The sequence below is a fragment of the Flavobacterium melibiosi genome (genome assembly GCF_048158545.1).
Taxonomy (GTDB): Bacteria; Bacteroidota; Bacteroidia; order Flavobacteriales; family Flavobacteriaceae; genus Flavobacterium; species Flavobacterium melibiosi.
Window position 1 is genome coordinate 288357 of sequence record NZ_JBLNKU010000002.1, and the last position, 115343, is coordinate 403699.

The 115343-nt window shown below is 34.5% G+C and carries 84 protein-coding genes (2 of these 84 cut by a window edge); 45 read left to right on the forward strand and 39 right to left on the reverse strand.

Features of this window, described 5'->3' with window-relative positions; genetic code table 11:
• From ACM55F_RS03330 to ACM55F_RS03350, 5 genes are all read right to left on the reverse strand, one after another.
• Positions 1–241, reverse strand: the start of a protein-coding gene (locus ACM55F_RS03330; RefSeq protein ID WP_416852283.1) for a hypothetical protein. 479 nt of this gene lie to the left of the window's left edge; 241 of the gene's 720 nt are visible here — the first part of the coding sequence; it begins with the start codon at positions 239–241; the stop codon falls past the left edge of the window.
• A 258-nt stretch (positions 242–499) separates the two neighbouring features.
• On the reverse strand, positions 500–1495 hold the full coding sequence (locus ACM55F_RS03335) for a PorP/SprF family type IX secretion system membrane protein (RefSeq protein ID WP_416852284.1): 996 nt from the start codon (positions 1493–1495) through the stop codon (positions 500–502).
• Between the two features lie 10 nt (positions 1496–1505).
• Positions 1506–7613, reverse strand: a complete 6108-nt coding sequence (locus ACM55F_RS03340) for a PKD domain-containing protein (protein WP_416852285.1) — start codon at positions 7611–7613, stop codon at positions 1506–1508.
• 251 nt (positions 7614–7864) lie between these two features.
• Positions 7865–9445, reverse strand: coding sequence for an NADP-dependent glyceraldehyde-3-phosphate dehydrogenase (locus ACM55F_RS03345; protein ID WP_416852286.1), 1581 nt, complete (start codon positions 9443–9445; stop codon positions 7865–7867).
• 60 nt (positions 9446–9505) lie between these two features.
• Positions 9506–9817, reverse strand: a complete 312-nt coding sequence (locus tag ACM55F_RS03350) for a rhodanese-like domain-containing protein (RefSeq protein ID WP_416852287.1) — start codon at positions 9815–9817, stop codon at positions 9506–9508.
• A gap of 284 nt (positions 9818–10101) precedes the next feature.
• On the opposite strand from ACM55F_RS03350, the gene ACM55F_RS03355 reads away from it, so the two are divergent.
• Entirely contained in the window at positions 10102–10728 is a 627-nt protein-coding gene (locus tag ACM55F_RS03355; RefSeq protein WP_416852288.1) for a Crp/Fnr family transcriptional regulator, read from the forward strand.
• 70 nt (positions 10729–10798) lie between these two features.
• Positions 10799–11587, forward strand: coding sequence for a sulfite exporter TauE/SafE family protein (locus tag ACM55F_RS03360; protein ID WP_416852289.1), 789 nt, complete (start codon positions 10799–10801; stop codon positions 11585–11587).
• A 311-nt stretch (positions 11588–11898) separates the two neighbouring features.
• Here ACM55F_RS03360 and cydB read toward each other — a convergent pair whose 3' ends face one another.
• Together cydB and ACM55F_RS03370 are read right to left on the reverse strand one after the other, a co-directional pair.
• Entirely contained in the window at positions 11899–12975 is a 1077-nt protein-coding gene (cydB, locus tag ACM55F_RS03365) for a cytochrome d ubiquinol oxidase subunit II (RefSeq protein ID WP_416852290.1), read from the reverse strand.
• 3 nt (positions 12976–12978) lie between these two features.
• Complete coding sequence (locus ACM55F_RS03370) at positions 12979–14310, reverse strand: cytochrome ubiquinol oxidase subunit I (RefSeq protein ID WP_416852291.1); 1332 nt, start codon at positions 14308–14310, stop codon at positions 12979–12981.
• 231 nt (positions 14311–14541) lie between these two features.
• Here ACM55F_RS03370 and ACM55F_RS03375 point away from each other — a divergent pair, with 231 nt between their 5' ends.
• The 13 genes from ACM55F_RS03375 (at position 14542) to ACM55F_RS03435 (ending at position 25537) form a co-directional block, all read left to right on the forward strand.
• Positions 14542–15957, forward strand: coding sequence for an MBL fold metallo-hydrolase (locus tag ACM55F_RS03375; protein ID WP_416852292.1), 1416 nt, complete (start codon positions 14542–14544; stop codon positions 15955–15957).
• A gap of 25 nt (positions 15958–15982) precedes the next feature.
• Positions 15983–16189, forward strand: a complete 207-nt coding sequence (locus ACM55F_RS03380; protein WP_416852293.1) for a YgaP family membrane protein — start codon at positions 15983–15985, stop codon at positions 16187–16189.
• Positions 16186–17013, forward strand: coding sequence for a methyltransferase domain-containing protein (locus ACM55F_RS03385; RefSeq protein ID WP_416852294.1), 828 nt, complete (start codon positions 16186–16188; stop codon positions 17011–17013). Before ACM55F_RS03380 ends, ACM55F_RS03385 begins: the two co-directional genes overlap by 4 nt.
• A gap of 30 nt (positions 17014–17043) precedes the next feature.
• On the forward strand, positions 17044–17250 hold the full coding sequence (locus tag ACM55F_RS03390; protein WP_416852295.1) for a hypothetical protein: 207 nt from the start codon (positions 17044–17046) through the stop codon (positions 17248–17250).
• Positions 17243–17545, forward strand: coding sequence for a thioredoxin (trxA, locus tag ACM55F_RS03395; protein ID WP_416852296.1), 303 nt, complete (start codon positions 17243–17245; stop codon positions 17543–17545). Before ACM55F_RS03390 ends, trxA begins: the two co-directional genes overlap by 8 nt.
• Before the next feature lie 263 nt (positions 17546–17808).
• A complete protein-coding gene (locus ACM55F_RS03400; protein WP_416852297.1) occupies positions 17809–18402 on the forward strand; it encodes a TetR/AcrR family transcriptional regulator in 594 nt (197 codons plus the stop codon).
• Positions 18399–19649 (forward strand): TolC family protein, encoded by a 1251-nt coding sequence (locus tag ACM55F_RS03405; protein ID WP_416852298.1) that lies wholly within the window; start codon positions 18399–18401, stop codon positions 19647–19649. Before ACM55F_RS03400 ends, ACM55F_RS03405 begins: the two co-directional genes overlap by 4 nt.
• A gap of 93 nt (positions 19650–19742) precedes the next feature.
• Positions 19743–20618 (forward strand): HlyD family secretion protein, encoded by an 876-nt coding sequence (locus tag ACM55F_RS03410; RefSeq protein WP_416852299.1) that lies wholly within the window; start codon positions 19743–19745, stop codon positions 20616–20618.
• A gap of 7 nt (positions 20619–20625) precedes the next feature.
• Complete coding sequence (locus ACM55F_RS03415) at positions 20626–21522, forward strand: ABC transporter ATP-binding protein (protein ID WP_416852300.1); 897 nt, start codon at positions 20626–20628, stop codon at positions 21520–21522.
• A gap of 139 nt (positions 21523–21661) precedes the next feature.
• The gene (locus ACM55F_RS03420; RefSeq protein WP_416852301.1) at positions 21662–22396 is read left to right on the forward strand and encodes an ABC transporter ATP-binding protein; all 735 of its coding nucleotides are present in this window, start codon (positions 21662–21664) and stop codon (positions 22394–22396) included.
• A gap of 18 nt (positions 22397–22414) precedes the next feature.
• Positions 22415–23521 (forward strand): ABC transporter permease, encoded by a 1107-nt coding sequence (locus tag ACM55F_RS03425; protein ID WP_416852302.1) that lies wholly within the window; start codon positions 22415–22417, stop codon positions 23519–23521.
• 129 nt (positions 23522–23650) lie between these two features.
• Entirely contained in the window at positions 23651–24775 is a 1125-nt protein-coding gene (locus ACM55F_RS03430; protein ID WP_416852303.1) for an ABC transporter permease, read from the forward strand.
• Between the two features lie 12 nt (positions 24776–24787).
• Entirely contained in the window at positions 24788–25537 is a 750-nt protein-coding gene (locus ACM55F_RS03435) for an LOG family protein (protein WP_416852304.1), read from the forward strand.
• A gap of 59 nt (positions 25538–25596) precedes the next feature.
• On the opposite strand, the gene ACM55F_RS03440 is transcribed toward ACM55F_RS03435, so the two are convergent.
• The 3 genes from ACM55F_RS03440 to ACM55F_RS03450 form a co-directional block, all read right to left on the reverse strand.
• The gene (locus tag ACM55F_RS03440; protein WP_416852305.1) at positions 25597–27735 is read right to left on the reverse strand and encodes a PAS domain-containing hybrid sensor histidine kinase/response regulator; all 2139 of its coding nucleotides are present in this window, start codon (positions 27733–27735) and stop codon (positions 25597–25599) included.
• A gap of 89 nt (positions 27736–27824) precedes the next feature.
• Entirely contained in the window at positions 27825–31229 is a 3405-nt protein-coding gene (locus ACM55F_RS03445; protein WP_416852306.1) for a chemotaxis protein CheB, read from the reverse strand.
• A gap of 363 nt (positions 31230–31592) precedes the next feature.
• Positions 31593–37250, reverse strand: a complete 5658-nt coding sequence (locus ACM55F_RS03450; protein ID WP_416852307.1) for a PAS domain S-box protein — start codon at positions 37248–37250, stop codon at positions 31593–31595.
• 552 nt (positions 37251–37802) lie between these two features.
• On the opposite strand from ACM55F_RS03450, the gene ACM55F_RS03455 reads away from it, so the two are divergent.
• From ACM55F_RS03455 to ACM55F_RS03535, 17 genes are all read left to right on the forward strand, one after another.
• On the forward strand, positions 37803–38258 hold the full coding sequence (locus ACM55F_RS03455) for a MarR family winged helix-turn-helix transcriptional regulator (protein WP_416852308.1): 456 nt from the start codon (positions 37803–37805) through the stop codon (positions 38256–38258).
• A 14-nt stretch (positions 38259–38272) separates the two neighbouring features.
• Positions 38273–38905 carry an NAD(P)H-dependent oxidoreductase gene (locus ACM55F_RS03460; protein ID WP_416852309.1) on the forward strand — a complete coding sequence of 211 codons (633 nt, stop codon included), beginning with the start codon at positions 38273–38275 and terminating at the stop codon, positions 38903–38905.
• 45 nt (positions 38906–38950) lie between these two features.
• Positions 38951–39517 carry a YceI family protein gene (locus tag ACM55F_RS03465; protein WP_416852310.1) on the forward strand — a complete coding sequence of 189 codons (567 nt, stop codon included), beginning with the start codon at positions 38951–38953 and terminating at the stop codon, positions 39515–39517.
• Positions 39518–39803: 286 nt separating this feature from the next.
• Positions 39804–40370: a YceI family protein gene (locus tag ACM55F_RS03470; protein ID WP_416852311.1), complete on the forward strand. Its 567-nt coding sequence runs from the start codon at positions 39804–39806 to the stop codon at positions 40368–40370.
• A 272-nt stretch (positions 40371–40642) separates the two neighbouring features.
• Complete coding sequence (locus ACM55F_RS03475) at positions 40643–42043, forward strand: anthranilate synthase component I family protein (protein ID WP_416852312.1); 1401 nt, start codon at positions 40643–40645, stop codon at positions 42041–42043.
• Between the two features lie 150 nt (positions 42044–42193).
• Positions 42194–42760 carry an anthranilate synthase component II gene (locus ACM55F_RS03480; protein WP_416852313.1) on the forward strand — a complete coding sequence of 189 codons (567 nt, stop codon included), beginning with the start codon at positions 42194–42196 and terminating at the stop codon, positions 42758–42760.
• 122 nt (positions 42761–42882) lie between these two features.
• Positions 42883–43875 (forward strand): anthranilate phosphoribosyltransferase, encoded by a 993-nt coding sequence (gene trpD / locus ACM55F_RS03485; protein ID WP_416852314.1) that lies wholly within the window; start codon positions 42883–42885, stop codon positions 43873–43875.
• A 91-nt stretch (positions 43876–43966) separates the two neighbouring features.
• Positions 43967–44746, forward strand: coding sequence for an indole-3-glycerol phosphate synthase TrpC (gene trpC / locus ACM55F_RS03490; protein WP_416852315.1), 780 nt, complete (start codon positions 43967–43969; stop codon positions 44744–44746).
• A gap of 121 nt (positions 44747–44867) precedes the next feature.
• Positions 44868–45509 (forward strand): phosphoribosylanthranilate isomerase, encoded by a 642-nt coding sequence (locus ACM55F_RS03495; RefSeq protein ID WP_416852316.1) that lies wholly within the window; start codon positions 44868–44870, stop codon positions 45507–45509.
• Positions 45510–45513: 4 nt separating this feature from the next.
• Complete coding sequence (gene trpB / locus ACM55F_RS03500) at positions 45514–46695, forward strand: tryptophan synthase subunit beta (protein ID WP_416852317.1); 1182 nt, start codon at positions 45514–45516, stop codon at positions 46693–46695.
• Positions 46696–46836: 141 nt separating this feature from the next.
• Positions 46837–47154 (forward strand): gamma-glutamylcyclotransferase family protein, encoded by a 318-nt coding sequence (locus ACM55F_RS03505; RefSeq protein ID WP_416852318.1) that lies wholly within the window; start codon positions 46837–46839, stop codon positions 47152–47154.
• 65 nt (positions 47155–47219) lie between these two features.
• Positions 47220–47960 carry a carbon-nitrogen hydrolase family protein gene (locus tag ACM55F_RS03510; protein WP_416852319.1) on the forward strand — a complete coding sequence of 247 codons (741 nt, stop codon included), beginning with the start codon at positions 47220–47222 and terminating at the stop codon, positions 47958–47960.
• A gap of 57 nt (positions 47961–48017) precedes the next feature.
• A complete protein-coding gene (gene trpA / locus ACM55F_RS03515; protein WP_416852320.1) occupies positions 48018–48779 on the forward strand; it encodes a tryptophan synthase subunit alpha in 762 nt (253 codons plus the stop codon).
• 254 nt (positions 48780–49033) lie between these two features.
• Complete coding sequence (locus ACM55F_RS03520) at positions 49034–49474, forward strand: nuclear transport factor 2 family protein (RefSeq protein WP_416852321.1); 441 nt, start codon at positions 49034–49036, stop codon at positions 49472–49474.
• A 590-nt stretch (positions 49475–50064) separates the two neighbouring features.
• Positions 50065–50697 carry a porin family protein gene (locus tag ACM55F_RS03525; protein ID WP_416852322.1) on the forward strand — a complete coding sequence of 211 codons (633 nt, stop codon included), beginning with the start codon at positions 50065–50067 and terminating at the stop codon, positions 50695–50697.
• A 246-nt stretch (positions 50698–50943) separates the two neighbouring features.
• Entirely contained in the window at positions 50944–51543 is a 600-nt protein-coding gene (locus ACM55F_RS03530; protein WP_416852323.1) for an REP-associated tyrosine transposase, read from the forward strand.
• Between the two features lie 481 nt (positions 51544–52024).
• On the forward strand, positions 52025–52540 hold the full coding sequence (locus ACM55F_RS03535) for a GNAT family N-acetyltransferase (protein WP_416852324.1): 516 nt from the start codon (positions 52025–52027) through the stop codon (positions 52538–52540).
• 122 nt (positions 52541–52662) lie between these two features.
• Here ACM55F_RS03535 and ACM55F_RS03540 read toward each other — a convergent pair whose 3' ends face one another.
• Entirely contained in the window at positions 52663–53220 is a 558-nt protein-coding gene (locus tag ACM55F_RS03540; protein ID WP_416852325.1) for a DUF4494 domain-containing protein, read from the reverse strand.
• Between the two features lie 214 nt (positions 53221–53434).
• On the opposite strand from ACM55F_RS03540, the gene ACM55F_RS03545 reads away from it, so the two are divergent.
• From ACM55F_RS03545 to ACM55F_RS03560, 4 genes are read left to right on the forward strand one after another with little or no spacing between them, the layout of a single operon-like run.
• Complete coding sequence (locus ACM55F_RS03545) at positions 53435–54061, forward strand: TetR/AcrR family transcriptional regulator (protein WP_416852326.1); 627 nt, start codon at positions 53435–53437, stop codon at positions 54059–54061.
• On the forward strand, positions 54051–55376 hold the full coding sequence (locus ACM55F_RS03550) for a TolC family protein (RefSeq protein ID WP_416852327.1): 1326 nt from the start codon (positions 54051–54053) through the stop codon (positions 55374–55376). Before ACM55F_RS03545 ends, ACM55F_RS03550 begins: the two co-directional genes overlap by 11 nt.
• Before the next feature lie 11 nt (positions 55377–55387).
• A complete protein-coding gene (locus tag ACM55F_RS03555; RefSeq protein WP_416852328.1) occupies positions 55388–56467 on the forward strand; it encodes an HlyD family secretion protein in 1080 nt (359 codons plus the stop codon).
• A gap of 1 nt (position 56468) precedes the next feature.
• The gene (locus tag ACM55F_RS03560; RefSeq protein WP_416852329.1) at positions 56469–58055 is read left to right on the forward strand and encodes an MDR family MFS transporter; all 1587 of its coding nucleotides are present in this window, start codon (positions 56469–56471) and stop codon (positions 58053–58055) included.
• A 123-nt stretch (positions 58056–58178) separates the two neighbouring features.
• Here the strand turns inward: ACM55F_RS03560 and yaaA are convergent, their stop codons facing one another.
• Entirely contained in the window at positions 58179–58937 is a 759-nt protein-coding gene (yaaA, locus tag ACM55F_RS03565) for a peroxide stress protein YaaA (RefSeq protein WP_416852330.1), read from the reverse strand.
• A gap of 177 nt (positions 58938–59114) precedes the next feature.
• On the opposite strand from yaaA, the gene ACM55F_RS03570 reads away from it, so the two are divergent.
• The 4 genes from ACM55F_RS03570 (at position 59115) to ACM55F_RS03585 (ending at position 62203) form a co-directional block, all read left to right on the forward strand.
• Positions 59115–59639, forward strand: a complete 525-nt coding sequence (locus ACM55F_RS03570) for a GNAT family N-acetyltransferase (RefSeq protein ID WP_416852331.1) — start codon at positions 59115–59117, stop codon at positions 59637–59639.
• Positions 59639–60916 (forward strand): MFS transporter, encoded by a 1278-nt coding sequence (locus ACM55F_RS03575; protein WP_416852332.1) that lies wholly within the window; start codon positions 59639–59641, stop codon positions 60914–60916. Before ACM55F_RS03570 ends, ACM55F_RS03575 begins: the two co-directional genes overlap by 1 nt.
• Positions 60917–60942: 26 nt before the next feature.
• Entirely contained in the window at positions 60943–61716 is a 774-nt protein-coding gene (locus tag ACM55F_RS03580; RefSeq protein WP_416852333.1) for a TSUP family transporter, read from the forward strand.
• Positions 61717–61822: 106 nt separating this feature from the next.
• Positions 61823–62203, forward strand: coding sequence for an iron chaperone (locus ACM55F_RS03585; RefSeq protein ID WP_416852334.1), 381 nt, complete (start codon positions 61823–61825; stop codon positions 62201–62203).
• 24 nt (positions 62204–62227) lie between these two features.
• On the opposite strand, the gene ACM55F_RS03590 is transcribed toward ACM55F_RS03585, so the two are convergent.
• Positions 62228–63751 (reverse strand): SulP family inorganic anion transporter, encoded by a 1524-nt coding sequence (locus ACM55F_RS03590; RefSeq protein WP_416852335.1) that lies wholly within the window; start codon positions 63749–63751, stop codon positions 62228–62230.
• A gap of 349 nt (positions 63752–64100) precedes the next feature.
• Here ACM55F_RS03590 and ACM55F_RS03595 point away from each other — a divergent pair, with 349 nt between their 5' ends.
• The 4 genes from ACM55F_RS03595 (at position 64101) to ACM55F_RS03610 (ending at position 68068) form a co-directional block, all read left to right on the forward strand.
• Entirely contained in the window at positions 64101–65519 is a 1419-nt protein-coding gene (locus tag ACM55F_RS03595; RefSeq protein WP_416852336.1) for an adenosine deaminase, read from the forward strand.
• Positions 65520–65778: 259 nt separating this feature from the next.
• Positions 65779–66570, forward strand: a complete 792-nt coding sequence (locus ACM55F_RS03600) for a transglutaminase domain-containing protein (RefSeq protein ID WP_416852337.1) — start codon at positions 65779–65781, stop codon at positions 66568–66570.
• Positions 66571–66627: 57 nt separating this feature from the next.
• Positions 66628–66990, forward strand: a complete 363-nt coding sequence (locus ACM55F_RS03605) for a glyoxalase superfamily protein (protein WP_416852338.1) — start codon at positions 66628–66630, stop codon at positions 66988–66990.
• Positions 66991–67006: 16 nt separating this feature from the next.
• Positions 67007–68068 (forward strand): alkaline phosphatase D family protein, encoded by a 1062-nt coding sequence (locus tag ACM55F_RS03610; RefSeq protein ID WP_416852339.1) that lies wholly within the window; start codon positions 67007–67009, stop codon positions 68066–68068.
• A 434-nt stretch (positions 68069–68502) separates the two neighbouring features.
• Here ACM55F_RS03610 and ACM55F_RS03615 read toward each other — a convergent pair whose 3' ends face one another.
• The 15 genes from ACM55F_RS03615 to ACM55F_RS03685 form a co-directional block, all read right to left on the reverse strand.
• Positions 68503–69090 carry a LutC/YkgG family protein gene (locus ACM55F_RS03615; protein WP_416852340.1) on the reverse strand — a complete coding sequence of 196 codons (588 nt, stop codon included), beginning with the start codon at positions 69088–69090 and terminating at the stop codon, positions 68503–68505.
• Positions 69083–70477, reverse strand: coding sequence for a lactate utilization protein B (locus tag ACM55F_RS03620; RefSeq protein WP_416852341.1), 1395 nt, complete (start codon positions 70475–70477; stop codon positions 69083–69085). Before ACM55F_RS03620 ends, ACM55F_RS03615 begins: the two co-directional genes overlap by 8 nt.
• Positions 70474–71211 (reverse strand): (Fe-S)-binding protein, encoded by a 738-nt coding sequence (locus tag ACM55F_RS03625; protein WP_416852342.1) that lies wholly within the window; start codon positions 71209–71211, stop codon positions 70474–70476. The genes ACM55F_RS03620 and ACM55F_RS03625 overlap by 4 nt, the downstream gene beginning before the upstream one ends.
• A gap of 88 nt (positions 71212–71299) precedes the next feature.
• Positions 71300–72661 (reverse strand): FGGY-family carbohydrate kinase, encoded by a 1362-nt coding sequence (locus ACM55F_RS03630; protein ID WP_416852343.1) that lies wholly within the window; start codon positions 72659–72661, stop codon positions 71300–71302.
• A gap of 13 nt (positions 72662–72674) precedes the next feature.
• Positions 72675–73949, reverse strand: a complete 1275-nt coding sequence (locus ACM55F_RS03635) for a sugar isomerase (protein ID WP_416852344.1) — start codon at positions 73947–73949, stop codon at positions 72675–72677.
• A gap of 10 nt (positions 73950–73959) precedes the next feature.
• Entirely contained in the window at positions 73960–74274 is a 315-nt protein-coding gene (gene rhaM, locus ACM55F_RS03640) for an L-rhamnose mutarotase (protein ID WP_416852345.1), read from the reverse strand.
• 128 nt (positions 74275–74402) lie between these two features.
• Positions 74403–76544 (reverse strand): bifunctional aldolase/short-chain dehydrogenase, encoded by a 2142-nt coding sequence (locus ACM55F_RS03645; RefSeq protein WP_416852346.1) that lies wholly within the window; start codon positions 76542–76544, stop codon positions 74403–74405.
• A 45-nt stretch (positions 76545–76589) separates the two neighbouring features.
• Entirely contained in the window at positions 76590–77639 is a 1050-nt protein-coding gene (gene rhaT / locus ACM55F_RS03650) for an L-rhamnose/proton symporter RhaT (RefSeq protein WP_416852347.1), read from the reverse strand.
• 227 nt (positions 77640–77866) lie between these two features.
• Positions 77867–80554, reverse strand: coding sequence for a family 78 glycoside hydrolase catalytic domain (locus ACM55F_RS03655; protein WP_416852348.1), 2688 nt, complete (start codon positions 80552–80554; stop codon positions 77867–77869).
• 43 nt (positions 80555–80597) lie between these two features.
• The gene (locus ACM55F_RS03660; protein ID WP_416852349.1) at positions 80598–82238 is read right to left on the reverse strand and encodes an alpha-L-rhamnosidase-related protein; all 1641 of its coding nucleotides are present in this window, start codon (positions 82236–82238) and stop codon (positions 80598–80600) included.
• Between the two features lie 94 nt (positions 82239–82332).
• The gene (locus ACM55F_RS03665) at positions 82333–83814 is read right to left on the reverse strand and encodes a RagB/SusD family nutrient uptake outer membrane protein (RefSeq protein WP_416852350.1); all 1482 of its coding nucleotides are present in this window, start codon (positions 83812–83814) and stop codon (positions 82333–82335) included.
• A gap of 118 nt (positions 83815–83932) precedes the next feature.
• On the reverse strand, positions 83933–87028 hold the full coding sequence (locus tag ACM55F_RS03670; protein ID WP_416852351.1) for a SusC/RagA family TonB-linked outer membrane protein: 3096 nt from the start codon (positions 87026–87028) through the stop codon (positions 83933–83935).
• A gap of 540 nt (positions 87029–87568) precedes the next feature.
• A complete protein-coding gene (locus tag ACM55F_RS03675; RefSeq protein WP_416852352.1) occupies positions 87569–91624 on the reverse strand; it encodes a glycosyl hydrolase in 4056 nt (1351 codons plus the stop codon).
• 144 nt (positions 91625–91768) lie between these two features.
• Positions 91769–93199, reverse strand: a complete 1431-nt coding sequence (locus ACM55F_RS03680; protein ID WP_416852353.1) for a hypothetical protein — start codon at positions 93197–93199, stop codon at positions 91769–91771.
• A gap of 199 nt (positions 93200–93398) precedes the next feature.
• Positions 93399–94892: a hypothetical protein gene (locus ACM55F_RS03685; RefSeq protein ID WP_416852354.1), complete on the reverse strand. Its 1494-nt coding sequence runs from the start codon at positions 94890–94892 to the stop codon at positions 93399–93401.
• 210 nt (positions 94893–95102) lie between these two features.
• On the opposite strand from ACM55F_RS03685, the gene ACM55F_RS03690 reads away from it, so the two are divergent.
• Entirely contained in the window at positions 95103–95999 is an 897-nt protein-coding gene (locus ACM55F_RS03690; protein WP_416852355.1) for an AraC family transcriptional regulator, read from the forward strand.
• A gap of 161 nt (positions 96000–96160) precedes the next feature.
• On the opposite strand, the gene ACM55F_RS03695 is transcribed toward ACM55F_RS03690, so the two are convergent.
• The 11 genes from ACM55F_RS03695 to ACM55F_RS03745 all read right to left on the reverse strand — a co-directional run.
• Complete coding sequence (locus tag ACM55F_RS03695; protein WP_416852356.1) at positions 96161–99511, reverse strand: glycosyl hydrolase; 3351 nt, start codon at positions 99509–99511, stop codon at positions 96161–96163.
• Between the two features lie 490 nt (positions 99512–100001).
• Positions 100002–100892, reverse strand: coding sequence for a LysR family transcriptional regulator (locus ACM55F_RS03700; protein WP_416852357.1), 891 nt, complete (start codon positions 100890–100892; stop codon positions 100002–100004).
• Positions 100893–101316: 424 nt separating this feature from the next.
• Positions 101317–102339, reverse strand: coding sequence for a GntR family transcriptional regulator (locus ACM55F_RS03705; protein ID WP_416852358.1), 1023 nt, complete (start codon positions 102337–102339; stop codon positions 101317–101319).
• Between the two features lie 359 nt (positions 102340–102698).
• On the reverse strand, positions 102699–103214 hold the full coding sequence (locus tag ACM55F_RS03710; protein WP_416852359.1) for a cupin domain-containing protein: 516 nt from the start codon (positions 103212–103214) through the stop codon (positions 102699–102701).
• 54 nt (positions 103215–103268) lie between these two features.
• Entirely contained in the window at positions 103269–104897 is a 1629-nt protein-coding gene (locus tag ACM55F_RS03715; RefSeq protein WP_416852360.1) for an alpha-amylase family glycosyl hydrolase, read from the reverse strand.
• Between the two features lie 12 nt (positions 104898–104909).
• Positions 104910–106634, reverse strand: a complete 1725-nt coding sequence (locus ACM55F_RS03720; RefSeq protein ID WP_416852361.1) for a glycoside hydrolase family protein — start codon at positions 106632–106634, stop codon at positions 104910–104912.
• Between the two features lie 43 nt (positions 106635–106677).
• Positions 106678–107967, reverse strand: a complete 1290-nt coding sequence (locus ACM55F_RS03725) for an MFS transporter (RefSeq protein ID WP_416852362.1) — start codon at positions 107965–107967, stop codon at positions 106678–106680.
• Positions 107967–109025 carry a glycoside hydrolase family 130 protein gene (locus ACM55F_RS03730; protein WP_416852363.1) on the reverse strand — a complete coding sequence of 353 codons (1059 nt, stop codon included), beginning with the start codon at positions 109023–109025 and terminating at the stop codon, positions 107967–107969. The genes ACM55F_RS03725 and ACM55F_RS03730 overlap by 1 nt, the downstream gene beginning before the upstream one ends.
• A gap of 330 nt (positions 109026–109355) precedes the next feature.
• Positions 109356–110837, reverse strand: coding sequence for a RagB/SusD family nutrient uptake outer membrane protein (locus ACM55F_RS03735; protein ID WP_416852364.1), 1482 nt, complete (start codon positions 110835–110837; stop codon positions 109356–109358).
• A 24-nt stretch (positions 110838–110861) separates the two neighbouring features.
• Entirely contained in the window at positions 110862–113924 is a 3063-nt protein-coding gene (locus ACM55F_RS03740) for a SusC/RagA family TonB-linked outer membrane protein (RefSeq protein ID WP_416852365.1), read from the reverse strand.
• A gap of 209 nt (positions 113925–114133) precedes the next feature.
• A protein-coding gene (locus ACM55F_RS03745) for a hybrid sensor histidine kinase/response regulator transcription factor (protein WP_416852366.1) crosses the window boundary here: on the reverse strand, positions 114134–115343 show its 3' portion. It continues 2999 nt past the right edge of the window; only the last 1210 of its 4209 coding nucleotides appear in the window; the start codon falls outside the window, past its right edge; the stop codon is at positions 114134–114136.

Consider the following 115343-nt stretch of genomic DNA (forward strand, 5'->3'; position numbering starts at 1 on the left):
CATAAACCTTTCTTATAGAATCATGTGCATCATATTCCTTTCTCCATTTATCATAATCAGCCACCTTATGCTTAATTACAATTACTTTAAAAGGTTCAAATTCAGCAACAGCAGAAGTGGTATCCACAGCCTTAGCTTCTTCAGGTTCTGCTTTCTCAGTTTTATTGTCTTTACAGGATAAAAATGCAACGATAAAAACTAATATCAAAACTGGTTTCAAAAAAATTTTAATGTTTCTCATACTATTTTTTTTAAGTTATTTTTATTACGTAAATATAACAATAAATGCTGGTAATGAGATTATTACGTTTTTATTTATTTCAAAAATGAAATAATTAAGAAGATTATTTGATTATTTTTTTCCTTTTTGTTATCCAAAATTTCAAAAAAACATTCCTTTTCCAAAATAAAATCTATAAAAAACCGCCTCATTTATTGGAACGAGACGGTTTCATTTTTTTATAAAAAAATTCACAAAATAGAATCAGTAGAGATAGAATCAATAATAATTGGGACAACCGAAACATTTTACTTTCAAATCAAATTGATAGGTTACGGAGAGTTCATAAATCCCACCTGTCTGACCTATTTTTGACGTACTGAAATCATGGGAATAACCAAATTTAAAATGTTCATATTGCAATCCCCCAAAAGCATTTACCGAAGTCAAGAAATGACTGTTATCCGCTTTCTTACCTGGATTTGTAGCTGCACTAACGCCGAAGAAAAACTTTTTAAAAACAAGCCCTGTTCCTAAATCAAATCGGCTGTATTCTCCTTGATGCATATAATTAGACGTTAAAAGCATTTTGGTTTCATAAGGAAAATAGGTAATGTCAATATAATCTCCCAGTAGGAATTCATATCCTGCATTGGCAGAAAAAAACATTCCTAACGGCACATTTCCGGTGTTTGAAAATGAGATGTTAGGTTTATTGATGTGTTTTAGAGAAAGTCCGAACCAAGCATTTTCATTATTAAGTAACATTCCTGCTGAAAAATCAAAGAAGGTTACTTTATCATTTAACAAAAGGGGATCCACACTTGAGGTATTTATGGTTCCTTGTCCAATATTGATTTGGTCTTCTAAAACAATATTCTGAAAACCATAGGATTTGTTTCCAAAACCCATTTCGATTGCAGGTCTAAAAAACCAATCGTCATTTAATTGAACCCGATATGCGTAATTTAAATTAACTTGGGTGAAATTATAATTCGTGAATTTTTCTCTATGATTCAAAACGCTTACTCCTATTCCGCTGTTCGCATTTTCTAACCATGTATTGATGAATCCAAAATCTGAATCAACTCTAAAATTCAAATCGGGCCATTGCGTTCTGTGTAATATTCCGGCATTGGTCGTTTCCAGAAATCCTGTAAATCCAGGATTCAACGTTTCGGGAACCATGAAATACTGTGTAAAAATGGGATCTTGCGCCTTAACTGTTAATGAAAAACCGAACAAAATTATTAATGCTGCTATTTTTATTTTCATTTTGCTATTCTTATTTTATTAATGTAAAAGGACCGTTTTCATTTACTATTGTCCCGTAAAAAGTGGTCGCCTTTACTTTGTAATAATAATTCCCATTTTCCGATTCCTTCTCCTTTACTCTTCCATCCCATCCGTGCAACGTCTCGCCAGTTTCAGAATATATCAATTCTCCCCAAGTATCATACACATCGAGTTGAAGTGATTTAAATCCAACAAAAACCGGTTTAAAAGTTTCATTAATTCCATCTCCATTGGGAGTGAACCCATTTGGGATTACCATTTTATACCCTTTGTCAATAAGCAATGTTACAATAAGAGTATAAATACATCCAAAAGGATAGGTAACGGTTTGTGTCACTACATAACTTCCCTCTTTGACGAAAATATGAGTTGGATTTTCTTCACTGGAAACACTTCCGTCACCAAAATCCCAAGCAGTACTGCTATAATCTGCCGTAGATGTATTGCTGAATTGTATGGGATCACTAATTGAAAAAGTACCAAATGTAGCATACGAATATGAACTGGTTGTGAAGGAAGGTGTTCCTAATTTTGGAATAGCCACATTGAACGTATAATTTGCAGTACAACCCAAATTATCTGTAACACCTAGAACGACAGTTCCGTTTTGATTGGTGTCCATCATTTCATTATTGACTCCGCTTACCGTTCCGCTCGACCAAGTCAATTGATATGGAGGTACTCCGCCCGAAACTTGCGCCACAAAAGTTTGTTTCACATATTTAGTTTCACAGTTAAAATCGGTTTTTGTTTCCACTCCAATTACTATTGGTGGTTGTCTGTTGATAACGTATTGAGCAGTTTTTGAACAGCCCCTACTGTCAGTGACTGTAACCAAATAATTTCCTGCTGGAATGTTGTTTAAATCTTCGCTTGTTGCTCCATTTGACCAAGCATAAGTAAATGGAGTTGATCCTCCGGCAACCAGCAAATTGATAGCACCACTATTTGCATCATCACAGTCGAATGCATGGGTGACATTTGCTGAAAGTATTAGTTTTTGAGGCTCTTGTATTATAAATGTTCTGAAAATAGTACAAGGCTTACTATCAACAATAATAACAGTATAGGAACCTGGACCTAGATTATTTCTAGTCAAACCTGCCGTACTTCCATCGCTCCATACGAGTGTTAGTGGAGTAATTCCTCCTACTAAATTTAAATTTATACTACCATCATTCATTCCAAAACAAGAAATTTGTTTCACTACTGGATTGATAGTAAAAATTGGTGCTTCGGGTATGTTAACATTTAGTATATTAACACAATTCAAAGCATCCGTAACTGTAATCAGATAATTTCCAGCCGAAAGGTTGTCTTGAAATAATCCGCTTGCTAAAGTACTCCATACGATTTTATAAGGTGCAATTCCACCAGTTATTGAAAGGGTTATCGAGGCATCATTTCCTCCATAACAAATAATTGGAGTTGTTACTGCCTTTATTATAATTTCTGAAGATTGTTTTACAAGAACCGATAGCTTTTTGGCACAGCCTGAATTATCCGTTACAGTCAAGTCGTACGTTCCAGCGAAAATAGCACTTAAATTTTTATTGGAACTTGTAAATCCGTTTGGTCCCGTCCAAGCATAATTATAATCAAAAACGCTAGGGGAAATCTGGATTGGCGTTCCTCCCACTACATTAATATCGATAGCTCCAGTTGCAGTTCCAAAACATAAAACATTGGTCTGACTAATTAAATTTAAAACTAAAATAGGCGGCTCAGTAATTGTGAAAGTAGCTATTACTGGGCCGCAATTATTACTATCCGAAACCGAAACAGCATAGACGCCTGGACTTAAATTCAATAAATCTTCAGTGTTTGCAAAGGGTAAATTATCCTTAGTCCAAGTATATTTATAATTTAAAGTACCCCCGGTTATTGTAATTGCTATCGCTCCATTGGCATTACCAAAACAGGTAATATTTTTTTCTAAATCGGTAGTAATAACGATGGCATCAGGTTCTGTAATTTTATAAGTTTTTGAAAATGGACAACCTCCATTATCTAAAACAGAAAGTGTATAATCTCCTGCTGACAGGTTAGAAATATTTGTTGCACTAGATGTAAATCCGTTTGGTCCCATCCATGAAACTACGTATGGTGCGCCAGTACTAAAAGGAATTCCTCCCGTTAAATTGGTTTGTATTGAACCATTATTAATGCCAAAACAAGTACTATTTGTGATGATACTATTTGGACTTATAGATGGATTGACAGTTACAACAATTGTAAAATTAGTTCCAACGCAAGTGCCTGAAGTTGAAATAACGGTATAAGTAACAGTTGCCGGACTAGTTGTTGTATTAATTAACGTTTGGCTAATATTATTTTGAGGAATCGTTACCGAAAAAGCGCCATTAACAGCATTTGAAGGATTAATTACAGGCGTTGTCCAAGTGTAAGTGGTTCCAACCGGCACAATATCACCACTAGAATTATCTGGTATAATCGTAAAAGCTGTACCGCTGCATAGTACTGCACTTTTATTTGCAATTACAGGATTTTGATTGATTTTAACCTCAGCAATCGCGGATGTTAAAACAGAACATCCTCCAGAATACAACGTGATAATACAATAATAATACCTTGTTCCAACTGCTATAGCGGGTGGATTGAAACTATCATTTGTCGCTCCTAAAATTGAAGTACTTCCTACGATAGAGTTAGTTGCATTAGAATACCATTGGTATTGCGGCGTACCAACTCCATTACTGTAAGCTACTTTTAAAAGTGTTGGTGTTCCTCCTAAACATAACGTACTTGAGGAGGGTTGCAAAGTAATTGTGGACGCAAGATTTATAATTACGGTAGCTACATTACTTTTGGTATTACAGCCCATGCCACTTTGTGAAATTTCACAGTAATAATAAATTGTTCCTATTGCTGTTGTAGGCGGCGTAAAAGTAGCATTTGTTGCTCCAAGTATCGAATTTCCACCAGAATTTGAATTTGTAGCATTCGAAAACCATTGGTAAGATACAGTCCCAACACTAGCATCTCCAGAGGCAGTTACAGATAAATCTGTTGGAGCAACATTTTGACATAAAGTTTGCGTTGACAATGGTTGTGAAGTAACAATTGGGTCCGCAACAACTTTAACTTCTGCAGGATTACTTGTTATTGGACCGCATCCGCTTCCTGATAATGTTATAACTGCATAGTAATAGTTTACTCCTGCAACGGGGAAAACCGGTGGAGTATAACTTGAATTAGTGGCACTCGAAATGAGGGTTCCACCACTATTTGTATTGGTTGTGTTTGAAAACCATTGGTAACTCGGAATTCCTGTTCCACCAGAATAACTTACTATTACTGGAGGGCTTATCGTACTTCCAACACAAAGATTTTGTGATGCTGTTGGCTGTAACGTAATTGTTGCACCAGCTGTAATAGTAATATTTGCAATAGCTGAAGTTATACTAGAGCAACCTCCAGAACCACCCAATGTAATAATACAATAATAATAAATTGTTCCAATTGTTGTACTTGGTGGCGCATAAGTAGCATTTGTTTCTCCAGATAGTGGCGTTCCAGTAGTTGTATTACTGGTATTTGAATACCATTGGTATGTTGATGTTCCCGTTGAAGTATTTAAAACAACAGTCAATACATTAAGTGTTCCATTTTGGCAAATCGTATTTGAAGCGGGCTGGGTTGTAATATTAGGTGCGGGGTTTACTGTAACAACATAATTTACAACTGCTCCTGAACATCCATTTAATATGGGAGTAATGCCATAAGTGACTGTTCCTACTGCAGTATTTGTTGTTGAAATGGTTTGTACAGGAATTGTATTCGTTGTCCCTGAAGCCGTAAAACCGGTGATTCCTGAAGTTGCTGTTGCCGTCCAAGAAAAAGTAGTTCCAACAGTATCAGCCGTTAAGTTTACTAAAGTCGTTTGCGAACCGGAACAAATAGTTTCGGTTAAGGATGTATTTGTTAAAGTTGGTGTTGTACTGACCGAAAATGTTTTGATGGCTGTTGCAGAAATACCACATTCATTGGTTACGGTTAATGAAACCGTATAATTTCCCGACGTATTATAAGTAATTGTTCCCGGAATAGCAGTCGTTACAGTTGCTGGAGTACCGCCAGGAAAACTCCAAGCATAGGTTAATACACTAGAAACAGGTGCGCACCCTTGTACTACAGCCGTTGGTGAAATAGCTGCTGTCCCACAAGCATTTGGAATAGTATTTATAGTGACTGTTGGAGGCTTTTTTACAGTTACTGTTTGCGAAGGTGATGTAACGGTACCACAAGAATTAGTCGTAGACAGCGTTATATTGTATGTTCCCGGCGTTACAAAATTAAAAGAAGGACTGGCTGAAGTTGCTGTTCCGCTTGTATAACTCCAAACCGCTGGACTAATTCCGCAAAAACCACCAGCATAAGTAACATTCCATTGATAAGTTGGCGTGGCACAAGAACCAAGATTAGTGGTGTTGTTTGTAGTCACTGTAAGAGGAGTACAACCCGAAGCAGTATTAAGCGTAAATTGCGAAACTAGTGGAGGTTCTATGCAGATTTGTTGGGTTTTTGTTGCAGTTCCACATCCGTTTTGGGCATTTAGGGTAACTGTATATGTTCCTGCGTTAGAATAGGTATGGTTAATGTTTTGGGGAGCTGATAGCGGAGTTGTGACAATAGGCGAGCCATCTCCGAAATCCCAGGTGTAAATCGAACCTTGAACACAATTTTGACCATAACCTGAAACTGTTGTGTTGGTAAATAGAATACTGTTATTTACGCATCCATTGGCAGGCACCGTGAAATTTGTCGTTGGTTTTGTTAATATGGATATGTTTCCTAATGATAGTGGTGTCATTCCACAGGCATTGGTTATTTCTAATTTTACTTCAAAACTGGGTGCTGGACAACTACTTGTGGTGTAAGTATGTGGAATAGGATAGTTGGCAGAATTTAAGGGACTCGATGAATTATAATAAGTAGAGCTGTTTAATTGATTTTGGGTTAAAATGACTATTGGAGAACCATCATTATAATTTATTTTATAGGTTGTGTCAAGTGAATTAGCTCCCCAATTCGAGATGGAAAATTGTAGATTGGCTGTTGGAGCACATAAATTTTGAGTCGATCCGGGACTATTTAAACCTCCAAGTGGATTGGAAACATTTTTGACAATATAGGTTTTAGAATTAACGCAACCATTGGTTCCATTGGCAGTAATGGTCATGGAATATGCTCCAATAGTAGAATAAGTATGGGAAATAGGAAATGAAATATTAGCTTGTGTGCTTCCATCCCCCCAATCTATGGAAAAGGAAGAAATACAAGTGGAAGTTGAAGAGTTTCCAACCTTAATCGAGTACACGGAATTGGAGGATGCATTGGCACAGTTATTAAATGGATTGAGTGGATCAAATGGATTATCAACATCTATAAAATTAATATCAGGTTTTTGTTTTACAGTGATGGTCTTTGTTTTAGTTACTGCACAGCCACCACCTGTTACGGTTAAAGTAACATTGAATGTTGCAGTACCACATCCTAATGAAGTAAAAGAATGATTAGGATTTTGTTGCGTTGAGGTTGTACCATCTCCAAAATCCCACGCATAAGTATAAGTTGCTGTACCTGTTGTGGAAGAAGAAAATTGAAGTGCTGTTCCCGAACAAGAATTGTCATTGGTAAACGTAAAATCTACAACTGGCAAAGCATTAACCTTTATCGTTACTGCAGCCGATTGCATTTGAGTTGCATTAGTGGAGTCCTTGACACTTACCAGTGTATATACAAAACTTCCTAAAGTAGAAGTAGGCACATTCAATGTTAAAATATCCCCTGTTGATTGAGAAGTAGTTATATTAGGTCCACCATTTATTGTATAGGTGAAAGTATAAGGAGCACTCCCTCCTATTCCTGTAAAAGTTATTACCGGTTGGGTTCCATTAGTACAAACTGAAGTTGCATTCGTGGTTATTGTTGCAGTTGGCAATACTAAATTATTAACCTCTCTCTCTATGATTATTTTATCGATACCTACATGTAGATAATTGCTTTTAGCATTTAAATTATTACCTGAAATTATCAAGACAAAAAGGAAAATAATTTTGTAAAGGTGTTTCATAATTGCATATTAAATTAGTCAACGATTACTATCATTGCTATCTGGTAAAAATAAAATTTTAACAAATATAATGTAATGTTTTTCCTTTATGTTGCGGTTTCCCGTAAAGCTGTGTTATTTTTATCATTATTTTAAAAAACACAACTTCATATTTAATTCCCTGAAAATAAAACCAGAATTCAATATCCAAATCCCATAAAAAAAGCCGTCTCGCAAAAAACGAGACGGCTTCAATTGTAATTATTTTATACTTACAAAATGTAATCCGTATTAATAAAATTAGACTCTTTGCTGTTTAACAACTCTTGTAAAATAGCATTGTTATATTCATTGTCTTTAGATGCCACAAAGGTTCTGATAGAGAACGAACGCAACGCATCGTGAATACTCAACGTTCCTACAGCTGAATCTTTTCTTCCTGTAAAAGGGAAAACATCCGGTCCTCTTTGGCAAGAACTATTTAAGTTTACTCTACAAACTAAATTCACCAAGGTATCGATAAGTGGTGCAATTGTTTTGATGTCTTTTCCAAACAAACTTACTTGTTGCCCGTAATTAGACTCAGCCATATCATTCAATGGTTCTTGAATGTCTTTGAAAGAAATAATAGGCACAACTGGACCAAACTGCTCTTCATGATACACTCGCATTTCCTTGTTTATAGGAAATAAAACCGCCGGGTATATATAATTATCGGTTTGCTCTCCTCCTTTTGCATTAATAATTTTTGCTCCTTTAGTGGTAGCATCATCTATTAATTCCTGGATATAAGCCGGTTTTTCTTTTTCTGGTAAAGGAGTAAGAAATACTGATTTGTCCCATGGATTTCCAAAAGTTAATGCATCCACTTTGGCTGCAAATCGTATGTTGAATTCGTCCGCTATTGATTCATGCACATATAATACCTTCAAAGCAGTACAACGTTGTCCGTTGAAAGATAAAGATCCAGCAATACATTCTTGGATAGCCAAATCTAAATCGGCATCCGGAAGGATTATCGCAGGATTTTTTGCTTCTAATCCTAATACCAAACGCAATCTGTTTTTGTTTGGATGTTGGTCTTGCAAAGCAATCGCTGATTTACTGTTCCCTATCAAAGCCAAAATATCAACTTTTCCAGATTTCATTATAGGAGAAGCCACTTCACGTCCTCTTCCGTACACAATATTGATTGCTCCTTTTGGGAAACTGCTTCTAAAAGCTTCTAACAAGGGAGAAAGTAATAAAACACCGTGTTTTGCCGGTTTGAAAATTACAGGATTCCCCATAATTAGTGCCGGAATAAGCAACGAAAAAGTTTCATTCAATGGATAGTTATAAGGTCCTAGACACAATACAACACCTAGCGGTCCTCTACGAACCATGGCATTTATTCCTTGAACTTTAGAAAAATGAGCACTACGACTGTTTAATTCTTTTAAGCTGTCAATTGTATCATAAATGTACTCTACGGTTCTGTCAAATTCTTTTTCAGAATCACCCAATGATTTTCCAATTTCCCACATCAAAAGTTTCACAACTTCTGCTCGAGTCGTTTTCATTTGAGCAACAAAATTTTCCATGCATTTGATACGATCCACCACTTTCATTGTAGGCCATAAACCTTGTCCGTTATTGTATGCTGCAGATGCAGCTTCAACAGCTTCTAAAGCTTCTGCTTCTCCCATAAACGGAATAGATCCCAGTATAGTGGGTTCGTATTTTTCAGTAGATGAAATAGTAGAGAAGACTGGTGTAGTTTGCCCTGTCCATTTCTTTAGTTCTCCATTAATTAAATAAGTATCTTGATTAAGTAATGTGTTAATTTGAAATTCTTCTGGTATTAAACTCATTATAGGTAGGTTATATTTTAATTAAAATTTTATAATAAAGACGCATTTGCCTCTTTAGTTTTATGGGGCAACAACTTCTCCATCCCACTCTATAATTCCTCCGAGCAAGTTATAGGTATTTTCAAAACCCAGTTCGTTCATGATTTCACAAGCTTTTGCACTTCTCATTCCGGAACGGCAATACACATAATAATTTTTATTTTTGTCTAAAGCCTCTATTTCATCTATAAAACCCTGTCCCTTGTGAATATCAATAAGTATGGCATTAGCTATAATTCCATCATTCGTTTCGTCTTCGGTTCTCACGTCAAGTATTACTGCATTTTCATCAGCTTCAAATTGAGAAATCCAATCTTCTTGTGTTAAATTCATAGTATCTTTTTTTGTAAAAATACAAAGATTTTACCGAACAATAAACCCTCCATTTGTTAATTCGATAATATTCTGAAGAAAACGTTTTCGCAAAACATTAATTATCAATAAACTATGAATTAGTCGTTTATTTTTGCGAAAAATAGTCTAGTAAATCCATCGGAAATGCATAAAGCACATTATTCAACGATTAAGGTAGTCATCTGTTCTTTTAGTAAAAAAAGGACACTATTCTTTTGAGTTTTTTAGACTACTTTTACATAACAACAAACACAAAAATCAAAATGCTTGATCCTATAAAGAAAATATTTCCTTCATTTTCTAATGAATTAGTCAAAGATATTGAAGCCAATGCCTCTTTCCAATCATTCAAAGCTGGTGATATCATAATGAGAACGGGACAGTATATAAAAAATACCGTTTTGGTCATCAGTGGTAAAATTAAAATTTACCGCGAAGATGAAAATGGCGGTGAATTTTTCATGTATTATTTACAACCCGGTCAGGCCTGTGCCATTTCTATGATTTGTGCTACAAAAAACGAAAAAAGCCAAATTATGGCCAAAGTTGTTGAAGATGTAGAATTGATAATGATTCCTTTACCTTTAATGGATAAATGGATGATGCAACACAGGAGTTGGTATGAATTTGTAATTGGTTCCTATCGCAGCCGATTCGAAGAAGTACTGGAAGTGATTGACAGCATTGCATTTCGAGCTATGGATGAACGGTTAGAATTTTATCTAAAACGTCATGCAGATGCTTGCGGCTGCAAAGAATTGAAACTATCCCACCAGGAAATTGCATCTGAGTTAAATACGTCAAGGGAAGTTATTTCCCGTTTACTAAAAAAAATGGAACAACGCAAATTAGTGACTTTACATCGCAACAATATTGAACTTTTAAAGTAATGTAGGCTCCGTTGGTATATAATATTGTTTGTGAAAAATTCCGGATAGCCTTGTATTAAAAAAAATTCAAATGGAATATTTAGGCTATTTAGCTTCAATCATCATAGGACTTTCATTGGGTTTAATAGGAGGTGGAGGATCTATTCTAACTATCCCAATTTTAGTTTACTTATTTAAAATAGATCCCGAATTAGCTACAAGTTATTCCTTATTTATAGTGGGAATCACCTCTTTATTTGGATGTATCAGCCATTATAAAATGGGTAATCTTAAAATTAAATCAGCACTATACTTCGCTATTCCTTCGGTTTTTTCAATACTCATAATTCGGGAAGTTATTTTTCCAAAAATCGCAACAACACTATTCTCCATTGCTTCGTATCAAGTATCGAAAAGCTTTCTGATTATGATTGTTTTTTCAGTACTCATGATCGCAGCAGCTATATCCATGATACGCAAAACAAAAATAGTAACGAATCCCCCAAAAACAAACTACACGCAATTAGGAATAATTGGATTAATAGTTGGAATTGTAACTGGATTTTTAGGTGCTGGTGGCGGATTCTTAATCATACCAGCCTTATTATTTTTTGCTAATTTGCCAATGAAACAAGCCATTGGTACCTCTTTACTCATTATTTTCATCAACTCTTCTATTGGTTTTGGTGGCGATTTATATATTGGCACACCTATAAACTATCCTCTTTTAATGGGAATTTCAAGCATCGCGTTTATCGGAATGATTATTGGAACCAAGCTTTCGAAAAAAATTGATGGCGCTAAACTAAAACCAATCTTTGGTTGGTTTGTATTAGTCATGGGAATTTACATCATCATAAAGGAAATTTTCTTTCATTAAAAACAAAATAGTCATCCGTAATCTTGCCTAAAACTATTTTAGAAACGAATTCAAAGACTAAACAGAAGTATTTCAATCTGCAAGTTCTTCCTATAATTTTCACGCAGAACTCGCAGATTTTAGCAGAAAAAAAGTTTTTACTATTTTAAATTGTCTAAAATTAGACCATAAAAATCTGCCAAATCTGCGTGCCATTTCTATAGTAATCATTTCAAATTTGTCACTAAAAAAATGATTCTTATTCCAGTATTTTAAAAACAAAAAAATATCCCGAGTTGGAATACTTTTTATTTTTTAATTTGAATATAATGCTAATGCTCCCCATACCCAATATCGTCCATTTTACCGCTAAAAACTTTGTACTGAATTATGAAGTAAGCAATAACTAATGCTAAAGCAATAACAAACCAATACACTCCTACTGACAAACCATATTCTCCAGCAGCAGTATTATAAATAGTTAATGACGGATTCACTGCATTGGTCGAAGGCAAGACATTTGGAAAAATAGAAGCCGTTGTTGAAGCAAATCCACCTACAAGAAACATACTCGAAAATAAGAAACCAAGCCCGTCTTTTTGAAATCTTTTTACTTTAAACAACCCGAAAATTCCAATAAATGCAATCAATGGTAATATCCAAAGAAATGGATTTTCAACAAAGTTGTGAAAGGGTTTTGGTTCAATTCTGTGCCAAATTAATAATGAAATAATTACCAATCCCAGTAACACAAAATTGAGTTTAAAAACCACCTCTTTTAATTTTGCATTCAAAGAAGAGTTTGTTTTATAAATAATCCAATTGGCTCCATGAATCGTCAAGGTAACCACACTGACAACTCCTAAAAACAAGGTAAACCAATCTATAATGCCCAATTGATCTGCTTGTGGGCTAAAAGTTGGATTCCACAAAGGCAAGAAAAAATAATGTCCTTCCTGAGTTGAAACACCATTCTCAACCATTCCCAAATTTACACCACGAACAATATTTCCTAAAGCCACTCCAAAAAATAAGGCCAATAATAAACTCGCTATCCCGAAAGCTTTATCCCAAATTACTTCCCACATAGGATGATGAATTTGACCACGTAATTCCAAACCAACCGCCCTAAAAATGAGCAACCATAAAATCATCATTAAAGGCAAATAAAATCCACTGAATGAAGATGCATATAAAGTAGGAAAGGCAAAAAACAGAACACCTCCTGCCGCAATCAGCCATACTTCATTGGCATCCCAAAAAGGACCAATTGCGCTAGTTATCGCTTTTTTATCTTTCTCTGTTTTGGCAAAAAATAAATGAATAATTCCTGCTCCAAAATCATAACCATCCAGTACAATGTAAACGGCCAAAATTCCCATTAAAACTACATACCAAAAGAATTCCATAATTTATATATTTTCTGTTTGAGGTCCTTTATTAATAATTTTCCCTACTAAGAGTAAAAACAACATTCCTAATAAGAGATACAATCCTATAAATCCAAGTAAAGTAAATAAGGTATTACCGGATGAAACTGTTGGAGAAGCACCTTCGGCAGTGCGCAATAAATTATATACCAACCAAGGTTGTCTTCCTAATTCAGCGGTGTACCATCCCGTAGTATTCGCGATATATGGAAATGGAAGCATAAAAAGCAACGACCATAAAATCCATTTGGTTTCGAATAATTTCTTTCTAATGAGCTGAAAAACCGCAAAAGCCATTAATCCGATGAAAACCGTTCCGAGTCCAACCATGATATGATACGCGTAATATAATCCTGAAATATTGGTGGGATGATTTTCCTCTTTAAATTGATCTAAGCCTTTAATTTCTTCATGCCAGTTGCCATAGGTTAAAAAACTCAAAATATTAGGTACGGCTATTTTATTGTCCAATTTTTTATCTTTCACATCAGGCTGACCAATTAAAACAATTTCAGAACCTTTCTTTTCGGTATGAAAAATGCCTTCCATAGCCGCAAAAGTTACCGGCTGGTATTTCACCACGTTTTTGGCTAACAAATCTCCGGTAGGAACGGCGACGATAAGGCTTGAAACCAATCCGAAAATCACTCCCGTTTTTACAAATAATTTCCCAAAAGCCACATTCTTTTTACTCAAAATATAAAAGGCGCCAATCCCTGCCACAACAAAAGAACTCGTTACTAAAGATGCCGCTTGATTGTGTAAATAAGACGGCCACAACCAAGGATTAGTGAATAAGGCTGAAAAGTTATTCAATACAAATTTACCATTAGCCAAAATTTCATAACCCACCGGATATTGCATCCAGGAATGCGTTGCAATTATTAAAAATCCGCTGGCCCAAGAACCTATAAAAATGAGTAATCCGGTGACAAAATGCCATTTGTGTCCGATTAATTTTTCTCCAAATAAAAACAAACCTAAAAAGGAGGATTCCAAAAAGAAAGAAAACATACCTTCCATAGCTAAAGTTTGCCCGATGATACCTCCAGTCAATTCAGAAAATTTGGCCCAATTGGTTCCAAACTGAAACTCCATTGGAATTCCCGTTACCACGCCCATCGCAAAATTGAGCGCAAAAATTTTCATCCAAAACTTAGTTGCCTGATTGTACTGCTCGTTTTGGGTACGTAAAAACTTCCATTTAAAATAAATAATGATTAGGGAAAGTCCCATAGTCAATTGAGGAAACAAGTAGTGAAAGGTAATCGTAAATGCAAATTGCATTCGGTCGTAAAAAAGCATTTCTTCCATTCAAATATATTTTATCAGAGGTTTTGCAAATTTACCCATTATAAGTAACATTTCTTTTACAGAAACCAACTTTATTGGTTGGTATTTGTTAGAATTTAAATAAAAACACTAGGAATCATACTAGTGCTTTTTTTATGAAAAATTAAAAAACTTGTGTGATATTAATCACCATCTATTTTAAAAACATAGATTATCTTTGTACTACAATATCATTCAAAAACTCTGATTATCATGCAAATAGAACAAATTTATACCGGATGTTTAGCACAAGGTGCTTACTATATTACCTCAAATGGCGAAGCGGCGATTATAGACCCGCTGCGTGAAATACAACCTTATTTAGACCGATTAGAACGCGATCAGGTAAAACTGAAATACATTTTTGAAACCCATTTTCATGCTGACTTTGTTTCTGGACATGTCGATTTAAGTAAAGAAACCGGTGCTCCAATTGTGTATGGTCCAAATGCAACATGTGAATTCGAATGTGTATCTGCCTTTGATAGTCAGGAATTTGCCATTGGAAACATAAAAATAAAAGTATTGCATACTCCTGGACATACTATGGAAAGCAGCACTTTTTTATTAATAGATGAAAACGGTAAAGATCATGCTATTTTCTCTGGAGACACACTATTTATTGGTGACGTGGGAAGACCGGATTTGGCACAAAAAGCAGCACATATGACTCAGGAACAATTAGCTGCCACATTGTATCATTCCTTAAGGGATAAAGTGATGACTCTAGCTGATGATGTTATCGTATATCCGGCTCATGGTGCAGGAAGTGCTTGCGGTAAAAACATGAGTAAAGAAACGGTATCTACCATTGGCGACCAAAAAGCAACGAATTATGCTTTGAGAGCCAATATGACGGAAGCCGAATTTGTAAAAGAAGTAACCGAAGGTTTATTACCGCCCCCTGCCTATTTTGGGATGAATGTGGCCATGAATAAAAAAGGCTATGAAAGTTTTGAAAATGTGTTACACTTAGGAATGCGCGCTTTATCGGTAATCGAATTTGAAGCAGCTGCCGAAGAAACTGGAGCACTAATTTTGGACACCCGAAAAAATACTGATTTTGCCAAAGGATTCATTCCTCAATCTGTAAATATTGGAATTGATGGCGATTTTGCTCCTTGGGTGGGTGCTTTAATTGCCGATGTGAAACAACCAATCCTAATCGTTTCTGAAGTTGGACAAGAAGAAGAAACCGTTACGCGATTGAGTCGTGTGGGGTTTGATAATTTAATCGGTCATCTGGATGGCGGTTTTGATGCTTGGGCAAAAGCAGGAAAAGAAATTGACACCGTAAATAGAATCACTGCTGAACAATTTTCCAAAGAAGTGAAAATTGGCGAAAGCAAAGTAATTGATGTACGTAAAGAAAGTGAATATTGTGCCGAACATGTTGAGGAAGCGTTTAGCAAGCCATTAGCATCTATCAATGATTGGATCAAAGACATTAATCCAAAAGAACATTTTTATTTGCATTGTGCCGGTGGATACCGCAGTATGATTGCCGCTTCCATTTTAGAAGCACGTGGTTTTAGAAATTTCACCGAAATAGAAGGCGGTTTTAATGCTATTGCAAAAACAAATTTACCTAAAACAGATTTCGTTTGCCAAAGTAAAGTTTTGAAATAATTGATAACCAAAAAAAATTTATACAATGAAAAAAAACATGGGTTCAACAGACAAAATTATTCGTATCGCTATAGCAGTGATTATAGCTGTACTGTATTTTACCAATACAATTAGTGGTACTCTTGCTCTGATTTTAGGAGCATTTGCAGTTATTTTTATAATTACCAGTTTTATTAGTTTTTGCCCATTGTATTTACCTTTTGGGATTTCTACCAAAAAAAACATAGAATGAAAGAAATACAATGTTGTGCTGTTTCTTGTGAAAAACCGCTTGACGCAGCGTATTGGGAAGCGCAATATAAAGCCAAAACCACCGGTTGGGATTTAGGTAAAGTATCACCTCCCATACAAACGTATGTAGACACAATAAGTAACAAAAACAGTAGTATTTTGATTCCTGGTTGTGGAAACAGCTATGAAGCTGAATATCTTTTGGAACACGGTTTCACGAACATTACTGTTATTGATATTGCACCAACACCAGTTGCAGTTTTAAAAGAAAAGTTCAAAAATAATCCTAATATCAAAATTATATTAGGTGATTTCTTTGAACATCAGGGAAAATATGATTTGATTATTGAACAGACTTTTTTCTGTGCTTTGCCTCCTACCATGCGTCAAAAATACGTTTGGAAAATGCATCAACTTTTAGCTGATGAAGGAAAACTGGCAGGATTATTATTTAATAGAACATTTGAAGTAAGTCCTCCTTTTGGCGGAAGCAAAGAAGAATACGAGATGCTTTTTGCAATAGCTTTTGACTTTTTAAAAATGGATTTATGTCCAAATTCGATTGCACCAAGAGCTAATTCGGAATTGTTTTTCGAATTAAAAAAGAACAATCAAGTTGATGTTAATCTTTATGAATTTAGCGGTATTACTTCCAGTGATTGCATAGAATCTGTTACAAAAAAGTTTGCAGCAATAGATGGAATATTAAATGTGAGTATCAGTAGCAATTTTGCCGAAGTGCTAATTGTCAGTAAAAATGAAATTGCAATTGAAGCGCTTCAAAATGCAATTTCTCATGATAAAAAGTTTAAAATAAAAAAATAAGTTAGTAACAACGTTTTACTTTTTTTAAAAATGAAAGAATTATTATTTACAAATTGGCATCTTATGCGTTGGATTCGTCTGGCGTTTGCCCTATTTTTATTTGCTCAAGCCTATATATTAAGAGAATGGATGTTTATCGCCTTCGGGTTATTTTTCCTCATTCAAGTGCTTTTTAATTTAGGTTGCGGTTCTAATGGTTGTACTATTCCAAACAATAAATACAATAAAGATGAGTAATTTCGATACTATTATCAAATCAGACAAACCAGTTTTAATAGACTTTTTTGCAACATGGTGTGGACCATGCAAAATGCTAAGCCCAATTTTGAGAGAAGTAAAAGACAGTTTGGGAGACCGTGTTTCTATCATCAAAATTGATGTAGACAAAAACCAACAAATAGCGTCTCAATACCAAGTACGAGGTGTTCCTACAATGATTTTATTTCAAAATGGCAAGCAATTATGGAGACAATCCGGCGTATTGACTAAAGAAGAAATAATTAAAACTATTATAGAAAAAAGTAATGCGTAACTAGAGAAGCGGCACCATCACAGGATTAGGAATAGTTGCTAGGGCCCTGGTCTGTTCTCTCTATTCTTTTTATGTAGACTGTGCTTAAGGAACGTGTGTCATAACTTCTAAGGTATTAAATTCAATAGTATATTAGAGTTTAACAGGCAGTTTAGCAGCCAACCTGTTTGTAAAATGAAAAAATATTTAAGTATTTCATCTTGAGATACTTTTTTTTTAATATCTTTATTAACCAAATGGTTAAACCATATAGTTAAATCACCATGACAACTGAAGAAAAAATATTCAATGCCGCCAGGATCGTGTTCCAGAAAAAAGGATTTTCGGGTGCACGAATGCAGGAAATAGCCGATGAAGCCGGAATTAATAAAGCCATGTTGCACTATTGTTTCAAAAACAAGCAATTGCTTTTTAAAGCGGTTTTCATGAATGCTTTTGGACAATTAGCACCTCAAATCAATACTATTTTTAATTCTGATGAAACGATTTTTAATAAAATAAGAAAGTTTACTTACAGCTATATTTCGTTTGTTATTGACAATCCCTATCTGCCTCAATTTGTTATCCAGGAAATGAATAATAATCCGGAGTTTGTGATGTCTTTTTTAAATCATGAAAACAGACCCAACCCTACTCTGCTGATTTCTCAAATCGAAAAAGAGATTACAGCAGGAATCATAAAACCAATTAATCCAAAACAACTATTATTGGATATTTTTTCGATGACCGTTTTTCCATTTGCAGCACAAATGATGGTGAAAGGAATCATACAAATATCCGATTCAGAGTTTAATCAGCTGATGGAAGAACGAAAAACCAGCATTGCGGAACAAATTATTAATTCGATAAAAAGATGAAACGAATACTAATCACCCTTTTTTCATTAGTCGTTTTTTATACGAATGCGCAACAAATAGTTTCGCTAGAGGATTGTTACGCTTTGGCAAACAAAAACTATCCATTGTACAAACAGACTGAAATGCTGCAACAAAAATCAGTATATGAAATTGATGCGCTCCATAAAGGGAAACTACCCAAAATTGACCTGAATGCGCAAGCAACTTATCAATCAGATGTGACAGGATTGCCAATTACGATGCCCAACATAACTCCGTTAAATAAAGACCAATATCGAGCAACATTAGATGTGAACCAATTGCTTTATAATGGCGGAATGATTGATACCAATACCAAACTCAAAGTTGCACAAACCAAAACGCAACAGCAACAAGTTGAAGTCAATTTGTACCAAATTAAAAATAAAATCAATCAGCTGTATTTTTCTGTTTTGTTACTGCAGGAACGAAAAGCTATTTTGATTTCGAAACAGGAACAACTGATCTCCAAAATCAAGGAAGTGAAAACGGGAGTGAAATTTGGCGCTATTCTTCCCGCTTCGGAGCAAGTTCTAGAAGCCGAAAATTTAAAAATACGACAACAACTCATCGAAATTCAATTTGACAAAAAAAGAATGCTGGACAATTTATCTACTCTAATTTTTTCGCCATTAGATGAAAATAGCACTTTGCAAAAACCAAATATTGCTACTGATTTCACAAAAGATACTAATCGTCCAGAATTGAAATTATTCGATTTGCAAAACGAACAGATTGAAATTTCAAAAGAGGTAATCTCAAAAAATAACGTACCAAAAGTAAATGCATTTGGTCAGGCTGGCTACGGAAATCCGGGTTTAAATATGTTAGATAATTCGTTTCAAACCTTTTATATGGTGGGGTTAAAAGCCAATTGGAATGTGTTTGACTGGAACAAATCGAAAATCGAAAAACAAGCACTTTCCATTTCAGAAAACATTATAACAACCGAAAAAGAAACTTTTTTACTGAACAACAATTTGCAAGTTCAGGAAATGGAAAACGAAATAAAAAAATCGGAAGAAATTATTAAAACTGATTCTGAAATTATCAGTTTACGGGAATATGTGGTAAAATCATCGGATGCTCAATTACGAAACGGTGTCATCACATCATCAGAATACTTGATAGAACTGACCAATTTATACGAGGCAAAAAAAAATCAAAAATTACATGAAATTCAGTTGGCTTTGGCCAAAGCAAATTATCAGGTTAATAAAGGCTATTAACTTGAAAATTCTATTTTTTAAGCAAATTATCAGATTAATAAAGGATACTAACTTGAAAATGAGATGATTTCAAAAAATAATAAAATTAAAAAAATGAAAACAATATTTACATTCTTAATTCTTACCAGTCTAATTTCTTGTACTAAAAACAATGAAAAAGCGGATGGCTACGGAAATTTTGAAGCAATCGAAGTTACGATTTCGGCGGAAGCCAATGGAAAAATCGACTTTTTAAAATTGGAAGAAGGCGATGTTCTCGAACCCAATACTCAAGTGGGATTGATTGACACAACCCAATTGTATTTCAATAAACAGCAATTGATTGCTTCCAAAAGCACGATTTTTTCAAAATCAAAAAACGTTTTATCCCAAACCAATGTATTGAGAGAACAGCTAAAAACCACTTTAATTGAACAAAAAAGAATTCAAAATATGTTTGCCGAAAATGCAGCTACCAAACGTCAGGTGGATGAAATTATCGGGAGAGTAAATGTGCTGAATGAGCAGATAAAAAGTGTTGGAACCCAAAATGCACCTATCGTTAACGAAGTGCAATCGATTGATGTTCAAATCGAAAAAATCAACGACCAAATTCAGAAAAGCAAAATTATCAATCCAATAAAAGGAACCGTTTTGGCCAAATATTCGGAACCAAATGAAGTCACCTCTTTTGGAAAACCGCTGTATAAAATTGCCGATATTTCCGAAATGACTTTGCGCGTTTATATAAGTGAAACCCAATTGGCTCAAATAAAAGTCGGACAAAATGTTACTGTAAAAATAGACTCCCAAAAAGACATGAAATCCTATCCGGGAACTATATCTTGGATTGCTTCATCGGCAGAGTTTACACCAAAAATAATCCAAACCAAAGAGGAACGCGCCAATTTAGTTTATGCAGTGAAAGTAAAAGTTAAAAATGACGGCAGTTTAAAAATAGGAATGCCTGCCGAAATGTGGATTAAATAAATAACTGATGAGTATAATTGTTCAAAATATATCCAAATCCTACAACAACATCAAAGCGGTTGAGGACATTTCTTTTGAAGTAAAAGAAGGGGAATTATTTGGACTAATTGGGCCTGACGGCGCAGGAAAAACGACTATTTTCAGGATTCTCACAACGCTTTTGCTAGCCAATGAAGGTTCAGCAACTGTAGCAGGTTTTGATGTTTTGAAAGACTATAAATCCATTCGGAATTCTGTGGGTTATATGCCCGGAAAGTTTTCACTTTACCAAGATTTAACCGTGGAAGAGAATTTGACCTTTTTTGCTACTATTTTTGGAACAACGATTGAAGAAAATTACGATTTAATCAAGGATATTTATATTCAGATTGAACCATTCAAAAAAAGAAGAGCAGGTGCACTTTCCGGGGGAATGAAACAGAAATTAGCTTTGTGTTGCGCTTTAATCCACAAACCAAAAGTGCTTTTTCTGGATGAACCCACCACGGGAGTTGATCCCGTTTCCCGAAAAGAATTTTGGGAAATGCTCAAGCGATTGCAACAAAAAGGAATCACAATTCTGGTTTCTACACCGTATATGGACGAAGCCGCTATGTGTGACAGAATCGCGCTAATCCAAAAAGGGAAAATCCTAAAAATAGACAGTCCGGAAAACATCATCAGCAACTATGATAAAACTATTTATGATATTCGAGCCAAAAACACCTATCAACTCATTCAGGATTTAAAGTATTATCCCAGTCAATACAGCGTTTTTGCCTTTGGAGAATACGTTCATTATATCGATAAAAAAGAAGATTTTAATAGCACAGAATTGCTGAATTATCTTCAAAGTAAAAATCATACTGAAATAGAAATTCACATTTCAAATCCTACAATCGAAGATGTTTTTATGGATTTATAAATAGTCGGATTTGACGAGTATTTACTGAGTTTGATTTTCTGTAAAGCGAACAAAACCTTGCAGGTCTAGATAAAATATTTTATAATTAATTGCAAAAAATTAAATCCTTTGGGACTTAGCGCCTTTGTGGCAAATGCATATGAATCAGGAAAAAATCATAACCGTAAAAAATCTGACCAAAGCGTTTGGCAATTTCACCGCGGTCAATACTATTTCATTTGACGTAAATAAAGGGGAAATTTTCGGTTTTCTTGGTGCCAATGGAGCTGGAAAAACAACCGCCATGAAAATGCTTATCGGGATTTCAAAACCGACTTCCGGCGAAGCAGTAGTTGCTGGCTTTGATGTAAAAACGCAGTCCGAAATGGTGAAGAAAAGTATTGGCTACATGAGTCAAAAATTCTCGATGTACGACGATTTGACCATTAAGGAAAATATTACTTTTTTTGGAGGAATTTATGGCTTAAGCCGAATTCAAATTAAAGAAAAGACAGCAAAATTAATTCACGAATTAGGACTTGAGGAAGTAGCTGACAAACTGGTCAGCGCACTGCCACTGGGTTGGAAACAGAAATTATCTTTTTCGGTTGCTTTATTACACGAACCTAAAATTGTATTTCTGGATGAGCCAACTGGCGGTGTAGATCCCATAACTCGAAGACAATTCTGGGAAATGATTTATGCCGAAGCCCACAAAGGAACTACCATTTTTGTAACCACACACTATATGGACGAAGCCGAATATTGCGATCGCGTTTCCATCATGGTCGAAGGAGTCATCGAAGCTTTGGATTCTCCAAAAAACTTAAAAAAACAGTATAATGTGACCTCTATGAATGACGTATTTCTAAAATTAGCGAGGAATGTGGAATAAAAAACTAAAAACTTTAAAATGAAAAGATTCATCGGTTTTGTCACAAAAGAATTTTATCACATATTTCGTGATAAACGCTCCATGTTTATCCTTTTCGGAATGCCAATTGCCCAAATTATGTTATTTGGATTTGCCATTACAAACGAAATCAACAATGTAAATATTGCTATTTTAGACCAATCAAAAGACAGTGAAACCCAAAAAATAATCAACAAAATTAATGCTTCTCAGTACTTTAATATCGAGAAGGAAATTAGTAGTGAAAGCCAAATAGAATCCGTTTTCAAAAAAGGAAAAGTAAAAGCAGTTCTCGTTTTTGAAAACCATTTTATAAAAAATCTACAAACCAAAAAACAAGCTAAAGTTCAGGTAATAACGGATGCAACTGATCCCAATATTGCCAATACAATTACAAATTACGTCAATGCTATTTTGCAAAATCACACCCAAGAAATCAATAAAGACAACCCGTCCAGTTACCAAATACAAACGCAGACCCAATTGTATTACAATCCAGAATTAAAAAGTGTATTCAATTTTGTTCCTGGCGTCATGACCATCATTTTAATGCTCGTTTCCGCCATGATGACCTCGATATCCATTACCCGGGAAAAAGAACTCGGTACCATGGAAGTCCTTTTGGTTTCACCGTTAAAACCCTTTCAGGTGATTATTGGCAAAGTATTTCCGTACATTTTCCTATCGATTATCAATGCCACAATAATAGTACTTTTAGGCTTTTTTGTATTCAAAATGCCTATTGAAGGAAGCTTGTTTTTATTGGCTTTCGAAAGTATACTGTTTATCATTTCGGCACTTTCGTTAGGAATATTGATTTCCACCATTTCTAATTCACAGCAAACCGCCATGATGATTTCCTTGATGGGATTGATGCTTCCCGTCATTATCCTTTCAGGATTTATTTTCCCTATTTCCAGTATGCCCATGCCGATGCAAATCATCAGTAATATCATTCCTGCGAAATGGTTCATCATCATCATCAAAGCCATCATGCTCAAAGGTGCATCGATTGCCGTGATTTGGAAAGAAACCTTCATTTTACTGGGAATGACCGTGTTTTTCATCGTATTAAGTATCAGAAAATATAAAATCAGGTTAGAATGACAGTTTCAATGGCAATATCAATGGCAATGAAAAAAATAAAAAATCCGTGTCAATCCGTTTAATCTGTGGCTAATAAAAAAACTTTGTGACTTTGTGCCTTCGTGGCAAAAAAAATGTGGCTAATTTAATATGAAAACAATACTATTTATCATCCAAAAGGAGTTCAGACAAATCTTTAGAAACAAAGGAATGCTTCCCATTATATTTGTTTTACCCTTACTTCAATTATTGATATTGTCAAACGCGGCTAGTTTTGAAGTAAAAAACATTCAGTTATCCTATGTTGACAACGACCATTCGGCTGCTTCACGAGAATTAATTTCTAAGTTTCAAGCCTCCAATTATTTTAAAGTAGTCCAAAGCTTTGCTTCAAAAACCGAAGCTAATCTGCAAATGAAAAAAGGAAAAGTAGATATCATTCTCGAAATCCCAAACCATTTTGAACGCAACCTCATCAAAGAAAAAAAATCAAGTGTATCTGTAAGTATCAATGCTATTGATGGTGCCGCTGCCGGAATTGAAAATGTTTATATTACCCAGATCATAACGGCTTTCAATCAAAATATACAAACTAAACTGTTTCAATATAACGATGCCACTTTTGTACAACCTCAAAATATTGTTACAATACCATCTTTTTGGTACAACAACACCTTGAATTATAAAACCTTTATGGTTCCGGGAATTTTGGTTCTTTTGGTAACAATGCTTACCTTATTTCTGTCGTCGATGAATATTGTCCGGGAAAAAGAAATGGGAACCTTGGAACAAATTAACGTTACTCCTATAAAAAAATACCAGTTCATTATTGGGAAATTATTTCCTTTTTGGGTATTGGGATTAGTGATTTTAACAGTAGGATTAACTATCGCTAAGGTCGTTTTCAATGTTCCCATTTTAGGTAATATTGGATTGATATATTTGTTCACATCGGTATATCTATTCGTTATTCTGGGTATTGGATTATTCATATCAAACCATACTGAAACCCAACAGCAAGCCATGTTCATTGCTTGGTTTTTTACGGTAATTTTCATCTTAATGAGCGGTTTATTTACACCTATAGAAAGTATGCCGCAATGGGCTCAAAATATAACTTTGTTTAACCCTATTCGGTATTTTGTAGAAATTATTAGAATGGTAATGCTTAAAGGCGCTACTTTTTCAGATATTTCGTTTCAATTTTTTGTCATTATTCTTTATGCCATTATTTTAAATGGTTTAGCTGTTTGGAGTTATAAAAAAGTTAATTAACTTTATGTCATTATGAAAAAATTTCCTCAATACTACAGGCTTTCAAAATCCGAATCTTTGTTTGTAAGGGAACCATTATCAAGATTTAAAAACTTAGTTTTCCTATTTAAAGTCCTTTATAACTTCATTAATGCATTTCGTAAAATGCATTTTATAGGTCCTTGCGTAACAGTCTTTGGTTCTGCCCGCTTTGGCCCGGAAACAATTCATTATCAAGATGCGGTAAAAATTGGAGCAAAGTTAGCCAAACTAGGGTTTGCAGTAATGACTGGCGGAGGTCCCGGAATAATGGAAGCAGCAAACAAAGGAGCTTATGAAGCTGGTGGCTATTCTGTAGGTTGTAATATTGTCCTTACTGTAGAACAAAAACCAAATCCTTATTTACACAAATGGATTTACATCCCCTACTTTTTTGTACGGAAAGTAATTCTAATAAAATACTCTTATGCGTTTGTTGTTATGCCAGGAGGAATTGGCACTTTAGATGAATTATTTGAAGCCCTAACGTTAATTCAAAATAAAATAATAAATAATTTTCCGATAGTAATTTTTGATAAAAAATATCACGAAGAGCTAATTCATCATATCCAAGTGATGTCAGAAAATGAAAGTATCAGTCCCGAAGATATGAAACTTTTATTTGTTACTGATTCGGTAGATGAATTAATAACGCACATAAAAAAACATGCAATTAAAAAATTTGGTTTAAAAAAGCAACCCTATAAAGCCAAATGGTGGTTTGGAGAAAAAAGAAAAAGATGAAAATAACTCATAGCTGAATTTATTTTCATCTTCTTTTGGTTTCGATAATAAATTTAAAATTATTTATCCAACCATTTATGCAGAATTAATTCTAGATTTGATTTAACAATGGGCTTAGCAATATAATCATTCATACCTGATTCAAAACATTTTTCTTTTTCTCCTATCATCATTCCCGCAGTTAAGGCAATAATAGGAATGTTTTTAGCTTTTTGTAATTTTCTGATTTCGGCTGTTGTTTCATATCCATTTTTTACTGGCATTTGTATATCCATTAAAATGAGATCCAGCTGCTCTTTTTTACACAGTTTTATTGCTCCAATTCCGTCAGAACTTTCTAATATTATACAATTAGGAATTATTGCTTTAAGAAGTGTTTTTATCAAAAGCATATTAATTTTATTATCCTCAACAATTAATATTTTGATGGAATTCAAAATTTCAGCAGGTTTGCAACTATTTTCCTCTTTTAAATTGCTCCGGCTTGCCTCTATTAAATGTTTTGATTTTTTAAGCTCAATGGTGAAGAAAAAATCACTTCCGTGTCCATAATCACTAACTAACTCTAATTTACTGTTCATCAGACTTAAAAGTTGATTTGAAATTGCTAATCCCAAACCAGTTCCCCCAAATAAACGTGTTATAGAATTATCTTCTTGAACAAAAGACTGGAATATTTTCTCTTGATTTTGTAATCTTATACCAATACCTGTATCTTTTACTGAAAAATGTAAGATCGCTGTATGCACTCCTGGGTTAGATTTATTATAAATATCCAATATAATTTTACCTGATTTTGTAAATTTTAATGCATTCCCAATTAAATTTACTAAAATCTGTTTCAATCGTATGGAGTCTCCAAAGACATAATGTGGTACATTTTCATCAATATTTAAAACTAAATCAATACTTTTTAAAGCAGCCTGATACTTAAAAAGATCAATTACTTGATGCGCAAGTTCATAGAGATTTAATTCTTCAATATTTAATTCTAATTTCCCTGATTCTATTTTTGAAAAATCCAAAATATTATTTACAATTTCAGCTAAAATTGTTGCCGATTCATTTACGGTATTCATATATTCCAACTGATTTTTATCAAGATTTGATTTCATCAACAAATCCGTAAAACCAATTATTCCATTTAATGGAGTTCTGATTTCGTGGCTCATATTCATGAGGAAATTTGATTTTGCTCTATTAGCGGCTTCAGCTTGATCTTTTGCTTTTGTCAATTCTATTTCCAAAATTTTCATTTCCGTAATCTCAATAAAACTGGTAACCACTTCCGTTATTTCACCGTGATAATCAAAAACGGGAAATCCATTTAATAAAAGCCATATCGTTCTAGTATTATCAGGTCTTTTGATTCCCATGATAAAATTTTTGATTGGTTGTTTCTGGCTGATAATTTGGTTTACAGGATAATTTTCAATTGGTAAAGCTTCATAATTTTCATTTACAAATCTCCATACCGGATTAATTGCTACTTTGCCCTTCATTTGATTGGTACTCAAACCAATCAATTCTGATGCTTTAGGATTAGATAAAATAATAGAAGTATCTGGAGCATGAACAATAATACCAACATCAATATTATTTAACAATCTACGGTATCTCTCCTCACTTTCGCTAAGTGCTGTTTCAGCCAATTTGAGTGATGTGATATCCACAACTGTAACAAGTGTATGTTCCCTGTCATCAGCGACAATTCCGGTGAGATAAACATGCGTTTTACAATTATTATCAAACAACAAGTCAACTTCACAGTATTCTTTGATATTACTATTAAAAACCGTCTCTAAAAAATGGTTGAAGATTGGCTTTGTATCATTGCAAACAAAAAAACCAAACTGACTGTTTATCAATCGAGACCTCTCTTTGCCTAACATTTGGGATCCTGTCAAATTAAGTGCTGTAACTTTTCCTGTCTTTGTAAGTGTAAAATAGCCAGATGGGGCAAAATCATATAAATCCGCATACTTTTCAGTAGCAATTTCTGCATTTTCTTTTGCAACAATAAGTTCTTCATTTTGCATTTCAAGTTCGATTTGATGAACTTCAAATTCATGAATAAGTTTCAGCGTATCGGCTTCAGAAAGATTAGAATCTAACTTTAAGAGCTTATTTTTTTGTAATTCCTCCGCTTTTTCCCGAAGAATCACCATGGCTTCTGATTTATTTTTAGTTTTTTTCATAATTTCCGCCTATGTTAAATATTGTCTTTTTTAAAAGAAATGATTGGGGAATTATATCTGCTCTGTTCTAATTTGAATTACTTATTTAATTAGCGATTCGGGATTTCATGGATAAAGCATTGAATCACTTTATGGTTTCCTATAAAATACATTGTACTGGTAAACTCAATGTTTATTTTTTTCGCATCAGCTGTTTCAATTTCGATATGCTGAAAATGAACAAATTCTTTTTGATTTAACTCTTCAAACTTTTCCATATTTGGAATAATATTTTTAAAGAAAATAATTTTCCAAATTTCTTTACCTATAAAATTTTCTTTGGTGAGGCCTAATAAATCTATCAAAAATGGATTTAAGGCAGTTATTATTCCTGTTTTGGGATCCAGAAATAAAACTCCATCCTTGACCGATTTAAAAAGATGATTATAACGTGTTTCTGAAAAGACTAATGCATCTTGAGCCTCTACGCGATCAGAAATATCACGAATAATACATTGTACCACCTTTTTATCATTTACTAAATATACATTACTTACAAACTCTACATTTATTTTTCTTCCATTTGCCGTTTCAAGTGGTAAATTTTCATATCGAACAAATTCCTTTTTTTGTAGTTCTAAAAATTTATCTTTATTGGCAACTATATCTTTCAAAGAACCAATTTCCCAAATAGATTTTTCAATAAATTGATCATGTGAATAGCCCAACATTTCAACCAAATAGGGATTAACATCCATTATCATCCCTGTTTCGGAATTCAGAATCAGAATTCCATCCTTTGCTGATTCAAAGAGACGACGGTATCGATTCTCCATTTTAAGGGACTCTTCTGCCTGTTTTGCTGCTGTAATATCAGTAAAAGTAATCACAATTCCATCAATACGGTCATCCAGAGTACGATAGGGCATTATTCTAACAAAGTAATACCTGCCATCATTTGTCTCCACTTCCTTTTGAATAGGCGTGAGTGTTTTAATAACTTCAAGCGCATTACTTTCCATTTCAGGATATTTCAAATCACAAACTAAATCGGTAAAAGGTCTTCCTGTATCAGCTGCCCTTAATTTAAATATTTTTGTTACCGGATCTGTAAATCTGCGAATATTTAATCCCTTATCCAAAAAAAGAGTAGCTATTTCAGTGCTATTGAGCAGGTTTTTCATGTCGTTGTTTGCCTGTTCAAAATCAACTAACTTACTTTGAAGTTCTGCATTAACCGTTTGCAATTCTTCATTTAGACTTTGTAACTCTTCTTTGGAAGTAGTCAATTCTTCGTTACTGGACTGCAGTTCCTCATTAGTTGATTGTAGCTCTTCATTAGTCGATTTCAGTTCCTCTTGGGAGGTTTGCATCTCTTCCCGAGTACTGTTCAAATCTTCATTACAACGAATCAGTTCAGCTTCTAGTTCTTTTTGTTTTCTGGAAACACTTTGTTTTTTTTGTTTTAATGTGTTTTCATCCGATTCTTCACTTTCTGGCACATCAGTGAATACCAGCATAATCATCCCTTTTAAAGCATCTGGACTTTCGATTTGTTGGAGAGTTAAATTTACAAAATATTTACTCCCGTTTTCAACTAATTTTACATTTTCAATTTTTACAGGTTCAAAGCTTTGCAATGCTTTACGGAAAGCAACAGGCAATTCATTTCTCAAACCTTCACGAGCCATTGCATGTATATTCCAGTTTGCTTTACCAGCTACTGGCTCTAGATATTTCCCAGTTCTTCCGGTAATATAAATAATGTCTCCTCTATTATTAACTAATATACTTGCAGGTGAAAAACGTTGAAGTAAAATTTGGTCGGCAAGGATTTGTATGTTTTCTACAACCTTAGTTTCTTTCATAATATCGGTAGTTAATCTTTTAATTTGGGAAAAAGAACTTGGAAAATTAGTAAATTCAGGAACAACTGATTTTGAAGTACGTTTAAAAATTTTTAATTTGGAATCAATTACTTCAAATCCTTTGATATTGCTTCCAACGGTTTCTGCAGTTCCCAATACCATTATCCCGCCTGGATTAAGACTATAATTAAATAGCATTATCAATTTATTTTGTAACTGTGGCTCCATATATATCAACATGTTTCGGCAAGTCAATAAGTCTAGCTTTGTAAATGGAGGGTCTTTTATAACGTTATGGGGGGCAAATACTATCATTTCGCGAATGGATGTATTTACACGATACCCCATTTTTTCAGTATAAAAATACTTACTGATTCGCTCTGGAGATATGTCTTTTATAATGTTAGATAAAAAAACTCCTTTTCTGGCTTTCTCTATCGCTACAAGATCTAAATCAGTGGCAAAAATCTGGAATTTAATATTTTTCTTTTTTCCGATTTTTTCCAAAGCTTCGTCAAAAACTATAGCCAAGGAATAGGCCTCTTCACCTGTTGAACAAGCTGGAACCCATGCTCTAACTGTATATTCATCCGGAAGATCTTTCAATAAATTGGGAATAATTTCCTCTTTGAGTTTTTCCCAAACGGCAGTATCTCTAAAAAAACTGGTAACACCAATTAATAATTCTTTGAAAAGTAATTCAACCTCTTTTGGATTTTCTTGTAAAAAACGGACGTAGGTTTGTATTTTATCTATTTGATGTATTGCTTTTCTCCTTTCAATACGTCGCATTAAAGTATTTTTTTTATACATCGAAAAATCATGCCCCGACTGTTCGCGAAGCAAGATTATAATTTTATCAATACTACTTTTACTTTTAACAAGTACTTCAGAATCCATGTTTATTTCAGGAAAATATTTGAGTAAAGCAACCAGTTTAGCCGGTAATTCCTCTGCGGGAGCTACAATATCAGCAATGACAGCTTCTATTGCATTGCGTGGCATACTATCAAATTTTGCAGAAGTGGGTTCTTGAACAAGTACAATCCCATTTCTTTCCTTAATGGATTTTAAGCCTAAACTGCCATCGGATCCCATTCCGGAAAGAATAATTCCTATACTTTTTTCCATTCGGTCTAACGCCAAAGATCTAAAAAAAATATCAACTGGTAAGCGTAAGCCACGGGATTCAACAGGATCAAATAAATGCAATCGTCCTTTTAAAATAGATAAACTTTTATTTGGCGGAATTACATATATGTGATTTGGTTTTACTTTAAGTGCGTCTGTAGCTTGTAGCACCATCATTTGTGTCATTCTTTGTAATAGCTCAGGCATGATTCCAATATGTGTAGGATCCAGATGTTGAACCACAACAAATGCCATACCGCTATTATTAGGCATATTTTTAAAAAATAATTCTAATGCCTCAAGTCCTCCCGCTGAAGCTCCAATACCAATAACTGGAAAATCATCATTATCAGTTCCAGACAAGATTGAATCTGTTTTCAAATCTAAAACTTTGTCTTCCCCCCGACTGATTTGATTTTTGTTTATCATCACGAAATTAGAATTTTCTATATCTTTTATTTTGTTGAATCGTATTTCTTCATGCACAATTACTTCTTTTATTTCAGCAATAATCATATGGCTAAATTAATACGTTATTGCGGGCTTAATTGCTTTTTACAAAACTAAAAGCCGTCAATATGCTCACTCTTTCGCAAATAAACAAGTGCTTTTTAACAATTGATGAGCTTTTTTCAAATAATAAACTTCAATTTAATACTGTGAAAAATAACTTATCTACATTAAATCCACCACTTTATTGTTGTTAATTAAACATCTAACTGATTTCATGGGTAATTAATGTTAAATTTAGTGAAAATAAACATTTTTTACAAATAAATTAAATTCAATACTCATCAAACAAACCGAATTATTATACTAGTCTAAAACAAAAAAAGTGTTTAATTTAATAAACACTTTTTTAAACTTTTAAAAATAAAATCAATTTCTATGCAACCATTTAAGCAACATTTTTTCTAAATCAGTCTGGATAATCGGCTTTGGTAAATAATCATTCATTCCTGCTTGAAAACATTTTTCTTTATCCCCAACCATTATTCCGGCAGTTATTGCTATTATTGGAACGTTTTCAGAATCTTTTAATTTCCTGATTTCGTCAGTTGCTTCATATCCATTTTTATTTGGCATTTGAATATCCATTAAAATGACATCTGGTTGTTCTTTTACATATTGTTCAATAGCCTCATTTCCATCCTTAGCTTCAAAAATAGTGCAATTAGACACTATTCTTTTCACTAGTGTTTTTGCTAAAAGCATATTAATTTTATTATCCTCAACTATTAAAATCTTTTTATTACTTAGCGTTTCTATAGGAATAATAGTATCCTCTTTAATCTCATTAGTAGGTACTAAAGCTATCTCTTTTTTATGATTTGACTTTCTAAATTTAATAACAAAGAAAAAATCACTTCCATCTCCGTATTTACTGATTAATTGCAATTTGCTATCCATTAGCGCTAAAAGCTGATTTGAAATAGCCAAACCTAATCCTGTACCCCCAAATTTTCGATTTGTAGAATTATCTTCTTGCACAAAAGAATTAAATATTTTTTCATTGTTGGCTGTTTTTATACCTACTCCAGTATCTTTTACAGAAAACTTAATAGTTGACCATTTTCTATCTACCGGAGATATTTCATTGATATCCAATCGTATTTCTCCAAAATTGGTGAACTTTATGGCATTACTCAATAGATTTACTAGTATTTGTTTTAATCTTACAGAATCGGCAAGAATATATTGTGGAACGTTTTTATCTATTTGAAGCGTTAAATCTATATTCTTTTGATTGGCTTGGTATTTGAATAAATCAATAACCTGATTTGTTAATTTAAATAGATTTATTCCCTCAATATCTAACTCTAATTTTCCAGATTCTATTTTAGAAAAATCCAAGACATCATTGACAATTTCCATTAATGACGTTGCTGATTCATTAACTGTAGCCATATATTCTGCCTGGTTTTTCTTAAGATCTGATTTCATCAATAAATGGGTAAAACCAATTATTCCATTCAATGGAGTTCTAATCTCATGACTCATATTCGCAAGAAAATCAGTCTTAGCCCTATTTGCAGCTTCGGCTTGTTCTTTCGCTTTTATCAGTTCCATTTCCATCACCTTTTGTTCGGTAATGTCAATGAAACTAATTACCATTTCAAATATTTCACCGTTGGAATCAATTTCAGGAAAGCCATTAACTAAAAGCCAAACGACATCACTCGTTTCCGGTCGATTAACACCAACTGTAATATTTTTTACTGCTTGCTTACTGGATAATATTTGATTTACTGGATATTTTTCAATCGGCATTGCGGAATTGTCTTCATTCAAAAAATTCCAGGCTGGACTAATCGCCGTTGCCCCTTTCATTTGATTATCACTTAACCCCAGTAATTCCGATGCTTTTAGATTATTTACAATAATTGAAGTGTTCGATGCATGAACAACGATACCTGTATCAAGATTATTTAACAAACCGCGGTATCTTTCCTCACTTTTCAGCAGCGCATAGTCCGATTGTTTGGCACTTGTAATATCACGAGAAAGACAAATAAAGTGCATATCATGATCTACACTTTCCTGCATGGGTGCAATGGAGAGTTCAAACCAATGTAAACCACTCTGCAACTCTAATGAATATTGTCTTCCGGTGGAGAACCCATTTTCTAAAGCTTCCCGAATAGCGGATAGACACAAATTAGCAACATCGGGTGGTAATACTTCCGAAAATGTTTTACCTAGAAATACTTCCGGTGGCAACGCTAACAAATCATCCCGACGGGAATGGTAATTGTAAATTTTACCGATTATATCCACTTCAAACAGTAAATCCGGAATGGCTCCAAGTATAGCTTCTAGTTTTTTGTGCATTTTCTTGAAGTCATTCTCTGTTTTTTTACGTTTGCTTATATCTCTTACTATAGCTACAATGCGACGATCAATAAGCATTTTTGCAGAAATTTCAACCGGTATCAACGAATTGTCTTTATGCAGCATACAACGTTCTATCGATGTTTGTTCGCCATTCAGCAATTCATGAATCATGATGGGTCTGTTTTTCAGCTCATCAATTGTATATAAATCCGTTATATTTTTAGAACAAAGTTCCTCTTTGGTATACCCCAGCATGACGCAAGCGCTTTCATTTGCTTCGAGTAAATTCCCTGAAACATCATTAATAAAAATAGCATCTGAAGCTTGCTCTATAAGGCTTCTGTATTTTTCTTCGCTGTTGATTAATTGCTCCTTAATATTTTTTAATTCGGTGATTTCTGTTAATGCTCCATTCAAACGAATTGCCTTCCCAGATTCATCTCTAGAAATAAATCCTCTATCGTAAAATATACCATAACTCCCATCACTCTTTTGAAAACGAAACTCATCTGACCATAAATTTGTTGATCCTAAATAAGTATCCTCTAATTTTTCAACAACCCTTTCTCTGTCATCTGGATGAAGCTTTGATCTCCATATAACACTGTTATTAACCCCATTAGATTCACTGCTACCAAAACCTAAAAGGTCAATAAATGCTTTATTATTCCAACTTTCTCCAGTCAATAAATTCACTTCAAAAACGGCATCATTAGTCGCTGCAGATATCATTTCAAATCGTTCATTAGCAATCCTGATTTTTTCTTCTGATTTTTTAATTTCAGAAAGATCCAATCCCATTCCTAAAATGCATTCTTTCCCTTCGTATTCTATGGCAAGTGAATTAATATAATAAGGAATTTTATTTTTTGTTTTTGTATAAAATTCAATTTCAATTCCCGGCAATTTATTTTCAACTCGTTTTGATTTATTTTTAAATACAGTTTTTATTCTTATTCTAACTTTTTCCTTTTCCTCTTTATCAAAGAAATCAAGTGGACTCATTTGGGAAACCTCTTTTTTATTATAACCCGTTACATCTTCAAAATTTTTGTTCCATTTTAAAAATTTTCCGGATTTATCATAGAGATAAAAAATACCCGGTAGATTATTAATTACTATTTCTGAAAGTTGTTTTTCCTTTAAAATTAAATCTTCCGTAATTTTACGTTCTGTAATATCCGTAATTGTACCAATATAACCAATAATCTGGTTTTCTGAATTTTTCTCAGGTATTGCCTGTCCTATCACCCAGGCGATTGTACCATCAGGACGAACAAAACGATATTCTGATAATGAAATTTCTTTATTATAAGTTGCATTCTCCCATCCATTAAATAATGATTCTTTATCATCATTATGAACCGCTTTGAGCCAACCGTTACCTAAAGCTTCCACAAAAGACAAACCTGAAATTTGACACCAACGAGGATTAACATAGGTCGTATTACCAGATGCATCAGTTTGAAAAATTCCTACTGGAGATACTTCAGTCAGTAAATGATACCTTTGTTCACTTTCAAAGACTGACTGCTCCGCTTTTTTCCTTAAGTCCTCTTTTTCTAAAATTTCTAAAGCAAAAGCTACATCGCTGGTTGCCTCTTCCAATAATGCAATTTCCTCAGCATCAAAAAAGTTTTTTTCATCGGCATAAAAAGAAAAAGCGCCAATTACCTTTCCGAATTTTTTTATTGGCACCGCCATTGATGAAAAATAACCTCGTTCTAAAGCTTCTTTTATCCAAGGTTGCATCATGGAATCGTTTTCGATATCATTACAAATAACGGATCTTCCCTCTCTCATTGAAGTGCCACCTGGACCTCTTCCTTCCGGTATATCCTCAACTGATATTTTTTTAATTATAGATAGGTACCCACTATCTTCACCTGCTATCATTACAGGAATTAATTTTTTAGTATCTTCATCAATTGTACCAATCCACGCCATCCTAAACTTACCTATGTCTACAGCAATAGTACAAGCCTCTCTAAAAAGAGCCTCCTCATCAGTGGTATGAACAATCATTTGGTTTATCTGGCTAATAAATAAATAGAGTCGATTGGCTTTAATGAGCTTTTGTTCTGCTCTTATACTTTCGGTTATATCAGTTATAATTCCATGACAAATCACTGTTCTTTCTGGTTCAACCACCGGCAAAGAGTTCATTTCATGCCATACTAATCCTTTTTTTGGATGAAAATAACGGTATTTCCCTTTAAGAGGAATTAACTTTGTTTTGGTTGCCATAATGCTTTGCAATACAAAATCTAAATCCTCAGGATGAATTAAATCAAAAATTTTATTGGCATCATTCTTAATCTCTTTATAAGTAAAACCATAAATTTCATCAATAGCATTACTGGCATAAGGATAGCATAAAGAGCCATCTTTATTTTGACGCATCGAATAAATTAAACCTGGTGAAGTTGCCGCAATTTTAGCAAACTTATCTCTTTCTTCTTGTAATGATTCCGTTACTTTTTTACTCTCAGTACTATCTTTAACGAAACCCAAAAAACGATTTTCTGAGAGTTTTACAGCCTCAACTGACCACCATTTAACATAGCCCTCTTTATGAATTGCTTTAATTTCTTTTTTTGCTATTCCATTATCCAAAAGATTTCTAAATTCTTTGAAATAATCTTCAAGAGATTCTTGAGCTGACAAATCACCAAACTTCATTGTTAATAGTTCCTCTTTTGAGTAACCCGTCAATAGTGTCGCAGCATGGTTTACATCTAAGTAATTTCCTTGTTCATCCAAGACAAAAACTCCATCTGGTGCATTTTCTATATAATTCTTAAACTTAGCATTGCTTTCTTCTTCAATTACTTTTAGCTTATAATCAAGTTCTGCTTTTTCTTTGGCTTTAACAGCATCCTCAATTTGTTTTTTTAAACTAACATCCTGAGTATTCACCCTAATCGCATATACATTGCCAGTATCATCCAGTAGCGGAAAAACAGTTTCATTGACCCACTTTATTTTATTATTAAAAAAGATAGCACTTTGTTCAACTTCAAAAGGTATTTTATCAATAATTAATTGATCAATTCGTTTTTGAAAAAACGCTGCTTCCTCTTGAGAAAAATGATTTAAATATTCTTGGAATAAATCTTGATTGGCCTTTTTTTCAACTTCAAAAATAGCATACAATTCATCAGACCAAATTATTTTTTTAGTATTTAAATTGAATTCCCAAGCACCAATTTTTGCAATTTTTTGGGCATGATTCAATAGATTTTCACTTCTAATTAATTTTTCTTGGGTACTTCTTATCTCTGTGATATCCCTTCCAATTGCATAAATATTTTCCGCAGAAATACTGTTAGCAGTCCATTGAATGGTAACAAATTCACCATTCTTTTTTAGAAATCTATTCTCAAAATTCATTGCAGGGGTTCCCATAGAAAGGCTTTCAATCTCTTTTAAAGATCTTTCAAGATCATCAGGGTGCAAAAGATGGATAAAAGAATTATTAAATAATTCTTCTTTTGAATATCCTAGAATTTCAAAAAAAGCGGGATTAATTTCTTTAAAAAAAGCATCAATTCCAACAATACATACTAGATCGCTAGACTCTTCAATAAAAAATTTAAAACTGGCTAATGATTCTTCTTTCTTTAGTAATTGATTTATTTCTAATTCCTGCTCTTTTATTTTGTTGAGTAAATCGTCATATGTAGGTTTGGCTTTATTCATACTCTTTAAATTCAAATAAGTTTTAAATATAATAAATTATACCTAGAAACTAAACAGCTACAATATTAAAAACATTTGTAACCATAATATGATTCTATTGTGACAATAGTAACTGCCTAGGAATTAATTCAAATTTATCTTTGTAGTAGGATTCAGAAAAAATATTCGAAAATTACTGTCCATTAGTAAATTTTAAATAAAGTAAAAAATGTTTACTTATTAAAAATCCATATACCAATTTTTCTACTGTAATTTTTTAAGAGCTTTATTTTTTGACTTCAGGACTATTTGTGGTATGCATTTTGATTGTAATGTGAAATGAAAAAAGATTGAAATACTTTAACTTCAATAGTATGAAGCAAAAAAAACAAATTTATTCCATATAAAAATTGACAAAAAAATCATTGATTTACAAATACTTAACATTTTAAAAACTTTGAAAACAAAATCATTAACCATAACTTAAAATAATTTTAACAAAAAAATAACTAACATTTGTATATACAAATATAAAATATGTTACATTTGTACCAACAAATTACATATTCAAATATGAAAATTGAAGAAATTTTAAAATCAACTGTACCAATGGATAATTCAAAAAAAATCATCCTGAATGTTTTGTACACACAAAATGTAATTACAGATAATTTTAATGAAATATTAAAGCCTTACGAAATATCTGGGGAGCAATATAATGTTCTACGGATATTAAGAGGTCAAAAAGGAAATCCGGCAAACATGTGCATGATACAAGAACGCATGCTGGCTAAAACAAGTAATACCACAAGACTAGTGGACAAATTATTACTAAAAGAATTAGTGACTCGAAAAGTTTGCCCAGAAAACAGACGAAAAATTGAAGTCCTGATTACTCAAAAAGGATTAGACGTTTTGAAAGAATTAGATCCAAAAGTAATTGCACACGAACAGTTTTTTTCAAAAAATTTAAATACCGAGGAAATAATCCAATTAAATCAATTATTAGAAAAATACAGAAATCAATAAATACGAACTATAACATGAATACTTTCTTAGACCATCAAAATTGGAGATATGCAACAAAAAAGTTTGATGCAACAAAAAAAATAACAACAGAAGATTTAAATACATTAAAAGAAGCAATTCGTTTAAGTTCTTCTTCGTATGGTTTACAACCTTACAAAATCATTATCGTAGAAAGTCCTGAATTGAGAGCCAAATTGCAACCTTCGGCTTGGGGACAATCTCAAATTGTGGAAGCTTCTCACTTAATCATTTTTGCAAATGAAACTAACATTGGTGATATCGCTATTGATAGTTTTTTGAAAAACATAAGTAAAACAAGAAGTACACCAATTGAAGCCTTATCTGGTTATGGTGACTTTATGAAATCTAAAATTTCAACATTAACTTCGGAAGCAAAAGATATTTGGACAGCAAAACAAACGTATTTAGCTTTGGGTAATCTTTTGAATGCAGCTGCTGAACTTAAAATTGACGCAACTCCTATGGAAGGTTTTGTTCCCGCTCAGGTTAATGAAATATTAGGTTTGGACGAATTAGGCCTAAATGCTACCTTAATTGCAACACTTGGCTATAGACATGAAGAAGACGCAACACAACATTACAAAAAAGTTAGAAAATCAAACGAAGACTTATTTATTACACTTTAATTATTAATTCAAAATCAAATATTAATCAAATTCAAATTTAAACACATGAAAAATTTAAAATCAATTGCATTGGCATTAGTAGTAGTTTTATCTACTGTATCTGTAACAGCACAAACTAAAAAAGTTGATGCTTCAAAAAGTACTGTTAACTGGGTCGGAAAAAAGGTAACTGGAAAGCATGAAGGAACTGTAAACTTAAAAGATGGTAAATTAATCTTTAAAGGAAAAAAATTAGCTGGTGGTAGTTTTAATGTTGATATGACTTCCCTAACAGCAACTGACCTTTCTGGAGAATACCAAGGAAAATTAAACGGTCACTTGAAATCAGAAGATTTCTTTGGAACTGAAAAATTTCCAACAGCAACATTAGTTTTCAAAAAAGTAGTTAAAAAAACAGCTAATCTTTACACAGTAACTGGTGATTTAACAATAAAAGGGATAACAAATCCTATTACTTTTGATCTTGCAACCACATCAAATACTGCTGCAACTTCATTAAAAATTGACAGAACAAAATACGATATCAAATATAATTCTGCAAGTATCTTCAGTAGCATTGGAGACAAAGCTATTTCTGATGATTTTGACTTAGCAGTTGCTTTGAAATTCTAATATTTTCTCAAAAATATCAGCAAACCCCAACAGGAAACTGTTGGGGTTTCTTTTTGCAACTAAATGAATTTGTTATAAAAATCGACTGTAAAACACTCTTAAATATTGTTTTACAGGAATGCATTTAATAATAATTTCATATCTTAAAATCATTATAAAAATTAACTAAGATATAGCTTATCAGCTAATTAAAGTTGAAATTAATTTTTGTAACTTTGATAGTGAATAACTAAATTTCATTAGTGTTTTTTTATTCAGCATTGACTTTTAACTTAAAAACAGCATTATGAAAAATTTAAAAAAAATTAGTCTCGTTCTAATAATAATTTTTACGTTTATTACAGCTGAAGGACAAACCAATAAAATTGATGTATCTAAAAGTAAAATTAATTGGGTCGGAAAAAAAGTAACCGGTCAGCATGAAGGAATTATAAAACTAAAAGACGGATATATTATTTTCAAGAATAATAAAGTGGCAGGAGGAAATTTTACTGCAGACATGAAATCATTATCAAATACGGATCAGACTGGAAAATCAAAAATAAAATTAGAAGGCCATTTGAAATCGGATGAATTTTTCGGTGTAGACGATTATAACACTTCCAACTTGATTTTTAAGACTATTGGAGATAAAGGCAATAATGTGTACAGTGTTACTGCAGATTTAACGATAAAAGGAGTTACTAATCCTGTAAAATTTGATTTCATAGTAAAAGGTAATACTGCAACTGCCGCTTTAAAAATAGACCGAACAAAATATGACATAAGATATGGCTCTGGTAGTTATTTTGATGATTTAGGAGATAAAACAATTTACGATGAATTCGAATTAAATGTAGATTTAATATTTTAACCGAAATTTATTTAACAAAAAAGCATGAAATTTAATATTTTTTTTGGTTTTTTATTTTTGAATAATCGAAATTCATTTATATATTTGTCACAAGAAAAAAATGATGAAAACAACAATAAACAATACTTGGTGGTGGAATAATTTACGTCAGTCGTCGTGAACAAAGCTCCTATAGTATTATTAAACTATAAATATAAAAGGCTTGTCATCACGACAGGCCTTTTTTTTGTGCCCATTTTATCACTATCATACAACACTAAAAAACATACAAATTGAAACCTTTTATACTAAATACAAATTACAAGCAAATCCTTGCCGATACAATAACTCCAGTTAGCGTATATCTCAAAATTCGTGATAAATTCCCAAATAGTTTATTATTGGAAAGTAGTGATTATCATGGTAATGACAACAGTTTTTCGTATATCTGTTGCAACCCGATTGCCTCTATAAAAATAGAAAATGAAATTATCTACAAAACATTTCCTGACGGGAGTTCTGAGAAAATAAATATTGATGCCAATACCAATATTCCAGCAGTAATTCAAGAATTTTCAGGTCAGTTTAAATCCGAGAAAAACGATTTCAAATTCATCAATAATGGGTTGTTCGGTTACATTTCGTACGATGCTGTTCGTTATTTCGAAAAAGTATCTATTGCCAAAAAAGAAAATAGCAACACCATTCCCGATGTGTATTATGCAGTGTACCAAAATATAATTGCCATCAATCATTTTAAGAATGAAGCCTATATTTTCTGCCACAGTTTAGACGGAAGAAATAACATTTCAGAAATCGAACAATTATTACAATCCCGAAATATTGCTTCTTATAAATTCTCTAAAGAAGGAGAAGGATTTTCGAATCTAACTGACGAAGAATTCAAACATAATGTGGCTTTAGCCAAAAAACATTGCTTTAGAGGTGATGTGTTCCAATTGGTTTTGTCAAGAAGGTTTACCCAAGGTTTCAAAGGCGATGAATTTAATGTTTACAGAGCGTTGAGAAGCATTAATCCATCCCCTTATTTATTCTTTTTTGATTATGGGGATTTTAAAATATTTGGTTCTTCACCTGAAGCTCAAATCATTGTCAAAAACCGAAAAGCCGAAATTCATCCTATCGCAGGAACTTTCAAAAGAACGGGAGATGATGAAAAAGATGCCATTCTTGCGAAACAATTATCCGAGGACAAGAAAGAAAATAGTGAACATGTGATGCTGGTAGATTTAGCCAGAAATGATTTAAGCCGAAACGGTCATAATGTCAATGTAGAGAAATATAGAGAAGTACAGTTTTTCTCGCACGTAATTCATTTAGTTTCAAAAGTGACCGGACATTTGCACCCAAGCGCAACAACGATGCAAGTCGTAGCCGATACTTTTCCGGCTGGAACATTGAGCGGCGCTCCAAAACACAGAGCGATGCAACTGATTGAAGAGTATGAAAAAACGAATAGAAATTTCTATGGTGGTGCCATCGGTTTTATGGATTTTGAAGGTAATTTTAATCACGCCATTATGATTCGGACTTTTCTGAGTAAAAATCACCAATTGCATTCTCAAGCGGGAGCCGGAATTGTAGCCAGTTCTGATGAAGAAAGCGAAATGCAGGAAGTATATAATAAGTTGAGAGCGTTGAATGCCGCTTTGGATTTGGCGGAAACTATTTAGTAGTGTTCAGTATTCAGTTTTTAGTGTTCAGTCGCAGTATTCTGAATGAGCAACTTAACCATTTATACAAGTAATTACAAAACATAATCTATTCACAGAGTCCCCTTCTCCTTTGGAGGAAGGACCGGGAGTGAGGTAAAAGAAAACAAAATGAAAAAAATACTAGTCATAGACAATTACGATAGTTTCACTTATAATTTGGTGCATTATCTGGAAGATTTAGATTGCGAAGTAACCGTTTACAGAAACGATGAATTTGATATTGATGAAATTGCAGTTTTCGATAAAATTCTTCTTTCTCCAGGACCTGGGATTCCAGATGAAGCGGGATTATTGAAAGACGTGATTCGAAAATATGGTCCAACAAAAAGTATCTTTGGTGTATGCTTAGGCCAACAAGCGATAGGCGAAGTTTATGGAGGAACGCTTTCGAATTTAGATAAAGTATATCATGGTGTAGCAACGATGGTAAAAACCGTAGTAGATGATGAACTTTTATTCGAAGGATTAGGAAATGAATTTGAAGTAGGACGCTATCATTCTTGGGTGGTTGACGCCAATTTACCTGATGTTCTGGAAGCGACTTCATTCGATGAGAATGGGCAGGTGATGTCGTTGCGCCACAAAACATACGATGTGCGTGGTGTACAATTTCATCCAGAAAGTGTTTTAACTCCAAACGGAAAAAAAATATTGGAAAACTGGGTAAAGAGTTAGTTCATCCCCCCAGCCCCCTCCAAAAGAGGGGGAGCCAAAATCTGAAAAATATTAAAACTTTGCGCCTTTGTGCCTTTGTGCCTTTGTGCCTTTGTGCCTTTGTGGCAAAAACAAAATAAAAAATGAAAAATATATTAAATAGATTAATCAATCATGAAATGCTTTCGAAAGAAGAAGCAAAAAATGTATTGGTTAATATCTCCAACGGAAGTTATAATACCAGTCAGATTGCTTCTTTTCTTACCGTTTACATGATGCGAAGCATTAGTATCGAAGAGCTTGCGGGCTTTCGTGAAGCGTTGTTAGAACTGTGCATTCGTGTGGATTTATCAGCCTATAATACCATCGATTTATGCGGAACGGGTGGTGATGGAAAAGATACTTTCAATATTTCAACATTGGCTTCTTTTGTGGCTGCAGGAGCAGGAATAAAAGTGGCAAAACACGGAAATTATGGGGTTTCTTCTATTTCTGGATCCAGTAATGTGATGGAAAAAATGGGAATCAAGTTCAGTAATGACACTGATTTTCTGGAAAAATGTATCGATAAAGCAGGAATTTGTGTTTTACACGCACCGCTATTTCACCCCGCTATGAAAAATGTGGGACCCATCCGAAAAGAATTGGCAGTAAAAACTTTTTTTAATATGTTGGGGCCAATGGTTAATCCATCCTTTCCAAAAAATCAATTGGTCGGTGTTTTCAATTTAGAAATGGCCAGAATGTATGCGTATTTGTATCAAAATACCGATGTAAATTTCACCATCTTGCATTCGCTTGACGGGTATGACGAAGTTTCATTGACAGGACCTACAAAAACGATTACCAGTTCAATGGAAGGAATGTTAAATCCGGAAGATTTTGGTGTTCAACTTTTGTTACAAAGCGAAATTGAAGGTGGAAAAACCATCGAAGAGTCAGCTCAAATGTTTACGGATATTATTTCCGGAAAAGGAACCGAAGCTCAAAATAATGTGGTTTGTGCCAATGCTGCCATGGCAATTGCGACCGTTACAAAATGTTCTCCTTTAGAAGGATTTCAAATAGCAAAAGAAAGTTTGCTGTCCGGAAAAGGACTTGTAGCTTTGAAAACGCTACAAGAATTGAGTAAATAAAATAGTTTAAGGTTTAAAGTTGTGGAAATGGATTATTACAAATGATGAGCAACTTTAAACTTTAAACAAAGAAAACGTTAAACAAATAATAATGAATATTTTAGATAAAATCATAATTGACAAAAAAAGAGAAGTTATTCTCAAGAAATCCATCATTCCTGTTTCGCAATTGGAAGCTTCGGTTTTCTTTGAAAAAAAGACTATTTCTTTGAGTGATAATTTAAGAAACAGCACATCAGGAATTATTGCAGAACACAAACGTCGTTCGCCTTCCAAAGCAGAAATCAATTATAGTTTTACTGTCGAAGAAGTAACAAAAGGTTATGAAAATGCGGGTGCTTGTGGAATTTCGGTATTGACGGATGGAAAATATTTTGGTGGTTCGTTAGACGATTTACTTTTGGCAAGAGCCACAGTCAACATTCCATTATTGAGAAAAGAATTCATTGTTGATGAATACCAAATATTAGAAGCCAAAGCCCACGGAGCCGATTTAATTTTGCTAATTGCAGCAGTTTTAACCAGAGACGAAATCAAATCATTATCTGAATTTGCAAAAAGTTTGGGATTAGAAGTATTACTGGAAGTTCACAATCAGGAAGAATTAGAAAAATCGATTATGCCCACATTAGATATGATTGGTGTGAACAATAGAAACCTAAAAACATTTGAGGTAAGTTTAGATTTCAGCAAGCAATTGGCAGCTCAAATCCCGTATGATTTTGTAAAAGTTTCCGAAAGCGGGATTTCATCAGTTGAAGCGATTAATGAATTAAAGCCATACGGATATAAAGGATTTTTAATTGGTGAAAACTTTATGAAAACGGATAATGCCGGTAAAGCAGCAACGGAATTTATAAATCAATTGTAAAACAATCCAATCCCTTTCATTGTTTTGACCGCTGAAAGGACTGAAATAAATAGTAAAATTTAAACTTTGCGCCTTTGCGCCTTCGTGGCAAAAAATAAACTTAGTAGTTAAAAAACATATTATGAAACTCAAAATCTGCGGCATGAAATATCCCGATAATATACTCGAAGTAGGTTCGCTCCTACCCGATTATATGGGATTTATATTCTGGGAGAAATCTGCTCGATATTTTGATGGCGTGATTCCAGATTTACCCAAATCGATTAAAAAAACAGGTGTTTTTGTAAATGAAAGCACCGAAGTTATTTTGGCGAAAGCCCAAAAATACGATTTGCAAGCCATTCAATTACACGGACAGGAATCTGTTGAATTTTGTCAGGATTTGAAAAATAAAATAGATAATTCAATTGAAACCATCAAAGTATTCTCTGTTGATAATGCATTCGATTTTGAAGTTTTGAAACCATTTGAAGCCGTTTGTGATTATTTTCTTTTTGATACCAAAGGAAAATTACCCGGCGGAAACGGAACCACATTCGACTGGAAAGTATTAGAAAAGTATCCGTCGAGCAAACCCTTTTTCTTGAGTGGAGGAATCGGAATTGAGGAAATGGGCGCCGTAAATGAAATTTCGAAAACCAATTTACCCATTTACGCCATTGATGTAAACAGTAAATTTGAAATAGAACCCGGATTAAAAAACATACAATTATGTACAGACGCGATTTATCGCATCTCTACGCATAAACAAAATAAAAAATAAAATTATGTCATACAACGTCAACGAAAAAGGCTATTACGGAGAATTTGGAGGCGCCTTCATTCCTGAAATGTTATACCCGAATGTGGAAGAATTACGCCAAAATTATTTAAAAATTACCGCTGAACCAGAATTTCAGGCTGAATTTGACGCCTTACTAAAAGATTATGTAGGTCGGCCTACGCCTCTTTATTTTGCCAAACGCCTATCAGAACAATACAACACTAAAATCTACCTGAAAAGAGAAGATTTGTGTCATACCGGCGCACATAAAGTCAATAACACGATTGGACAAATTTTATTAGCCAAACGCTTGGGCAAAAAACGTATTATTGCCGAAACCGGTGCCGGTCAACATGGCGTTGCAACAGCAACCGTATGTGCGTTAATGGGACTGGAATGCATTGTGTATATGGGAGAAATCGACATCAAACGTCAGGCGCCAAATGTAGCCCGTATGAAAATGCTGGGTGCTGAAGTTCGTCCGGCGCTTTCGGGCTCAAGAACCTTAAAAGATGCCACTAACGAAGCCATTCGCGACTGGATTAACAACCCTGTTGACACCTATTATATCATTGGATCTGTCGTGGGACCGCATCCTTATCCGGATATGGTGGCGCGTTTCCAAAGCGTCATTTCTAAGGAAATCAAAGAACAATTACTGGAAAAAGAAGGCCGTGAAAACCCTGATTATGTGATTGCTTGCGTAGGTGGTGGAAGCAACGCTGCCGGTGCCTATTATCATTTTCTAGACAACGAAAACGTGAAAATTATTGCAGTCGAAGCAGCGGGATTAGGAGTCGATTCAGGCGAAAGTGCCGCTACATCGGCATTAGGGAAAGTAGGCGTTATTCACGGAAGTAAAACCTTGTTGATGCAAACTCCTGATGGTCAAATCACCGAGCCGTATTCCATTTCGGCAGGACTGGATTATCCGGGCGTAGGTCCTATGCACGCTAATTTATTCGCTACCGGAAGAGCGCAATTCATCTCGATTACAGATGATCAAGCCATGCAATGGGGATTAAAACTATCTAAAATGGAAGGACTTATTCCTGCTATCGAAAGTGCGCACGCCTTTGCCGTTCTGGACGAAATGAAATTCAAACCAGAGGATATTGTAGTCATCAATCTTTCCGGTCGTGGAGACAAAGATTTGAATACCTATATCGATTATTTTAAATTATAACAGAAGAATAATTTGGGCGTTACCCTCCCAAAAAAAGTCGGGTCGGGCTGTACACTATATCTTTTTTGTGGTAGAAAAAACCACAAAAAAGGATGCCGTTCCTATCCCTAACGCAAATAAATAACGAGAAAAAATAGTATTATGGAACATATATTCTCTTACGGAACATTACAGTCTAAAGAAATTCAAATACAGGTTTTTAACAAGCTATTGACTGGAACACTAGACCAACTCAAAGGCTATAAACTAAAAGATCTAAAAATAGAAGAAGAATTTGGAATGGCAGATTATTTTGTAGCAACACCAAGCGAAAATCCTTCGGATGAAATAAATGGTATTGTTTTTACTGTTTCCAGTGAAGATCTGACTAAAGCAGATCAATTCGAATCTAATGTGTATAAAAGAGTTCAAATAACATTGAAATCCGGAATAGTTGCATGGATTTATATGGAAAATTAATAATTGTAAATATAAAAACATACACCTACAAGGTTTTGAAAACCTTGCAGGAATAAATAATAGAAATGAAAACGATTTTAGCAGCCGCACAAACAAAACCAGTACGAGGAGATATCGAAGCTAATTTAGCCGACCATTATCGTCTTATATTATTGGCCGTGCAAAAAGGAGCTAATTTAATTGCTTTTCCAGAAATGTCTATTACAGGTTACGAAAGAGAAGATGCTCAAAAATTGGCTTTCAAAAAAAACGATTCACGACTGGATCATTTAAAAAAATTAGCGAGCGAAAATAATATTACAATTATCGCCGGAGCTCCAATTCAAATCGATTCAGATTTGTTTATTGGAGAATTTATTATTTCTCCCGATAATTCGGTTTCCATTTATACGAAGCAGTTTTTGCATGAAGGCGAAGATGATTTTTTTCAATATTCTTTCGATTATAATCCGATGCTATCAATAGAAAATCAAATAATTTCGTTTGCCATTTGTGCCGATATTGATAATCCTTTGCATCCTGAAAATGCTTGCAACAGAGCAACTGATATATATATCGCCAGCATTTTCTTTACGCCAAACGGAATCCCAAATGCTTATCTAGATTTGCAAAGCTATGCTCAAAAACATCAAATGAATGTTTTGATGTCAAACTTTAGTGGTGAATCTTGGGGATATCTTTCTGGCGGAAAAAGTGCTTTTTGGAATAATAAAGGAGAATTGGTTGCTCAAATGAATGATTCAGATTCTGGATTATTACTTGTGGAAAATCAAAATGATAATTGGGCAAGTCAGATAATTAAATAAAAACTTACTAATATACCTAACAGCTTTTAAAAACCTATTAGGACAAAAAACAAAACAATGAACAGAATAAATCAAAAATTACAAGAAGACAAAAAGATACTTTCCATTTATTTCTCTGCGGGATATCCTAACTTAAATGATACCGTACAAATCATTCAGGATTTAGAAAAAAGCGGTATCGATATGATTGAAATAGGGTTGCCGTTTAGCGATCCATTGGCCGATGGACCTACGATTCAAGCGAGTTCCACTCAAGCATTGCATAACGGAATGACAACTCAAGTTTTGTTTGACCAATTAAAGGATATCCGCAAAACAGTTTCTATTCCATTAGTGATTATGGGTTATTTCAACCCAATGTTGCAATACGGAGTGGAGAATTTCTGTAAGAAATGTGCGGAGATTGGTATCGATGGATTAATCATTCCTGATCTTCCAGTTGATGTATATGCGGATGAATACAAAGCAACTTTCGAAAAATACGGATTGAAAAATATATTCTTAATTACGCCACAAACTTCTGACGAACGCATCCATTTTATTGACAGCGTTTCTGATGGATTTATTTATATGGTAAGTTCTGCCAGTGTTACGGGTTCGCAATCTGGTTTTGGAAGTGTCCAAGAAGAGTATTTCAAACGCATTGCAGGAATGAATCTAAAAAACCCTCAAGTAATTGGATTTGGAATCAACAATGCCGAAACCTTCAATCAAGCCACTCAATTTGCCAAAGGAGCGATTATAGGTAGTGCTTTCATCACCCATTTAACCGAACACGGAACTGGAAAAATTGAAGCGTTTGTGAAAGCGATTCGATAAACAACTTTTTTTTATATAAGTCAAACGGCGTTTAAATGAACTTTAAACGCCGTTTTTTTTTTATGTTCACATATTATAAATAATTTGTAATATATTTATATATTTAAAAATAGCAAAAACTTTTTTATGGACAAAGCCAACCTAAATTGGGTGGATTGGAGCCATTTTATTGCAGGTATAAACGAGTTGTGCGTCACTTTCAAAAGTCAATCTATACGTGAAAAATTGTTATACTAAACTAAAATATTTGATTTATGAAAACTTTTAATTTATTCTTGATCAGTTTCATTTTTGCAACTACGCTTACCTTTGCACAATCAAATGATGAGCAAGAAATCAGAAGATTGGAAAAGCATTGGACAGAATTGCTTGATAAGGGTGACACGACTTCATTATTAAAAATATGGTCGAAGGACTACGTGGTAAACAATCCTAATGGAGAAATTGTGACTCCAGAAAAGATTGTTTTACTTATGAAAAATAGTCATAAGTTCCCTAAAGTTGAAAGAATTATTGAAAAAATCACTTTCAATCAAAACATTGCTATTGTAATGGGCAAAGAATTACAACAGCCTACTAATTTGACAACGAACCTAGAAGAATGGATACCTAGGAGATTTACCAATGTATGGATTAGGTCTGAAATTGGTTGGCATTTGACAGCCAGACAGTCATCAGAAGTAATTAGAAAATAACCAAGCTCTTCGAAGAGTACATAACGTTATCGTAAACGCTGCGCAAATGTCTCTGACCTTTGCGCAATTTCTTAAACCTGTAATTAAAACAAAACGCCCTAAAATCCCTGACTTTCATTATCTTAAATTTAAATACTCTGCTCCACAACATGTTCTTCTAAAAAGTAAAGACGAAGTGTCCTTGTAAATAAATAAATTTCTCGCAAATGCTGCGCAAACGTCTCTGACTTTTCGCAATTTCTTAAACCTACTCTGCAAAGTCTCTCGACTTCGTAGCCGTTCCAATGATTAACAAACACAAGGAAATAAAGATTGCTAAAGTTAGAACGGCATATAGCAATGTGTACGAAGTCCGAAGACTTCCCTCAGCACGAAAAAATTGAAGAATTCGTAAAAGTAATTCGATAAAAAACTTCTTTTTATATAAAAAAAACGGCGTTTAAATAAATTTTAAAAGCCATTTTTTTTATGGTCAAACAATAATTAAATTTAATTTTTTATAAGATTATTTTTATATATTTGATATGAGATAAAAACAACAGAGATAGAATTTATCGCCATTTTCACATTTTAAATTAATAAGAAACCCGATGAAAAAATATATTTTAACTGCGGTAACAGTATTTGTATTTGCCTTAACAAATGCACAAAAAGTCAACTTTGGAGCAAAAGCAGGGTTAAATGTTGCAAATTTAACAGGTTACTTTCCTGATAGTTCGCCTTTAATTGGTTTTAATGCAGGCATTTTTACCGAGATAAAAATTACTGATAAATTTGCAATTCAACCTGAATTATTATTTTCTACGCAAGGAAACAAAATGAAGATACCTGTGTTTGATGCTTCTTCAGTTTTTCTGTATTCTTATGATGGAAAATGGAACTTATCCTATTTAAATCTACCCGTAATGGCTAAATATTACATTATAGATAAACTGAGTATTGAGGTTGGACCGCAAATAGGGTTCTTATTAAGGGCAAAAGCAAAATATAGTTCAGATAGAGCATTGCCATCATTAAATACATCTACATCAGAATATGACATAAAAAATTATCTTAAATCAATTGATTTAGGTTTAAATTTTGGAGCCGTCTATGATGTGTCAAAAAATTTATCTGTGAATTTTCGTTACAATCTTGGTTTAGCTAATATCAATAATGAACCTATGAGTAGTTCAAATATCAAAAACAAAGTGTTTTCATTAACATTAGGATATAAACATTAATATCTCGCTCCGCAAAATACCAGGCCCAGGCTCCGCAAGGTGTTCTTCTAAAAGATAAATAAACCTGCTCTTCGAAGAGTACATAACGTTATCGTGAACGCTGCGCAAATGTCTCTGACTTTGCGCAATTTCTTAAACCTGTAATTAAAACAAAACGCCCTAAAGTCTCTGACTTTCATCATCTTAAATTTAAATACACCAACAAGTCATTAAAATCGTTATTTTTATATTAAAAATACGTCAAAAATGAAAGAAGGCTATGTAATTCGGGACCAGACTTTACCACATTATATAACGGCAACAGTTGTAGATTGGATAGATGTTTTTACCAGGCAAACTTATAGAGATAGTATAATAGAGTCTTTGGATTACTGCATAAAAAACAAAGGAATGATTTTGTATGGTTACGTCATAATGAGTAATCACATTCACTTAATCATTCAATCTCAAGATGGTAAATTATCAGATTTGATAAGAGATTTTAAAAAATTTACCTCAAAAAATATTTTAGAGAAAATCCAAGTCGTACCGGAAAGCCGAAAAGAATGGATGCTAGAACGCTTCAAATTAGCTGCAGAAAAGCATACAAGAAACAAAAACTATCAATTTTGGCAATATGGAAATCATCCCGAAGAAATTTATACCAATAAATTTATGTGGTCTAAATTAGATTATATACATCTAAATCCAGTAAGAGCCGATTTAGTTGAAAAGGCTTCACAATATATTTATTCCAGCGCAAGCAATTACATAAACGATGCTGGATTATTAAAAATAGAAAAAGCAGATAATCCAATTATTGATGTTTTAGATTCTAATGCTTTTGTAAAATACAATCAACAATGAAATAGTGCAAAAATCTGGAGACTTATAAATGTTTACAGTATTTAAGGTTATTTTTAATTAGCGCAAAGTCAGAGACATTTGCGCAGCATACACAACATATCATTTGGAAAGCAAGATTGAAAATAGTATTCAAAAGTCAGAGACTTTAATGACACTACTAATTTAAACAAATGCTGAAAATTGCGCAAAGTCAGAGACATTTGCGCAGCATACACAACAAACACTTCTGCCCACAACATGTTCTTCTAAAAAATAAATAGTATTCAAAAGTCAGAGACTTTAATGACACTACTAATTTAAACAGATGCTGAAAATTACGCAAAGTCAGAGACATTTGCGCAGCACATGCAACAAACACTTCTGCTCCACAAATTAATCTGCTAAAAATAAATACATTCTAAAATATGGATTGTGCAAAATTTAAAGTTTGTTTTGTACTTTTAAAGCAAACTCATTAACCGAAAAAACTCAAATTACAATAATGAATTATCACTTTAGAAAAGCGGAACTATCTGAAATAGCTCCAATATGGGAAATTTTACAACAAGCTATCCTACGAAGAAAAGAAGACAGCAGTAATCAATGGCAAGACGGATATCCAAATCCAGAAGTTGTACAAAAAGATATTGAAAAAGGGGAAGGATTTGTTTTGGTTACAGGAGAAACCATCATAGGTTATAGTGCGGTACTAATCAATGACGAACCTGCCTATGAGAAAATTGAAGGAAACTGGCTAACGAATGGTGATTTTGTAGTACTGCACCGCGTAGCCATTTCTGAAAAGTATTTAGGTAAAGGCTTGGCTAAAATGATTCTCAGATACATAGAAGATTTTGCGGTAAGCAACAACATTTACAGCATAAAAGCAGATACCAATTTTGACAACATAGCCATGATGAAAATTTTTGAAAGTTCGGGTTATACGTATTGTGGCGAGGTATATTTTAGAGGAAGCTCCAGAAAAGCATACGAAAAAGTCTTAGCGAAACAGGACTAATTGAAATTATGAAAAAACTTAAGGTTAAAATTAGAAAATCGCAAATTCGCAAATAAAAATAGTTAACAACTGTTTCTATAATTTGCGAATTTGCGGTTAGTTTGTTTTTAAAACAACTTATCTTAAACTACAGCTTCTTCTTCTGGAGCCGTTTCAAATTCCATGTGATCCACCATTTCTACTGCAGCTTCCGGTTTAGACCCTTTGAGCGCATTGAATCTTTCTAATTGTTCCAGTTCCGCTTCTTCCCCACTGAAATAAGGAAAAACATCCATAATAGGAGATTCCGAAATTGCAGGTATGCTATAGTCGCCCATCGTGCCTTTCATTACACTGGTGGTGTTATCATATGCCTCTTTGACATCGTTAGCTTGCACTAATAAATACATATTCGATTTACGTTCTTTGCCGCTTTCTTCGTCATACGCCAATAATGAAACTTTAGATCTAAACCAACGATCCGCATTTTCGAAAGGATGAATCTCGGCATAATTAGCCACTTTTATATTCGTGATTTTAAATTCTTCACTGATATATGCCGACATTTCTTCATTGATTCTGCTTTCTGCTTCCGTATAGGATAATGCATCTACCAAGTATGGCTCTGTCGTAATCTTTTGTCCGCCAGTTTCATCCGTTTTTCTATATTTTACTTTGCATTCGTACCAAATTGTGCTCATTTCTTTTTTTTTAAAAGGATGTCAAAGATAGATTTAAAAGGAAAAAAAAAGCATCATTCCTAAAATAGATATTCACAATTTCAGAAGAAGATTAGTGTTGTTATAAACTTTATTCTGGTTCAATTTATAATGTTAAAATTATGTTAAACAAAAACTAAACAGTTGTTTAAATTAAACACTTGTTTAGTTTTGTTTATTGAAAAATTTGATTCCATTGAAAAGTAATTTTAACGACAAACAAATTCAAATTCTCGAAGTTGCAGAAACACTTTTTGCAGAGAAAGGATTTGACGGTACTTCCATTCGAAACATAGCAAAAGTGGCAAAAATCAATATTGCCATGGTTTCGTATTATTTTGGTTCCAAAGAACGATTACTGGAATCGCTTATAGTTTACAGAACTTCTGATCTTAAAAATCAATTAGAAAATTTATTGCAGGAAGATCTGGAACCTATTGACAAAATCAATAAGCTGATTGAACTGTACATCAATAGAATCAATAGCAACCGAGGAATTTACAGAATTCTACATTTTGAGTTCACGTCCAAAAAAAGAGAACAAAATCTTCAAGCTTTTTCTGAATTAAAAAAAGGAAATCTAAAATCCCTTGAAATCATTATTGAGGAAGGTCAGAGAAAAGGTATTTTCAGAAAAGACGTTATTATTCCGCTTATCACACCTACAATTCTAGGCACTTTCTTTCATTTTCACATGAATAAACCTTTCTTCGAAAATTTATTAAACTTGAAGACCGAAGATTTATACAACAATTACATCAAAACCAATTTGACAAAGCACATTCAACAAACTATAAAAGCACTTCTGATATATGAAAGTTAGTCAATTAATGCTCTTTGGGATTTTCTTTATCGGGATTTCATCTTTAGAGGCACAAGAAAAAACAAGTTTAACGCTTGATGAAGCCATTCATTTGGCTTGGACAAAAAGCAATGAAGTTAGTTTAGCCAACACTAAAGTAGCAACTAAAAAATATGAATTGCGTTCGATAAAAAACAATCAATATCCTGATCTAAAAGTTTCCGGACAATATCAAAGATTGGCAAAAGCATCGGTCAATTTGAAAATAAATAAAAGTAATGACTCCGAGCCACTTCCAGTTGTAGATCAATTGATGCTTGGTCAAGTCAATGCCAGCGTACCGGTTTTTGCAGGTTTCAAAATACAAAACAGCATTACCATTTACGAAAATATGTACCAGGCTGAAACAGCAACAGCTTCTCAAACAAAGGAGGAAATTGCTATGAAAGTGATTAATAACTACGCTAATTTATACAAAGCACAAAAAACTATTGAACTGCTAAAAGAAAATCAAAAAAGTGCACAGCAGCGTGCCATTGATTTTAGTGAAATGGAAAAAAACGGAATAATTCCAAGAAATGATTTGTTGAAATCGCAGTTACAAGTTTCTAAAATTCAATTATCTATAGATGAAGCGGCCACTAATTTAAACATTGTAAATTTCTATTTAGTTACATTGTTGAAATTACCGGTTGAAACAAAATTAGAAGTTCGAGAAAGTGATTTTGCTAACTTTCAAATGGATAATATCCCTGTTAATGAAGAGCCGGCATTGCAAAATCGTAAAGATTTAGAAGCAATTCGGTTTCAGGAAAAAGCAAATCAAGCCAATATTAAAATGGCAAAAAGTGCCTATTATCCAGCTATCGCACTTATTGGTGGCTATACTGCATTAGACTTAAAAAATGTAATTACGGTTCAAAATGCAATGAACATTGGAGTTGGTGTTTCTTATGATTTAAGTGCCATACTTAAGAACGGAACTCTGGTTAAACTAGCCGAAAGTAAATCATTAGAAATACAAAATTCTCAGGCAATACTTACCGATTACATTAAAATTCAAGTTCAAAAAGCGATTGAAGACTACGATTTGGCATTAAAACAAAATGCAGTTTACGGTCAGGCATTAGAACAATCAACTGAAAATTATAGAATCATTAAAGACAAGTACGACAACGGACTTTCTGACACCAATGATTTACTGGAAGCCGATGTAGAGCAACTGGGCTCAAGAATCAATAAGGCATTAGCAAAAGCAAATATTATTCAGAAATACTACGAATTGCTTTCTGTTACCGGACAATTATCCCAATCTTTCAATCTTTCAAAAATATAATCAGCAATCACATGGAAAAGAAAAAAACAAATACAAAATTCATTATTATCCTAGTGGCTTTGGTTGTATTAGGCGGAACTTATGGAACTTATAAATACATACACTCGCTATCGCATGAAGAAACAGATGATGCCCAAATTGAGAAAAATATGAATCCTATTATCCCTAAAGTTTCCGGATATGTGGATAAAGTATATATAAAAGACAATGATTTTGTAAAGAAAGGCGATACATTGTTTACTATCGATAAAAGGGATTATCAATTAAAAATTGACGAAGCAATGGCGTCATTAATGGCTGCAGAAGGTAATTTTGAAGTTTCAAAAGCGGATATAGGTAGTGCTTTGGCTAATATTTCTGTTTCTGATGCTAACGTGCAATCGGCTGGTGGAAATATCGAAACCGCAAAAATTAGATTAGGCAGAATTACCAGTGATTATAATCGTTATGAAAATTTATTTAAAAACCATTCGATTACCAAACAACAATATGAGCAAGCTTTAGCTGCAAAACAAGAAGCGGAAAGTCAAATTCGTATTTTACAGCAACAGGAAAAAGCAACTGCTTATCAAAAATCAGTTATTGTGGCCAAATCGAAAGTTTCAGGCAAACAAACAGAAGTGGCTGCTGCCAATATCAAAAAAGCGGAAGCGATGCTTGAAGCTGCAAAATTAAATTTATCCTATACTGCAGTAACAGCAGCGATTGATGGCCAGGTTTCAAAAATTGATATCCAACCAGGGCAATTGGTACAACCGGGACAATCACTTTTTTATATTATCAATAATTCTAATGCTTGGATCATTGCAAATTTCAAAGAAACACAATTAAACAAAATGGTCATTGGACAAAAAGTAACCATCAAAGTAGATGCTTATCCTGATTATGATTTTGAAGGTTCCATCACTTCATTTTCTCCTGCAACCGGTTCTCGTTTTTCTATCCTGCCTCCGGATAATGCAACTGGAAATTTTGTAAAAACCATTCAAAGATTACCAGTAAAAATAAGCCTGAACACCTCTAATGATGTCGAAAAAATAAAATTATTACGACCGGGAATGAATGTTGATGTTGACGTACATTTAAACTAAAATGGCACAAGTAAAAGTAGAAGATGATTTAGTAGAATATGGCTATCGACGGGTTCTTATTACGATTACAGCAGTACTATGTGCGCTGCTCGAAATCGTGGATACCACTATTGTCAATGTAGCACTGACCAATATGAGAGGAAGCCTGGGTGCCACATTAAATGATGTCGCTTGGGTAATTACCGCTTATGCTATTGCAAATGTCATTGTAATCCCAATGACGAGTTGGCTTTCACAACAATTTGGAAGACGAAATTATTTTGTGACTTCCATTATTATTTTTACCGTTGCTTCCTTTTTATGCGGTAATGCCAATAATATATGGGAACTTATCGCTTTCCGATTTATTCAAGGTCTGGGTGGTGGCGCTTTATTAGTTACGGCGCAAACTATCATTACGGAGAGTTATCCAGTTGCAAAACGAGGTATGGCTCAGGCGATTTATGGAATGGGTGTAATTGTGGGACCTACTTTGGGGCCACCATTAGGTGGTTATCTTGTTGATCATTTTTCTTGGCCTTATATTTTTTACATCAATATTCCTCTTGGTATCATAGCAACTATTTTGGCTTTGAGTTTTGTAAGAAGTCCTAAATATGGCGAAAAGCTAAAAGCCAAACAGGTCGATTGGCTGGGAATTTTTCTGTTAACAGTATTCATTGGTTCATTACAATATGTCTTAGAACACGGACAGCAAGACGATTGGTTCAATAACAAAATAATTACAATACTGACCGTCATATCTGTTTTTGGTTTGGTATTGTTTATCTGGAGAGAGTTGACTTATAAACATCCTATTGTCAATTTGAGTGTTTTAAAAGATGGTAATCTAAGAATTGGAGTACTAATGTGTTTTATTTTAGGATTTGGACTTTATGGTTCCACTTTAATTATTCCAATTTATACCCAATCGATTTTAGGATGGACCGCCACTGATGCTGGTTTATTGCTTATTCCGGGTTCCATCACCACGGCTATCATGATGCCAATTATTGGTAAATTAATTCAGAAAGGTGTTCCTCAAGGATACATGGTAGGTCTTGGGTTTTTAATTTTCTTTTTCTTTGCTCTTATGATGCACAATAGCATGACACCAAATACGGGTGTTGAGCATCTTTATTGGGGATTAATTTTAAGAGGAATTGGATTAGGATTGCTTTTTGTACCAATAACAACATTGTCTCTTTCCACCTTAAAAGGGAAAGATATTGGCGAAGGGGCAGCCTTTACAGGAATGATGCGACAATTGGGAGGTTCCTTTGGTATTGCCATTATCACTACTTTCATCACAAGATTTAGTCAAGAACATAGAGTGAATTTGGTTTCTCATTTAGACGGAAGCAGATTAGAAGTTCAACAACGCGTTTTGATGTTGCAAAAGGGTTTTATGTCAAAAGGATTTACCGCCAACGAATCTTTGAAAAAAGCGTATCAGGTCATTGATTATTCTGTAATGAGACAAAGCACCGTTTTATCGTATATGGATATTTTTCTTTACCTCGGCGTTATGTTCCTATTTTGTATTCCCATAATCTTTTTTATTAAAAAAGGAAAGAACAAAATCAATCCTGCAGATGCCATGCATTAGATTTTTGATTGCAGATTAACGATTTTAGATTTTAGATTTCGTGTTGATAAATACGAGATATCTACTTTAAGAGGTTTAAAACTTCTGCAATCAAAAATCGTTAATCAACAATCTGAAATCATTTTATCGAGTGAATACCAAATGATTTCCTTTTGATAAATTAGCGTCAAACTGATAACCTTCATAATTGAAACCTTTCAAATCATCAATTGTCTTTGCATCGGTATCAATAATATAGCGCACCATCATTCCCCTTGCCTTCTTAGCAAAAAAACTGATTATTTTTAACTTTCCATTTTTATAATCTTTGAATTCTGGCGTGATTACAGGAACTTTCAATGCTTTGACATCAATCACTGAAAAATATTCTGTACTGGCTAAATTGATGAACAATTCGCCTTTTTCAAGCTCTTTATTTAATGCTTTTGTAACCGTTGATTTCCAAAATTCATATAAATTTTTGCTTTCGCCAATAGGCAGTTTTGTTCCCATTTCTAATCGATACGCTTGTATCAAATCCAATGGTTTTAATAATCCATACAAACCAGATAATATTCTTAAACTTTCTTGTAAGGTTTCTAATTTTTCTATTGGAATCGAATACGCATCTAATCCGGTATATACATCTCCGTCAAAAGCAAAAACAGCTGGACGGGCATTTTCAATAGTGAACGGTGTTTTCCATCCCTGGTTGCGTTTCCAGTTCAAATCAGCGAGTTTATCCGAAATACTCATTAAATCAGATAAATCCGAAGGCTTTTTTTGTTTCAAAACTTTGTGAACTTGTCGCGATTCTTTTAGAAACCGGGGCTCTGTGTGAAGTTTAGTGGGCAACTCTTTTTCAAAGTTTAAGGATTTGGCTGGCGATATAACAATTTTCATACACTATACTCTTTCAAGTTCTATTTATTAATTGTTTCAAAAGTACAAATTGAAAACAAGAAAGTAGGAATCCATGGATTGATTTATTTAATAGTATAATAGAAAATGGAAATTGTTACCAAAATTATTTGTGTATTTTTGAGTTTTAAAATAAACCAAACACTCCTTTTAATAATTATGAGTTCAATTAAAATTAGAAAAGCTACACTAACCGACCTTGAAGCAATACAAAATATAAGCAAGCAAACTTTTATAGAAACTTTCGCAGCTGTAAATACACCTGAAAATATTGAAAATTATGTGAAGGAAAGTTTCAATTCAGAGCAATTGACTTCAGAAATAAACAATGCTGATTCACAGTTTTATCTCGCTACTTCAGGCAATGAAATCCTTGGTTATTTGAAAATAAACTTCGGTGATGCCCAAACCGAAACTATTACTAAAAATGCTTTAGAAGTACATCGAATTTATGTTTCACAAGCTTTTCACGGAAAAAATGTGGGGCAACTATTACTTGACGAAGTAAAAAAAATTGCACAACATACTGGCGTTGATTATATTTGGCTTGGTGTCTGGGAAGAAAATCACAGAGCACTTCGATTTTATACTAAAAATGGATTTGTCGAATTTGACAAACATGTTTTCACATTAGGAAATGAGGAACAAACCGACTTATTGATGCGACTTATAATTCAACACTAATGAGTAATACTTTATCCTCCGAAACAGATAAACCAGTCCGAATTCTGAACGCTGCCGTAATTGTAGCCGCGCTGGGTTATTTTGTAGACATTTATGATTTATTGCTTTTTGGCATCGTTCGCACCGATAGTCTAAAAGATTTAGGAATAACCGGTGATGCCATTCGGAATCAAGGGGAATATTTGATTAGTATGCAAATGTTCGGGATGCTTTTTGGAGGTATTCTTTGGGGAATTTTAGGTGATAAAAAAGGACGGATTTCTGTTTTATTTGGTTCCATCTTAATTTATTCTGTAGCTAATATTGCCAATGGAATGGTGACCACAGTTGATGGATACGCATTCTGGAGATTGATAGCAGGAATTGGTCTTGCTGGAGAATTAGGCGCCGGAATTACTTTGGTAACTGAATCTTTGCCCAAAGAAAAACGCGGCTACGGAACGATGATTGTAGCATCTGTAGGTGTTTCTGGTGCTGTGGTGGCTTATTTAGTCTATCAGATTTTTCAAGATTGGCGTTTGTGTTATTATGCCGGAGGCGTTTTAGGACTTCTTTTATTGTTTTTACGAATCAGCATTTCTGAATCAGGCATGTTCAAAAAAGTACAAGAAAGCGAAGAAAAGAAAGGCGATTTCCTTTCTTTATTTACCAATAAAAAACGCTTTTCAAAATACATACAATGCATTCTTATCGGAATTCCGTTGTGGTTTTTGGTAGGCGTATTAATAACTTTCTCCCCGGAATTTGCCAAAGCATTAGGTGTTCAGGGTTTTGAAACGATTGCTGCAGGAAAAGCCATCGCTTGGTGTTACGGCGGATTAGTTTTTGGAGATATTGCCAGCGGTTTATTAAGTCAGTGGCTAAAAAGTAGAAAAAAAGTGATGTACTTGTTTCTGATTTTCAATCTGATAATGGTTTTTATGTTCCTAAATGCATTTGGAATTTCAGCATCCACTTTCTATACACTTTGTTTTATCATGGGATTCTCTGTAGGGTATTGGGTATTGTTTGTCACTATTGCAGCGGAACAATTTGGAACCAATATTCGTGCAACCGTGACTACAACTGTCCCTAATTTTGTTCGGGGTTCGTTGCCACTGATTATTATCATTTATGGCTTTTTCAGAGACACTATTTTTGATGGAGACATCTTGAAATCTGCTATGATTATTGGAACACTATTATCGATAATTTCAATTTTGGCACTTTGGAAATTAAAAGAAACCTTCCATACCGATTTGAATTACTCCGAAAACGAAACGCAACCTTTCCTGTAGCTTTCTTATTTTAAATCTAAAATAAAATGGAGTACATCATCATTTGTCTCGCTGCATTAATAGGTTCCGGTTTGACATTATTTTCCGGATTTGGGCTTGGAACGCTGCTTGTTCCTGTATTTGGGCTATTTTTCCCTATTGAAATGGCTATTTTACTTACCGCAATAGTTCATTTTCTAAATAATCTTTTTAAATTATTTTTATTGGGTAAAAGCGCTAATCTAAATGTTGTTTTACGTTTTGGTATTCCTGCAATAATTTTTGCCTTTCTTGGCGCTTATCTACTTTCCTTATTGACAGATATGCAACCATTAACGGATTATCAAATAGGAAATCACACTTTTGAAATTATGCCAATAAAACTGATTATTGGAATTGTGCTGTTATTTTTCTCTCTATTTGAGGTGGTTCCAAGTTTTGTCAACTTACAATTTGACAAGAAATACCTTCCTGTAGGAGGAATTTTGAGTGGTTTTTTTGGTGGTCTTTCCGGGAATCAAGGTGCTTTGAGAGCTGCTTTTTTGATAAGAGCAAATTTATCTAAACAATCATTCATTGCAACCGGCGTAGTAATCGCTTGTTTAGTAGACATTTCCAGACTAACAGTTTATTCCAAACAAATACTGAATAATCAAAGCCAATTTGATTACACTTTACTGACTCTAGCAACACTTTCAGCATTTATTGGAGCTTATTTTGGTAATAAATTATTAAAAAAAGTTACCATAACAACCATTCAGAATATAGTGACTTTTATGCTTATCCTATTTGCTGTTCTATTGATAATTGGAATTATCTAAACTTAAAAATCGATTTTTTTAAATTCAAATTAGACTATAATGGCTTTTACTTATCGATTCGAAAACTAATTTAAGAATGAAAAAATAAATCAAAATCAAAATCGCTATGACTAATTTCACTGACAATAGTAAAGGTAATGATGTTGACAACTATTTAGTTAAGCTACCAAAACAACAAAGAGTTGCTTTAGAAAAACTGCGAAAAATCATTAAAAAAGTAGCACCAGAAGCTGAAGAGTTTATTAGTTATAAAATGCCTTCCTACAAATTTCATGGCATGTTATGTAGCTTTGCTGCATTTAAAAATCATTGTAGTTTTTATCCTTGGAATGCAACTACTGTTGAGCAATTTAAAGATGAATTAAAAGATTTCAGTTTAGCCAGTGGAACCATCCGTTTTACTCCCGAAAAACCAATTCCTGAAGCACTTTTAAAGAAAATTATTCAAGCGAGAATGGAGGACAACTTAAACAAGTCTAAAAAATAACGGAATAAAAACAAATCCTAAAAACTAATCGACTACAATTTTATAAGTAGGATCTTCCAGAATATTTACTTCAATTACGGTATCGGCATTTTTCAATAACGTTCTACAATCAGCACTTAAATGTCGTAAATGGACCTTTTTATTGAGCTTTGCGTACCGCTCCGTGATTTTATTGACGGCATCAATCGCACTCATATCAGTGATTTTACTTTCTTTAAAATCAATAATGACTTCGTTTGGATCATTCGAAACATCAAATTTCTCTGAAAAAGCAGTTGTTGATCCAAAAAATAAAGGACCGTATATTTCATAATGCTTCACTCCTTTTTCATCAATATATTTCTTGGCTCGAATTCTTTTAGCGCTTTCCCAAGCAAAGACCAAAGCAGAAATAATTACTCCAATTAAAACGGCTAAAGCCAAATTATGCAATACAATAGTTATCAATGCAACCAATACTCCAACAAAAATATCGTGTTTCGGCATTTTATTGATGATTCTAAAACTAGCCCATTCAAAGGTTCCAATTGCCACCATAATCATAACGCCAACCAAAGCCGCCATAGGTAGTTGTTCAATTATTGGTGCACCAAATAAAATAATTCCAAGTATGGTTAACGCAGCAATAATTCCCGACAATCGCGCTCTGGAACCAGCCGAAAGATTCACTAAAGTTTGAGCAATCATAGGACAACCGCCCATCCCGAAGAAAAAACCATTCAAAATATTCGCGCTTCCTTGTGCGATGCATTCCCTGTTTCCATTTCCTTTTGTTTCCGTAATTTCATCCACTAAATTCAACGTCAATAAACCTTCTGTCAATCCAACCGAAGCCATGATTAAAGCATACGGAAATATAATTTGCAACGTTTCGAAATTTATGGGAATATTAGGGATATGAAATGGCGGAAAACCACCACTTACTGAAGCGATATCGCGTACTGTTTTGGTTTCGATGCCAAAGAAAAAAACCAATGCAAACACCACAATAATGGCAACTAATGACGCTGGAACTGCTTTAGTCACTTTTGGAAAAATCAATACAATTCCAATTGTCAACGCAACTAAACCCAGCATAACCAACATGGGACTGCCAGAAAGCCAGACGCTTTGACCGTTGACAATGGTTTTGAATTGTTCCAATTGTGACATGAAAATAACAACTGCTAATCCATTCACAAATCCAAACATTACGGGTTGTGGCACTAAACGAATAAATTTTCCGAGTTTAAAAACGCCTACTAAAATTTGTAAAATCCCCGCTAAAGCAACTGCTGCAAAAACATATTCTACCCCATTTGATTTCATTAAAGCGATTAAAACAATCACGGTTGCTCCTGCTCCCCCCGAAACCATTCCGGGTCTGCCACCTAATATTGCAGTAACCAAACCCATTATAAAAGCAGCATATAAACCTACTAATGGCGGGAATCCAGCTAATATCGCAAAAGAAAGTGATTCCGGAATCATGGTCATCGCCACGGTTAAACCCGCTAAAATTTCCGTCTTATAATTTACAGCTTGCTTAAAATCAAAATAGTTCTTCATGGTTTGTTTAAATAGGTACACCAAATGTTAGTGTCAGGATTTATAAAATTAAAACCTCGAAAGAGTCAATAGCTGCAATACAAAATTGTATAAATAAATCGGTGAAAAAGACTAAATCAAAGTATAGAAATTTAGAAAAAAGCAAAATACTTTTTTATCAGAATGGCAAAAGTAAAACTTTTTATTCGACGCATAAAATAGAAAACGGAATTGCTTAAATTTGAAAAAAATATCTCTTTGGTTGAAATTTATTAAACTGTATTAGTTTGCAGCTAAATTCATTTTCCTGAATCCATTAAAATTTATTTTTGACGATTTAGCGCAGGTCGCAATACAAACAATTTACAATATGAAATTACTTTATTCTTTACTCTTTACTCTTTTCTTGAATATTGGTTATTCACAATCCACCAATGACTACTTTGAAAAGATTAGAAATAATGAAGCCGCCTTAACAGCTTTCTTTTCACACATGCCAAAAGGTGGCGATTTACACCACCACTATTCCGGTTCTATTTACGCTGAGCCATTACTGGAACGTGCTATTGCTGATGATTTTTATCTCAATACCGAAACGATGGATGTTTTAAAAGAAAAACCATCAACTGGGAACTGGGAACAATTTTCGACATTAAAAAGTAACGGAACATTAGCCGTTTACAAGCAAAAAATCATGCAAAAATGGTCTGTAAAAGACTATAATCATGTGGATTACCCATCAGATAAGTTATTCTTTGAATCCTTTATGAAGTTTGAACCGGCCATCAAAGGGAATTTTGGACAAGGATTATTGGAACTAAAAAACAGAGCTATTTCAGAAAATGTCGGTTATATCGAAACGCAATTATCTACGATTCCAACTGCAATGAATACGGATGATTTGACGAAATTCAATTCCAGATTGAGAAAATTAGCTTTGGCAAAAGATGAAAAAGCCATCCAAAAATCGTTGGATTCCATTTACAATTCATTACTAAAAAAAGATGCTGAATCCTACGCCACAGCGTTCAATACCAATTTTGTAGCTAAGCTTCACAAGGACCTTAAAATTGATGATAAACAATTTACGATGCGGTATCAAAATTTTGTCTTGCGTTTCATGGAACCGGTAGATTTATTTAAAAATCTGATAATTGCATTCATTTCGGCAGATAGCAGTCCACTGATGGCTGGAGTTAACATTGTTTCTCCCGAAGATGGTGAAACCTCGATGAAAGATTATTGGTTGCACATGGTCATGTTCAAATATTGTCATTCCCGTTATCCAAATGTGAAATACACGATGCATGCCGGTGAGCTGACGCTGGGTTTAGTACAACCGGAAGAACTTACTTGGCACATTGGCGCAGCCGTTTATACTGCAGGAGCCAATCGTATCGGTCACGGAGTAGCTATGGCATACGAGAAAGATTCGTATAATTTATTGCGCTACATGGCTAAAAAGACAATTCCTATCGAAATTAACTTAGTGAGTAACGAATTCATTTTGAAAGTGAAAGAAAGCCGTCATCCGTTGACTTTGTATAAAGATTTTGGCGTTCCCATAGTAATCAGCACCGATGATGCAGGGATTTTACGTACCAATATGACCGAACAATATGTTTTGTTAGCCAAAAGATACAAAGACGTTTCCTACTCAGATATCAAGCAATTTGTGTACAACAGCATCAATTATAGTTTTATAAAAGAGGCTTCCGTAAAAAAGCAATTGCTTAAAGATTTAGACACCAGATTTAAGACTTTCGAAGCTAATTTTCCGATGAAATAAATTAGAATCGAACATAAAAAGACTTATTTTAGAAATTATTAATACACTTTAAATTTTATTTTCAAACAAATTCAATAAAGTCCCACTTGGGGCTTTTTATTTGCCGTTTAACGGTTATCCAAAAAAAATATTTATTAAATAGTTAATTTTAGTATATTTGATTTACCTACTTAACTACTATCATTTACAATTACAAAAAATCATTTAAAAGCAGCATTTTTTTATTTTAATTGTCCCTAACATGATTAATTATTAAACAATGAGTAGATCTTTAATCTGGTATTTAAGAAGGCATCCATTACTATACGAGGTACGATTTAGATTATTATCTAAAAATGCAACTATTAATCGTGTAGAAGATTTTTGCTACAACAACATAAATAAAACGTCCGATATTCCTGAAATATTTTTTGAATTAAATCCTTTAATTTTCGAAAAAATAAAAACCGAATTAAGTGATATTGACAAAGCGAAACAGATCGCCATTTGGCTTAGAAATAACATAAAAGGAGGACCGGGATTAGGGAAATCTTCAGAAATGGCTTTAAGAAAAATGATGAATGGTGAAGGAGGCGTTTGCAGTGATTTTTCTCAAGTTTTCAATAATTTTTGTGTGATTAATAATTTAAGAGTAAAAGAATGGGGACTGAAAGTAATCTCGAATGACCCCAGTCTCAAAGGTGGACATGCATTTAACGAAGTGTATTCCAAAGAATTACAAAAATGGTTTATCATTGATGTTTCCAAGTCGCTACTTTTCTATCCTATAAATCCAACGATTCCTTTATCCATTTTTGATTTAGTCAACCTAAAAAATGAAAATCAAAAAGTAAACTTTTCGTGTTTTAATGAAAATGCTATAACGGACAATAAAAGGATAACGGACATTTATATAACTTCTAATTCTTCTCCTTTTTTAATCACTAATTATTGCAACAAAACATATGACTTTTATTTAGACAAACTAAACTTTCTTCCCGAGCCTATGGTTCATGGATTACTATTTCTTCTTGGGAAGAGCTATGCTTTTGAGTTTCCAAAATATAAATAGATTTCCAAATCATTAATTTGACTACATTTGGAAATACGAATTTATTTATAAGAAATCATGGCCGTTGCAAGACCAATTTTTAGAATTTTTGATTATGATAAAGCCAAAGCATTTTATATTGATTGGCTAGGTTTTAAAATCGATTGGGAAAACAAACCGAACAACTCCCCTATTTATATACAAATATCACTTAATGGCATTGTTATTCACTTAACAGAACATCATGGCGATTGTAGTCCTGGAGCTCGAATTCATATTGAGGGCTCCAATAATCTTGCAGCTTATCACGAAAAAATCCTGGCTAAAAACTACAAATTCAACAGACCCAGTTTAGACAAAGCTCCTTGGAGTTCCAATGTGATTTGTATGGAAGCAATTGATCCTTTTGGGAATAGATTGACTTTTACGGAGGAATTATAAACAAAAAAAATAAAAAATGATTCAAAATAATTTTCTTAAAATTCCATTCTTTTTATTGGTTGTATTACTACTTTCATGGAATGCTTATACGCAAAAAAATATTTCAAAAATAGCCTTTGGATCTTGTTCGAACCAAAGTAACAGGTTACCCATTTTTGATGTTGTTGTAAAACACAAACCCGATTTATTCGTGTTCCTTGGCGACAACATTTACGGAGACACTGACAATATGAATACGCTGCAAGCCAAATACGATCGATTAGCAGCTAAGCCTACTTTTCAAAATTTAAAAAGTAACGTACCCATTATTGCTACTTGGGACGATCACGATTACGGTCAAAATGATGCGGGCAGGCATTATCCTAAAAAAGCAGTATCGAAAGAACTATTCTTGAAATTTTTTAATGAACCTGAAAATTCCGAAAGACGAAAACACGAAGGTGTATACACATCATATATGTATAAAAACAAAGAGAAAAAAGTACAGATTATCTTATTGGACAACCGTACTTTCAGAGATAATTACAAGAAATACAACGGTGAAGTTGCTAATGACAAAAGGTATTTCTACAGCTTGGACTATGCGCCACTACAAGAGCCCGACTCTACGTATTTAGGAGCGGCGCAGTGGAAATGGCTGGAAGAAGAATTAAAGAAACCCGCTGATATCCGATTGATTGGTTCAGGGTCGCAGTTTGGAATTGAGTACAATGGTTACGAAGGCTGGGCTAATTTTCCGCTGGAGCAAAAAAGGTTCTTAAATCTCATCAAAAAAACGAAAGCAAATGGCGTTTTATTTTTAACGGGAGACGTTCATTATGCCGAAATCTCTAAACTTACCGAACCCAGTCTATATCCAATTTACGACTTTACATCCAGCGGACTTTCCTCAACCTGGCATTTTGCGACACCCAACAAAAACAGAATTGAAGGCCCAATTATGGAAAACCATTTTGGCTTATTAACCATAGACTGGAAAAATAAAATCCCAAAAATAAAAATGGAAATTTGGGATAGCAATGACAATCAACGTTTGGAATACACTATAGGACTGGATGAAATTAGTTTTAAGAAATAACAGATTGTTTTTATACGAATAACTTTACTCTTTATAAGACATCCAAATTGATTAATAAAAAACACGAATTGATGAAATCATATAAATATTTTCCTGATACCGTAAATTCTTTTTATCTCTTTCTTTACGAGGAATGTCGTGTCACTATCTTAAAATAGGAATGACCCGGCAGATTGTTTGGCCTATTAGATAGAGAAATTACGAACAATCCTCTGATAGAGTTAAAAATTCGAGATAATTCGCCTGATGAATATTGAAAATCTTTTTAATTTTCGATAATAAATTCTCCTAAGGTTTTGTTACTTTCTTCCATTATGAATTTTCAGTAAAAGGGTACTATTTTTATTTTGGACAGAATTCGTATTGTAAATCCATTAAAAATTTATTCTAATTCCTTCTGATTAGATTGATTGCATCATTGAAAAAACAAAAACTCAATCCATAAGAAACACCGTCAATCCTCTTGCTCCATGAGCACCTAAAACTAATGACTGCTCAATATCTGCGGTTTTTGAAGGTCCCGCTATAAAAGTCCCAAAGCCATACTCTTGATTTCCAATACGGTCATAAGCTTGATGCATCGTTGCCACAATGTCTTTTTTATGTACTACAATGGCCAAATATTGAGGAATAAATGTAGATACGCGTTGTCCCAACAAATCATCTGTTACCCATAATGCAGAATTTTCAGCAACACCAAAATGAGCTTTAATCAAAGTCAATTCTACATTTTCCAAAGTATGTGGATCATCGTTAAACCAATCAGTCGCTGCAATTTCAGCAAGTTCCGGAATCGTCGTAATCATTCTTTTTTCGGTAGCATAGTTTTTTTTGACAAACGAAATTATAGCTTCATAAGTAGAAACTTCCACAAAGTCTCCACCAATACCTTGCAATACCGCTTTATATTTATCGAGTATCTCAAAAGATTCCAATCCTAAAGTACCTAAATCAGGTAATTCACTGGTTGCTGCCGGTTGATTTTGTTTTATTTTTTCTAAAATAGTGGTTCTGCTACTCATTTTTTTTGTCTTTAGATTCTTTTCCGTTTTTCTTGTACCATTCTCTAAATGATGCTGACGGTGGCGCAGGCATTTCTCTTTGTTTGTACCAAGGATTAAGACTATTATTGACTAAAATGGGTATGTTTTTCATCACAAATCGTCCTGCTTTTCCGGCTAAATCAAAAACCATAGGATTTGCCAGAACGGTTGCCATTCCTTTCATTGCGACAGTTTTTCCCAATGGAGAATGTCCTTCTTTTACTAAAACCTGACGCCATTTATACAATTGGTCGTGAATATCAATTTTTACGGGACAAACATTAGTGCAAGAACCACAAAGTGTACTGGCAAAAGGCAAATCGGCATTTTTGCTCATATCCAAATTGGGCGCTAATATAGAACCAATAGGTCCCGCCACCGCATTATGATAACTGTGTCCTCCACTTCGTCTGTAAACCGGACAGGTATTCATACAAGCCCCACAACGAATACATTTCAATGAATTTCTAAAGTCTTCTCTGCCTAATTGGGTAGTTCTGCCATTATCGACAATAACAATATGCATTTCTTTCCCGTCTCTGGGTGTTTTAAAATGACTGGAAAAAGTGGTAATCGGTTGTCCCGTTGCACTTCTTGCCAATAATCGAAGGAAAACACTCAAATGTTTACGCTGTGGAATTATTTTTTCAAAACCCATACAGGCAATATGTACATCAGCAAGATGTACGCCCATATCAGCATTCCCTTCATTAGTACAAACTACAATTTCGCCCGTTTCGGCAATGGCAAAATTCACTCCCGTCAATGCCACTTTTCTCGTAAGGAAAGTATCTCTAAGGTGCAATCGTGCTGCTTCAGTTAAATATTGTGGGTCATTGTTTCCTTTTTCTGTTCCAAGGTGTTCGTGGAACGTTTCACTTACATCTTCTTTTTTAAGGTGAATAGCAGGTAAAACAATATGACTTGGCGGTTCTTTTCTAAGTTGAACAATACGTTCTCCTAAATCTGAATCGATTACATCAATTCCTTTTTCGGATAAATATTCATTCAAATGACATTCTTCGGTAAGCATGGATTTAGATTTAACCATCTGCTTCACGCCATGTTTTTCCATTATGGAATGGACTATTTTATTGTGCTCATCGGCATCCGCAGCCCAATGAACAATAATTCCGTTTTTCTGTGCATTCGATTCAAATTCAAGTAAATAATCATGAATATTCGAAAGCACATTGTTTTTTATTTGTGAAGCCGTTTCTCTCAGTAATTCCCACTCCGGAATCTGAAAAGCCGCTTTATCTCGTTTTTCACGAACAAACCAAAGCGTTTCGTCATGCCAATCTACTCGTTTAACATCTTTATTAAAAATCGCTGCGGCTTCGCTATGTTCTAAATTACTTTTCATATAGTAGCGTTTAATATTTCCGCAATGTGAATAATTTTTATCGCGCTTTTTTGTCTTTTTAAAATGCCTTCTAAGTGCATTAAACAAGACATATCGCCGCCAGTAATGTATTCTACGTGATGGTCTTCATGGTCTTTTATACGGTCTTGTCCCATTTTTACAGAAATAGCTTCTTCGGTTACACAAAAAGTACCACCAAATCCACAACATTCATCTTTTCTGCTTAGTGAAACCATATTTATTCCTTTTATTTTACTTAATAATTGTTCCGGTTTAGAGAAAAATGGCGCATTCAACTCACTCATTTGCGAAAGCTTCAGCCCACGTTGTCCGTGGCAACTTTGATGCATCCCTACTTTGTGAGGAAAATTTCCGGGAATCATGTCAATTTTCAAAATATCGGTGATAAACTCGGTTAACTCAAAAACTCGCTTTCTCATCTGAGAGGCTAATGCTTCATTGTTTTCATCATGCAAATGTTCTTTGACATGCAATACACAACTCCCAGAAGGACAAACAATATAATCAAACTCGGCAAAATTGGCAATAAAATTAGTATCACAACCTTTTGTCAAATGGGCGTATCCGCTGTTAGCCATCGGTTGTCCACAACAGGTTTGCTGCATTGGAAAACGAACATCACAACCTAATTTTTGTAATAATTCATAGGTTGCAATAGCCACTTTTGGGTAAAATTGGTCCACATAACACGGTATAAAAAGTCCAATTTTCATATGCAGTTATTTATTTTTTTTATTGGTCATATGTAATTCGCAAGCATCATTGAGGTTTATATCAAATCGATGCTGTACTCATTTCATATTAATGTTTGTAAAATTTTAAATCAATCAAATCATTTTGAATCGGTTTTGGATTCCAGTTTTTATGAATCGCCAAGGCTGCACCTAAAGCGCTGGCCTGTGCCATAGAAGCAGCATATACTTCCATTTCTGGGAAAGCTTCCGCCAGCAAATTCATAAAAACAGCATTTTTACTAAAACCGCCATCCACAAATAATTTCTTAACGGGACTGTTATGAATCACTAATTGGGTGGAAAGAATTTGCTGTGCAATTATATCTAACATCAATTGATGATACGCAATTTCGTAATTTTTAAAATCACTAAGATGTCTCCTTTCAAAAGGAGATTCACGAAGGATTTTATATTTATCCTCACTGGAAGAATACCTTTTAAGGTTAATCTCTCTCAATTTAGAAATGATATCTTTATTAAAAACTACCTCTTTATAAGTATCCAATGGTACTCCAAAATGACTCGCTAACTTTTTGGTTTGAACTTCATGTTCATTACCGGCAAACAAACGAGCTGCCTTGACAGGTTTTTCTTTGTATTGCAAATAACACAAACAGTCATACTGCATTTCATCAAAAGTCAATGGTGTATCATTGAACGGGTTCATGGAAATGCTCCAAGTACCGGTTGACAACAAAACGAAAGGCTCCGTAAAATTGATCATGTAAGGAATAATCGCGGAAGAACTATCGTGTAATCCTACTCCAACCGATATATCTCCTACTATATTTATAATATCTCCTGCATCATGAATACTAGGAATTTTATCTGCTATATTTTCTTTTTTTATCCATTTGTGATACTTCATCTTCTTAAAATTCCAAAGATTGGTATGACAACCAATACTGGTAATATCTGCAAAATATTCCCCAGTTAAAAGAGAACTTAAATATTGTGGCAAATGCAAACAATACTTCACTTTCGCAAATAAGTCCGGATTTTCCTCTTTCAAGCGGTAAATTTGCATCCCGGAATTTAAACTACCTAAAACAGGAGAAGCCGTTTTTAAAGCAAAAGCTTCTTCTCCTTTGTATTTTTCATAAAACTTCTTTTTTAGCGCTTCGGGATATGGTTTTAGATAATTATACAATGGTGTTAAAGCGTTTCCTTCTTTATCCACATAAACAAAACTCGCTCCGTAAGTACTAAAATTGATCGCTTTTAAAACATATTCTTTTAATGCCTGCATTTCAGACAACCGAAAAACAATCCAGTTTCTGAGCTCTGCTATATCTTCGCAAGGAAAACCATCTTCATCCACTGTTTCAGCAAGAATCACCGACCTTTCCCAAACAATTTGATAGTTTTCATTAAACAGAAAGACTTTTTTGTTTGTTTTGCCAATATCAAAAATCGCTACTACATTCATTTTTGATTGGTTTTTACAAGCCCGTTGCTACTGTTTTAAATCCTCTCTCCTTGATAAGACCGTTTCTTACTGCAAGATCACGGTATAATCCAACCGGATTCAATGCAGCTCCTGAACGCAAACGTGCTTCGGCAACTAAGGCGCGAACATCCGTGCGGAAAGCATTTTGTAAAATCTCTTGTGCCGTAACAACATCATTTTCATTTTGAGCAATTTCTAATGCTTTTCTGTCAACTGAAAGTGCTTGTGCATAAGCAACCATAATCGCTTCTACCGATTGCAATAAATCTTCCATCGGATCTTTTACGTTATGCGAAGCATCAATCATCCAACCTAAATCTTTAGCATGATTCATTCCTCTGGCATCCATTCCCTCTACCAATTCATTGAAAATCAAAAATAATTGGTATGGTTTTAATGCACCAGCCGTTAAATCATCATCCCCATATTTCGAATCATTGAAGTGGAAACCACCTAATTTTTCTTCCATTAATAATAAAGCTACAATTTGCTCAATATTAGCATTTGGAAGATGATGGCCTAAATCAACTAAAGTGAAGGCTTTGTCCCCTAATTTTTTTACATAAGAATACGATTGTCCCCAATCGGCTACTGTGGTAGAATAAAAGTTAGGTTCCGCACATTTGTATTCTAAATACATTTTCCAGTTTGATGGCAATGCAGCGTAAATCTCTTCTAAACTTTCTAGTGTATTTTGATACGCTCTACGGAAATTCAATTGTCCCGGAAAACAAGAACCGTCAGCAAGCCAAACCGTTAATGATTCAGAACCCAAAGCAATACCTTGCTGAATTACTTCTATATTATGAGCAATAGCTTGTTTACGAACCGCTTTATTTACGTTTTGTAAAGAACCAAATTTATAAGAATGCGCCTGATCAGCCTGATCTTGAAAGGTATTGGAATTTACCGCATCAAATTTTAAGTTGTGTTGCGCAGCTAAGATTTTGATGGCTTGATAGTCCGTTGGTATATCCCATGGAATATGTAGTGAAATGGCTCCAGAAGAATTGTTTAAAGCATGCAGCAAGCCCACATCTTCAATTTTTTCTTCCAAAGAACGTGGTTCTCCTCCACCGGGGAAACGACCAAAACGAGTTCCTCCTGTTCCTAAAGCCCAAGATGGGATTGCAATTTGGAAATCAATTAATTTTTGAATAATCGTTTCAGTATCAGCAATCTCTGATGCTGTGAAAACCAATTTATTTTTATGAGACTTTAATAAGTCATCATTATGGGAAGCTATTTTGTGTGATTCAATTAACATGATATTTTTTTTAAGGTAAATAAAAAACTTCTTTTAAAGGAGTGCTTAAAGGGGAATAATCAGGATTTGTCTCCATTATATCACTCATGTATTTCCACCATTTTTGGATGACGGGATGCTTTGATAATTCGTATAACAAAGCTGGGGTTTCAATTTTTAAAACTGCAAACAAAGCATTTGTGCTTGGGTCTAAGAAAATAGAATAATCGGCAACTCCAGTATTTTTTAATAAGGCTACAAGTTCTGGCCAAATTTCATCATGTCGGCGTTGGTATTCCTGTACCTGCCCCTGATGAAGCTGCATTTTGAAAGCTACTTTTTCCATAGTATGTTGCTACTTACAAATTTAGGTAAATCTAACATCCGCAGTTTACGGACGTTAGAAAAACCGATCTAAAAACCAATTAAAAATCAACATGTTAACCAGACATGTTAAAACAAACATCTAAAAACCTATCTATAAAAGCCCATTGCTACTCCACCGTCTACATTCAAGGCATTTCCTGTTGATTTATTCAACAAACCACCTACAAATGCAAAACAAGCATTAGCAATATCATCCGGCAATATAATTTCATTCAACAACGTACGTTTCGCATAGTAAGCAGGCAATTCCGCTACTGTAACACCATACGCTTTGGCACGACCTTCAGCCCAACCACCTGACCAAATATTGGAATCAGAGATTACTGCATCAGGATTTACTGTATTTACGCGGATTTTATCACCACCTAATTCGGCAGCCATTAAACGGGTTAAGTGAGCCTGAGCGGCTTTTGCTGAACCATAACCAGGGTTATTTGGTCCTGCAACTACTGCATTTTTAGATACAATATTCACTAAATCACCACCAAATCCTTGTTTACGCATGACTTCTATTCCAGCTTTAGAAACAATAAATTGTCCTTTAACCAAGATATCATATAGTTTATCCCAGTCTTCTAAACTGTGTTCTGCAATCGATTTTGAGATACTGATTCCGGCATTATTTACTACAATATCTACCCCTCCAAATGCCAAACAAGCAGCATCTAAAGCTTTTTCAGTACTTTTTTCATCGGTTACGTTTAGTAAAGCACTTGAAACGGCATCTTTACCAAAAATTTTGATAAAATCAGCAGTAGCTCCATCCAAACGTTCCACATTGATGTCGTTGATAACCACACAAGCACCTTCTTCTGCAAAACGCTTCGCAATAGCTTTTCCAATTCCCCCTGCAGAACCGGTAATCAAAGCGATTCTTCCAGACAAGGCTTTTGGTTTTGGCATACGTTGCAGTTTCGCTTCTTCCAATAACCAATATTCGATATCGAAAGCTTCTTGACGCGGCAATGAAGTATATTCTGAAACTGCTTCCGCTCCTTTCATCACGTTTACTGCATTGATATAATATTCTGATGCTAAACGCGCCATTGTTTTATCTTTTGCGAAAGTAAACATACCAACTCCTGGATATAAAATCACAACAGGATTTGGGTCACGCATCGCTGGTGAATTCGATTTCTTACACGTATTGTAATAGTCCGCATACATCGCACGATACGCTTCAAAAGCAGGAGTTAATTTTGCTTTGATCGCTTCTACATCCGATAAATCTTCGTTTGGATCTAATTCCAAAACCAAAGGACTGATTTTTGTACGCAAGAAATGGTCTGGACAAGAAGTTCCAAGAGGAGCTAATTTCTCCAAATCATTCGAATTGATGAATTCCAACACTCTGGAATCATCTGTATAATGACCAATCATTTTACGTTCTGATGAACAGAAACCACGTAATATCGGTGCAACTTTAGCCGCTTTCAACTGACGTGCTTCAACAGCAAGACTTTCTATTTTTTGACTTCCAAAAACTGGACGTTTTTTCCCGTAGTTGCTTTCTAAATAGGCAGCACATTTTTCAGTTACTTCAAGTGTGTTGACATAACTTTCATATGAAGTGTCTCCCCAAGTAAACAAACCATGAGAACCCAACATTACTCCTTTTAATTTTTTTCCTTTTGCTTCAGCTTCTTGAAGACAAGCACGCATTTGCAATCCCAAGTCGAAACCTGGACGTTGCCATCCCACCCAACCGATTTCTCCGTTGAATAATTCTTCAGTAATTTTTGCTCCGTCTTTTGCTGCTGCAATAGCAATAGCCGCATCCGGATGCAAGTGGTCAATGTGTTTGAAAGGCAAGAAACCGTGTAATGGCGTATCTATAGAAGGCGCTTTTGACGCTAAGTCAAAAATACAGTGATTGAATAATTCCACCATTTCGTCTTCAAATTCGATGCCTCTGTATACGTTCTCCAAATTGCGAAGTCTTTCTAAATAAAGTGCCGCACAACCTGATTTTGTTAATGTTCCAATGTCTCCACCAGAACCTTTGATCCACATTACTTCAGAATCAGCTCCTGTTAATGGGTCTTTATCAGTGATTTTTACGGAAGTGTTTCCACCACCATAGTTCGTTAGTCTCAAATCGGCTCCTAATAAATTAGAACGATATATGAAAAGTGCTACTTCATCTCCTGCTAATTCCTTAGCTTTTGCTTCATCCCAAAGGTAGCTTACGTGCTGAAAAGTCATGTTATTTGTATTTATATTTGACATAGTGTTATATTAAAAGTGATTAAAAAGTATCTAATTTTTTGATTATTAAAGCGAATTTCCAATTCCAACCAATACAATTGAAGCTAGGATCAGACCAATACCCCAGAGGAATGTTCTGAAAGTTTTTTTGGACACACCATACCATTCTTTGAGATAAAATCCCCAAAAGTTAGCCGTTAGAATAATAGTTGCCATGTGTAAAATCCAAGAACTGGCTCCGTTACCCAACTTGCTTTCACCCATTCCATAAAAGAAGAATTGTAAAAACCACATCGTACCTGCTATGGCTGAGAACAAAGTGTTTTTAGCTATTGGAGTTTTAGTATTTGTATAATCTCCAAAAGTTTTATTTTTAAAATTAAGGTACATGCACCAAATAAAGTTAGTTGTCAATCCACCCCAAAGCAAAACTACATAAGTTACATTATTTTGGAATAAAGGATTAAAACCTTGTCTTACTGCTTCGTCTGCCATTGGCTTTCCTCCTTCTATTCCGAAATTGAAGAACGAACTAAGGATTCCAGAAATGACGGCTATGATGAGTCCTTTGACTAAGCTAAACTCTTGATCACTGTTTTGTTTACTATCTGAGAAATCCGCTTCTTTAAGTATTCCTGCTTTTCCAGAAATAGCAATACCTATAAGACAAACCAAAACACCTAACAAAACGAGTTGGCCTCCAGTGTTAGAAAGCATATCGGTAAAAGAAGTTTTCCCTGCAACAGGATAAAAATTATAATAAATAGAAGGCACTAATGCACCAAAAGCAGATGAGAAACCCAATACAATGGAATTCCCTAATGACATTCCTAAATAACGAACACCAAGACCATACGTAAGACCTCCTATTCCCCAAATCAATCCCATAGAATAGGTAAATGCTTTTACAGTTGGTGCAGCAGCACTAATAATTTCAGCAAAACCAGGAATGGTTAAATAAGCTGCTATTGGCGGAACTATTAGCCAAGAGAAAAATCCACCTACAATCCAGTAGCTTTCCCAAGCCCAACCTTTTACTTTTTTGAAGGACATATAAAAACTTCCTGAAGAGAAACCTCCTATCGAGTGAAAAAGAATTCCGAGTAATGCTTCCATTTAATATTATAATTTATGGTTAATGATTCTGGTGTTGTAAAATAAGGGAATATCTAAAACAAAACAGTCCTATACAGTCCTTATAAAAACACCTTTTTTTACTATTTTTTAATGATATATTTACTTTAAAAACGATTTAAATAACAGCTATTATATTGCCTTATAGTTTTTTACAAGAAAACACATTCGTTATTAAAACAGATTTACTTTAGATTAAAAAAAGACCGTTACAATTCCATTTCAAAGTGATACTTTCCTGAACCAACAGTTTTAGTTTTGGCATTTAGAACCGCTTTATTTTCTTTTATGGTTTCTATTTTATTTGTTGGAAATTCGATAGTAGCATTAGTGTTTGCAGGAACCTCCACGTCAAGAATAAATTTGTTGTTTTCTATTCTCCAAGAAGAAGAAACTAAACCATAATTCGTTTCTAAACTTCCTTTAGCATAAGTCAAATTTCCACCTATTTCAGGTTTAATGATGATCGATTTATACCCTGCACCTTCGGCTTCTTTAGTATCAATACCTGCGATGGTTCTGTACATCCAATCGCCCACAGCGCCATACGCGTAATGATTAAAGGAGGTCATGCTTGGATCTTGAAAAGTACCGTCTGGTTTCATAGAATCCCAACGTTCCCAAATTGTAGTCGCTCCATGCGCTTTTATTGGATACAACCAAGAAGGATACGTATCTTGAAGCAACAATTTGTAGGCCACATCATTTCGTCCAAAACGAGTCAAAACTGGATTTAAAAAAGGTGTTCCTAAAAATCCTGTAGTCAAATGGTATTCATAACCTTCGATATTTTTCACCAAACGCTCTACTGCTTGCGCTCTTAAGTTTTCAGGCAACATATCAAATTGCAAGGCTAAAATATAGGCCGTTTGTGTTTCTGAAATTAACTTGCCTGATGCCGTCATATATTCGGTTTGAAATGCTTTTTTGACGCGTTCCAAAAGGGATTGGTATTCCTGTACTTCATCAGTTTTACCTAATAAAGTAGCTGCTTTTATCATGATTTCAGTATTGTAAGCATAAAAACATTGGGCTACCAAATAGTTATCTGTAATGGCTGATTTCATTCCAATCATTCCTTTTGAATCATCTACTCTATAACTCAACCAATCTGCAAACTGAAAACCGGTATTCCACAAATCATTTTTGGCTGCTCCACGCACATAATTCAAATAGGCTTTCATACTTGGATATTGTCTTTCAACAACTTCTTTGTCACCAAAACTCACATACATATTGTACGGAATTATAATGCTGGCATCAGACCATCCGGCAGCTCCAACGGGCATATCAAAAAAAGATCCTTTCAAAGCATTTGGAATAACAAATGGCACTGCTCCATTTTCTTTTTGGTCAGCCGCAACATCAATTAGCCATTTGGCAAAAAACTGATCTACATTAAAATTATAGGCTGCTGTTCTTGAAAACACTTCTGCATCACCGGTCCAGCCTAAACGTTCGTCCCGTTGTGGACAATCCGTAGGCACATCTAAGAAATTCCCTCTTTGGCTCCATCGAATATTGGATTGTAATTTGTTTATGTATGCATTTGAAGTTTCAAAAGCACCTGTTTTTTTAATGTCAGAATACAAGGCAATAGCCGTAAAATCATCTGGATTTATTTTTCCGGTAATCCCTTCCACTTTTACATAACGGAAACCAAAAGTGGTAAAATGAGGTTCGAAAGTTTCAATTCCATTGCCACTAAGCGTATAAATAGCTTGTGCTTTGGCAGAACGTAAGTTTTCAAAATAAGGAGTTCCTTTTTTGTCTAACATTTCTACATGAGAAAGTTTGATGATATCTCCAGCTTTTCCTTGAACACTTACTTTTACCCAACCTGCTAAATTTTGACCAAAGTCCAAAATTGTTTCCCCTTTTGGAGAAGTCAAAACAGCTATTGGTTTTAAATTTTCGTGTTTGCGAATCGGTTCATTGATAGCAGCCGTAATATAATTTGTTGGAAAATCTTTGCTGACAACAGTGCTCCATTTGCTATCATCAAAACTAGCAACACTATAGTTTTTTTGTTCTAAACGCGCATCTTGAACTTCGCCGTTATAAATTTCAGAATAAGTAATGTGGCTATTGCTCGCTTTCCAAGAAGTATCAGAAACTACTGTTTCAGTTGTTCCGTCAGCATATTTGATGACCATTTGAAACAGCAATCCTGTTTCTTTTCCATAAATATTTTGTTTGTTTTCCCAACCCAACCGTGAGCGATACCAACCACTTCCTAACAATACTCCAATCGCATTTTTTCCTTCTGAAAGTAAATTAGAAACATCATACGTCTGGTATTGCAAGTGCTTATCATAACTGGTCCAACCTGGAGATAAGTAGGAATCTCCCATTCTTTTTCCGTTGATTTGAACCTCATACAACCCTCTTGAAGTTACATACACTTTAGCGGAGGCAATTTTTTTATTGGCTAAAAATGATTTTCTGAACATGGGTACAACACCATTCACGGTATCACTTTTTAAACCAGATCCAATCCAAGTTGCTTTCCATTCATTCGAATGAAGCAAAGCGGTTCCAAACGAAGCAGTTGCCCATTTAGAAGTCTTGCCTTGGTTATCCCAAACGCGTACTTGCCAAATGTATTTGGCATTAGACACTAATGGTGAACCCGCATATTTAGTAAAGATGGAGGCTTCCGAAGCTACTTTTCCGGATGCCCAAACGGTATTTTTTCCTTCTTTAACTTGAATTTCGTAAGCAGCTTGCTTTACATTTCTTTTACTGGAAACTAATTTCCAACTAAAACGCGGTGTTTTAACTCCAATCCCAATCGGATTGGATAAATTTTCAACCGTAAGGTTGCGAAGTTCTGTTTGTCCAAAAGCGATCATAGTGAAGCAGGTGAACAGTAAAAGCAAAATGTGTTTTTTCATTTTTTTTAAAATATAATAGATTAATTACAACAATGTTTTTCTTCTATTTTTGAAATATTTCAGGATATTTTCTGATAAAATAAACCGGGGTACAACTCCAGGCATGGCAATAACTGTTGACCAAAAAAGCATTGTATGGGGAAAGGAAATCATTCTTTGGGTCATATACTTCCCAGAACGTGTCAGCTCCCTTATTGACCATATCACCCCAATAATTCGTAATGATATCTTTAGCCTCTTTTTTCATCCCCACTTGTATCATCGCTTCAATTACATAGTGATATAAATAAGGCGTTCCCGGATACACCACATTTTGAGTCGTTGACAATGCTTTTAATGCTTTCGCTCCTTCTGCTTTTGAGGCAACACCACTCAAAACCATCCAAGCTTGTGAGCAATAGGAAATTTGCTTGTCTTTTCCGCTAACAAATAATCCGCTTTTGGCATCGTATAAATTTTTGTGCGCCGCTTTTGTCATTTTTTCGATAAGAGCAGGCAATTCAGCTACTTCATTTTCTTTTCCTAGCATTTTAGCCAGTTCGTACGTATTTTTGTAGGCCCAAATTACAACTCCTTGTAATCCTGCTTGTTTATCCAACCCATCTCTCCAGTCAAAAAACAACCACCAGTCTTTATCGGCACCTTCATAATCCAACATCCCATCTGCTCCAATGTATTTTTTAGGAATTTCGATTTGTTTTTTAGCCACCTGCCAAAGGTCTAATGCAGTTTGTTTATCTCCCGTAGCTACAAAATATTCTTTCAGTGCCACATTGTAAATAAGGGCATAATCAAAAAGAGGATTGATTTGCGGATGCGGTGTTGGGCGTTCAAAAACATTGGAAGGCGCAACACCATCTTCATAACTTAATCCTGCCAACATATACAAACAATGTTTCGTAAGATTATGATTTTTGAAAGAGTAAATATTGGCTAATGACTCCAAGTATAAATCACCTATCCAAAGACGTCTGTCTCTTTTCGGACCATCTTCGTAAACGGTTTGCATACATTCTTTGAGCGTATTCAACCCAACTTGGTCAATTTTTCTTATCATTTTCGGAGTTGTTGCTGCCAAAGGTGCCGCTGGTTCTTTTACCGATGTAGTCGCATTTACGGAAATATCCGAAACTTTAAAATCAGAATATACCGAACTTCCTAATACTTCAATTTTCACATAACGAAACGCTACTCTGCGTGGAATTGTGATAGTAGTAGGAACTTCAGATACAGTAACGATTTCGTCTTGCAACCAGGCACGGCTCAGTTGACCATTGTACGGATCAAAAGGCAGAGCCGCTTCAGCAGGAACTTCTGCAAAAGTGAATTTTAATCGTAAAGCAGCATCAGCAGCTCTCTCCATATCTTCAACTTTGAACGTAACAAATCCAGTAAGGTGTTCTCCAAAATCCAACACTACACCAGATTGTTTTTTCATCGAACGAGTGTACAAACTGTCCATTGGTTGTTTTGGAACTACTTTCCAACCTTGATAGGCTTTTTCATCTTTTACAACCGAAACAATACCAATAGGTCGTTTTATGGTTTCAATCAATTTAGGTTTTGTTGCTTCGGCAATATCAAGCCATCCTGCTCTTTGTTTTTGATAAACATCTTGTGCAATAAGAGTTCCACTTAGCAATAGACAACTTACCATTACAATAGAGAAATATATTTTTTTCATTTTAAAAATTAATTAAGAATTGAAAGTTACCTAAAAAAACCAGGTAAGACAATATGCCATACCTGGTTAATACTAATTAAAACAAACAAACAATTTAAAAATTAGGTGATAACAATGACTCACTTGCTGGCAAAGGAAACAACAAATCAATTTTTGCAAATGCTGCCGGTGATGGGTTTATTCCTGCTGGATAATAATACGTTTGTGGATTTGCTTTCATTCTTGCACCATAAGCTGCCATTACACTTTCGGCATTTCCTGTACGTACTAAATCTAACCAACGCTTGTTTTCAAACGCTAATTCCACACGTCTTTCTGCTAAAATTGCAGTACGTAAATTAGCTTGACCAACTGCTGTTGAATTAGCTAAACCTGCACGATTACGGGTGTCATTTAAATAATGAGATACACTTTTCCCTTGTTCATTTAATGCTTCAGCATACAATAAAAGTACTTCTGCATAACGGTAAACAGGCCAGTTAGTACCTGTGATTCCAGCTGTAGCATGTGGTTGTAACAATTTTTTGATGTAAGGATATGTTATACCATCGCTTAAAGTTGTTGTTGCAATAGATATACTTTTTCTTAAATCACCTGGCTCATAAGCTGCTACTATTTCTGGAGTAGGAATATTAAAGGCTTCAATATTAAGCGCCTGTGCATTAGAAGCACCTGTAATTGAAGCAACTTGTGCCGCTGGCATTGGCATTGGTAACATCTCATAGATAAAACTACCGGCATACCCTTCAGTTCCTTCTTTGTATTGTACTTCAAAAACTGATTCTGAATTATTTTTGTTGTTTACTGAAAATGCAGATGCATAATCTCCTAAAAGAGCGTACTCACCTGAGTCAATTACTTCTTTTAGAACAGTTTCTGCATTAGCCCAGTCTTTCTGAACCGCGTACACATTTCCTAATAATGTTTTAGCAGCTCCAGAAGTTGCTCTACCTGGTTCCTGTACAGATTTTTTTGGCAATAATGTAGCCGCTTGAGTTGCATCTGTAATAATTTGAGCATAAACAGCAGCCACTTCTGAAAGTGGTAATGCAGCTTCTTCTCTCGTTGTAACCGGAGTTAAATGCAAAGGTACTTTACCATAATATTGAACCAAATCAAAATAAGCTAAGGCGCGTAAAAAAAGTGCTTGTCCTTTGATGTTATTTTTAGATGCTTCTGCAAAATCTACATCATCTATTGGTGCTAACACTTGATTAGCTCTTGCAATAATTTGAAAATCAGTAACATATTTAGCTGTAGAAGCAGTATTATTAGGCAGGTTAGAAAAATCTGAAATATTTTCAGGATCTGGCGCGCCTCGGTAACCTATACTATATATGTAACGGGTATTATCGGAACGCATTTCACCCATAACCCAAGCTCCTTGACCTGCTGCTCCATTATACAAAGTTCTTAAAGGAGCATAGGCACCATTGATAGCCTGTTGAAAATCAGCTTCTGTTTTGTAAAAAGTAGCAGTACTTAGAGACGTTTCAGAAGGCAATTCTAAGAAATCGGAATTGCAAGAACTTAGAAACAAGCTCAATGATAATGCAGTAATTAGTATCTTTTTCATGATATTTTAATTTTTTAATTATTTAAACCTAGGCTTTAAGTTATTATGCAGTTTACACTTGAAATAAATCTTGTAAAAAATACTTAAAGCCTCAGGCATATAGTTTTAGTTTAGGTTATTAGAATCCAACATTTATACCGAATGTAAGTGTTCTTGGTACTGGATAGGTTCCCCAATCCATTCCTAAATTAAGCGTGCTTCCTCCAACACCATTTGCAGATGAACTTACTTCTGGATTAGACCCTCTGTAATTTGTAAAAGTGTACAATTGTTGTACAGAACCGTAAACACGAGCTGTTTTGAAAAATTTACCATTTGTAGGAATGTTATATCCTAAAGTAACATTTTTAATAGCTAAATAAGAACCATCACTCATGAAATGGGTACTTGCCCAATCACGTTCCATATAAGTAGCAACAGTAGTTGTTCCATAACGCCCATCACCAGGATTAGCTTCTGAACGCCAACGGTTTTTAACATCTTTCAATACATTGAATACACCATCCAAGTTAGTAGTACCTTGATCCGTCAATACCATTATATCATTTCCAAAAGAACCAGAACATACAATTGATAAATCGAAATTTTTGTAATTAAATGTATTTGTCATACCAAGTAATGCTTTTGGAAATGGATTCCCAATAACAGTACGGTCATCATTATCACCACCAAAAGTAATTACTCCATCCCCATTTACATCTTTGTATTTTACTGTTCCAACTCGAGAATCGGCTGCTTTTGGAGAAGCGTCAAATTCTGCTGTATTATCATAAACACCATCTTGAATCAAACCGTAGAATTGTCCTAATGGTTGACCTACTTGAGTAATCGTTCCAGAAATATTTCCAAACCCACCGTAGATACGATCAATACCATCTGCTAAAGCCAATACTTTGTTTTGGCTGAATGAAATGTTTAAGTTAGTGGTCCATTTGAATTCACCCGTCAAGTTTTTAGTATTTAAACTTAACTCATGTCCCCAGAATTTAATTTCACCTACGTTGTCATTGAAATTTGTAAATCCTGATTCTTGTGGCACTGCAACGTTATACAATAAATTAGTTGTGTTTTTAGTATAAAAATCATATCCTAAACGAATGCGTTCGTCAAATAATCCTAAATCTATACCTAAATCCAGTTGACTTGTAGTCTCCCAACCTAAGTTTGAGTTACCCAATGAAGATACTGCAGCACCACTGGCAACTGTATTACCAAACACTGAATTTGATGAATTATTAATTAAAGCATATTGTGTATAATTCCCAATATTATTATTCCCAATAATACCATAACTAGCTTTCAATTTTGCAAAAGAGATTACAGGTATTTTTTTAGCAAAATCTTCTTCTGAAATAATCCAACCTGCTCCAACTGAAGGGAAATTACCCCAACGGTTATCTGAACCAAAACGAGAAGAACCATCACGACGAATAGCAGCCGTTAATAAGTATTTTCCTTTATAGTCATAATTTATACGAGACAATAAAGAGGTCAATGCCCATTCTTGTGCATCCGTAAATGTTTGGGTACGATCAATATTCAAAGCAGACTGAATAGTTTGAATGCGATCGTCAGGGAAGTTTGTAGCTCTGATTTGAGATAAATCTAAACGAAAGTTTTGATTGGTGTAACCCACTAATACTTCTAGATTATGATCTCCAAAACTTTTTGCATAATTTGCTGTATTTTCATTCAACCACGACATGTATTTAGTATCAACATTAACCGCACTAGCCACAATTGGAGGCATCGTTGCAAATAAAGTTGAGGCAGTCGATGGATTGAAATTTTTAAATAAAGAATTTCCTAAATCTACATTGAATGTTGATTTTAATACTAAACCTGGAATTGGTTCATATTGTACTTTAGCATTTGAAATTACTCTGCTTGTTTTTGTTTCGTTTGTAATCTCTTTGGCCGAACGGTACCAGTTTGGTGTTGAAAAAGCACCGTCAACTGACAAAGGCAATGTACCATCTTCATTTACATATGAAGCTGTAGGCCATGTTAACATAGCATTATTAAACAAACCACCCGGAACAGCACCTAAATACCCTGCATAAAAAGCCCCGTCTGAACTTGGCGTATTATTGATAGAATAACTTGGAGCGATATTGAAACCTATTTTAACTTTATCAGATACTTCATATTCTGAATTGATACGCAAAGAGTAGCGTTTGAAGTTAGAGTTAATCATTATACCATCTTGATTAAAAATTCCAAGAACAGCAGCAGTACTCAATTTATCTTTATTGGATGCGATTGTAAAGTTATAACTTTGCATCGGTGCAGTTCTCAATAATGCATTGTACCAATCGGTTGATTTTCCTTCATATTGAGAAGGATTTTGAAATTTAGCCGGTACTGGCTGACCCAAATCTTCATAATATTCTTTTTGAAACTGAGCAAATTCAACAGCATTCATTAAATCAGGACGACCTTGTTGAGGAGCCGTTTGTGTTCCTGTAAAGATGTTAAAACTAGTCGTTGTTTGATTTTTCTTAGCTTGTTTCGTAGTTATTAAAACCACACCGTTAGCTGCTCTGGAACCGTATAAAGAAGTCGAAGCCGCATCTTTTAAAACGGAAAGATTTTCAATCTCATCTGGATTAATACCACTGATGTCTCCTACAATAGGAAAACCATCCACTACGTACAACGGATCACTTCCTGCGAGAAGAGAAGCTTGACCACGAATTCTAATAGCCATACCTCCTCCTGGCTTCCCAGTAGTTTGGTTGATTTGTACACCTGCTAATTTTCCTTGCAATTTTTGAGTAATCTGAGCTACCGGAATGTCTTTCATTTCTTTAGCACTTAAGGTCTGTACAGAACCTAATGATTTCTTCTTAGTTTGACTACCGTATCCTACTACAACTACCTCGTTTAAGACTTTGTTATCAGGTTCCATTGCTACATTAATAGTGCTTTGATTTCCTACGGCTACATTTTTGACCACATACCCCAAAAATGTAAATTCTAATGTAGCTTTATCTCCTGCTTCAATTTTAAATGAACCATCAATATCAGTATTGGTTCCTTTATTAGTTCCTTTCACCAAAACATTTGCACCTACAATAGGTTGGTTATTTTCATCTGTTACTTTTCCCTGAATAATTTGTTGCGCCATCGCTTGGGTACAGAATCCCAAATACAACACCAATGCCTTAATCAGGAACAGGGCAACTCGATGTTGTTGTAAAAACTTCTTCATTTTCTGGTTTTTTTTAGTTAGTATTTATTTATTCTTGGATTTTTTTATACTTAACATAATTTTATGTTTTGTATAATTCAAATTTAACAATACACTTTCTAACAACTGTCCTGCGCAATCGTAATAGAAATCGTTATTTTGATTCTTTTTATTTATTAAACTAATAAATTTTATTAATCATAATAGGTATGGAAGATAACGATTGTACAGAAAAAAGGGGTACTTTAAGCATTTAAACTATTTAAAAAAATATTTTAAGCAGTTCACAATCTTATACTTAAATCCCCTGATTCTTTACTTAAAACACATAAACGAGGGAGTTTGTGTGTTTTTACAAAAAAAATTGATCTTAATTATATCTAAAAGGATATTTTTTTCTTTTAGAGATCAATCCACGAGTTTTATAGTCCGAAATGTTAAAATAATACTCTTAAAAAAAGTCAACAAAAAGGATTTTAATTTATAAAACCAAAAAAAAGGTGAAACCAAACTTTTCGTTTTGATTTCACCTCTTGGGAGTTGGTTTAAAATAATTATCTTTTAAACAGTCTTCATAATTCCAGTTCTAATAACTACCGGTCCTATCAATCCAGATTCTAATAAAGGAGAATCTTTCGTATGATGTTTCCAAGTTGTAAAAGTGATACGACCATCATCTGGCTTTGGTTTTCCTTCTTTGTACCAGTCTGGCAATGTTTCAATAGCACCAGTGGTTAGGACCGCAAAATTATCTCCTTTGTCAGCAATCTTGAATTTATTACTATCTTCAACAAAATCATCACCGATTAGTCGATTTGGCCAAAGATTTGTAATCTTCACTTCTAAATTATTTACCCCCACTTTTATAGCATTTGTAATATCAACCAAATAGGGACGGCTCCAAAGAACACCTAAATTTTTTCCATTCACAATAACCTCAGCTAATACTTCAACCCTTCCTAAATCAAGAAAAAATCGCTTCTCTCTTGAAATTTCACTGGAAGCAATACTAAATGTATTTTTATAAGTTGCAGTGCCTGAAAAATATCTCACCCCATCTATCGAATGGTTGTGAAGAGAACTTAATTTAGGTAACGAAATTTTTTCAGGAGCTCCCATTTTTGAAGGAAAGTAAACATCCCATACCCCTGAGATTGTATGAGGAGTCCCGATACCTGAAATCGAAACCTCGGATTTTTTATTTCCGTTATTTGTAAGCTGATACTTTCCATTTTTCCAGAATAATAAACCCGAATTTACTTGATTTGTAGGTTCAACAATTCTATTCCATTTAGAACTTGTATCTGGTAAAACAGAAGCTAATTCTTTTATTTTATTTTCGTTTAAATCTTTGGTAAATAATTGTGGTGGTGTCATATCACCGTTATAATATTGTCCACCTTCATTTAAAAAGGATTGTCCAATACCTGGATGAATATTTTTACCCTGCCGAACTCCTTTATTAATCATAACTCCGTTCACGTAAACTGTAGGAATTCCATCTTTATAAACAAGAGCTAAATGACTCCAACCAGAAATACCTACTGGCGCACTAAGAACCATAACTGGATTCTCACTACCATGTTCCCATACCGAAACTCCGTTTCTACCTACCGTTAGTCCAACTGTTGCGTGTCCTTCACCATAAAGATTCTTACCAGAAGTTGGATAAATAGCATGATAATCGGTCCAAGGATCTTTAACATATTCCATGTAATTCTTAGTCCCCAACATAATATCTAATTCGGGTTTTACCCAAAAGCTAATCGTAAAATTATCCGTAACTTCTTTGTACAATTTACGTTGAACGGATGGGAATATGGATGTTCCTATAACCTCTACATTTTCTTTAACAACAGATACTATACTATTTCCTGTTGCTTCCGAACGAAATATTAAAAATACAGACCCATACGGGTCTAATGTTAATGGCACTCGAATATGCCCATCAATAAATTGATAAACAGAAAGAGCCGTTATCGTTCCCGTTTTTGCATCCCATAATTCTGGAATTCTACCATTTACTCGTAATGTACAAACAATATCTTCTGTCGTTCTTCTTTGGTTTGCTATAAAATAAACTTGAGAATCATCAATTACACGATGAATGTAAATTATAGGAGCATCACCACTTTGAGACGATACTTCAAAATCAGGATTTAAATTAACTATTTCTAAAATCTGTTTTATGGGTTGCCCCCAAAAAACGCGCCCTTTTCCAACAATACGATCTATTATCTTCTCTCCTTTCTTACCCCAAATTGTATCACAAACATTTTGAAACTCATCCTCTATTCCATTATAATCACGAAGTCCGGGTGTTCTTTCAGGTCTTGCTCCTACCATAATCATTCCTTGGTTTACTAAATCAAGAAGCTTTTTTAAAAATGGCAATGTTATCGTTTTATAGTCCTGTAATACAAATAATTGATAATTCATCCCATCAGGCAGTACAATCCTGCTGTTTACTATTTTTACTCGTTTTTCAATAGTTTCTGCATTTATCAAATCATAATCATATCCAAAAGGAGGAACAGGATTTAATGCTTCCCGATTTACAGTAGTATAAACACCCGCATCTTCACCTGAAAAATAAATTAAATCCGCTACTAAAAGACCTTGTTGCAATAAGGCTTGGCAACGCCATAAATAACCCAGCCATGCTTTGCCTTGTTCCCACCAAGTGTTAGTTCGGTCAAAATGAATCCCCCAAGGTCCCATTGTCATTCCTGGAAATGCTGTTGGATGAGGTTGATGTGCAAACCGGTGTATAATCATTCTGTTTACCCCTTGCGTAAAAGCTTTGTCACCAACTGCTTTCATGTGAAAAGGATATTCTTGCCAGCGTGCAGAGCCCGGCTCGGATGTAAATGATTCTGCGCCAACGATACTTTGACCATTTACGTGAGCCACTGAAGCAGACAATTTAATCGTTCTTCGCATCGTTTGGTTATTCTGAAAAATAGCAGAAAGCCCGTTCCAGAATTCACCCATATTAGAATCAGCACGGGAACCTATTTGCATTTCTTCCATTGGGCCACGATCATAGGGTTGTATGAAAGAAATTATTCCGTTATTATTGCACAATTCATCAAATCGCCCATAATAATTATCTGCAATCATGTCCCCTTGCGTGCGTCTGAAATCCCAAAGAAATCTTTCGGTAATATCTACACTGTCAACAATCCTACCTGTGATTGCAGGAAGATATTTTAAAAGGCTGTAACCATTGGCTTTTTCAAATGATGTTTCAAATCCCGGAGTCCAGTTTTGCATTCCCACTTCAAAACTATCAATTTCCAGTCCCATTTTTCCTGTTTTTACCATTGGCCCAATTACAGGTAACAAAATATCCATCATTTTACTGAAATGAAAATCAATTGCCTTTTTACTGTACTTATCACATTCGAGACCAATTCCCGAATCTGGTGCAGCTCTGTTCACTTCACCGTTTGTGGTATGACCAATACGAAGAATCGTCCATTTTCCTTTTGGTGCTTTCCAATTTAAAATACCGTCATCTGATACATTGGTAGTGATATCAATTACCTTATCACTAGGAATCATGTTTATTCCTGGGTCATTAATAGCTCGTTTTCCTGTTCCATTATAAACAAAATTGGCTCGTTTTTCCCAGTCAGTAAATTTCTTTAATCCAGAGAAATTGATTTGTCCGTAACTTCTTGTCTCCGTAGTTCTTAATCGAAAGTATTTTCCGCTGATAGCAGGAAATTCAGCAGTAATCATGTGAGCACTGCCTTTTGGCGCAAGCGGATCGTCACTACCTGATTTAATTTTAGTAACTAAACTAAAAATCAAACCATCCTCTGAAACTTCAAGCAGAATAGGTTCTTCCGCTTTCGTGCTCGATGAATCATAACCCACTGAAGCAGTCAAAAATGAGATGGAGCCCGCTTCATAAGAATTGTTAAATTCAAATAATAACCAAGCTTCATTTTTTGTTGGTTTTATAATTACAGACTCACTATTGCCTGTTAATTTTTTCAAATCAATAGTTCCATTAGCATCACTGACTTTTTTCACCAATTCTTCAATCGCTCCTTCTCCTTGTAAGGATGGATAAGCAATCACTGCCACGTCCTTATAATAATCTAATTTGTGAGAAGGCTTTGGCAACAGTCTATTAATTATTTTTCCTCCAGAAACATAAGATTCACTCCAAGTGACTACTTGCATTGAAATATCTGGAGTTATCCATGGACCACCACTGGATGACCAACCCGGGCAGTTATGCATAGTGTATGCCATACCTAAACGTTCCGCTTCCCCGATAGCAAACTTTTTCATATCAACCCAATCCTCACTCAAATATTCCAATGGTCCTTTAGGAATACCTGTACCGGCATCAAAGTTAAAAACCCCTCCTATCCCTACTCTCTTCATAGCTTCAAGATCCATAGTAATCCCTTGCTTTGTTACTTGACCATTCATCCAAAACCACATGGTATAAGGTCTGGCAGCAGCAGGTGGATTGATGAAACTATTTTCAAGACCAGAAATAAACTGCGGAGTAAAAGCATGCACTATACCTGTAGGCGTTATGAGTGTAATCAGTCCTGCAGAACCACTCAACTTAAGGAAATCACGACGTTTCATATTCACTTGATTTTTATTTCAAAGAAGGTATGTTTCACATAACCTTACTTTGCTTTTTTTTTAATATATTTTTATTAAACCTTTTATTTTAGCAATGAAATCTACACAACAATTACTTTAGATTCCTAATAAAATTTTATATAATTAACATACTTTCACTACTTCCATATTCAGTAATTGTCCTAATTTTTCAATTTTTGAACTGATATTACCTACACCTACCGCACAATGGTGCGCAGGGCCATGACTATTCCAATCGTTCACAAATTTTCGCGCTCCGATTGAAAATTTATAGCGGCTGTTCGTATTCCCGATTTGTAATATAGGACCCGCTACAGATTCTCCTTCAGCAACTAGCAACAGTAATTTTCCATTATCTGATTCTACTACCGAAAGTAATGTCACTGGACCATTCTTAACCGACATTTCAACAGACAAACCACTACCCACTTTTCCATGATAAACACCCAGTGGACGAACTTTCGTTTTACCTTCGGCAATTGCAATATGACCTGGCCCATCGTGTCCCATCAATACTACATCCGCTGCAAAATCCATAGCATAATATTCAGTAAAAGATCCTCCGGCACCAAAACCGTCCATAATCTTCATGGCTTGCGCATTTTTTATTTCATATTCACCTGCAACAGGAATACCATTTGCTGTTAATAGTGAATTCCCCAAGATGATTGAAGCAATTGCATTTTCGTTTTCAATATTACCAGTCCCTTTGTAATAATAAGCCATCGAACCCAACTGATGTTGTTCAACCAACTTATCTAATGCCACCGAAGTAATCGCAGAATTTAGTAAGTCTTCTGCGGTACAATCTGATTGAACATCAAAAGTCTGTTGGAATAACGTAACTCTTAGTTGCGCTTCTTCTTCTGTAACATTTTTCCTATGTGAGACTAATTCTTCCACTTCCAATAATTCAATATGGCCCCCAAAATGAGCATATTGTTGTGTCAAATCGGTATAAATATCTAACATTCCGCTGTAGTAATGTCCCATACAACCCATACGATTATAAAACATGGTGTGCGCTACTTTAGCTGCTTCTACCCATTGAATGATCTCATTCCAACATTCTGGATCATTATGCAACATCCCAGTTATTTGATGAAACTTAACCCCTGTTCTTTTGAATACATTCGCAATTTCAGGAACAGGACAGGCAGAACAATATGCTAGCCATTCTCCAGTCATTTTGGTACGGTCACTCATCGCATTAAAAGAACTATAATCTATAGCTGCTTCCGGCACCAAATTAAGGATGATTACCGGGACTTTTGCACGTTGCACAACCGGTAAAACTGTTGAAGATAATGCATACGTAGTAACATATAAAAAAATGATGTCTACATCTTCTGTCTTAAATAATTTGCCAGCATCAAATGCCTTGTCTATAGTGTCTACCAACCCTGCATTAACAACATTTGGGTTTATTTCTTCCAGCTTATTTTGTACTTGTAAAACATACCCTTCCAAACGTTCTTTTAATCCATCAAACTGTGGCCAATACGTATCCAGTCCAATACCAAAAAGGCCTATTTTCATTCCGTTATTTTTCATTACTATTTCTTCATTATAATTACTTTATTTCCATTTTTAGAATTCAATGTCATTTAGATTAGAACTAAAAATTTAATAACAAATAAATTATTCTTCAATTAAAGAGATCTAATTGAAGAATAATTGATTTTGAAAATTTATGACTACGCATTAATTCTTTTACAATTAAAGGTATCAAATCTAATGCATCAAAAACTACTTATTTTACCTCTACAACTGCTACAGAAAATGGTTTAAGTGTAACTTTATTATCCATTAACTGAGACTCTGCTGGTGGATTTTCACCAGTAGTCAAATCTACATAATGCACTAAACCGCCTTTTGCTTCAACTGGCAGGACAATTTGCGTTTCTTTATTTACCTTATTAATAAGTAAAATTCTTTTTCCTTTTTTTGTAATAATGGCCTGTGAAGTTATTGACTCTCCCAGCATCCCTTTTCCTGTAAAAGAAGTAGTAACCAATTTATCACCAGGTCCAAAATTATCCACAAGCAATTTCAGTACCCAATACCTTGCATTTGGTTTTCCATTTTCCCAATTCATCATACTTACATCTGGAAACTGAGTAGGATAACCAACTAATTGAGATTCGCCCGCCACATCAATTCCAATCTTTGCCAATTCGACAAAAATATGGGCATACATAGCACCCGCCAAATTCCAATACTCATTTGGAATAGGCCCTGATTCCATTGGTGAGCGCAGAATAACACCTATTTCGTTAATCATGGTAAAGGTATTTGGGGCAAGACGTTTTCTTATACTTTCTATATAGCGTGCTTTATTCAAAAAGGCATCTGCTTTATCAAAAAATGTATATTGATATTCATTTATTGATTGTCCTTCCACTGAAGGCATAGAATAATGGTGATAAGAAATACCTTCTAAAGGAACACCTGGTTTATGATTTTTTGGATTTAGAAAGTATTCAAAATATTCTGGATTATTAGTTTGGGCTACTGAAATACCTACAAATTTTGTTTCAGGAGAAACTTTCTTAAGCTCAGTAACAATAGCGTCATACATTTTAGTGTATAACTGTGGTGAAATATTATGCTCAAAGTCTGGCTCATTTAGTACTTCCCAATGCGATATTTTGTAAAAATGTTCCGACTTATGAAACACACCCAACTCATCAGTAAATCCTCCTTTAGTATACCAACTCAATAATCTGGCAAAGTAACCAGATAACTCCTTCATACTTGGATCCCTAAGTTCTGTCCCTTGATTATAATTCCAAGAGGTTTGAAATGGATCTTCCGGATATTTTACTTCTGAACTAGTTTTCCACATCCAGGCTGGAGTCGTACTGAAATTGATTACCACAGGATGCCCTTTCGTTGCCTCCATGATTGATTCCATAGTGCTATCCAAAAGTGAAAAATCCCAAAAAGTTTTATCTTTTGTTGGTGGTTTTAATTCTGCTACAGCCATTTTAGGATAAGGAAACCACGGAACATAACGAACATAATCAGCACCCAAATCTTTTAATGCTTTAAAGGTTTGCTCATGAATTGGTGATCCTTTTCGAACCATTGGATTTTCTACTACCTGTAAAGTAGGAGTAGTTTTAGATATTGATACTGTCTTGTTCCAATCAACTTTTACAGAATCAATTTTATTTTGCGCATAACTACTGATACAAATCAGCGTTAAAGAACATACGGCTATTATTCCCGATTTTTTTTTCATCAGTTTAATTTATTATAGATTAATTTAAAATATTCGTGATGTTAATTCATTCACTATAGACTTGTGATAATTCAACTTTCGCTAGTCTTCTTTATACATAATACAGCAAATACTTAATTAACTGCACCAAATATATTTATTATAAACACCATGTTTATAGGGTATATTGATATTATGATAGTACTTTTTGATATTTTATTATCTTTGCGTATGGAAAATTATCAAAAGTATTTACCCGTAAGCCCTGATGATCTTAGTTGGGGTCTTTCTGTATTGAATGCCGGAGCCAATAGCATTAAAAAAGATGAACCCTATCCGTCAAAAAATCATCCTTTGCACCATTATTTTAATTGGAATAATGGGCGTGTATTAGATGAGTATCAACTTATCTATATTTCAAAAGGAAGCGGCCATTTTGAATCAGCCTCCTGTAAAAAAATTAAAGTCAGTGAAGGAACTATTATCTTGCTTTTCCCTGGAGAATGGCACCGCTTTAAACCTGATCCAGATACTGGATGGGATGAATTTTGGGTAGGATGTAAAGGTACAATCATCAAAAATATGGAAATCCGGAAATTCATTAATCGTTTTACTCCCGTATTGCAGGTTGGTATGAGTGAACGAATTATATCCCTCTTTTCTGAAATCATTGAAAAAGCAAAAACGGAAAAAATGGGCTATCAGTTTTACATTTCTGGTATGGTACTGCATCTTCTGGGCTTAATTCAGTACAAAGTAAAACAGCTGGACCAAAAACCGAGTGACCATACCGAAAATATTATTACAAAATCACAAGTGATGCTGCGCAAAATTGTAAATCAAAATGTCAGAATGGAAAATGTAGCAGAAGAACTGAATGTTAGTTATGCTTGGTTTCGCAAAGCTTTTAAAAATTACACTGGTATTTCCCCAAAGCAATATTTGCTCCAACTTCGAATTGAACAAGCAAAAATTATGTTATCAGACAATTCAAAACCAGTTAAGGAAATTGCTTTCGAGCTTAATTTTGAATCCGCCAGTTTTTTTTCCAAACAATTCAAACAAAAAACCGGTAAAACACCTGCTATGTATCGGATTATAAGAACAAAAGAAGGATTAACGCGTTGATTTAGAATTACCAGCTATAGTATAAAAACAATATTTTATACTTTTAAGAATTATTAAAGTTCTAAAATCAAAAAAAAGGTGAAACCAAACTGTTGTTTTTTGGTTCCACCTCTTTAAAATTAAATTCTAATTATTTCAAATCATTCGAAAGAAATACTTTTTTATTTCACTGATAAAACGGTCACTGTACTCAATAATCCTGATGGTAACAATGGAGCGTCCGCTTTATAAAATGGCATAGTTGTATAGGTGATTTTTTTAACAATATCTTTTTGTGCATCACCGATAAGTCTATTTACCCACAGATTCGTCACTTTTATTTCCAAAGTGTTTTTTCCTGGTTTCAAAATACCAGTTACATCTACTCTGAATGGTTTTTTCCAAACAATTCCTATTGATTTTCCATTAACAATTACTTCCGCAATATTTTTTACATCCCCTAGATCAATCCATAATTGCCCCGCTTTTTTAAACCAGCTTTTTGGAGCATCAATTGTTTTCGAATAGGTTCCAGTCCCTGAAAAATACTTCACGCCAGCATCTGAATTTTCTGTCCAAGAAGTCAGTTTATCAATCGTAATATTCGAAGGTGCTCCCCTTTCTTTTTGAAAACTCAAGTTCCAGTTTCCTTCTATTGCTGTTAATTTTGTTTCCGTTACTGCCGGCAAAATTTTTGCAGTTTTAGTAGTATTTTCTTTGAATACTACAAATACAGCATCATTTGGTTCTAAATGCAAAGCTACTTTGGTACGACCCTCTTCAAAAGAATATGAAGCAGGTTCTGTTTTTCCTGTTTCAGGATGCCAAATTTCAACCGTTTTTCCAGAAACTCTGAAAGTTGCTTCAATATTTTCGGTCCTGTCGTTGCGGTTGTTTACCCAATACAACTCCTGCTCCGGTAATTCACGGTGTACATATAATAATTGGGTATCGGCCTGTGGTTTAGTATATTCAAAATCTGGTTTAACTGCTAAAACTGTTAACACTTTTTCGATACTTTCTCCTGTATATACTTTTCCGTTACCAATAGATTTCACCGTGTTATCAGCACCCCATAATTCATTTATTACGGCATTAAATGCTGTTTTATCATCCGTTAAACTTGGCGTTCCAATTGGTTTTGGCCCAACAACAATTGCTCCTGCTTTAACTAATTCACTAATTTTATTAGCCACTTTTAATGTCATTTGTCGGCTATTGTCATCCAATGCCAAAACTTTATAATGCATTCCGCTTGGCGTAATTATTTGCCCGTTTTTCACAGAAAGCACATTTAAAAGTGCATCGGCGTTGACAAAATCATAAGTGTACCCTTCGGGAACATTTGGCAATTTTTTTCCAAAAAGGGAAGTGATATTATTGTCTTCTCCATAATAGTAGATAATGTCTGCTACAAATTTACCTTGTTGCAACATATAAGAACTTCTGGATAGATAATCTGTCCAAGATTTAGCTTGTTCCGCCCAAGTTTCATGACGCGTAAACCATTGACCGAATGGTCCAAGTCCAAGACCGGGAACATGCTCATCTGATGGTTGGTGTACCGAAGTATGAATTACAAATCGGTTCAATCCGCTGGCTAATTCCATATCGGCAGTTGGCTTCAAACGCTCCGGCGAAAAGGCAAATGCATTACCAATAGCAGTAAGCGATTCGGCAGCCACTAAATTTTGTCCATAAATATGCGCCACAGAAGCGGATTCACGGATATCAACATTATACGTCTTACCATCTCCGCCTATTGCACCTGGTGTCCACATGGCACCCATAGGAATATCGGCAGTACGTTTTACTTCCATTCCATCTGCAATTAACGCACGACCATTTTCATGGGATTCAGAATAGCGTTTCATTCCGCGTTCGTGTAACAAAGTCGTTAATTGATCGTAATGGTATTCAGATAACATTTCACTCAATGTTTTACGATAATCCCATAAGAATTTTTCACTAGCTTCTGAGCTTTTAATAATCTGACCAGTTAGTGTAGGCATCCAAGGTAATAAACTATATCCTCTTCGTTTTAAAAACTCAGCGGGTAAATTTTGTGTCCAATTTTGCGCTCCTGCTTCCCAACTGTCCGTTACAATATATTGCAAACCGCCTTTATCTCCCATCAATCCGCCTGTAGCATTTTGGTATTGATCCAAATAATTTTCAAAATACGCTTTTATGGCTACCGGATCTAATTTATCTACCTCCAAACCTGTTGCTTCCGGTGAAGCCGGATGATTAGTAATTCCTAATAAAGAAAAACCAAAACGAATAATCTTCCAATTTCCTGCTGGTGGCGTCCAGTTTAATGTCCCATCTGCATTCATTTTATCTGATAAATCAATACTATTTTCTGGTGCAATAACATCCAAAGTATTTGGAGTACCCTTTACATCGATATTTGTAACAGCCGCAAAAGCCGCTTTCTCTTCAAATCGATCAATTTTTGTGGCGCTATGCAAAACAATTTCGGCAACATCAGTCCCTGGCGAAAGTTTTGGAGCTTCATTTGACCCCATCATCGCTGCAAAACTAAAAATAGGCGGAGGATTTTTAAACGTAACCCTGAAATATTTTGCGGTTGTTGCTGAAAAATTAATAGTTTGCTGTACCAATCCTCCTGCCGGAATAAAAATCACTTTTTTGAAATGAATTCCATCATCACTAAATTCAAGAGAACGTGTATCCGCTTTATCTCCAAAAAGTCCAAAAGGTCCTTTATCTCCTCCTCCAACTACAGTTATTCCTTTGAACGTTTGTGGTTTTTCAAAAGCAAATTGTATCCAGGCGCTTTCATCGTTTTTTGTAGAAGGCAGCAAAATAGTCGTTCCTAAGTCTCCGTCTGTAAGTTGGCTACTTGTAAAATTCCCACCACTTGAGGTAATCTTTGGTTTTAAATCGCTTAAATTAATTTCTGCATCCGGTAATTTATAAGCCATAAGACTGATGTCTTCATAATAATCAGCTGGAGCTGCTACCGGTTCTCCCATAAGCATTGCTTCAAAGAAAGGAATGTTCTGGAATGGTCCTGTTTTAGTAGGCGCTTTTGGTAAAACCCCGATGAATTTTTTTCCGCCTTTTACACGGATTTCACTCCAAACCAATTTTTTCATTCCATCTTTAGGGGCAACCCATGGTCCGCCACTTTCACTCCATCCCGGTGAACCAGCAATCGCCATTTCCAGTTTTAAGGAATCGGCTAATTTTGTGGTAAACTGAAAAGCATCCTTCCACTGAGGTGTCATATAGGTCAATCTCTTTTCTACAATTTGTGGAGTTGCTAAAGCTGCATCAAAATTCATAAAACCTCCTATACCTATTCTATTCATCCACAAAAGATCTTTAGCGATTCCGTCTTTAGAGATATTACCATTCATCCAATGCCACCATACACGAGGCTTTGCAGAATTTGGAGGTGTAGCAAACTCTTTTAATAAGTTATCACTCTTATTTTGAGCATAACTAGAGCTACAGGCAAGCATCAAAGAAAATGCTGCTATTAATCCCGAATTTTTTTTCATATTTTTAATTTATGTAGATTGAAATTTATTTTAAATTTTACTGAAGTACCTATTAAAACCAATCACAGATTGCTATTAAAGTTTCCCTTTTTTAATACTGAAAAAGTGTTCTCATTTAAAGATATAAATACTACTGATGTTCTTTTTTGTAAATTAAAGAAATATCAAAAACTTAACTGTCCTACTCAATCGTTATCGCAAACCGGATTTTGATTACTTTTTTTATTATTTCTAATAAAATTTATTTATTGGAAATAATTAATCTAAAAATTAGAAATAAAAAACCAACTCATCTTGAGAAGAAGAGTTGGTTTAAAAAAAATAAATAAAAAAGTTAATATTCAATACGTTAGCATGTGTGTTTTTTAAAATAAAAAAGCAAAACTAATATTTATTTAAAGTCAATTGATTTAAAAATAAAATTTTAGCAAACGTATTTTTAAATCCCTCAAAACTTTTATTACGAGGCTTTTATTTGCAAAAAGAATATTTACCAAACATTTTTTATTGTTTGCTGGTATTCGTCATCTAGTGTTTCTTTGTATGCCAATATTTTGGTAACTTCCAATCGGGTGTTATCAGAAAAAACTAATTCTTTAGAAACAATTCCTTCTAAATTTGTTGGAAAGTGTGATGGAAAAACAGCAATTCCAATTCCGACATTCACCAATCCTACCAACAATTCTACATTGGACACTTCCTGAACAATATTTGCATCTCTGGAGAAACCTACATTTCGGCAATATACTTCTACATCCTCCAAAATTGCGGGACATAAGTCTTTAGTTAACTCTACCCATTTGTCATTACGAAGTTGTTCAATCTTAATTTTTTGGTATTTAGCCAATGGATGATTTTTAGGCATAATGACATTAAGAAATTCATTCTGGAAAACCTGATAATCCAACCCTTTAAAAACAAGTGGTAAGGTAGTAATCCCAATATCGATATTTCCTTTAAACAGCGCTTCTTGAACTGATATTACTGTCGAACATTCTATTATTTTGAAAGTGGTATCAGGAAACTTCAGTTGTAGCTTTTGCAAGACGGCTATAACCTCATTTGTGGGAGACATTTTAGGTATACCTAACTTTAATTGTTTACTTTTTTCACTATTGATCTTGGCGCTTTTTAGCGTTCTGTCCAGCAAATCTATTACACGGCTTACTTCTTTCATTAAATAAGCACCTGCTTCGGTCAATTCAACTTTTCTATTATTTACCCGTTTTGCTTTGTCAAAAAGTTCAAAGCCCAACTCGCTTTCTAATTGTTGAATTTGGTGGGTTAAGGCTGGTTGAGTAATATTGAGTTTTTCGGCAGCTTTACCAAAATGTAATTCTTTAGCAACTACCAAAAATGATTTTAATTTACGTAATTCCATTATTATTGTTTATGACTGTCCGCTTAGCGGACTATAATTATTTTTTTAGCCACGAATTTAAAGAAAGTTGAGTACTTTGACAAATAGTTGCTAACTCAGAAAAGCGTTGTTAACCGTAAGCAGATGAAATAGGTTCGCTAAAGCGAAATACTGATAAAAAACAGATTTTTCACAACACTAATCTGCTGAATCTGCAAAAATCTGCGTGAAAAATTTTTAGCACGCAGATTCCGCAGATTTTATAGTGCCGTAGTCCTATTTCGAATTCTTAATACCAACCATTTGAAAAGAGTTAGATAGAATTTCCACAAATTTCACGAATTGGTGTTTCATTTTTCTTTTAAGGATAAAAATTAGTGACAAATTCGTGAAATTTGTGGCTAAATTTTTTTAGTATTATTTACGGATAGTCATATTTATTGTTTTATAAAGATCCCCTAAGAATCAATTCAAACGGATTTTCGATATGTTCTTTTGACGCGTTTAACACCAATTGCGCAGCCGTTTTGCCCATAGCCTCAAAATCAGTTGAGATTGTGGTGAGTCCATTCATGATAAATTTTTTGAGAGGCGTTTCGTTATAGGAGATGACCCCAACTTGTTCCCCTACAGTTAAATTTAAGGTTATAATTTTATCAAGGATTTTCACCAAATCTTCTTCCATTAAATTAATATAAACTTCCCCTTCATTTACTTCTTCACGGTTAAGATCATGTACTATTTTATAGTTAAAAGCATAGCTATAACAGAAGTTTTTAAACCCTTTGATAATCTCCTCCGAGAAATAGCTATTTTCCGGAAAAATCAATTTTAAAGTGTGGTATTTACTTAAAAGTTCTAATGCTTTGCTGAGCGCATTGTAAATATCCTCTTCAAAATTCTCGTAAACGGCACCATAATTCCCTGTAATTCCTTCAATCTTTTTACCTACGATAATTAATTTTTCTTTTGGTATTTCTTCAATCAATAACTGGTATCCTTCCGCCTTTTCAATAAAATGGGGAATGATAACATAATGGGTATACACACTTTTTTGTTGGTTTAACAATTTTTTGAACAAACCATAATCATTATTATAAATATAAAAATCAATAGCTGCTTTTTCGCCCAACGTCTCCACAAAAGCATCGTAAATAATTTTCTTATGAGCGCTCAATTTATTGAACATCAAGAATATTTTTAAATCCTGGGAGATATCCGTATTGGCAATAAAATAACCTTTTCCATGAAAAGCTTCTAAAATGCCCATTTTACGTAGTTTATTATATCCTTTTTCTATCGTAACCCTGGATATTTCGTATTGAAAACTCAACTCATTGATCGACGGCATGGCATCCCCTTTTTTAAGAATACCTTGCTTTATGGCATTCAAAACTGCATTGACTAACTGTTGGTACTTTGGAGTAGCAGAAAGTTCATCAATCCTGAGGCTATCAATTTTCGACATTTTTTTCATACGAATTTATTCTTGTGTTTTTGAATCATAACGATTTCAAAGAAATTCTAAATTATTAAGAAGCTAATTTTATTCACAAATAGAAACTACTTGTAATTAAGTAAATGTACTTAATTTGCATTTAAAAGCGAAATTATTTTAAAAGTCGAAATTTAATACCTTTTTAATTGAATTCAATTTATTCATTGTGTTAAAAAAACACAATAAACTAAATAAACATAAAATTCTAATTGTAAAAAAGTGCTTATTCCCCCAAAAAAAAACATTGTTCAGGAATAAAGGTACTCCTCAAACAATGTTTCTATTTTAAAAATTTAGTGTGATCCAAAAGTAAAAAACAATACTTTTATTTATCTGCCAAAGTCATCCTGTAAACGAACAATATCCTCTTCATCAGAAGGGTTTTCAGGGTCTGTATGTTGCCAAATCTCGGCTACTATTCCCCATGAATCCAGACCTATTAAGCGATGACGTTCGCCTTCGTCCATTTGGATAAAAGTGTCAGGTGTAAGTTCCTGAATTTCTCCCTCTTCATCTGTGGCACTGGTTTTAACACCTACTACACCGGCAAGTATTTTCCATATTTCTGCTCGGCGAAAGTGATATTGCCATGACAAACGTTTGTGAGGTGCCACCACCAATATTTTCGGGCTTAACTTATTGGTAATTTTAATCGTTTCCATTTCAAGCTGAGGAAAAAATTTAGCGGCAAAAGCAGGCGCCTGACTTTCATCAATTACAAAAAAACCTCCCCATGGTCGAGTTTCATCTTGTTTAACGACTGTGAAATTTTCTTTTTTTAATGCTGCAGCAATTTGCTCAAAAACAGCGCTCTTGTCTAAAGTAGTAGCGATAGTAAGATTCATTTTTATTTGTTTTAAAAAGTAAAAAATATTCGATTGATTGTATTTCTGTATATTTTAGTTGCTGTAAATGATAAAGTCATTTGCTTCCAGTTTTGCTTTTCCCATTAGGATTTTTGCTCCTTTTGGAAGGCTTACTTTCTTTACCGAACCAAAGTTAATTACCACGGTAATTTTATGTCCTTCAAAAGACCGGGTAAACAAAATTTGTCCATCTTTATGCTCTAGCCTGTCGTATTTTCCATACTGCAGGACTTTTTCAGTATTGCGTAAGGCTATCAGCTTTTGATAGCGATGAAGAATAGAATTTTCTTTTTTCGCTAAATCCTGAACATTGATTTGTTTGTAATCCGAATTGGTTTTAATCCATGTTTTTTCAGTTGAAAAGCCAGCAAAAGCATTTCCATTCCATTGCATTGGACTTCGGGATTTGTCTCGGTTGTGCTCATTTCCTTCCAAAAGTGCTTCATCGGGACTTTTACCTTTGCCCAAAGCCAATTGATAATGAGTTTTTCCCTGAATATCGACCATCTCTTCCACGTTTTTCGCGATGATATTGTGCATTCCAATTTCTTCTCCGTAATAAACAAAAGGAACTCCTTTTGCCGTAAGCATCAAAGCTGCCAAGGCCAGTGCTTTATCAGGATTCCCATCGGCTAATCGGTCAATCATTCTTGGCATATCGTGACTTCCAAAAAACAACGTTGGGTAATTGCTCCTATTTTTTTCCATGCTTTGCAACTCATCAAAAATACGTTTCGAAGAAAATGTTTTGATGCTTCCAAAGTTGAAATTAAAAACAACATCCAGTAAATCCTGTGATTGGTATTGCTTTAAAACCTCAATTTTGTCGCTTCCTATTTCGCCAACAATGAAACGGTTGTCATACTCGCTGACGGTCGATTTTATCATTCGCATGGCATTTTTCACACCTTTTTGATCGATGTCGTTGCTATGTACTTGCTGTCCACCTTTTATCGGATTATCAGCTGTAATTCCATCGGTGGTTAAAAAATTAATCACATCCAGTCGAAATCCATCGACACCGCTTTCCAACCAAAACCGAAGTACTTTTTGAACCTCAACAACCACTTTAGGGTTAGACCAGTTGAGATCCGCCATTTTTTTATCAAATTTATGATAGTAATATTGATTCGTCAAAGAGTCTTTTTCCCATGCAGTTCCTCCAAAAAAAGATTCCCAATTGTTCGGTTTATCTTTCCAGATGTAATAATCACGGTACGGATTATCTATTGATTTCTGAGATTCCTGAAACCACTTGCATTCCGTAGAAGTATGATTCAGCACCATATCCATAATCACTTTGATTCCTCTTTTATGGGCTTCGTTCAAGAAAGTATTGAAATCAGCTTTACTACCATAGGTGGGATCGACCTCGTAATAATTAGCAATATCGTAGCCGTTATCTACTTTTGGAGAAGTTAGAAATGGCGTGAGCCAAATTCCTTTTATACCTAGCCCTTTCAAATAATCCAGCTTATTGGTCATTCCTTTAAAATCGCCATATCCATCGCCATTGCTGTCTGCATAACTGGGCATATAGATTTGGTAAAACACCGATTCTTTCCACCAATTTTGTGAGTACTGCGTATTTTGTGCCACTACTAAACTAGTATTAAACATAATGAAAGAAAGTAGCGCAACGATTAACAGATTCGATTTCATAAGCAAATCCTTTTATTTTTTCTGTTGAAAGTTATAATCTACAACAATACCGTTCACCAGCATTTTAGAACCTTCATAGTTTATTTTACCGCCTGATGGAACACAAACAATTACCGCTGCACTTTCTGGTGCAATTTTTATTTTAGCCGAAGAAGAAACGTTACGGGCAACAAAACGTCCAGAAACTGTATTATACAAATCCACTTTTTTTCCTTGCTCTGTTTGTATTGAAACTTTTTTCTTAGTGGTATAAGGGTTATAATATAAAAAAGAAGGATAAGCTTTATCACTATAAAAATCAGTTGCCAGTAAATTCAATTGTAAAATCCCCGTAACATTGGTTGCACGGATAATACTTCCAAAAATACCAACATGCCCACTGCCATAAACACTAAATTGAGATTCCTCAGGATTTTGACCCAGTACCCAAAGCGGTCCGTCTCCTTGTGCCACAGGTCCTTTTAAATTTTCATACGCTTTATAACTCGATTGACGAATGATCCCCTCATATCCAATTACTCCTTTGCTAACCTCAGCAAGATGCGGAATCGTTTCGTGCTCATCCGGCATGTACTGCGGATAAAAAAAACGCGATGCATTAGCTGCATTCAACATCCATTTACCAATTGCCGTTGCGTAAGATTGATTGTAGCGAACCATTGGAACCAACGGCCAAGCCATATCATAGGTATTCATCAAAAAGCCATATCCACCATGATCTACCGTACTGCCAACTGTTCCTGAAATATCAATTCCATTCCAGTTACCAACCAATACTCCCCAGCCTTCACGACAAATTGCAGTTCCGTCGAAAGTCCAACCCAACATTTTATCCGTGTCGTATTGCGTCTCTTCTTCTGCATTTATTCTTGCCGCTAAATAAGCACCAAACGGCATTAATAATTCATACGTTGGATTTATAGGTTGTGATTGTAGCGCGGATAAAGCACTTTTGGCTCCTTTTAAATATCTTGGGTCTCCAAACTTTTTATACGCTGCATATAAAACCCAGGCATGTCCCGCCGCTGCATCGGGCTGCGCACAAATATTATTTTTCATGGGTTTCATTTTGCCGTAATCAAAATAGGAATAGTCATAATTCCCATTCAAAATAGAATCGGCCTTAAAGAATTTTTCGGCGATACTTTTAGCGATACCATCGAAACCGGGTTCGTTAGGATATTTATCATAAACGGCATAAAACAAGAGATTCGGATACACATCGTACCACCAGTCACGACCATAACCACCGCCCAATAAAGCGACTTCCGGGCACGTATTATTCATCATAATATCCCAACCTGTTTCGGTATTAAAATAATTTTTCAGCATACCAACATAATTCAAATTTTGTTGCTTGCTTTTGTCTATTCCTACTAAACTCGCTCCTAATGTCGCTCCCATTGTAGCCAATGCTTCATGGAACATCCCTTTGTTATTTTTCCCTTGTCTTACATCGGCCACTGCAGTGTAAATCCCTACAACGTCTTGAGGAAAATTCTTTTTGCTGCTGTCGATCCATACCATAGGCCAATATTTACCTTTGGCATTGAAATCATATACGGTACTATCAAAACTGACAGCCATTTTTTTATAATCGATGATTTGAAATGGCTTTGGCAGGTTTGGCATCTGATCCACACGAGCTATCTTTTGTTGTGTTACCTGAGCTGTTGTGTTACTTCCGAAAAAGATAAAAAACAAACCAGCGAAAGTGATTTTGAAAATAGTATTCATTTCTTATTTTGATTTAATTGTAACTCTATTTTTTTAATCGGTATTACACCATTTTTTCAGCAACTTCGTTAAGCACTTTGCTATCAATTACGGGTTCATCAGGAGAAAGTAATTTTCCTTCTGCTATAATTTTTTTGGCTACAAAAATTGAACTCAACTGCAATATAGCAACAATTACAATAGCGTAACGCAACGCAATTTCAGTAGAAATAGCATAAGCCAAAACTAAGAATGTTCCTGCTCCTAAAAATCGACCCGCAAACAAACCTGCTTCATGGTTCAAGATATAAGTAAATTCGCCTCTTTTCTCTATTTTCGAAACAATATCGATTACTTTAAATTGAATTGGAAAATACGCCAAATCCATCAGCGGTTTTGCAATCAGCAACAATAAAATAAATATGATTACACCGGTTTGATTGAATAACAACCCATTGACTACTGCTCCTAAAGCAAATAAAACGAGTCCCGCTGTAAATATTTTTATTCGGTCAGAAGGTTTTGAAATCCTTCCTAAAACATACATAATTACCGCTGCGATTATAGCTCCTATGGATTGAGCAGTTCCTAATGCTCCTTCCTTCCCTATCAATAACATAATCAGCATGGCGGGTGCCGTTACCAGAAATCCCTGAACCAGCCCTTTCAAGACTGACAATGACAGTAATTTATACCATAATTGATGAAATTTAAAAAACACATATTTTTTTTGTTCCGGGTTTTGGAATGTTCCTCTGAAACAAACTATAGAGGCGAAAACAGTCACTAAAAATACTATTCCGGTAATGATTAGATAGGCTGTATGTATTTGTGCTTCATCTCCACTTGATTCGATAAACCAACCGATAGTAATCGGAATGACAACGGCTATAATGGTGTAGAAAAAAGTTTCCAAACCATAATAATAATTTCGATTCGTATCATTAGTAATGGCTAATGCCAAATAATCTCGGTTTGACCAATAAAAACCAAAAGACAGTCCCATCGTAATTCCGGCAAATCCAATTCCCACCAAGTCAAGTGTTTTCAATGACATCATGATCATCATGGAAACGCCGCTCAGCATCATTCCTGCCGAATATAATTTTCTGATATTAAAATGTTTCAATAAAAATCCATTTAATAAAAAAGTAAGTGGAATTCCTGCATAAATTGTCAGTTGATAGATAACCACCTTAACAGGATCATTGGAACTTCGCATCACATAAGCAGCCACAAAAATATCTATCACAGGCAAAACGATGGCATAAACCAGATTCGTAAGCACTAATATTTGAAAATTGTGAGTCTGACTTTTAAAATGACCAATTTCGGTTTTTAGTTTCTTGAACATTAGTTAAATTTTAAAAGTGAATAAATGTCTTTGATAGAAAACTCAGCACCACAAACAAACTCATCCGATGCACCGTAATAGATGGTAACGCTGTCACCATCAGGATGTACCACATGCCCGTTAGTAAAAACTACGTTCCCAAAAAAACCAGTCAACTCATAGGTTGCGGTAGGTATCATAATAGGTTCTTCTGTTCGTGCAATTACTTTTGTAGGATTTTCTAAATCCATTAAAAAAGCACCTAAACAATATTGATGTGCTGCATTGGCTCCATGATATATAGACAACCAGCCTTTTTCTGTTTTTATGGGAGCGGCTCCGGCACCCACTCTTTTGCTATCCCATAAACCGGCTCTGGTTTTAATGATACAATGGTGATTTCCCCAGTGAAGCCCATCCGGAGAGGAAGTGATCCAAATATAATTTCCACCAATATCAACACTGCTTGGACGGTGTAAAGCGTAATACAAACCGTTGATTTTTTCATCAAAAATGGCACAATCCTTATTGTGTGGAGGCAACATCATTCCATGCGATTCAAAATTTATCCAATCGGTTGTAGTGCGTAAACCCACTCCCACTCCATTGTCAGAAACAGCTGTATAGGTAAGGTAATATTTATTTTCAAGTAAAGTTACCCTGCAATCTTCCACTCCAAACGTTTCCAGCATTCCTTCACCAACTAAAAGCGGATAATTCTCCGGTTCATAAAAATGGTGTCCGTCTTCACTGCACAATAATCTCAGGTGAGATAAAGTAGTTAAATAATCAACTCCTTTATAATTAATTACCCTGGCATCACTTGCATCTAATTCAGGGTCATCCATAGGAATTTCTATAATTTTAATAGCCCCTGTTTCCGTTAAAATAGGAAAAGAAATACTATTTTCTTTTTGTTCCGGCCTTTCAGCTACACGAACAATCAACCATGTTTTTCCTTCAAATTGAAATACACCCGGATTGAGAAGACACGTAATTTGTAAACCCTCTCTACTGGCAGGTAAATCTGCTGGGGACAATAATGGATTTTGTGTAAAACGTTTTGCAATATCTTTCATGCTATTCTATTTTTAGTTTTTTAGTTTTATTTTTTTAAATCCAAATCTATTTCTGACATACGAAAATGAGTAGTTTAACAGTAAATTTATTCATAAAATTCACAACTATTCTATTTATTTATAGATATATAGAATAGTTGTGAATTCTTATTAGACTTAAAAAATTGATATAGATTTATCGAATTCATGTGTATGCGTTGTGAGTTTAGATTTTACTTTTAATCATCAGAAATCAATTCAAAATATAAAAATAGAGAAGTAGCAATTTTTTTATGTAACTGCTACTTCTCAAGGGATATTAATTAAAACAAACCACTTTTTAATTAAAACTTAATACCCTGAATTTTGTGTCAAAGTCCCTGCTGATGCATCAATTTCTGATTGAGGGATTGGATACAATAGGTGTTTGTCTTGGAAATTTTTTCCATGAGCTGTCAATACTGCTTTTGCAATTCCCCATCTTTTTAAATCCAGCATTCTTTGATTTTCAAAACCAAGTTCTGCTCTTCTTTCTGAAATTAACCACCCTTTTACAGTCGCTTTATCTGTAGATGCTATTCTGTCTAACAAAGTTCCAACTGGTGCAGTTCCGCCTGTAGCTGTTACTGTAGTTCTTGCTCTGGCTCTTATGATGTTGATAATAGCAATTGCTCCAGGATAATCTCCCGTTTCATTTAGTGCTTCAGCTTTCCAAAGTAAGGCATCTGCGTAACGCATGTATACTTTATTGGTAACCGCATCATCATTTCCTTTATTGCCGCCATCCAGAGTTCCCAGCATTTTATTTACATTCTGATTCGCTGCATCTACTGTGTAAAATTTTCTTGGATCATTTGGTTCAAATGAGTTTAAGAAATCGGTGCTTGGAGCAAAAAATCCCCATCCTAAAGGAGCACAAATTCCATTGCCTCTTCTTGGAGTTGTATTGGACTGATGGTCGTAAGAAAATATAACTTCATTATCGATATACTCTTTGGAAGTACTGAAGTTATCGAAATAATTAGCATTTAAGCTATAGCCAAGTGGCGCTAACTCATCTACTAAAGTGATTACTTCTGACCATTTTTCAGTGTACAAAGCAGCTTTTGCCTGAAGTGCTATCACAGCACCTTTAGAAACTCTCCACTTTTCACTGGTAGAAGAATATTTGCTGTTTGGCATTAATCCTTTTGCTAAAACTAAATCTGCTTTAAGTCTGTCCCAAACCAATGTTTTATCAGCTCTCACTGCAACATCAAAAGCTTCCTGATATGTTTTTACTGGCGCTAAAATTAAGGGTACATCACCAAAATTAGTAACCAAAGAGAAATAGTAGTACGATCTTAAGAAATAAGCCTCACCCAACAATTGGTTCTTTCTGGCAGTAGTAATTCCTGTAATAGCTTCTATATCCGATTTTGTTAATAATTCAATCGCGATATTTAGTCTTTTAATCCCTTCATAATTATATTTCCATAATCCGTTTGGACCACCGTTGGTTGAAGTATAACTGAAATTGTTGATTTCATCGATCCATGGCTGATCACCATCTGAAGCCCATTTTTTCTCCATATCATCCGATGCGATATCCTGCATGATATAATCATTTTGAAAAACAAGACCTCCGCCCCAATCCCATTGTGCCAATATGTTCAATCGGTTTGATAGCAATTCATAAGAAGAGTTTACTGAACTTTCTACTGTATTTAATGTTGGAGTGCTGTTTGCCTGGTCCAAAGTCGTTAATCCGATAGGCTCTTGTGTAAGCTCATCTTCACAACTTACCAATACCATCAGGCACATTAGAATACCGGTTTTAAATAAATTTTTCATAATTTATATTTTTTAATTTTTTATTTAAAGTTTAACTCTTACTCCAAAAATAAACGACTGAGATTGAGGATATGTTCCTTTGTCAATCAGTGAAGTAGATTCCGGATCCAAGCCTGTATAGTCAGTTATCGTAAATAAATTTTGACCTGACGCATACAAACGCATGTCTTTTATACCAAGAACCGTTTTATTAAAAGTATACCCAATTTCTAAATTTTTCAATCTCAAATAAGAAGCATCTTCCACAAAAACACTAGAAACATTACCACCACCATTATTGTTAAAAGTAACGCGAGGAGTTGTATTACTTGTTCCTTCACCATTCCAGCTATCCAATACGGCTGTTGTAGAATTGAACGGACGGCTATCATAATTTAAGATTTGTTTCAAATCATTGTAACGGTCTACCCCTTCTACTCCTTGCAATAAGAAAGAGATATCAAAGTTTTTGTAACTCGCATTAAAATTGACTCCGTAAGTAACTTTTGGAATTGGATTTCCAATAAAAGTTCTGTCATCAGCATTTATCTGTCCATCACTGTTTAAATCTTTAAACTTAATGTCCCCAGGTTGAGTTGCATTAGCATTTGAAAATAAATGCGTACTAACTTCCGCTGAATTTTGATAAATACCATCAAATTGATAGCCATAATACGAGCTTATCGGTTGCCCTGTTTCTGTTTTTGTATGTGTAAAATCGTCAGTGATGTTTTTTACAAATTCATGAAGTTTGTTCACTCTGTTTGTTAGGGTAGCAATGTTTGCATTTATACCGTATTTAAACTCATTATCATTATTTTGAAAATTCACACCAAATTCAAGTCCTTTATTGTTGACTTCACCAGCATTTACAAAAGTTCTTTCTATAACTCCTACTGATACTGCAGGTAAGCCCACGGTTAATAAGATATCATCAGTAGTTTTTGTAAAATAATCCGCTGTAAAACTCAATTTATTATTCAAGATTCCTAAATCAACTCCAAAGTTAGTTTGCGTAGTAGTTTCCCATTTCAAATCTGGATTACCATAACGAACTACATTTACAACTCCTCCAGTAGAAGACACCAATGTTTCGTAAGCATTATTTGGTAATTCCTGATTTCCGGCTTCACCCCAACTTGCTCTCAATTTCAAATTAGAGATCCAATCTGATTTTTTCATAAAATCTTCCTGAGATACTACCCAGCCCGCAGAAACAGATGGAAAATATCCCCATTTATTATTCGGTCCAAATCGTGAAGAAGCATCTGCTCTCATTGTTGCTGATGCAAAATATTTGTTGTCATATCCATAGGTTCCAGAAGCAAAATAAGATAACAAACTCCAGTTGCTGGCTGATCCTGAACTGTACGCATTAGTTGTACTTCCATAATCCAGGTATCTGAAAGGATCTGTGGTATTGTCAAAATTTTGTCTGCTGCCACCCATTGCTGCCGCTTTGCTACTGATATTTTCCATTCCAAGCAATGCGTTTATGCTATGCAATTCTTTGAACGTTTTAATATAATTCAATGTATTGGTAAAAGTAAATGTCATTTCCTGACCTCTATTTTCATCTAAACCATTAGGTCTGTTGTTTCTTCCCAAACCATAATATTGATTGGAAGGATCATTGATATTGGCATCTCCAAAGTTTGAAGCAAAATTTTTGTTATGAGAAAATTTGATGTCTACACCTAAATTACTTTTGAATTTTAGCGTTTTATCTCTCAACAAAGCATATTCGCCGTATAAATTTCCAAAAGTTTGAAATGTGTTTCTTTTGTCATCTGTAAAGTGAACAATAGCTATTGGATTTGAAGTGTATTCGTAAATTTTACTCCAGCCATCATTTGGACCCGTGTAAAAAGGTAAATCTGTATACGGATTGCTTTCAGTATAAGTTGGATCTGAAACATCTTTATAAACACCTAAAACCGGTGGACGAATCAATGCATGACGAATAACTCCCGGTACATCTCCACTAGAAGATAATTTATCTTGTTTCGCGTAGCTAATTTGAAGATTGGTTCCCACTTTAAAACGATCTGAAATGTCTGCATTAACATTTGATCTGAAATTAAAACGTTCGAATTGATCATTATCTTCCACTACAATACCGTCATGTCCAAAATAACCTCCGGAAATTAAATACTGTACATTTTCAGAACCACCGCTTGCCGAAACCTGGAAGTTTTTTGATATACCTGTAGTAAATAACTCATCCTGCCAATCCGTGTTAGCCAAATCAGTTCTGCTTCTGTCAGCTGCATAAGGACTAATAGCCGATGCTGCATTTCCAGCAGTATTATGCCAAGCTTGATCTTTAACGGTTAAGTATTGATCCGTGTTCAACATTTTTGGAAGATTGGTGGCAAAGTGAATTCCGGAGTACATATCAACATCAAAACTTGATCTGCCTTTTAGTCCACTTTTAGTTGTAATTAAAACAACTCCACTAGCTGCTCTGGAACCATAAATAGCTCCTGCCGCTGCATCCTTTAATACCGACATCGATTTAATATCTGATTGATTAAGGAACGAAATATCACGGGTAGGTACACCATCGATAACATAGAGAACGTCATTCTTACCAAGAGTACCTTCACCTCTAATACGCAATTTTATACCATCACCAGGGGCACCTGTATTGGCAGCTACAAAAACACCGGCAACTTGTCCTTGCAAGGCTTGAGCAACATCTACCACTCTTGTTTTTGAAAGGTCTGCCAAATCAACCGTGCTAACTGCTCCCGTTATGGAAGCTTTCTTTTGACTGGTATATCCTACGACAACTACTTCTTCTAATTTTTGTGAATCTTCAACTAATACAACATTTATTACAGTGTTTCCTTTAACTGCAATTTCTTTGGTTAAAAATCCTATATAGCTGAAAACTAAAACAGCATTTGAATCAACATTATTAATGGTGTAATTTCCATCAAAATCAGTAGCTGTATTTATAGCCGTTCCCTTGACAGCTACATTTACTTGTGGCAATGGACCACTGCTATCCGAAACTACCCCTTTCACAGTTTGAGCGTACATTACACTCCCTGATACTATTGTCCATAATAAGACCATATTATAAATTACATTTTTTCTCATCAGGAGGAAGTGTTAAATTGGTTAATAAATTGATTGATTTTTTTCATGTTAATAAAAATTAGGTTAATTAAATGCATTAATGGTTTTTTTTGACTTAAAAATCAGTTCATAAAAGTAATTCCAGAGCATAAAAAAAGGTGTACACTATTTCATCAAAAGTGTACACCTGGATTAAAGATGCTGATTTTCAGGATTTTAAAAGATACTTACTATTTAATTTTGTACTTAAGCTGATAATTTTTAGGAGTGGTATTGTATATTTTTTTAAACTCACGGTAAAAATAGGAACGGTTGTTAAATCCGGATTGGTAACACACCTCAGAAACCGTCAATACATTCTTACGCAAAAGTTCAGCCGCATATTTTAATCGTATGGTTCGAATTAAATCACCCGGAGTAAAACCGAAAATCTGTTTGATTTTTCGGTACAATTGCGAGTTGCTGATGCCCAATTCTTTCTCAATAAATAAACTTTGAAGATTTTCATTATCAATATTTTTACGGATCAATTCAATTACTCTTTTTACAAAATCTTTTTCTTCATTATTTATGGGAAGCGTTGATAGATTTTCGGTCAGCGTATCTTGGGTAAAGTGCTTTAAAATTAACTCTTTTTCTTCCAGCAATTTTTGCATCCTTATTAATAAGTGATCGGGATAAAATGGTTTCGGGATATAGGAATTCGCACCGCTTTCCAAACCTTCAATTCTATGAATAACCGAATCTTTTGCGGTAAGCATAATAAAAGGAATATGACAGGTCTTAATATCTGTTTTGATTTTTTTACAAAGGTCTACCCCATCCATCAAAGGCATCATGACATCACTAATGATAATATCAGGGATTTCCTTTTCAAGAATCGCTACAGCTTCTACACCATTAAAAGCTGTAATAATTTTATATTTTTCATTTAATAAATCATTCAGGAATAAATGAATTTCTTTCTCATCTTCGACTATTAAAACTGTTTTCCTACTGTCTTCAAGTCCTTCAAGGGATGAAATTTTATTTGGAATAGCATCGTCCTTGCCAGGGATTTCTTCAAGGATATTCTTAAGATGATGCGAAATCAAAACCGGACTTACTTCTACGTCTAATTCTTTTTCAGAAAACGCCTCTTTGCTGCAAGGAACCAGAATAGTAAAGGTGGTCGCTTTATCAGGAATGCTTGAAACCAGAATTTCCCCTCGCAATACGGTAACCAGTTTTTTAATATAGGCCAGTCCAATACCTGTTCTAAACATATCATTTTCAGCTCCTGCATTTGGGTCAGAAAGGAAAAACCGATCAAATAAAGAATCTAATTTCTGTTTTGGAATCCCTTTACCTGTGTTTATGATGGTTATGTTTAATCTTTTTGGATCCTCATCCTGAATGTGAAACTTGAGATCAATTTTTCCATTTTCTGGAGTATATTTA

Excerpts from the sequence above, each read along its gene's own strand:
- ACM55F_RS03335 (WP_416852284.1), bottom strand. The coding sequence starts at position 1,495 with ATGAAAATAAAAATAGCAGCATTAATAATTTTGTTCGGTTTTTCATTA.
- ACM55F_RS03340 (WP_416852285.1), bottom strand. The coding sequence starts at position 7,613 with ATGAAACACCTTTACAAAATTATTTTCCTTTTTGTCTTGATAATTTCA.
- ACM55F_RS03345 (WP_416852286.1), bottom strand. The coding sequence starts at position 9,445 with ATGAGTTTAATACCAGAAGAATTTCAAATTAACACATTACTTAATCAA.
- ACM55F_RS03350 (WP_416852287.1), bottom strand. The coding sequence starts at position 9,817 with ATGAATTTAACACAAGAAGATTGGATTTCTCAATTTGAAGCTGATGAA.
- ACM55F_RS03355 (WP_416852288.1), top strand. The coding sequence starts at position 10,102 with ATGCTTGATCCTATAAAGAAAATATTTCCTTCATTTTCTAATGAATTA.
- ACM55F_RS03360 (WP_416852289.1), top strand. The coding sequence starts at position 10,799 with ATGGAATATTTAGGCTATTTAGCTTCAATCATCATAGGACTTTCATTG.
- cydB (WP_416852290.1), bottom strand. The coding sequence starts at position 12,975 with ATGGAATTCTTTTGGTATGTAGTTTTAATGGGAATTTTGGCCGTTTAC.
- ACM55F_RS03370 (WP_416852291.1), bottom strand. The coding sequence starts at position 14,310 with ATGGAAGAAATGCTTTTTTACGACCGAATGCAATTTGCATTTACGATT.
- ACM55F_RS03375 (WP_416852292.1), top strand. The coding sequence starts at position 14,542 with ATGCAAATAGAACAAATTTATACCGGATGTTTAGCACAAGGTGCTTAC.
- ACM55F_RS03380 (WP_416852293.1), top strand. The coding sequence starts at position 15,983 with ATGAAAAAAAACATGGGTTCAACAGACAAAATTATTCGTATCGCTATA.
- ACM55F_RS03385 (WP_416852294.1), top strand. The coding sequence starts at position 16,186 with ATGAAAGAAATACAATGTTGTGCTGTTTCTTGTGAAAAACCGCTTGAC.
- ACM55F_RS03390 (WP_416852295.1), top strand. The coding sequence starts at position 17,044 with ATGAAAGAATTATTATTTACAAATTGGCATCTTATGCGTTGGATTCGT.
- trxA (WP_416852296.1), top strand. The coding sequence starts at position 17,243 with ATGAGTAATTTCGATACTATTATCAAATCAGACAAACCAGTTTTAATA.
- ACM55F_RS03400 (WP_416852297.1), top strand. The coding sequence starts at position 17,809 with ATGACAACTGAAGAAAAAATATTCAATGCCGCCAGGATCGTGTTCCAG.
- ACM55F_RS03405 (WP_416852298.1), top strand. The coding sequence starts at position 18,399 with ATGAAACGAATACTAATCACCCTTTTTTCATTAGTCGTTTTTTATACG.
- ACM55F_RS03410 (WP_416852299.1), top strand. The coding sequence starts at position 19,743 with ATGAAAACAATATTTACATTCTTAATTCTTACCAGTCTAATTTCTTGT.
- ACM55F_RS03415 (WP_416852300.1), top strand. The coding sequence starts at position 20,626 with ATGAGTATAATTGTTCAAAATATATCCAAATCCTACAACAACATCAAA.
- ACM55F_RS03420 (WP_416852301.1), top strand. The coding sequence starts at position 21,662 with ATGAATCAGGAAAAAATCATAACCGTAAAAAATCTGACCAAAGCGTTT.
- ACM55F_RS03425 (WP_416852302.1), top strand. The coding sequence starts at position 22,415 with ATGAAAAGATTCATCGGTTTTGTCACAAAAGAATTTTATCACATATTT.
- ACM55F_RS03430 (WP_416852303.1), top strand. The coding sequence starts at position 23,651 with ATGAAAACAATACTATTTATCATCCAAAAGGAGTTCAGACAAATCTTT.
- ACM55F_RS03435 (WP_416852304.1), top strand. The coding sequence starts at position 24,788 with ATGAAAAAATTTCCTCAATACTACAGGCTTTCAAAATCCGAATCTTTG.
- ACM55F_RS03440 (WP_416852305.1), bottom strand. The coding sequence starts at position 27,735 with ATGAAAAAAACTAAAAATAAATCAGAAGCCATGGTGATTCTTCGGGAA.
- ACM55F_RS03445 (WP_416852306.1), bottom strand. The coding sequence starts at position 31,229 with ATGATTATTGCTGAAATAAAAGAAGTAATTGTGCATGAAGAAATACGA.
- ACM55F_RS03450 (WP_416852307.1), bottom strand. The coding sequence starts at position 37,250 with ATGAATAAAGCCAAACCTACATATGACGATTTACTCAACAAAATAAAA.
- ACM55F_RS03455 (WP_416852308.1), top strand. The coding sequence starts at position 37,803 with ATGAAAATTGAAGAAATTTTAAAATCAACTGTACCAATGGATAATTCA.
- ACM55F_RS03460 (WP_416852309.1), top strand. The coding sequence starts at position 38,273 with ATGAATACTTTCTTAGACCATCAAAATTGGAGATATGCAACAAAAAAG.
- ACM55F_RS03465 (WP_416852310.1), top strand. The coding sequence starts at position 38,951 with ATGAAAAATTTAAAATCAATTGCATTGGCATTAGTAGTAGTTTTATCT.
- ACM55F_RS03470 (WP_416852311.1), top strand. The coding sequence starts at position 39,804 with ATGAAAAATTTAAAAAAAATTAGTCTCGTTCTAATAATAATTTTTACG.
- ACM55F_RS03480 (WP_416852313.1), top strand. The coding sequence starts at position 42,194 with ATGAAAAAAATACTAGTCATAGACAATTACGATAGTTTCACTTATAAT.
- trpD (WP_416852314.1), top strand. The coding sequence starts at position 42,883 with ATGAAAAATATATTAAATAGATTAATCAATCATGAAATGCTTTCGAAA.
- trpC (WP_416852315.1), top strand. The coding sequence starts at position 43,967 with ATGAATATTTTAGATAAAATCATAATTGACAAAAAAAGAGAAGTTATT.
- ACM55F_RS03495 (WP_416852316.1), top strand. The coding sequence starts at position 44,868 with ATGAAACTCAAAATCTGCGGCATGAAATATCCCGATAATATACTCGAA.
- trpB (WP_416852317.1), top strand. The coding sequence starts at position 45,514 with ATGTCATACAACGTCAACGAAAAAGGCTATTACGGAGAATTTGGAGGC.
- ACM55F_RS03505 (WP_416852318.1), top strand. The coding sequence starts at position 46,837 with ATGGAACATATATTCTCTTACGGAACATTACAGTCTAAAGAAATTCAA.
- ACM55F_RS03510 (WP_416852319.1), top strand. The coding sequence starts at position 47,220 with ATGAAAACGATTTTAGCAGCCGCACAAACAAAACCAGTACGAGGAGAT.
- trpA (WP_416852320.1), top strand. The coding sequence starts at position 48,018 with ATGAACAGAATAAATCAAAAATTACAAGAAGACAAAAAGATACTTTCC.
- ACM55F_RS03520 (WP_416852321.1), top strand. The coding sequence starts at position 49,034 with ATGAAAACTTTTAATTTATTCTTGATCAGTTTCATTTTTGCAACTACG.
- ACM55F_RS03525 (WP_416852322.1), top strand. The coding sequence starts at position 50,065 with ATGAAAAAATATATTTTAACTGCGGTAACAGTATTTGTATTTGCCTTA.
- ACM55F_RS03530 (WP_416852323.1), top strand. The coding sequence starts at position 50,944 with ATGAAAGAAGGCTATGTAATTCGGGACCAGACTTTACCACATTATATA.
- ACM55F_RS03535 (WP_416852324.1), top strand. The coding sequence starts at position 52,025 with ATGAATTATCACTTTAGAAAAGCGGAACTATCTGAAATAGCTCCAATA.
- ACM55F_RS03540 (WP_416852325.1), bottom strand. The coding sequence starts at position 53,220 with ATGAGCACAATTTGGTACGAATGCAAAGTAAAATATAGAAAAACGGAT.
- ACM55F_RS03550 (WP_416852327.1), top strand. The coding sequence starts at position 54,051 with ATGAAAGTTAGTCAATTAATGCTCTTTGGGATTTTCTTTATCGGGATT.
- ACM55F_RS03555 (WP_416852328.1), top strand. The coding sequence starts at position 55,388 with ATGGAAAAGAAAAAAACAAATACAAAATTCATTATTATCCTAGTGGCT.
- ACM55F_RS03560 (WP_416852329.1), top strand. The coding sequence starts at position 56,469 with ATGGCACAAGTAAAAGTAGAAGATGATTTAGTAGAATATGGCTATCGA.
- yaaA (WP_416852330.1), bottom strand. The coding sequence starts at position 58,937 with ATGAAAATTGTTATATCGCCAGCCAAATCCTTAAACTTTGAAAAAGAG.
- ACM55F_RS03570 (WP_416852331.1), top strand. The coding sequence starts at position 59,115 with ATGAGTTCAATTAAAATTAGAAAAGCTACACTAACCGACCTTGAAGCA.
- ACM55F_RS03575 (WP_416852332.1), top strand. The coding sequence starts at position 59,639 with ATGAGTAATACTTTATCCTCCGAAACAGATAAACCAGTCCGAATTCTG.
- ACM55F_RS03580 (WP_416852333.1), top strand. The coding sequence starts at position 60,943 with ATGGAGTACATCATCATTTGTCTCGCTGCATTAATAGGTTCCGGTTTG.
- ACM55F_RS03585 (WP_416852334.1), top strand. The coding sequence starts at position 61,823 with ATGACTAATTTCACTGACAATAGTAAAGGTAATGATGTTGACAACTAT.
- ACM55F_RS03590 (WP_416852335.1), bottom strand. The coding sequence starts at position 63,751 with ATGAAGAACTATTTTGATTTTAAGCAAGCTGTAAATTATAAGACGGAA.
- ACM55F_RS03595 (WP_416852336.1), top strand. The coding sequence starts at position 64,101 with ATGAAATTACTTTATTCTTTACTCTTTACTCTTTTCTTGAATATTGGT.
- ACM55F_RS03600 (WP_416852337.1), top strand. The coding sequence starts at position 65,779 with ATGAGTAGATCTTTAATCTGGTATTTAAGAAGGCATCCATTACTATAC.
- ACM55F_RS03605 (WP_416852338.1), top strand. The coding sequence starts at position 66,628 with ATGGCCGTTGCAAGACCAATTTTTAGAATTTTTGATTATGATAAAGCC.
- ACM55F_RS03610 (WP_416852339.1), top strand. The coding sequence starts at position 67,007 with ATGATTCAAAATAATTTTCTTAAAATTCCATTCTTTTTATTGGTTGTA.
- ACM55F_RS03615 (WP_416852340.1), bottom strand. The coding sequence starts at position 69,090 with ATGAGTAGCAGAACCACTATTTTAGAAAAAATAAAACAAAATCAACCG.
- ACM55F_RS03620 (WP_416852341.1), bottom strand. The coding sequence starts at position 70,477 with ATGAAAAGTAATTTAGAACATAGCGAAGCCGCAGCGATTTTTAATAAA.
- ACM55F_RS03625 (WP_416852342.1), bottom strand. The coding sequence starts at position 71,211 with ATGAAAATTGGACTTTTTATACCGTGTTATGTGGACCAATTTTACCCA.
- ACM55F_RS03630 (WP_416852343.1), bottom strand. The coding sequence starts at position 72,661 with ATGAATGTAGTAGCGATTTTTGATATTGGCAAAACAAACAAAAAAGTC.
- ACM55F_RS03635 (WP_416852344.1), bottom strand. The coding sequence starts at position 73,949 with ATGTTAATTGAATCACACAAAATAGCTTCCCATAATGATGACTTATTA.
- rhaM (WP_416852345.1), bottom strand. The coding sequence starts at position 74,274 with ATGGAAAAAGTAGCTTTCAAAATGCAGCTTCATCAGGGGCAGGTACAG.
- ACM55F_RS03645 (WP_416852346.1), bottom strand. The coding sequence starts at position 76,544 with ATGTCAAATATAAATACAAATAACATGACTTTTCAGCACGTAAGCTAC.
- rhaT (WP_416852347.1), bottom strand. The coding sequence starts at position 77,639 with ATGGAAGCATTACTCGGAATTCTTTTTCACTCGATAGGAGGTTTCTCT.
- ACM55F_RS03655 (WP_416852348.1), bottom strand. The coding sequence starts at position 80,554 with ATGAAAAAACACATTTTGCTTTTACTGTTCACCTGCTTCACTATGATC.
- ACM55F_RS03660 (WP_416852349.1), bottom strand. The coding sequence starts at position 82,238 with ATGAAAAAAATATATTTCTCTATTGTAATGGTAAGTTGTCTATTGCTA.
- ACM55F_RS03665 (WP_416852350.1), bottom strand. The coding sequence starts at position 83,814 with ATGAAAAAGATACTAATTACTGCATTATCATTGAGCTTGTTTCTAAGT.
- ACM55F_RS03670 (WP_416852351.1), bottom strand. The coding sequence starts at position 87,028 with ATGAAGAAGTTTTTACAACAACATCGAGTTGCCCTGTTCCTGATTAAG.
- ACM55F_RS03675 (WP_416852352.1), bottom strand. The coding sequence starts at position 91,624 with ATGAAACGTCGTGATTTCCTTAAGTTGAGTGGTTCTGCAGGACTGATT.
- ACM55F_RS03680 (WP_416852353.1), bottom strand. The coding sequence starts at position 93,199 with ATGAAAAATAACGGAATGAAAATAGGCCTTTTTGGTATTGGACTGGAT.
- ACM55F_RS03685 (WP_416852354.1), bottom strand. The coding sequence starts at position 94,892 with ATGAAAAAAAAATCGGGAATAATAGCCGTATGTTCTTTAACGCTGATT.
- ACM55F_RS03690 (WP_416852355.1), top strand. The coding sequence starts at position 95,103 with ATGGAAAATTATCAAAAGTATTTACCCGTAAGCCCTGATGATCTTAGT.
- ACM55F_RS03695 (WP_416852356.1), bottom strand. The coding sequence starts at position 99,511 with ATGAAAAAAAATTCGGGATTAATAGCAGCATTTTCTTTGATGCTTGCC.
- ACM55F_RS03700 (WP_416852357.1), bottom strand. The coding sequence starts at position 100,892 with ATGGAATTACGTAAATTAAAATCATTTTTGGTAGTTGCTAAAGAATTA.
- ACM55F_RS03705 (WP_416852358.1), bottom strand. The coding sequence starts at position 102,339 with ATGTCGAAAATTGATAGCCTCAGGATTGATGAACTTTCTGCTACTCCA.
- ACM55F_RS03710 (WP_416852359.1), bottom strand. The coding sequence starts at position 103,214 with ATGAATCTTACTATCGCTACTACTTTAGACAAGAGCGCTGTTTTTGAG.
- ACM55F_RS03715 (WP_416852360.1), bottom strand. The coding sequence starts at position 104,897 with ATGAAATCGAATCTGTTAATCGTTGCGCTACTTTCTTTCATTATGTTT.
- ACM55F_RS03720 (WP_416852361.1), bottom strand. The coding sequence starts at position 106,634 with ATGAATACTATTTTCAAAATCACTTTCGCTGGTTTGTTTTTTATCTTT.
- ACM55F_RS03725 (WP_416852362.1), bottom strand. The coding sequence starts at position 107,967 with ATGTTCAAGAAACTAAAAACCGAAATTGGTCATTTTAAAAGTCAGACT.
- ACM55F_RS03730 (WP_416852363.1), bottom strand. The coding sequence starts at position 109,025 with ATGAAAGATATTGCAAAACGTTTTACACAAAATCCATTATTGTCCCCA.
- ACM55F_RS03735 (WP_416852364.1), bottom strand. The coding sequence starts at position 110,837 with ATGAAAAATTTATTTAAAACCGGTATTCTAATGTGCCTGATGGTATTG.
- ACM55F_RS03740 (WP_416852365.1), bottom strand. The coding sequence starts at position 113,924 with ATGAGAAAAAATGTAATTTATAATATGGTCTTATTATGGACAATAGTA.